We start from the raw sequence: 115,343 nt of genomic DNA, 5'->3' as shown, positions 1-115,343 counted from the left end.
CTTTACTGACTCAATTTATTGCCAATCGCGTTAAATAATGACTCAAGTTAGTTTTTATTTATTTGAAAAAAGTACCGAACCGCAAGCACATAGTGCTTGCCGTTTGGCACGTAAAATTTTAAAGCAAGCTGCAAAACTGTGGTGGTACTGCCCTGATGCTGCACTCCAAACGGTATTGGATGACACCTTATGGGGCTTTGATGACACAAGTTTCATTCCACATGGTATCCATGATACTGATGGACAGGTATGCATTTCAGCGACCTTACCCACAGAAGGAGCTTGGATTGTGTTTAATTTCAGTTCAACTGCAATATCAATACAAGATACGTTTCAACACATTATTGAAATTATAGAAAATAAAGAACAGACTAAAATAATAGGCCGAGAGAAATTTAAACATTATCGGCAACTTGGGATTTCACCCCGCACATTTAAATTGTAATTTTCGCTATTTGGAGCATAACGGCTGTGGCATTGAATGTTGGTGCAGATTTTAAAACACGTTGGCTAAAAACCCCAGTCGATGTCAGACAAACTTATTTAGACGAGCTTAACCATGTCTGTGATTTGCTGTCATTTGATACCGACTTCCCAACATGGCAAAAAAACGATCAAGAATTACAAATACAATCTCAAGCACGGATTGAAACCGCTTATGCTGCATACAAAGCTGAACTGATTGAAGCGGCTCGAATTCGAGAGCAACATGCTTTAGAACAATCCTTACACATGCAGCGCCAATCTCAACAGGCTTACATTGATGCATTGATTCAACATGAAACAGCAAAGCATAAGGCACAACAACAAGCAGGATATGACTTACAAGCAGCGCTGCATCAAGAATATAGCCAACAAGCTGCTCGTTATCAAAAAGTAAGCTTAGCCATGCCTGTATCTACAACAAAAAATAATAAAAATAAAGTGTTACAGCCTGAAATACAGCAAGTCATCGAGAACATTCAAATTCGACTAGAACTTGAAGCTGAAGGACTTATGCAACAGATTCAACAAGCTGTCAGCCAATTAAACCATCAACTACAAGATGCTGCTGAAGAAGAATTAGACATTGCTTTGAATCAAAATAAAGCTTCAGCCAAATAAAGTTTATTTTAAAAAGCCATGTTCTGCTAAAAATGACATGCTAACTTTCGATGCTGGAGCCACTTCTGCTGCACGGTCGCCAAGCAATAAACGTTCAATATAGCGTGCTAAAATATCTACTTCTAAGTTTACTTGACGTCCGATTGTCCATGTTGAAATATTGGTTCGTTCAGCAGTATGTGGAATCAAATTTAAACTGATGATAGCACCATTTAAATGATTAATGGTTAAACTCATGCCATCTACAGTGACAGAACCTTTTTCTGCCAAATATTTTGCAATGCTTTGTGGTGCCGCAATTTCAAAATACAATGAACGAGCATCCTGACGTTTTGCAATGATTTCTCCAACCACATCAACATGTCCACTCACAATATGACCGCCAAAACGAGTGGTGGGTAACATGGCTTTTTCTACATTCACAATTTGACCTAAAGTCCAATCATTTAATGTGGTTCGATGTAAGCTTTCACGCGAAACATCAGCTGCATACCAATTTTCACCCCATGCCACAACGGTTAAACAAATACCATTGGTCGCAATTGAGTCACCCAACTGAACATCTGATAAATCTAAACTGGTTTGAATGGTTATACGAACATCGCCTTGCATGCTTTGAATGCTTTTCACTTGACCTGTGCGTTCAACAATACCTGTAAACATTTTGATTTCCTTTATAATTTACCAAAGCGCCAATTGTGAACTGACACTTGATGTATCCACACCACCGAGTTCAGCATAATGGTATAGCTGTCCCAACAATTGACCAAGTGCAGGGCCTGATTTGGCGTGTGTATCTGTAATCACGATAAACTCAAGCACACGAGCACGTTCAGATTGACGCTGTTTACTGACTCGATAACGAGGCACATCTTGTGTAACCAACATCACTTTACCACGTGTCAAATTGGCTTTTAATAAGTCAGTAGCAGAAATATTTCCATCGGTAGAATAGCTGGTCAGGATATAGCGTGCATTGACTGTTGCAAGCAACTTTTCATAAGCTTCTTTGGCATATTTCGATGAATTATATAAACTCGGACGCTCTTTGCGCCATGCACGATCAATCCCGCTTTTATAGCCTTTGGTATCTGGTGATGGTAAGTTTAATTGATCCCATAGCGTCAATGAATTGAGTACATGATAATTGCTGCTATAAGCATGTTGATTATAAGGTGGATCTAAATAGGCTACATCGACTTCAAAGTGCGCCATTTGATTGGCCAAGTGTTGTGCATCTACACACCACATTTCTGCAGCGGGCTGATTCACTACACCTTGATCACAGAATCGGCTAGGGGCAAGCCAAAGTAAGGATTCAATGCGCTCCAATGCCGTTTGTGTTTTTCCGCCCCAACCATGGTGAAAGCTTTTAAATACACCACTCGTGTTGCTGACAAAACTGGCTGAATACAATAAAGGAGCCAATAATGCGCTCATCTCAACATGATCAATCGCGCCTTCCGCCTGCCAAGCTGCAATTTGCTGACGTATCGCATCAATTCGCATGCCATTTTTTCGTTTGAAGAACAAGCGATCTGTGATTGGGTCATAGTGTTCATCATCTTTTGGGCATAAATGCTGAGTTACCCATCCATTCACTAAAGGCAAATGATTTAAATGATCAATCGCCTGCTGATAACCACCTAGTTGTTTAAATGCTGGAGCTTCAACACATGACAACACCGCATTATTTAAAGCATGACTATATGGTTCCCAATCATTGGCAATCACACGATACCCATTTTGCCGTGCCAAACGAGAAACCACGCCACTGCCTGCAAAAAAGTCTGCAAAAATAGGTGCAGGTGCAGTTTTATTTTCGGTGGTCATGGTGCCTGTCATCTCTAATGCTTCAAGGATTAAATGTAACAGACGGCGTTTGTTGCCTAAATAAGGCACCAACTGATGAAATAAATACTCATCTGTGGTTCGGGCGGCATGTCGGCGTTTATGATATACCGTGCTTTCTACAGTCATAGATCCCCATTGGTCGGCACTAAACGCAATCTTAAATCATGCCCTAGTTGCACTGATTCTAGCAATTGAAAACGGTGTTGCTGTGCAAGCGTTGAAAAGTCCGCTTGGAACATGGGACGTGCTAATTGTCCTAACAATGTCGGTGCGATGTAATGAATCATCTCATCGACCAAACCTGCTTGTAAAAATGCAGTCGCTAAGGTTGCTCCAGCTTCGACCAAAATATCGTAAATATGGTGGTCTGCTGCCAAAGTTGTTAATAAAGTATCTAAGGGCTGTACCGGCAACTGTGTCACGCCCAATTGTTTTAAATCTTCACGTTCAGGCGTCATTACAATCACCTGATCAGGCTGTTGTAAAATCTTTGCTGTTAAAGGCAGCCGCCCTTGACGGTCTAAAATGATACGTTTAGGTTGGACAACGGTTGTAATATCTATATTTGGTAATTGTCTTACATTCAATTGGCAGTCATCTGCAAGTACTGTCGCAATTCCTGTCATCACAGCGCCCGAAATGGCTCTAAAATGTTGTACATCTTGGCGTGCATTTGGGCCTGTAATCCATTTTGACTCACCTGAAGCCATTGCGGTTCGACCATCTAAACTTGATGCGACTTTTAACCGTACATAGGGTTGCCCTGTGGCCATTTTTTTGAGAAAGCCTTGATTCAGCACAGATGCTTGTTCAGCACATAAGCCTGTTTCAACCACAATACCTGCCGCTTCCAATAAAGCAACCCCTTTACCGCCTACCAAAGGATTAGGATCTGAATTGGCAACAATGACTTTTTCCACTTTGGCACGAACCAATGCATGAGCACAGGGTGGTGTTTTACCATAGTGTGCGCAAGGCTCTAAAGTGACATATGCTGTTGCACCTTCGGCATGTTCACCTGCCATCTGTAATGCAAATACTTCAGCATGAGGCTGCCCTGCCCGTGGATGAAAGCCTGTTCCAATCACCTGCCCATCTTTTACAATCACACAGCCGACATTCGGATTAGGTTTGGTGCTATAAATTCCTTTTTTTGCCAACTCAATGGCGTCCAACATAAAACGCTGATCTTGTTGTGTAAATTTTTGATTCATTTTGGACTCGTATTTTGCATTTGTTCGATTTGTTTTCTAAATGCTTCAACATCCTGAAAATCTTGATATACCGATGCGAAGCGTACATAAGCCACATGGTCTAATAAAAATAATGCTTGCATGACAATCTCACCAATTTTTAACGAGCTTACATCTCGTTCTCCTAAACGGCGAATTGTTTGTTGAATATCATGTAATACTGCTTCAATTTGTTCTTGCATCACAGGACGCTTTTGTAAGGCATGCATTAATGAACGTTTGAGCTTTGCTTCATCAAAAGGTTCATTTTTTCCATTGGACTTGATGACGCGTGGCATCACCACTTCATAGGTTTCAAATGTTGTGAAACGCTCACCACAGCTTGTGCACTCACGGCGCCTACGTATTTGGCTGCCTGCTGCTGCCAATCTTGAATCAATAACTTTACTGTCGGGCACATTACAAAATGGACAATGCATGATGAATTCAATCAGCTCATTTATTTTTTTGTAGTGTATCAAAAAAGCATAAGATACTAAATGTTGTGTTTAAAATAAAAAAAGCCCCAAATATGGGGCTTTTAATAAACAATATTATTCGATTTTTTCGCCATGCTGACTTAAATCAAGCCCCATGCGCTCTTCATCTTGACTTACACGAATGCCAATCACAACATCAATAATTTTTAAGATGATAAATGTACATACAGCGCTATATGCAATCGTTGCTAACACACCTTCGACTTGAATCCATAACTGATGAACCATATCTGTTGGTGCTTTATCACCCATAATAAATGAGCTTGCAAATAGACCGGTGAGTACCGCTCCTGCAATACCGCCGACTGCATGTAAGCCAAAAGCATCTAATGAATCATCTGCTTTAAGCATGCGTTTTAATGTGCTAGTACCCCAGAAACAAACTACACCACCAATAAGCCCCATGATTAATGAACCGCCTACGGTCACAAAGCCCGCAGCTGGTGTAATAACCACTAAACCTGCAACTGCACCTGATGCAATACCTAAGATTGATGTTTTACCACGTGCAACTTTTTCTACCATTGCCCAAGAAATTGCAGCAGCAGCAGCAGCCACTTGTGTCGTAACTAAAGCATAGCCTGCAGCGCCATTTGCACCTAAAGCTGAACCACCATTAAAACCAAACCAGCCTACCCACAGTAAACTTGCGCCAATCACTGTTAGCGTTAAGTTATGTGGTGCCATAGATTCTTTGCCCAAACCTACGCGTTTACCTAACATATATGCTGCAACTAAACCTGCAACACCTGAGTTAATGTGAACAACTGTACCACCTGCGAAATCAAGTGCGCCGTCTTTACCTAACCAGCCGCCACCCCATACCCAGTGTGTAATCGGTGCATAAACGACAATCACCCAAATACTAATGAAGGCAACAAATGCACCAAATTTCATACGTTCAGCAATTGAACCACTGATAATTGCAACTGTAATGATTGCAAAAGTCATTTGGAAAATTACAAATAAAATTTCAGGAATTGTACCTTGCAATGTATCAAGACCAATGCCTGAAAGCATGACTTTACTAAAGCCACCAATAAATGCATTGCCACTATCAAATGCTAAAGTATAACCAACAGTGACCCAAACAATGCTGACAATTGCTGTTGCAATTAAGCTATGCCCCATGGTTGCAAGCACATTTTTCTTACGTACCATACCGCCGTAAAATAATGCTAAACCGGGAATGGTCATCATCAAAACCAATGCCGTTGAAATAAGGACCCAGGCAGTGTCGCCTGTGTCTAATTTTGCTGTTGCAGCAGCAGGTGCAACAGGTACTTCGGCAACAACAACAGCTGTTGTGGGTGCGCTAGATACCGTTTCGGTGACACTGACGGCAGCGGTAGATTCAGCCGTTGAGCTCGCTGTATTTTCTGCCCAAACAGATGTTCCGCCTAACAACGCACTGGCTAATCCCAGCGCCATGATGACTTTTTTCATGACTTCCCAACCCATGTATTTTGCAAGTTAATCAGGTTATAGCAAGGTTTATGCCAAGCTTATACAGCATCAGGTCCAGTTTCACCTGTACGGATACGAATAACTTGCTCAAGGCTTGTCACAAAAATTTTACCATCACCAATTTTACCTGTGCTAGCAACACGTGTAATGGATTCAATGACTGCATCTAGCATTTCAGAGCTAATGGCAATTTCAATTTTTACTTTAGGCAAAAAATCCACAACATATTCAGCGCCACGATAAAGCTCTGTATGACCTTTTTGTCGTCCAAATCCCTTAACTTCAGTGACTGTGATCCCTTGCACACCGATTTCAGACAATGCTTCACGTACATCATCTAATTTAAATGGTTTTACAATTGCAGTTACGAGTTTCATATTTTATTTCCTTCGGCCAATTGCTTCACTATCATTGTTTTATGTTCAAATTCCGTGCCAAAACATAGATTTTACGCAGAAGACGTTCTTAAGCTGTCATTGATCATATGTATCAACATGATGGTTTTACAGCAAATAGTCTGATCTATCATTTCATCTAATTTTAAAAATATCATGATAACATGTGAAAAAACTAGCAAAGCTTTAGATATTTGTGACTTGGCATCTTGCATAAAAGCAACTCAATTTGATCATTGGTAGGATTCAAATCATCATTGATGTTAAATTTAAAAACTGCATGTTTAGGTTTTAACATGCGGTTAAACTCGCTTCACTGATTTAAATCACACCATACTGACACTTTAAATTGTTGCAGAATAAAAAACGCCCATATCGCAATACCTTACGCTAAGCCAGTTTGAATTCATCTTCATGCCTCATAAAGAGGCATGCTCTGCCAAATGCACTAAAATGGGGTTATTGTGTCAGTTTCAACCGTTTACACACGTGGTATTTCTGGACTAGATGCGCCTTTAATTGAAGTCGAAGTTCATTTAAGTCAAGGCTTACCTGCCTTAACCATTGTGGGTCTGGCTGAAACGGCAGTAAGAGAAAGTAAAGATCGTGTTCGATCTGCCATTATTAATAGTGGTTTTCAATTTCCAACCAAACGTATGACCATCAACTTGGCACCCGCAAATCTGCCCAAAGAAGGGACACGGCTTGATCTGCCAATTGCTATTGGTATTTTATTGGCATCAAAACAAATTCCTGCGTTTGACACCAAAGCCTATGAGTTTATAGGTGAGCTGTCTTTAGATGGTCGCTTACGCCAAGTCAGTCATACGCTTACTATTGGTCTTGCTTGTGAAGCAGCTCAGCACACCTTACTGCTTCCTGAAGAAAACAGCCAAGATGTACTGCCTTTATCTCAATTGAATGTCTATGGCGTCAATCATTTAAGCCAAATATATGATCATTTTGCAGGTAAACACACACTTCAAAAGCAACAACAACATCGAATTCAACCAAAGCCATCACAACCACAATTAGATTTGGCAGATATTAAAGGTCAGCTGCATGCCAAACGTGCTTTAGAAATTGCTGCTGCTGGCGGTCATTCTGTGCTTTTTCGCGGGCCACCTGGTACAGGGAAAACTTTATTATCATCACGATTACCAAGTATTCTTCCCCCTATCTGCCGTGATGAGAGTTTAGAGGTTGCCAATATTTACTCCATTGCCAACCAACCATATATTCTTGGCACACGTCCCTTTCGTGCGCCACATCACACCGCATCGGCTGTTGCATTGGTAGGAGGAGGCTGTCATTTACAAAAATAAAAGCTAGTTTACAAAAATAGAAGCTAGTCAAATATTAAAAAATAGACTATTAATAACTCATATTTACTTATTTTTAAAACAACCTTTATAAAGGTGTACTTTGATATGACATCTATTGACTCATTTCCTGATGATGAAATCGAACGAGTTGTCTACCTATATAGTTGCTTAAAGTTAAATACGAGTTCTGAATCTGACAATATATTAATTGAAGTTCTACTTGTTGAGCTTGATGCAGCGAACCCTAATCGTTTAAATGTATCTGAAAATTCTTACAATAAATATGATGTCACTTTTCGAGATTTGGACACAGTACAAATTGGCTCAGTATGGAAAGGACAAACACGAATAGAAGGAAGAAAATTCTCTTTTAATAACTGTCTTAAAACTGTTAATTTTGAGTTTGATTTTTCCATTAATAAACCAAAGATCATTAGATTTGATGCTAAAATCCCTGATTCAGATTCAAACGAATACTATTTATATAATGAAAAAATATTCATTCCTAAAAATAAATATAATGCAAATGTACCTTTTATATATTATCCATTTTTAATGAGTAAATATTGTATTTTAAAGTCAAATGATAATATCGAAGTAATTATAAGCTGTATTCATTCACTCCATGCTTTTTATATCCCTGCAAGAAAGGATATTAGAGGTCATATAATCAATGAAAATTATAGTATTTCACATATAGTTGATTTATTTCTAGATAAATATGAAATTCAGCATAATGAAAATGGTGATATATTATCAGTTGTGATGAAAAAAAATATTGTTAAAACCATTGGAAAAGCAGCGATCACATTATTAGCGAATCTAGCATTAAATAAAAACACCCAAGAAAAAGTGCTAAATATACGAAATTCGTTAAATGACATAAAACTCGATAAAACTGGAAAGCCATATCCATCTAGATTTCCTAGTGTAATTCCGCCACATTCAACAACAATGCGCTTAACTGCCGAAGGTATTTGGCTTGAAAATGGGAAACGATTTTTAATTACACACGTATTTATAGTTTCTCCTATTGCTGATTTTCCTATAGTGGCTCGTGCACCTATTACTCAATCAGATGAACAGGTGGAAACCATTGATAATGAAAAAATTCATCGAAAAGGTCGGAACAAAAAGAAGCGCAACAATACTCGTATCAACACCCAAGAAGACCCCTCTCATGAAAGAGGTGAAAATAGAAAACAGACTGATATTTTAGTGGACTTTACTGGCTTCGATATTGAGATCATTGAAGAAGTAATTGAAACTGAATCAAATACTCAATATATTGAAAGTAAAGAGAAAAATAAGAATAAAGATGAAGAATCATCGGGCAATCGTCATGGCAACAAAAAGAATAAGCCACAAAAATCTGAAAATTCAGAAAAAAAACCGAATAAACTAGATGTAGATGATCTTGCTCTTATATTTAGTAGTTTAAAAAGCATTGAAGCTGAAAAAGATTCTACTAAATTAACTAAAGTATCTTGCGTTGATGAAAAAGGAAATCTTTCAGACACCTTTTCACTTTTACAGATAAAACCAATCGTTAAATCCCCTATTCACAATACTTGGATTAATGATGACGTTGGAAGATCGCTCTTGTTTTTAAAGTTAGAGTTAGCAGATTTTCATGATCATCTTTACCTTATTGATATTAAGAAAAATAACAAAAATAATGAAGCATTTTGTTTTTTTCTATTTATGACCAAAGAGATGCTTAATGAAAAAAATATAACAATGATTTGTGAAGCAATAGAGGGAAAAAAAGGAACAAAAAAATGGTTTGATATTTGCAAGACCAACTTCAATCAAAAAAGAGCAATGAAGCACATGTATACTGTTCAATCTGATTGGATTGATAGTTTTAATAAAATATTCAATACTTTAATAAAAAAGAAAAAGTTGTAGATGAAATTTATACTCTTCATAATCCCCCTTTTGGAGCACATACGAATCCTTCACTAAATTAGTAGAGTTTTTAATCAAGCTAAATTTTTCAATACACCGCATTTATCAACTGTACATAGTCCATCACAGGTTTTTCTTATGTCTAACAATTGCTCTATAAGCCTTTGCTGATTTTTGATACTTTCTTGTACATCTTTGATATGAATATCAATTAACTCATTTATTTCTGAGCAGTTTTGATTAGGTATGTCTTTATAAGATAGTAATTTTTTAATTTCATTTAGATTCATATTTAATGAACGGCAATTAACAATAAATTTTAATCTATCAATATATTCTTCTGAATACATTCGATAATTTCCCTCAGTCCTTTCAGGCTGAGGAATTAGACCTTCTTTCTCATAAAATCTTATAGTTAATACAGAACAAGAAGTTCTCTCAGATAATTCACCAATTTTTAGAAACATTGAATTCAACCGGATATAGCTTGACTCTATAGTAGCTATAGGGATTTTAATATGCAATAAGTAAAAAAAGACAATAGGCACATCTATGAGTGGTTGCGGTTGTAACAAAGAAAGCTCATGCAATGGTACAAATTTAGAGTCTGATAAAGACTCTGAAACTAAATCTTGCACTGAATCAGATCAATCTGTAAAAAATGACAAAAAGTCTTGTTGCGGAAATGATACAGAGATTAAACCCAAAAATGCTACCGAAGTAGACACTTGTGGTAGCAACCAATCTTGTTCAACAAAACAACAAAATTGTTGTGATTCTGATACAAATGTTAGTTCAGAAAATCCTATTAAAAATAAAGATAATACGATATTTATAAGTGATTACATCATCCCTAAAATGGATTGTTCCGCAGAAGAACAGATGGTGAAAATGTCACTTGCTTCAGTGGGAAGTGTTACCAATTTAGTCTTTGATTTACCAAATCGTAACCTCAAGGTATTTCATGAAGGTAATGCTGATTTAATTACTTCAAAACTTGAAACACTTGGTTTTGGGGCAAAATTAAATTCTACAGCCCCCTATATTGATAATAACAGTGCAAAACATACTAGTACCTATACCATTCCTAAAATGGACTGTTCCGCAGAAGAACAAATGGTTCGGATGGCATTAGCACCGATAAGTGCAGTTAAAGCTTTATCTTTTGATCTTCCAAACAGAAAGTTACAAGTATTTCATACAGATGAACTTACAGAAATCACATCAAAGCTAGAAGCATTAGGTTTTGGAGCAAAACTGGAAAATACCATTGAAGCGACTGGTGCATTGCCTGATTCCCCTGATCCAACTAAACAAGCAAAAGTCTTAAAAATTCTTCTTGCCATCAATGCAGTGCTTTTCTTCATTGAATTTATTAGTGGAATTATTGCAGCTTCAACAGGGTTAATTGCAGATTCACTTGATATGTTTGCTGATGCTGCTGTTTACGGAATTGCGCTTTATGCTGTAGGTAAAGCAGCCAAGTATCAAGTAAAAGCAGCTCACTTCGCAGGTTGGATTCAGTTATTACTCGCTATAATTGTTATTGTTGACGTAATTAGACGTTTTGTTCTTGGCAGTGAACCTGAATCAAACCTAATGATTATTATAGGTTTTCTTGCTTTAATTGCTAATGTAACTTGCTTGTATCTGATCTCTGGGCACAAAGATGGTGGTGCTCACATGAAGGCAAGTTGGATTTTTTCAGCGAATGATGTAATTGTTAACATGGGAGTTATTCTTGCAGGTGTGCTTGTTGCTTGGACAGGCTCAGCTTACCCTGATTTAGTCATTGGTATCATCGTTTCACTATTCGTGCTTAACGGTGCTCGAAAAATTTTGGCTTTGAAATAGGATTATTAAATATGAACTTATTTCACGTAAAGCAAAATCAGTTTGTAAAAATTATTGATCTAAAAAATGGAGATCAATATGTTGACCGCAAAGACCCTGTACTAGAAAGGCTTGAATTATTGGGTTTTCGAGTAGGTGAATCTCTACAAGTCCTTGAAAAAGGACTATTCGGTGGTGATCCAATATTAGTTCAAATCGAAACGTCACGTTTTGCATTAAGAAAAAATGAAGCTGAACGAATTTTTGTAGAGATCACCAATGAACACTAAAAATATTGCACTAATTGGTAATCCAAATTGTGGTAAAACATCACTTTTTAATACACTGACAGGGACACGTCAAAAGGTTGCTAACTATGCAGGCGTAACCGTTGAACGAAAAGAAGGTTTTTTCAAATTGCCGTCAGGAGATTCAGTCAGAGTACTGGATTTGCCGGGGACTTATAGTTTAAAACCAAGCAGTTTAGATGAAGAAGTAACTAGAGCTGTTTGCTTTGGAGAGCTGAAAGGCGAAGTATTACCTGATATTTTTGTTTGTGTAGTTGATGCGACAAATCTTCAACTACATTTAAGCCTTGTACTAGAAGTCAGGGCTTTAAACAGACCTATGTTGCTCGTCTTAAATATGATGGATGAAGTTAAAAAGCGTGGTATTTCAATAGATGTTGCAAAATTATCTCAACTTTTAGGCGTTCCTGTTGTTGAATCTGTAGCTGTAAAAACAAAAGGAATTCAACAACTCTTAATTGAGTTGGATCAGAAAAATTTATTTGTTGCACCTTATCATTCAGAGCTTAGTCATTTTGATCAAATAAAATTTATTACCAAACAAGTTATTTTAAATAATGACAATGGTGATAAACGGACTGCATTTTTAGACAAAATATTTTTACATCCATTTTTTGGATTAGTAATTTTAACACTAACTATGTTCGTCATGTTTCAAGCCGTGTTCATTTGGGCGCAACCATTCATAGCATTTATTGAAGATTCTATTGCTTGGCTAGGTGGTGCAGTAGGACCTCTAATTTCTCACCCATTATTAAGAAGTTTAATCGTTGATGGAGTAATTGCAGGTGCAGGTAGTGTTCTCGCTTATATGCCTCAAATTCTGATTCTTTTCTTCTTTATTTTAATTTTAGAAGAATCAGGATATTTACCAAGAGCAGCGTTCTTGTTAGATAAACTGATGTCTAAAGCAGGTTTAAGTGGTCGTTCATTCATCCCTTTACTCTCAAGCTTTGCCTGTGCAATCCCTGGAATAATGGCAACGAGAAGCATAAGCTCGGAAAGAGATCGCTTAGCAACGATCATGATTGCACCATTAATGACGTGTTCTGCACGACTCCCTGTATATGCGCTACTAATAGCTGCATTTATACCGAATAAATTAGTATATGGATGGCTCAGCTTACAAGGTCTAGTCCTGTTTGGACTTTACATGTCGGGAATTGTTTCAGCACTATTAGTCTCATTATTTTTAAAATTAGTTCGAAAAGATAAAACTGAAAGTATTTTTATTTTTGAGTTACCGACTTATCGATTACCTGATATTAGAAATGTGGCTTTGGGTTTATATGATAGAGCAACTATTTTCTTGAAGAGAGTTGGTGGAATTATTGTTGCTTTATCAGTACTGTTATGGGTACTTGTGACATTTCCTCAACCGCCTGATCATGCGACTATGCCAGCCATTAATTATAGCCTTGCAGGGCAGTTAGGACATATTATCCATCCAATTTTTGCACCTATTGGTTTTACATGGGAAATATGCATTGCATTGATTCCTGCGATGGCAGCTAGAGAGGTTGTGATTGCAGCATTAGGTGTAATCTATGCCATGTCAGGTGATGAAGATACTGTTACACAAAGTTTACTCAGCCAAATTTCTGGTTCAGATGGTTGGGGGCTTGCTACAGGCTTATCACTATTGGTTTGGTTTATTTTTGCTCCACATTGCCTTGCAACACTAGCTACGATTAGAAGAGAAACTGGTAGTTGGAAACAACCAATGATAATGACAGTTTATCTTTTTTCATTGGCTTACCTTTTTGCTTTTATGACCTATCAAATAGTAAGTCGTTTAACTACTAATTAACGATGAGAAAGATTGAAATTAACATCATAAACAATGTCGAAGTGAGCAATGATGCCTAATATTTTGCAAATAAATTCAACCCAAAAAGATTTGTTTAAGTTTCATCCTCATAACCTACTTTGGCTTGGACTTTCCATTGTTGCCATTATTTTGGATCAATGGACTAAATGGATTGCTTTAACAAAAATCCATCATTTAGATTTACCTTGTCAAAATGGCATTGGAAAAATTTGTGCATATTCAAATTCTATTGAGGTCATTCCACATTTTTTAGATTGGACATTGGCATATAATCATGGCGCAGCTTTTAGCTTCTTATCTGATGCAAGTGGGTGGCAACGCTATTTTTTTATAGGTTTGGCAAGCATTGTTTCTTTGATTTTTATTTTTTGGTTAATGCGTTTGCCGAAGAAGTTAATCATTCTACCTATTGCTATTTCGCTAATTTTAGGTGGTGCGATTAGTAATTTAATTAATCGAATATTTTTTGGATATGTAATTGATTTCATAAATATTCACTATCATCTTTGGAGTTTTCCGATATTTAATTTAGCTGATGTATCAATTACTTTAGGGGCATTGTTTTTATTGATAGATACTTTTTTTCTTGGAAAGAAACATAGCACAACCATATAAATCTTGGGTGGTGTTCTAAAAAGTATACTCAGTTAAAAAGGTGGCATCGAGGTGCAAGTTGGTCTAGTCGTGTTGGTGTAGCTATCAGCCTATTTGGTATTATTTTTCTTTTTACAGATGGCTATGTTCTTGCCTTGCTTGGTTCAGCTTTGTATGGCGCAGGTAATGGTATTTTAACCATTATTCGAGGGACATTACCTTTAGCCTTATTCGGGCAAATTGGCTATGCCACTCGAATGGGCTTAATTGGCAGACCTGTCATGATTGCTCTTGCTTTTGGACCATTGATCTCAGCATATATACTTGAAAAGTGGGGAATCAATGTTTTATTGATCACGCTAATTTCTATGGCGATTATTGCTCTATTTGGCACATTAAAACTTCCCACTTATCAAGTTAAATGAAACTACTTCACTCGTTGAAGATTTTCATCAATGATCACTTCACCATCTTCTTTAGCAAAAGGGTTTAGTTGTGGTGTCGCAAGTATGTCTAGAACAATTTCCGAAGGTCTACATAGTTTCACACCCAACTCTGTAACAACAAATGGGCGATTGATCAAAATTGGATATTCAATCATAAAATCAAGTAATTGATCATCATTCCAATGGGTTTGTTCTAACTGTAAATTCTCGTATGGTTCTACATTCTTACGAATAGCTTCTCTTACTGATAATCCTGATTTATTAATTAAATCAATTAGTTCATTTTTACTAGGTGGGTTTTTTAGATATTCAATCACTTCAGGTTCTTGTCCTGAATTTTGAATTAATGCCAAAGTATTTCTTGAAGTCCCACAAGCAGGGTTGTGATAAATCTTAGTTTTTTGTGACATGAGATTTCTCTAAAGAAAAGGATATTGCATTTATATATGGATATGCGTATATTCGCAATAGTAAATATGTAGAGTATAAAAAATGGATCAAACAGATTTCTTTAAATGTCTTTCTGACCAAACTCGTTTAGACATTTTGAAGCTTGTTATTGAAAAACAGAACGTATGTGTCTGTGAACTCACTGAACAACTTGAACTTAGCCAACCTAAGATTTCTCGACATCTCGCACTGCTTAGAAATCTTTCAATTTTGCTTGATCAAAGACAAGGACAATGGGTGTATTACCGTTTGAATCCTAATCTTCCTGAATGGGCAAACTCTGTTTTAAATATCATCTCAAAACAAAATGACGAAATCATTAACGCAAAAGATGTTAATTCGTCAATCTCAATTCATTGTGAGTAATACCCATGAAATTCTTATTTTTATGTACAGGAAATAGCTGTCGTAGCATTCTTTCGGAAGTGCTATTCAATAGTCGTGCGCCCGAAGGTTGGAAAGCTTATAGCGCAGGGAGTAAACCAACAGGAACGGTTCACCCTTTAACGATAAAGACATTAGAAAATTTAGGTCTTTCAACAGAAGGACTTTCAAGTAAGACAGTTGATGATTGTGAACAATACAAACCTGATGTTGTTATTACTGTCTGTGATCAAGCTGCTCAGGAAGCTTGTCCATTGTATTTAGGTGGTGCAATTAAAGCGCATTGGGGGCTTGCTGACCCATCTCATTTAGATTTACCTGAAGATGAAAAGTTAAAAGCTTTCTTAGTGACTGTAGATCATATCAATAAGCGTTTGGATGCTTTATTTGCATTAGATGTAAATAAACTCACTCGTCCTGAACTTATTGCTGAAATCAATAAAATTTCAAATATCGAGTAAGCTCATGGCTTCAAAACTTTCGTTTTTAGATCGTAACCTAACGCTATGGATTTTTATTGCTATGGCTTTAGGTGTTGGGATAGGTGTATTCATCCCTCAAACATCTGTCACTTTGAATAAGTTAAGTATTGGTTCAGTAAATATTCCTATTGCCATAGGTTTAATTCTGATGATGTATCCACCACTTGCCAAAGTGAATTATGCAACCTTGCCACAAGTATTCAAAGATAAAAGAACGTTGATGCTATCTTTGGTTCAAAATTGGCTCATTGCACCATGTTTAATGTTTGTATTGGCAATTATTTTTCTACATTCATATCCTGAATACATGACTGGACTAATTCTGATTGGTCTAGCTCGATGTATTGCAATGGTATTGGTATGGAATGGATTGGCATGTGGTGACAACCAATATGTTGCAGCATTGGTTGCATTTAACAGTATTTTCCAAATTCTTTTCTTCAGTACCTATGCATGGCTATTCCTGACCTATTTACCTCCGTTTTTTGGGGTTGAAGCCCATGTTGTAAATGTGAGTTTTTGGACAATTACCCATGCTGTTCTTGTCTATTTGGGTATTCCTTTCTTACTCGGCTTCTTAACTCGATTTATTTTGGTGAAACAAAAAGGTTTGGATTGGTATCAAACAAAGTTCCTCCCAAAGATCAGCCCAATTAGCCTTATTGCGCTCTTATTTACGATTGTAGCGATGTTTAGCCTGAAAGGTGGTGAAGTAGTCAGTCTACCCTTAGATGTACTTAAAATCGCAATTCCTTTGATTATTTACTTTGTTGTGATGTTCTTCATCAGTTTCTTTATGAGCAAATGGATGGGGAATGATTATCCTAAGACTACGGCTATTTCATTTACCGCAGCAGGTAATAACTTTGAACTTGCTCTTGCTGTTGCAATCGCAACTTTTGGTTTAGCTTCACCTGTGGCTTTTACAACAGTGATTGGACCATTAGTTGAAGTACCTGTACTCATTAGCTTAGTTAGTGTTTCTCTATGGTTGAGAAAGAAATATTTTTAAAGGTGTAAATTCAAATGACTCTCCCAAATGTAGATTTAAATCTTCTTGAACAACCGACTTTAGAAAAAGTCCAAGCGAAAGAAATTGAACATGCGCCACGAATTTTACTGCTTTATGGTTCAAATCGTGAGCGTTCTTTCAGTCGGTTAGCTGTTCAGGAAGCAGGTCGAATTTTGGAGCACTTTGGCGCAGAGGTGAAAATCTTTCATCCGAAAGGTTTACCTCTTCCCGAAGATGCCGATATGGAACATCCAAAGGTTAAAGAACTTCATGAATTACTTGCATGGTCTGAAGGCATGGTGTGGTGTTCACCTGAACGTCATGGTTCGATGAGTTCAATTTTTAAATCTCAAATTGATTGGATTCCTTTAGCGGCAGGTGCAATTCGTGCTACGCAAGGTAAAACCCTTGCTGTTATGCAGGTATGTGGCGGTTCTCAATCATTCAATACAGTCAATCAACTCCGCATTCTTGGGCGATGGATGCGCATGATCACCATTCCAAACCAATCTTCAATTCCAAAAGCATTTTTAGAATTTGATGAAAATGATCGTATGAAGCCATCTTCTTACTACACCCGTATTGTTGATGTGATGGAAGAACTGTATAAATTCACGTTGTTGACTAGAGGGCAATCAACATATTTAACTGATCGTTATTCTGAGCGTGTGGAAAGTGCCGAAGAACTGTCAAAACGTGTAAATCAAAAATCTATTTAAAGTGAAAAATCAGGTACATTGAGAAACGTGTACCTGATCTTCAATTCCACTATTCACTAGGTTTCTCATCTTCTTTTTTCTTAACCAAATCCCAAATTGAAAAATCAGGCTTAGCTTTATCAGAATGTTCAGCAGGGTTTACTTTAAATGCTTCAAGATTGATTTCTAAAAGTTTTAATTTAAGCTCCTCTGAACCAGTAACTCCTAACTTTTCAAGCTCTTGAATTTCTGTTTTGTACCGCTCATAAGATTTAGCCAATGCTTCTTTATGAGAATATTCTTGCTCTAATTTAGAAAAACGATTTAAATTTATATTCGCAATTGTTGCAATCCAAATCAAAGGTGCATTGATCAATAATTTGAATAAGAACGTATCCCACTTCATATTCAAAAAATCTGATTTATCAAACAAATAAAAATTAAATCCAAAAATTGCTAATACAACTAATACAAATACAATAATACTGATGAATTGTCCTTTTTTGGCTTCTTTTCCTTTTATAACAAAACCACCTGCAAGCCCTGCTTCACTTGATAATCCAATAACAGATTTTGCTCGCTCCTCAACATTTTTTAAATTTTCTAACCTTTTATCCAAATCTTCACTTAACGCAGTAATGTTTTTTTCTTCATTACCATAAATTTTGTCATAAAAATTTTGAACTCTCGATAACTGAAAATTTATCTGCTCATTTTTACTTTTATTATCAGGATCATCAGAAATAAATAAATCATCATAGTATGCAACTAACTCATTAATTTTTCTTTCGTATTCTTTAACTTTCGTTTCATCATTATCATTTAGTTCATCAAACAATTTATCATATTGATCTAAAATTTTATCAATTACATAATTTACTCGATCAACTTTAGAAGTATCCTCACCATTTCGATCAAATAATTGACTGTAAGCTGTGTGGATTTTTTCGGACTCAACTTCCAAAATATCTAAATTATCTTCATTGGTTACGTCTAATATACGAGAATAAATAGAACTACCATTTTCATCATTAGCTAAAACAGATTGAATTTTTTCAATAGCAATTAGAGACTCATCTAATTTGGCTTTTAGTTGAGATAACTCATTTGTTTTATTAATTAAACTTTGTTGGTGAGCTTTAATCTTATCCAATTCACCTTGTAAAAGTGAACTCACAGTATGCCGATTATCTGTTAAATCTCTTAAGTCAGACCTCAAAGAATACGTGGATGATAAATGATCGTTTAAAGCTCTAAGTTGCGCTAATCCTTCACGTAGTTTTTTTTCATCACTTTCTTTCAGACCAAGTAAATCCTTTAAGCCCATAATTTTTTCTTTATTAATGAATTATCAACATAATAAACCAAATGATATATCGAAGTATTTAAACTTTAGACTTACTGTTTAAAAAATGGATCGATGTTCTTAGGCAACCAATAATTTTGGTTATTGTACAAAACATTATAGCCATCTTTTATTTCAACAATCATTTCCAACTTGATCTTCAATGAATCTTGATAACTCATATCATGAAAAAGTTGTAAACCATTTTTCACCCATACCATGATATTGAAATCAGTATTTGGATTTAGCATCGAGATCAATTCTTTTTCTAATTTCCTCTTACTTGCTTCTTTCATAAAGTTAGAGTGCTTTAAGGAAATATAATCAATTTTTGTATCATATTGATCGTTTAAAAAATTAATAAATCCTGTTAATGCAGCAGCTTGACCTGAATATTCACTTAAATAAACTTTTACTTTTACCAAATCTGGAAGTAATTGCTTATCCTGAATAGATAACATCAATGCAACAGCAGGCTTAATTGCAAGCCTTACAGATCGAGTAGATGTTTTACCTTGATGCATTTTTTCATCTAGTTTTTGCTTATAAGCAAAAACAACATCAAAAGCTAATGAGGGTTGAGGCAACTGTTCAATCAACTTATTGGCTTGATCTATCTCAGAACATTCATTTTTATGTACAGATGAAATTTTTATACTATGTATTTGATCAAGCCACTGTGTTACTAATTCAAACTTTCTAAGCCCACTCGCTCGTAAAACCAGCAATAATTGGTCTGCATCAGGAATATCATTCTTCCATAACATTTCTGTTTTAATAAAAAAATGAGTATGTTTATTCAAATACAAAGCTGCTTGATGTGCTCCAACTAAATCGACCAACCAAAGCACGTAGTTTTCATATTGTTTTTTTAAAAATGATGACTCGAACAAATAAATATTTTGATGGAACTTTGACCATAGATTTTTAATCCAGTAGCAATCATCACATAGATCACCGCATCCTGCTGAGATCATCGTTTTACATTCAATACAAGGTTTATTCGGCTGAGTTCTACATTTTTTACAAACTTTATTTCCTTTTTCATCCAACTCTAACAAGCGATATTTATGACATGAAGGACATGTTTCATAATCCCTTGTTGAACATTTCGGGCAAACTCTGAGGTCATCATTAAAACGTGATATTTTCGTTAATTTTTGCGATAAAACATTGCATCGCTCACATCGTTCAACCTCTCTAAAATAAACAGAACAACTATTACAAACGACCCCATACTCTGTAAGCTTTCCTATCGGTCTGTTAAATTGATTGCATCTTATACAAGGTTGTTTTTTAATACATTCATTACAAATCGCTTGATCATCATTTTTAGGTAATCGAGCAGATAACCCACATTTTGGGCAAAGACATTTTTTAAAAATTCGAGCATAACAAGTTGAGCAATATTTTTTCCCTTTATATCTTTTTTTTATTTGGGTAACGGATTTTTCACACCCATTACATAACTGCTCAATATTAACCTCAGTCAAGCTTATTACTCCGTTCCTTCCTTGATTTCCTTAACAAATTAAGCCACTTACGTTGCACGGTTTTTTTTGCTTTTGGTTGTACATTATGAGAACTCACACGTTGTAAAGCATATACTCTTATAGGCTTGATCATTGCTGATTTCATTTGTTGAAGTTGAATCGGTAGTTTTTTACGCTTATCCCAAAAATTAGCACTACTAATTCCATACTCTAAAGACCTATTAATAATCAGCTCACATGGAATTTTCATAATTTCATTCAACAGAGAAAGTATAATTATACGTTCGTTTGTATTTAAATATTCGAAAGCAATTGGTGTGAAAGGAGTTATGGTATTTAAATTTATGCCAAAGCTCTTAAACATTTCAATAAGTTGAATATTTTTGGTTTCAACTAGATACCTGATTTCACTGATCCATGCACGTGCAATCTCAAACCATTCGATAGCTGAAATATTTTGATTATTATATAAACCTGAGCCTTGTTTTAACACATTATCTGCAATTTTTTGAAAATCTAAAATTTGAATATTGCTAGGTTGTGGCTGATATAAAGTCAAATTAAAATGGCATGAAGAACATACTGCTAACGATCCGTGCTCTAAATCTATTTTAAATGGCTGAATGACTACACCGCAATTCGGACAATGATCAATTAAATTTATTAAATGTTTTTCACAACAACAATGCCATCCCATTCGCCACATTAACCGTAAATAAGCTGACCTACCATCACTTTCAAAACATTGAGTACATACCTGCCGACCTGAAAAATTTGATCTACTACGCTGACCTAAACTTAAAATCCATCCACTATTTGAACTCTTAACGAGATAGGGAGCTACATTACTTAGCATTGTTTGCAAAATTTTTTGTTTATCTTCAAAAGAATGTACAAATAATAATTCAAGCCGATCTTCCGTCACACCTCGATCAAGATCAATCGTTAATGCTCTCCACTTGCCCCACAATGCTTCTATAAGAGTTAAAGGGGAACATCCCATATCTAAGGCTGAACGAATGAGCCATGATGATAATACTTCACCTTGTTCAATGGGGGTATGTATAAACCAATTTCGAGGATAATTAGGCATATTCCCCCCTCAATAATTCTAAATAGAATTAAGCTGAATAGTACGAATATTACGAGCACCTTCTGTTGGTTTAAGCCACTTGAATTTTTTAACAATTTCAAGGGTAATTTCTTCTGTGCCTGTCAATATTGCTTCTTTTGAACATTCAACCAATAAACGATTTAAATCACCAAAATTACCGCCTGAAATTTCATAAAGTGAAGTTGCTATTTCTTGTGATGCCAAGTTTGATAATTTTTTTAGTGGAAGTAAGCGAACATAGCTTAAAAGAAGTCTTAAAAAATCCGCATCCAATTTCCATAAAGGCAAATCTATAACTTCAAAGCGACTGGCATACTGAGTATCCGTATGAAGAATAAGAGATGCATCACGAGTACCCACACCAATTATATTAATACTAAGTTCATTGCTTAGCGTTTTAAGTGTATTCATCATTTCTTGCCGTTGCCTAGCACTCCCACTTAAACAATTATGCAACTCATCAATAATCAACATTTTGGTTTCATATTTACGCAGTAGATGGGTTGCTTGATACCTTAATTTGCTTTCAGGATCAGTGACACGAAAAGGAACAAAAAAATGATCTAAGATATTAATATATAAATCTTTTACATTTGCCTTAGCAGGGGCTTGAATAGGAATGACTGGTTTAGTTAATGACATAAGCTGCATGTCCATATCATCAACTCTATTAGTATAATATTCTTTTGCAAATTCATGAATAATAGTAGTTTTTCCCATATTTGAATCACCCACAATTAAAAGACATTCTGGTCTTAATTTTCTAGGTCTTTTCAGAATGTCAGTCAGCGTATTCAAAACTGCAATTGCTTTCTGATACCCAATCCACCGATCCTCATAAAGAATATTGATTCGTTCAGCATCACTAAGAACTATAGATTCAAGGACATGCTCAGCAAGGTGATCATATTGTTTCATGGTCTTACCTCAAATCGTCAAAAGCAGTTAAATTTTGATCCCATAAACTATTTTGAGACTTTGGAGCATCTACATTAGTATGGGTAACTGAATTATTTTTATTTTCATGATGTAGTTCAGCAACCATTTTACCATTCTCTTTTCTTCTTTGATTCATTCGGCGTTGCTTTTTAGTTAAAGTCACGGCTTGATCTACTTTTTCACGGAGGTAAATAATTGCTCTGTAGATAGCATCTTGATCAACTGTATCTAATCGCTCACTATTAAGATATGCTTGGACTTGTCTATATTCATGCAATCCGATTGATGGAATTTCACGTTTGGCTGTAGGTACTTTAAAATATGTATTTGTATTCGGTTCATAAAACCAAATCATTGAAATATCACGAGGGTCTCTTTTAAAAATAAACTTTCTTTTACGCTTTTTCTCATCATCAGTTGAATCAATCGCATTGATCCAAGGTCTTAAACAATCAGCAAAATAAAAAAGTTTATCTTTTTTTACGCCCGTTCTTTGAATGGTTGATTCAAATTCAGGGGCGAAATCCAAAAATAGTGTTGCTTCATCCGCAACCCTTTCCTTTAAACCAGTACCAACTTTAAATTTTGTTCCCCAAATACCTTCTTCCCACATTTGTTGTGGCGGAACCTCAAGTATTGAATGCTTACTTTTATGATAAACATTTACAATCCAATAGACGATGTAATGTTCCAATTCACGAAGTATTAGGCAAGCATTCTTAGCGGAATCATAAGTTCCTTTTTCAAAAATATTAGATTTAGTCGTTCCATCTAAAACATGCATTTCAAGATTTACGATTCCAAGTAAACGCTCAATATGCCCACCATATTTTGCACCACCAATAGGTCGATACTCCCAATTAATATCGTACTTTAGACATGCTTTATGCAGATGGTTTGTTCTAAAATCAGAACCATTATCAGAATGGACTGAATCCATAATACCTTCAATATCCCACTCACCATCCACATCTAACTCAAGCAGTTTTCTTTTCTTTGAAATAATGGCTGATGAAATACACATTGCTACCGATGTTGCACTTGGAGCTTCTAAAGAAAGGTAATAACCAACAATCATTCTACTAAAAACATCAATGGCTAATGTCAAATATGCCTTGCCTATTGTTTCACGGTATTGTTCATCAACGATTTCTATATCTAAAGGAGTGTGATCAATCTGCACATACGCCAAAGGATAGTCTGCATTCGGAAAAGTCCCTGCTGATGCTTCATACTTATCTTTAGCAGCCTTTTTTCCGTATCTTGCCTTAGTCACTTCATAGCCATTAAGGGCTTCAATTCTATAGCGAATCGTATTGTCATGAGGTGGTTCAATTTTTCTTTTGAAACACTCAAGCTTCACTTCCAAAATTGTTTTGGCAATACTTGGCTTTAAACTAGTTAAATACTTAGTATGGATCGCTTGTTGAATAATATTGTTTAATTCAGGCGACAACCTTGTTTTTTCTGTTGTCCAACCACGTTTTTTTGGGATTAAAGCTAAGATAGACTTGTTTTCTCGGTAAGCTTTAAGCCACTTCCAAATAGTATTTACATGAAGATTATGTTCACTTGCAGTCTTCTTAACCGCCTCAACTGTGGAGTGGTCAATGAGTTGCCTAATAATTTCATAACGATCTAAAGCGATTTGCCATGACTCAGCAGAAATATCCTCACCTTGGTTAAGCTTAGAATCATCTTCACTTAAAACAGATAACTCCCTTATGCTTACTTGTAAACTTCGAGCAGATTCTAAATTTGCAATCACGACATCTTTTGTATTTAAGATATTGATAATTCTATATTTATTACCTTTATAACCAACAATTGCATTTGGTTTAATAATTAGGCGTTTTCTATCAATCTTTACTGAATCATCCTGTATCATTTAAATAACCCCTTGTGCTTTAAAGCCATCATTTACCCAAATAACAGTTTCAGCAGTAAAAGGGCTATATAAATCGCAAGCAAGTATATTTTTTGAAATTAAAACCCATATTTGGTGAATAGCCTTTAATACATTTTTTTCATCTTTAAAAATATAAGCAGGCAATTGATTAACTGTTGAAAAGCCTAGTTTTGATAAAGTTTCAATTAATACTCTCTGATCTACCTCATCAACATGAGAACGTCTGAATCTTTTTAAAAAATTGATATTTTCCCAATATTGATCATACAAACGAGACTCATCAATAATTTTGAATTTCCATGCCTTTTCAGAAGCTAAAGCATAAGCTGCCTTAAATTTTGGTCTAAGTGTTTTCCAATCTTCTTTTAATTTTTTTCTAGGCTTAATTTCGATCAATAATGGTGCAGGAAACTTATCAATATCATTATAAATTGCACTTGAAAATTGCACCAAATAATCAGGGGTATATACCGATTCATTACCTAATTCAGTTATATAAGGAATGGATATAGGCTGCTCAACCACATCAATAACATTGCTGTTAGATTCTTGCTTAAATAGAAAATCACGCTCTAAGGTTGATTCAAACCAAATCGTTTTTTCGCCCCTAAAAGAGTAATAACCCGAAATACTTCCGTAAACAGTTTGGGCTTTTCTAACAGGACTATATTCATCACTTATTCTTTTCATATCTGACCTCAATAGTAATCCACTAGCCCTTATTATTGTAGTTTTGTAATCCACTAGCCCTTATTATTGTAAAAACTAGCTTTTATTTCTATACAAAACAACATGCAACTAGCTGAATTCATATCATGCCACTAGCTTCTATTATTGTAAATGACAGAGGCTCTCAGCCCAAACCTGGTGAAGTGAGTCTTGCTCATCATGGGGTATTGTTCTTAGATGAGTTGCCCGAATTTCAACGTAAAGTACTCGAGGTCTTACGCCAACCGCTCGAAAGTCAACACATTACCATCTCTCGGGCAGCTCAGCAGCAAACCTTTCCTGCCCAATTTCAGTTAATTGCAGCGATGAATCCATGCCCGTGTGGCTATGCATTTAATCAAGATACTCGCTGTACCTGCTCAGCAGAAACCATTCGGCGTTATCAAAGTAAAATTTCTGGTCCTTTATTGGATCGTATTGATTTACATGTTGAGATGCCACCTTTAACTGCACACGAACTGCAAGATCAGCATATACCTGAAACATCTGCACAAGTACAATCACGCGTCATTTTGGCACATCAGTTACAACTCAAGCGACAGCAAAAAACCAACCAAGCACTCTCAACTCAAGCACTTGAACGCCATGCACAACTTGATAACGCCTGTAAACATATTTTCAGTTTGGCACAGCAACGGCTCAACCTTTCTGCTCGAGGCTACCATCGGATTTTAAAAGTCGCACGTACAATCGCTGATCTAGATCAATCTAAAGACATTCATGTTCAACATTTAACAGAAGCTTTATCCTTTCGTAGTCCTTTTGACCATTAAATATTAGACGTAAAAAAACCCTCAATGACAAATCATTAAGGGTTTCATCTACAACGAATGATATATCGTTAAAAGGTTTTTGTTAGACTAAATAAAGCACCTGTTTTCACAGCACGATCAGCAGCACCTGTAAAACCTTCAATATTGGTTCCAACCACATCAAGCTCTGCAGTTAAGCCAGCAACAGATTTGACGTTATAAGTGACGCCTGCTTTCCAATCAATAAAGTGATCATCATTGCCATAAATCACTTGATTGGCTTTGGTATATCCAACACTTGCTACACCACCAAATCCAGTATCAGCAAATGGAACACTGTAAAGTAAATTAAAGTTCCAATTATCGACTTTACCACCTACTGTATCGCTAATTGCATTACCACCATAATCATTGGTGTAAGCGATGCTTGGGGTTAAAAGATCACCCTCAATCATGGCATTGGCAAAGCCAAGTCTTAAAAACACTTCTAAATAGTTCAGTTCCCCTGCACTGACATAATTATAGTATGCAAGACCAACATCTAAGTTTGGTTTAAATGCGCCAAAATCTAACTGTTTGGTAAATCCAATGGTTGGATCTAATTCTAAATTTGCAGATTTACCATTACTTAGTGGTAAATCTACACTTGATGCAAATGCATTAAAATAAAGCCCCGTTGTATGTGCAATAGTAAATGTACCTTGAATGGCAGGATCATTCTCCCCTTGTGACTGTCCACGCCATCTGTAGTCTGAAGCAAGTGTTGCAGCGCCTGTAACTGTCAAGCCAGACTGTTGCAATATATTATTTTCTGCGTAGCTTATTCCTGAAATAGCAGCTACTGCGAGTAATACAAGCGTCTTTTGAATCATTTATTGCTTCCTTATACCCATTAAAAATAAAAATGACAGTATCATTGATGACAAATCAAGCAATTACTAAGCCAAAAAAGATCGAAGTGTAAAAAATTGTACTATTTTTTTTAATTTCGATCAAATTGGTATGAATATTGATTACTACTTCACATACTTAAAAAATCTTGGTTACGAAAAAAATATTCATTAAATTCATAATTTAATTATGATGAACAGTAAATAAATTTGCATATCAAGTTTTTTTTAAGATAGATTAGTTGAGTTTCTGTTACATTGCATTATGATGACACGCTCAAGCTTCAAAAAACCTTCGGGAAAAATACACATGCCAGAATTACATAAAAGACTCACTCTTGCACTGCTCGTGAATGCCGTTTTATTCTCTTCAGCCTATGCTGCTGAAGACAGCAGACCTGCTCAACCAGCACAACAAACCGTGAATCCATATAATGCGATTAAACCTAAAATCAATGATGTAGATACAAAGCGTATTACTGAACAAGGTGAGGCAAAAGGCTTTCTCGAAGGTGCTAAAGGCTCTGTATTGCTTCGTAATGGCTGGATTTATCGTGACCGTTCTGAAGGGCGTAAAGATTTAAGTTCATGGGGACAAACTGCAATTGGTAAGTTTGAAACTGGTTTTACCAAAGGTTTAATTGGCTTTAGTGTTGGCGCAGTAGGTGATTTTTCATTCAAATTGGGTGAAAATAAAAATGCAGGCAACCAAGTATTATATGCTAATGGTCAAAAACGAGACTATTGGACTCGTGGTGGTGCAAATGTTAAAGCACGTGTTTCTAATACCACAGTTGTTTATGGTACACAGTTTTTAGAGCTTCCTGTACTGGCAAGTAACGACTTTCGTTTAACCCCTGAATACTTCACAGGGACATTAGTGACAAGCCATGAAATCAAAGATTTAGAATTGATTTATGGTCACTTTACCAAAGACCAATATTCAGATGAAATTGCAACTGACCGTGTGCTTGGGACAAACTTAAAGCAAGCTGATATTTGGGGCATTAACTATAAATTTAACAGCAAACTTAAAGCTGCCTATTATGGTGCAAACTTTGAAGACAAGTTACAACGTCACTTTATCGATATTAACTACTTGTGGACAATGGGTGAAAACCGCTCATTGGTTCTAGATTTTAGTGGTTATCACACGAAATATGACGAAAAAATCTATAACAGCTTGTCATTCCCAACAGGCGAAGCCAATACAGATAAAACCAACAACATTTGGGCAGCGTCAGCAACTTATAACCAAGGCCCGCATACAGCCATGCTAACGTACCAACAAAGTACAGGTAATGTGGGTTATGACTACAACATTATTGGTGATGGTGGTGCATCAATTGCTTTACCAAACTCATATTTATCTGATTACAACGCCAATGGCGAAAAATCAATCCAAGCAATGTATTCTGTAGACTTCGGTGCTTACGGTGTTCCTGGCTTAAAATGGACCACGGCTTACCTATATGGTTGGGATATTCGTGTTGCGAATGTGACAGACAATGCCAAAGAACATGAATTCTTTAACCAAGTTAAATATACTGTACAAAATGGTTTTGCTAAAGATTTAAGCTTTAAAGTCCGTAATTCAAGCTACCATGCAGGTCAAGATTATAACGGTTACCTAGGTAGCACGAGCGAATGGCGTTTATACTTAGAATATCCAATTAATTTTTAATGAATTAAAAATAAAAAAACCTACATTCAATGTAGGTTTTTTTATTGCTCACAAGGTATTATTTTGCAGCATCAATGGCTTTTAAAATTTCTTCTTTTGCCACATCAGCACCTTCCCAACCTGAAATTTTTACCCATTTGCCTGGCTCTAAATCTTTGTAATGCGCAAAGAAATGTTCAATTTGGCTGATAAGTAATTTTGGTAAGTCAGTATATTCTTTCACATCGTTATATAACGGTGATAATTTTTCATGCGGTACAGCAATCAATTTTGCATCAATACCACCATCATCTTCCATTTTCAGTTTACCCACTGGACGGCAACGAATCACAGAACCTGGTGCAACTGGATGTGGTGTAACCACTAAAACATCAAGCGGGTCACCATCTTCAGACAATGTGTTTGGAATATAGCCATAGTTTGCTGGATAAAACATTGCTGTACCCATGAAACGGTCTACAAACAAAGCATCTGAATCTTTATCGATTTCATATTTAATTGGTGCAGCATTCGCAGGAATTTCAATTACAACATAAATGTCATTTGGTGCATCTTTGCCTGCAGGAATATTGTTGTAGCTCATTTTAAATACTCTATACCACTTGAATTAATTTTTAGCATCATTTTTTGGCAGTCATTTGCCAAAGCAAGATTATGTTTTATCTTATCATTGTAAAAATATAAACTTAAATACAAAGTTGATATTATTTTGTCGTTTAAGTTAAACGAATGACCAAAATCAATAAAAATACAGGACATGCCATTGAAAGCAGCCATACGATGGATCTTAAAGTACTCCAATTGGCCAAATAACAAATGGCATAAATGACTCGTAAAAATAAATAAGCCACACCCAAAGTCATAATGGTTCGCTGATCGATCACCATATACTCTGCCATGAGAATTGATGCTACAAACAAAGGTAAGCTTTCAAAACTGTTTTGTTGAATGGCATGTGCACGTGCAGCAATACCTTTGGCATTGGCTAAAAACTCACGTGGATTATCATTATTTTTTGATTGGAAACCACCGGTCATTTTTGCGAAAATCGTAAATACATAAGGCATTAAGCAAGCGATGAGAAGCAAATAAACAATACCACTTATGCTATGCATGACAGATAATCTCAACTTAGAATTAGAATGAATGCGTTATGATAACATGGCTTTTTCAGTCATTTTTCGCTTAAATATAAAGTTTTGTATTTGACATATCAGGGTAATCTTATGAGCAATCAAGATCAGTACGCCTTACTTCAGGCTTTAGAGCAACAAAAGATCGTACAAAAAAAGCTAGATCGGATTTTATATATTGTTTTACCCATTATGGCATTTTTAATCAGTATGATTTGTGCCAATCTCAATTGGCAGTCGACCATTGGCACTTTTGTCATGCTTACCATTGCATTAATTGCAGTTGGCATTCAAAGATGGTCTGTGTTCATTTGGATTTTCATTTTAGTGGTGTATTGCTTAATTGATAACTTTTTAAGCTATGGTACATTTGCAGCCCAACCTCTCAAAATGCAGTTGGGCACAATGTTGCTTTTCACCATCATCACGCATTTGGCACGCCCTTATTTAAACAATTTAATGCAAAGAAGCCATGCCAAATAACTGTCAAATTAGCCTTGTTTACGCAGTTCTTTACGTAAAATTTTACCCACATTTGATTTCGGCAATTCAGGCATAAACTCGACATAACGTGGACGCTTATAGCCTGTTAAATTTTCTTTCGCGTAAGCCAAAATCTCTTCTGTGGTTAAAGAATCATCTTTTTTGACCACAAATATCTTCGGTACTTCACCTGACTTTTCATCAGTGATCCCAACAGCAGCCACTTCTAACACTTTGGGATGTGTAGCAATCACTTCTTCAATTTCATTTGGATAAACATTAAATCCTGAAACCAAAATCATGTCTTTTTTGCGGTCAACAATTTTAATATAGCCGCGCTCATCCATAACCCCAATATCACCTGTACGGAAGAAACCATCAGCTGTCATAACTTCCTTGGTTTCTTCAGGACGGTTCCAATAGCCTTTCATGACTTGTGGACCACGAATACAAATTTCGCCTTGCTCTCCAATCTGAACTGCTTTGCCATCATCATCCAAAAGCGCAGCATCAGTACTTGGAATAGGAATACCAATACAGCCACTAAATTCAGTGGTCACAGGTGGATTAAATATCACAGCTGGTGATGTTTCAGACAGACCATAGCCTTCGTGAATAATAATGCCTGTATACTTTTTCCATGCCGCAGCTGTCGATGGCAATACAGCCATACCGCCACCAACCGCAATCAGCATATTGCTATGATCTAATTGTTTAAATTCCTCATTATGAATAAGTGCATTAAACAAGGTATTCACTGCAGGGAATAAAGTTGGCTTAAACTTACCTACTTCTTTCACTAGGGCAGGTAAATCTCGCGGATTTGGGATTAATAAATTGGTGGCACCTTGGCACAAGGCATATAGCTCACACAACGTAAATGCAAAAATATGATATAGCGGCAAAGCAGCAACAAAACGATATTCAACACGTTCAATGGTTTTAAACTTACTGTCAAATAAATTACGGATTTGCAGCATGTTGGCAACAAGGTTTCGGTGTGTGAGTTCAGCACCTTTTGCAACCCCTGTTGTCCCGCCTGTATATTGTAAAACTGCGGTATCATCTAAGGTCAATACAGGACGTTTATATTGTTTGGCATCAACACGGCTTTGTAGATCATTAAATGATACTGCACCAGGAATATTCCACTTTGGAATTTGCTTACGAATTTTGCGTAAAACAAAATTGACAATGGTGCCTTTAATCAAGCCAAGCATGTCCCCTACTGAGGCGACTACAACATGTTTGACTGGTGTTTTACCTAATATTTTTTCATATACAGAGGCAAAGTTTTCAATAATTACTAAAGTTTCTACGCCTGCATCATTGAGTTGATGCTCAAGCTCACGTGCAGTATACAGCGGGTTAACATTCACTAAAATACAACCTGCTCGAATAACCCCTAAGCTCACTACAGGGTACTGCAAAACATTGGGCATCATAATGGCAACTCGTGCCCCTTTTTGGATGCCTAGGCTTTGTAAGTAACACGCAAATTTACGACTTTCAAGCTCAAGTTCAGTATATGTGATGGATTGATCCATGAAGATAAATGCATCTCGAGATCCATACTTTTGAAAGCTGCTTTCAAACAAATCAATCAAAGATGTATTTTCAGGAGGTAATGTAATCTCATTTTGAATACCTGTTTTTTTGTATTCATCAAACCATATTCTATCCATCACACGTCCTAACTAAATTTTCAACAATCAATGCGTTACCGTTAAACAGTAACGCGTGAACTTTATTTCATATCTCATTGACACATTATTTCATTCAAAGATGACAATATCATATCTATGCAGTAACTCAGCAGAGTATGAATGTCACTTTGCATTATACAACAATCAGTTGACTGGCTTTTTGATAACCTCGTGGTAACGCTTGCCCTTTACTGCTGCGTTTGCCCACATATTTCTCTAAATCTCCATTTTTCAACTTCAATCGTTGCTGTCCAGCAACCACTTCTAAAGTATTGGATAAATGAAGTAACTGTAAAGAAATAATCTGATCTTCTCCATCCATTGCCATCAACTTATTGCCTTTACCTTTGTTGAGTTTTGGCAACTCAACCAAATCCATGACCAATAAACGACCTGCCGAACTTAAAATGGCCAAATGTGTCTCTGTTGTCACAGGCAACAGCGGCAACATGCTTGCCCCTTCAGGTACAGTTAAAAAGGCTTTACCGGCTTTAGTATTGGTATCTAAAGCAATCGCTGTAGTTGCAAACGCAAATCCAGCTGAGCTTGCCACAATAATATGTTGTGTTGGCTCCGCAATATACAATTGCGTAAAATTCACGCCTTGCGCAGGGCTTAACTTCGAGCTCAATGGCTCACCCAAACCACGTGCTGATGGCAACGCTGAAATAGGCAAAGCATAACTGCGACCTGTTTCATCGAGCACATATACACGTTGGTTGGTTTTCCCTGTGGCATGGCTTAAATATTGATCCCCTGCTCTGTAGTTGAGCTTTTCAGGATCGACTATTCCTTTTGCAGCACGGACCCAACCTGCTTGTGACAACACCACAGTGACAGGGTCAGCAGGTACGATATCATGCTCTTTTAATGGTACAGCGACTTCGCGCTCAACCATAGGTGAACGACGATCATCACCAAATTTTTTCATATCTGCTTTAAGTTCATCTATCATTAAGCGCTTTAATGACTCAGGATTGCTTAATTGCTCTTGAATCACACTTGCACGTGCAGACAATTCATCTTGTTCTTGACGAATTTCGACCTCTTCAAGCTTAGCCAAATGACGTAGCTTGAGCTCAAGTATAGCTTCTGCTTGAATTGCATCAATGTTAAAATGTGACATTAGCACGCTTTTTGGCTGATCTTCATCACGAATAATTTGAATGACTGTATCAATATCAAGATATGCAATTAACAGCCCAGCTAAAATATGAAGTCTTTTTTCAATTTTATTTAAATGAAATTCTAAGCGTCGAGTGACTGTGTTTTTTCGAATTTCAATCCATTCAAGCAAAATCTGTCGAATCGATTTCACTTGTGGACGGCGATCCGCCCCAATCATATTTAAGTTAACGCGGTAACTGCTTTCTAAATCTGTTGTGGCAAATAAATGCCCCATGACAGCAGCAAAATCTACTCGATTCGACCGTAAGACCACCACAATCCGCGTAGGATTCTTATGGTCAGACTCATCACGAATATCTAACACCCAAGGCAACTTTTTGTTTTGCATCTGATCTGCAATTTGGGTAATTACTTTAGAACCTGAAACTTGATATGGCAGGTCTGTAATAACAATTTCGTTTTTTTCAATTTTGTAGACCGCACGCATACGATAACTACCACGACCTGAGATTTGCATTTTTAACAATTCATCTTTAGGCGTGATAATTTCTGCATTGGTGGGTAAATCTGGGCCTGGAATAAATTCAGCCACTTTCACATCAGTCAGGTTTGGATTACGGATTAAAGCAATTGTGCCTTTAATCACTTCACGTAAATTATGTGGTGGAATATCCGTTGCCATACCTACAGCAATACCAGTTGTGCCGTTTAATAGGATGTTCGGCACGCGAGCGGGTAAATTAATCGGCTCTTTGAGTGAGTTATCGAAATTATCTTGCCAATCTGATGTACCTTGCGCCAACTCAGACAGCATAAGCTCACTGTATTGTGACAGTTTGGCTTCGGTATAACGCATGGCAGCGAATGACTTAGGATCATCTGGCGAACCCCAATTGCCTTGTCCTTCAACAAAAGGATAACGATAGCTAAAAGGCTGAGCCATTAAAACCATCGCCTCATAACAGGCTGAGTCGCCATGAGGATGATATTTACCCAAGACATCGCCCACAGTACGTGCGGACTTTTTCGGTTTGCCACTGTTTTTGAGCCCAAGCTCACTCATGGCATATACAATACGACGTTGGACTGGTTTTAAACCATCACTAATATGTGGCAATGCACGATCCATGATCACATACATTGCATAGTTTAAATATGCTTTTTCCGTGAACTCTGCGACAGAACGGTTTTCAGTGATATGATGAGCAAGGTTAGACATAAATATAAACGGCCAATTCTTTCGTTGTAATCTATGGTCTATGCTAGTCTGTGAGCCTCATAAGAACAAGCTTTTATCTGTGTTTTCATCACTTGAAAACAAATCTTATAATCAGTCGATTTTAAGGTGCAACACGCTTTGATTTATACAATAAAAAGCCCATTAAGAGTACAGCAGATAAAACAATCAATCCTGCTACACCATATAAATGTTGCATACCAATGAGTGGGATGAGTAATCCAGCCAACGGTCCAATGAACATCAGTGCAATATCTAAAAACGAGTTATATACACCCAAGGCTGAACCACGGTTTTCAACTTCAACTTGTTTTACCGCTTCAACACCAAGTGATGGAAACACCAAAGAAAAGCCTGCACCCACTAAAAAAGCGCCTAAGTACACAAAAGCAATGTGATCACTGCCCCAAATCAAAAATAAGCCCAATGCTTCAACAGCAAAAGAGAATAAAGAAACTTTGATGCCACCAAATTTTGGTATGACTTGTCCTAATAACAAGCGAATAAACACAAAACCAATACTAAAGATACTGAGTGCAAAAGCAGCATTGGCCCAATGCTTCTCAGCAAAATAGAGTGTAATAAAGGTAGAAATTACCCCAAATCCGACTGTACCTAAAGCCAATCCTACACCAAAAATCCATACCTTTGATGCCACTTTCAAAAAGGCAATTTTAGTATCGACTTTGACTCGAATGGTTGGTTTTCGATAAGCCAAAATAAAGCCAAAGATACCAATAAGTAAGGTTACGACAGCAAATCCATAAATTGAAAAATAGCTGCCTAACATCACGCCTAAAGGGGCACCAAGTGCCATGGCAGAGAATGTTGCAACACCATTCCATGAAATCACCCGTGAGGTTTCACGGCGATCCACCAAATTCATGCCCCAAAGCGTTGAACCTGTACTGGTTAAGCTCTCACCTGTTCCCAAGAATAAACGGCCTAATATCAGCAGCGTTAAGCTTAGCACAGGTGTAGATAAAAACAAGATTGCCAACAACGAGCACAGACCGCTTGCAGCACAACAACCAAGCCCCATCAGAACGACTTGTCGTGCACCTAAGGTATCTGCCCATTGCCCTGCTTTTGGTCGGATTAAAAGTGTTGCAAGATATTGCACACTGATTACACCACCTGCCACAAAGGAGCTAAATTCAAGTTGTTCATGAATGAGCTGCGGTAGCACTGCAAGTGGCAAACCAATCGATAAATAAGCAAAGAATGTAAAGATAACAACAGATAATATGCGTTTATTGAGATCAAATTTTGATAAATTAGCGGCTGTAGTCATAATCCATGCTATATATTTTTATTCAAGGAATGATTGATTATAAATCAATCTCATGCAGAAGTTCAGGTTTAGATACAAAACTACAAGCCAATTGATTCAATCGATTTTCCTTTGGTTTCCTCACCTAAAATAAGTACAGTGAGTGCAATAGCCAACAAGACAGCAGCAAACATCATAAAGATCTGACTAAAGGCATGTTCAAAAGTCATCATATAAGTCACCACCATTGGGGCGCTAATCCCACCTATACGACCAATGGCAGAAGCCCATCCTGAACCAAAAGCACGAATATTTGTTGGATACTGCTCAGGTGTATAGGTATATAAAACACCCCATGCCCCTAAGTTAAAAAATGACATGAAACAGCCCCATAGCATAATACTTTGGTTACTTGCAGCTTGCCCAAAAAAGTAAGCACAGATTGCACAACCTGCCATTAAACCTGCAAGTGTGGCCTTTCTACCTAATTTTTCAACCAACCATGAAGCCACGACATAGCCTGGCAGTTGCGCCAAAATCATAAATAGAACGTATTCAAAGGACTTGACCACATCAAACCCTTGTTTAACCAATAAACTGGGTAACCACGTAAAAATGCCATAATACGAAAAAACAATACCAAACCAAATTAGCCAAAGCATGACTGTACGGCGTACAAATTTCTTGGACCATAGCTGAACAAATGCAGCTTTTTTCGGTTCAATCATCGGCCGTATTTGAATCTGTTGTTCAACAGGTAAGCCTGCTTGTCGCTCAAGTTTTTGAAGAATTCGATGTGCAGCTTCTGTTTTACCCTGCTGAATTAAATAAGGGATTGATTCTGGAACTTTAAACCAAATCACCACCAAATAAAAAATAGGCAAGCCACCAATTAAAAATGCCACATGCCAACTGAACTTTGGAATAATAAAATACGAGACCAACGCGGCAACCAACCAGCCCAATCCCCAAAAGCTTTCAAGAAGCACAATAAAGCGGCCTCGAACTTGAGCTGGAATATATTCACTTACTAAAGTCACAGCCACTGGCAATTGCCCGCCCAATCCAATTCCCACCACAAAACGGCACACCAAAAGCCATGTTAAATTGGGTGCAAAAGCACATGCTGCTGTTGCTAAACTATAAATTGCAAGCGTAAGCATAAACAGTGCTTTACGACCAAAACGATCTGCTAAAGCCCCTGAGGCAATTGCACCCAGTGCCATACCAACAAAGCTAATACTTACAATGAAACCACTTTGCGTTGCAGTCAATTGCCAGTCTTTTACCAGTATTGTTAAAATGAATGCAATGATTCCTGTATCCATGGCATCAAACATCCAACCTAAGCCCACCACCCATAGCAAAGTATAATGAAACTTTCCAACAGGTAACCGTTGCACACGAGCCATCAAATCCATAATTTTATCTGCTTTATTTTATTGTTTTAGACATCTTTGGATGATGCAGAGTGTTCATCATCATCTTGATAAATAAATTTTGGCATTTCTAAACCAAAACGAATTGCAATAACACGTAAACTAAATCCAAAGATTAAGGTAATGATCACTGTCCATTCAAGTAAAACACCCAACTGAATGCAGACCCAATAACAAATCACAGCCACAAACGAAATACTGGCGTACAGCTCACGCCTAAAGACAAGTGGAATATCATTACACAGAATATCTCTTAATATCCCGCCAGACACCCCTGTTAAAACACCAGCAACTGCAGAAATCACAAAACCATGCCCTAAATGAATGGCAATTTGACATCCAATAATGGTAAAGCCAATCAAACCGAGTGCATCAAGCAATAAAAACATGGCTCGCAATTGCTTCATCCAATTGGCAATTAGCATTGTAAATAATGCAGCACCACATGTGAGTACTAAATACTCAGGATGCTTTACCCACCCTAATGGATAGTGCCCAAGCAAAACATCGCGGACTGAACCACCACCTAAAGCGGTGACACATGCAATTAATATGACTCCAAACCAATCCATACTACGGCGACCTGCGGAAAGTGCACCAGTCATTGCTTCAGCTGTAATCGCAATAATATAGATAATGGTCAGCAACATTCCTTGTTCCTTAAACGAGATGAATAATCGCTATTCTACAAAATTCATCTGCAAGAAAGCAGGGTCTTCATCAATTATTTCTTGAATTATAAGTATAAAGCACAGCAATGTTTAAACTTCTTTGCCCCACCACATAAGCACGGCTGCTTTAACGTCAAGACCTGTTCAACTGTTGGGTCAATGAAATACCATTTGTTTTTGTGTTTTACAAAATAAGACTGTTCATGATGGGATGCTTGATTTGCACCTGATTGATAAAATACTTTGAATTCAACACTTGCATGGGTTTTATCAAGCTGAGGTTGAAAATCAATGATGTCTAAGTACAGCCACTCGGTTTGTTGGCTCCACTGCATTAATGCATCACGGTCTAACAGAGTTTGCTGTTTAAGTGCTGTGGTTTTAATAATATAGTCAACCTCTTGTTTTACAAAGGCACAATAACGTGAACGCATCAATTGCTGTGCATCAGCTGCATGATGGACACCTTGATGTAAAGGCTGACAACATTTTTCATATGATGCTTGCTGACCGCAAGGACACTGCTGTTCTGACATAAAAAATAGCCCTTTAAAAGGGCTATTTTAATAACATCATCTGCATTTATAAATCAATTAATGATCTTTCTTGCCGAGTGCAGCTTCATCCATCGTGATATGAACTTTTTCAATTTTGTGACCATCCATCGTAATGATCTCAAAATAATAGTCATCTGCATGGACAATATCGCCATTTTCAGGCAAGCGTCCCAAATGCATTAATAAATATCCTGACAACGTTGAGTATTCTTCGCTGTCATGTATTAAATCTTTGTCTAATAACAAAGAAAGATGACGAATATCCGTTGAACCTTCTAAAATTAAAGATCCATCGTCTAAACGTTCAGCAAGCGCTTCCATTTCATCTTCATCAGGGAATTCGCCGGCAATGGCTTCAAGAATATCAATCGGTGTGATAAGTCCTTCAATTGAACCATATTCATTCAACACAATAGCCATTTGTAATGGTGCTTGACGCAACTGTTCCATCACCATCAATACATGTGCATTTTCATGCACAATCATCGGCTCACGTAAGTTCGCATCAATATTGACCTGTCCCATTTCAACACATTCATTTAATAATTTATGTGTTAAAGCAATACCTGCCAAGTTATCAAGCTCGCCATGCGCAAAAATGATGCGTGAATGCGACATTTGCATTAAACGCTCTTGAATCACTTCAAGCGGCATGTCTAAGTCAATCCAGTCAATGTCTGGTCGAGGTGTCATAATTGACTTCACAGGACGCTTTGCTAAACCCAAAACACCTTGCACCATCACACTATGATAATTTTCATCATCAAAGATTTCATTAGCAAGTGCTTGAGCCGCCAACACATCACTGTCACCACTTGACGTATCTTGTTGGTTTTGAGTTTTTTGTAGCTTTGGTTTCCCGCCAAGCATACGCATGACGGTTGATGCTGTTTTAAAACGCAAATCTGTTGTCGTGACCAATTTCTCTTGGTTTCGACGTATAGTTTGGTTTAAAAACTCCACACAGACTGAGAAGCCAATGGCAGCATATAAATAGCCTTTTGGAATATGGAAACCTAAGCCTTCGACCAATAATGAGAAACCAATCATCATCAAAAAGCCAAGACACAGCATCACAACCGTTGGATGACGGTTAACAAAGCTCATTAACGGCTTTGATGCAATCATCATAATTGCAACCGAAATAATTACTGCAATAATCATGATGGACAGGTGTTTTACCATCCCCACCGCAGTAATCACGCTGTCTAAAGAAAAGACAGCATCTAAAACGACAATTTGTGCAATGACAACCCAAAATGCCGCATGAACAGGATTTTCTTCTTTAACATGGTTTTTACCCTCGAGTCGCTCATGCAACTCCATGGTGCCTTTAAATAGAAGGAAAATACCACCAAATATTAAGATCAAATCGCGGCCAGAAATGGCTTGGCCAAAAACATGAAATAAGGGGGCGGTTAAGGTAATCACCCATGCTATTGAGGCAAGCAATCCAATGCGCATGACAAGCGCTAAGCTTAAACCAATGAGACGTGCTTTATCTCTTTGCTCTGGCGGAAGTTTTTCCGCCAAAATAGCTATAAAAACTAAGTTATCAATCCCTAAGACAATTTCTAGGGCCACCAGTGTGAACAAACCGAGCCATGCTGACGGATCAGACATCCATTCAAAGATCATTCGTCATACTCCAGCACAACATCGGCTTGCTTGATAATTGCAAATTTAAGAAAGCAAATGGAGTCATACCCCATGCTTTGTTGAATCGTTTTTGTAAAAGATTTGTCGAGCATCGACAACCACTGTCCATATATTTAAGAATGTTGTTAAACGAATTTTTAGTATAGGAAAGATTGTTTGCAAATTCACTAAATTTTACCGCTTTTTACATATTATCTATCACAATTATTTATGATATGAACTTTGTTTTTTATGCATTCAAGCTGTTTGATCACAGTTCATTTTTTTATTTAGTATGATTTTTAATGCTTTTCCTTGTACCTCGACCAATGAACATGCTAATGCTAAGCCATGGATACCCCAGTGACCAATCAATCAGGAGAGATAACGTGAAAAGCAAAAAAACACCAACACAGCCACTTGTTGCATTGTATTGTGGGTCACGTGTTGGTAATAAAGCCATTTACCTACAAAGCGCTGTGGAGTTAGCTCGTGGTTTAGCAGAACATCGTTTTGGTTTAGTTTATGGCGGGGCAAGCATTGGGTTAATGGGACAGGTTGCAGATACCTTTGTTGAGTTTGGTGGTGATACTGTTGGTGTGATTCCACAATTCATGCTTGATTATGAAGTGGCACATCATGAATTATCTGAATTACACATTGTGCATACTATGCATGAACGTAAAGCCATGATGGCTGAACGTGCAAGTGCCTTTATTGCATTGCCCGGTGGCTTGGGAACATTTGAAGAAATTTTAGAAGTCGCCACATGGGGACAGCTTGGACAACATCAAAAGCCAATGATGCTATATAACGTCAATGGCTATTATAATGCGTTGATTGCACAACTTGACCATGCGGTTGAAGAAGGTTTCTTACCTCCGCAACACCGTGCAAAAGTCATTGTTTGCAACCAACTGAGTGAAATTTATACCGCATTAAGTGGCTTAAATGCACCATCTCATGTTGTGATTTAAAACCATTACTGCGTTTGGCCATCGTGCTGATATTTCGGTGCGCGTGGCCCATATAACAAACCTTGTCCTACACGCTGATTATTCGGTGTGAATAGCTGTAGACTTGTATTTTGCGCCAGCGGATAAGCATAGTCTTTTAAACTTGATGCAATTTGTGTGACCAATGCACTCACCATTGCACCCAATAAACCATTGTTACTGCCTTCATTGCTTGACTGTTCCAAACGTTTACTGCCTGTCCACAACGTTTCTCCTGTATGAAGGTCAATCAGCTGTGCTTTTACCGCCACAGTTGAAACGCTTTGTAAGACTTGGTATTTGGTGCCATATTCATTCACTTGTAAATATAAAGCAGCGTCTGCACCAAAAATTTCACGTAATTTTTGAGGTGAAATGGACTGTGCATCTGCACCATTGGTGACCCCATTTTCTTTAAACATGGTATCAACAACAGACAATGGGAACACATAATAACCTGCCTCAGCTACAGGCACGGTTGCTGTAGACCAATAACTGTAAGTTGCTTTGACATCAGGCGAGTTATTGATTGGCGGTAAAATTAAAATTGAATGCGGCATATGGGCTTTATATGCACTAACATCGACTTGTGGTTGCGACGGTGACATCACACAACCTGTTAATAAAGCTGCACTACTGACCAACATCGATATCAATAAATGTTTCATTGCCCTGCTCCTGTGCCTTGAATTTTGCTAATAAAGCGGTTCATGAGCACTGTCGATTCAGGATAAACTTGCTTTTCTAAATTAAAATTTTGTAAAGCTCGGTCAGTATTATTTTCCATCAAATACAACAAACCTAAATGGCTATATAAGCCTGGTGGTAAAGCCGATGATTTCGCTTTAGCTTTCACAATGTCTTCTTCTAAAATTAGAATTTGTTGACTCGGCTGCGCTTTTTCAGGTGCGCTATACATGAGATACGTTTGCTGCGGAAATGCACCCCATGCATACAATCCTTTCGGTGCCGATGCACAACCCACCAATAGCAATGGCAATGCCATTGCTAAGCAAAGAAGTTTAAAATTCATAAATGCTGGCTCTATTTCACCCAACGATTAGATTGAATATCATCGGTTAAACGATTGACAGCTTCACGAATAGCTAAATCTAAAACTTTACCATTTAAAGTAGAGTCATATGATGCATTGGTTCCAAAACCAAGGACCTCACGCTCGCCTAAAGCAAACTCGCCTGCACCTTGTGTTGAATGCACCACTTCAGAGGTTTTGACATCTACAATATTTAAATTCACTTTTGCATAAGCAATTTGTTGCTTGCCACGGCCTAAAATACCAAAGAGTTGCTGATCACCAACCTCTTTACGACCAAATTCAGTCACATCACCTGTAATCACATAACGCGCACCTTTAATGGTTTGTGTGGTGCTGCTATAGCCGACTTCCTGCTTAATTTCATCTAAATTGGTACGATTAAGCACTGTGAAATAACCAGTTTGCTGCAAATCTGTTTCTAAAATTGTTTTTGCTTGATTGCCTAAACGGTCTACATTGTCAGAAAACACGCCACGCATATAGTTTGAACGGTTATCAAACTTACCAATTGAAACAGCTGTTTTTTCACCACGATATGGCGTTTGTGCCGTCGCTGCTTTTACTTGAGGAGATTGAATTGAACGTGATGTTTCTGTCGTTGTACATGCAGTAAGTAACATTCCTGTCAGACTTGCTGTCATGACTAAAGCAAATTTTTTCATTTTTATGCTTCAAAAAATAATATGAATAAGCACTGTATTATAAAATCGAAAAGTTGTCGAAATATTATTCTATTTTATAAAATTTATATATTATTTGTTTTAACGTTTAAATCCGTTATACGAAAAATCTACATCAAAAAAAGCCCACAATATTGTGAGCTTCTTTTTAAGGCCTAACTAAAATGTTATTCCCATTCAATGGTCGCAGGTGGCTTTGATGACACATCATAAACCACGCGCGAGACATCTTTAATTTCGTTCATAATACGCGTTGAGATTTTGTCAACCAACTCATAAGGTAAATGCGCAAAACGTGCTGTCATAAAGTCAACCGTTTCTACAGCGCGTAATGCAATAACCCATGCATAACGGCGGCCATCACCAACCACACCGACTGATTTAATCGGTTGGAATACTGCAAACGCTTGTGCTGTTTTATCATACCAGCCGCTTTGACGAAGCTCTTGCATGAAAATATCATCAGCTAAACGTAAAATATCAGCATATTCTTTTTTCACTTCACCTAAAATTCGCACGCCTAAACCTGGGCCTGGGAATGGGTGACGGTAAATCATGCTATGTGGTAAGCCAAGCGCCACACCCAATTTACGCACTTCATCTTTAAATAAGTCACGTAATGGTTCAACAAGATCAAAAGCTAAATCTTCTGGTAAGCCGCCCACATTGTGATGTGATTTAATGACGTGTGCTTTACCTTGCTTGCTTGCCGCAGATTCAATAACATCTGGATAGATAGTCCCTTGTGCAAGGAATTTCACACCATCTAAATTACGCGCTTCTTCAGAGAAGACTTCAATAAATTCACGACCAATAATTTTACGCTTGGCTTCAGGGTCATTCTCACCGGCCAATGCATCTAAAAAGCGTGCTTCTGCATTGGCACGAATAACACGAATACCCATGTTTTCAGCAAACATTTGCATCACTTGCTCGCCTTCATTTAAGCGTAACAAGCCGTTATCTACAAATACACATGTTAATTGGTCGCCAATGGCTTTATGCAGTAATGCAGCCACAACAGATGAATCCACACCACCTGATAAGCCAAGCAATACTTTTTCATTACCAATTTGCTCACGCAGCTGTTCAACACGCAAATCAATAATATGCTCTGATGTCCACAAGTGACCACAGCCACAAATTTTATGCACAAAGTTTGATAATAATGCTTGGCCTTGAGCGGTATGTGTTACTTCAGGGTGAAACTGAACGCCATAAAACTGACGATTCTCATCACTCACTGCGGCAAATGGACAACTTGGTGTACTTGCTGTAACTGAAAAGCCTGCTGGAATTTGGCTGACTTTATCGCCATGGCTCATCCAAACATGCAGTTGATTATCGTGGTCTTGTAAATCACCAATAAGTTGGTCACGGACCAACACATCAACTTCTGCATAACCAAATTCATGGACTGTGCCAGGCTCAACTTTACCGCCTAACTGCGCTGACATGGTTTGCAAACCATAGCAGATCCCAAGTACAGGTACGCCTAAGTTAAATACAATTTCTGGTGCACGTGGACTGCCTTCTTCATGAACGCTTTCAGGTCCACCCGATAAAATAATACCGTTTGGATTAAAAGCGCGAATGTCTTCTTCAGACATATCATAGGCATACATTTCAGAATATACACCTGCTTCACGCACACGACGTGCAATGAGCTGGCTGTATTGTGAACCGAAATCCAAAATAAGGATACGATCTTCAGTAATTTGAGTATTGGTCGTCATGAAGTTCAACTATAGAGAGCTAAAGAAGAAAGATAGCGTGTGATTGTACCATTTGTACGGGGTTGAAGTATATCGCTACAGCGTAATCGGTATAAATGATCAATCACACAATATATTTTTGACGAATATGCTTATTTACCAAGTAATACAGACTTTCCCAAAGTGTGCTCCACTTTGTAGATAATCAAATGCTTCTGCCAATTGGTGATATGTGAATGTACGGTCAATCACGGGGTTAGCATCAATGACACCAAGTGCTTGTACATACTCTTTTTGTGCTTGACAACTGCCGACTGCAAGACCTTGTAATCGAACTTGTTTTCCTAAAATCCCCATCACGGGAATATTGGCTTCATTGCCAGAGAGCACACCAATTTGTGCAATATGACCACCAACTTTTACAGCAATCAGTGACTGATTCAGTGTGGCAGGTCCGCCCACTTCAACAACATGATCTACCCCTATCCCAAATGTCAGTTCCAGCACTTTTTCACCCCATGCTGGCGTCTCTTTATAATTAATCACATGATCTGCACCAAGTTGCTGCATTTTGGTCAATTTATCATTTGATGATGATGTCGCAATCACTCTAGCACCCATGGCTTTGGCAATTTGCAATGCTGCAATTGATACACCACCTGTACCTTGAATTAGAACATATTCTCCTGCTTTGAGTTGGCCATTGACCACCAAAGCACGCCAAGCGGTTAATCCTGAAGTTGTAATTGTGGCAGCGTCCTGAAATGTCCAACCTTGGGGAATCGCTGTAAATGCATGTTGTGAGCGCACCACATATTCTGTAGCCATCCCATCAATGCCATCACCTGGTGTATGCGCAAAATTGCCTGTTGTAGGTGTAGGCTGCCCTGCCAACCATTGTGGGAAAAAAGTAGATACGACATGATCGCCAACTTTAAATGCTGTTACATTTTCCCCAACAGCCTCAACAACTCCTGCCCCATCTGACAATAAAACACGACCACTATCTGCTTGCATAAAGCCACGTGCCACCATCAAGTCATGATAATTTAAAGAGCTTGCTTTAATGGCTACACGAATTTCTTCCGCTTTTGGCTGACCTGGGTCGTTAATCTCTTTTGCGACCACATGTGCATTGCCTGTTTGTGTATCAACCACCCATGCTTTCATTGTTATCTCCGCCATAATCATCGTTTATTTTGTTTTAAACTAACTGATTTATAGACGTGTTTGCATGACAAAGATACATTTTCAATACTATAAAATAAGCTGATTGAAGCACATTCTCCGTCTGTCATGACCATAAATTTTTGGCCTGTATTTACAACATTCGCTTTTATTTCATAACACCTGATAACCCATGCATGATCAAAGCATACCTGTAACATCATCAGTTAGGGTAAAATAGATTGATATATCTGGACTGTTGTAATTGAGCATGAATAGCTGGCTAATTATTGGCATTTTAATTGTCTACATTTTGATTTTATTTGTTTGTGCCTTCTTTGGTGAAAAGTATGCATTGCAATTAAATTCAAAACGAAGAAACATCATGTTTAGCTTAACGCTTGGCGTATATTGCTCATCATGGACATTTTATGGCGCCACTGGCGATGCTGTTCGCCAAGGATTCACCTATCTTGCCATTTATTTAGGACCGCTGCTATTCATGGCATTTGGTTATGATATTTGGCGCCGCTTAGGGCGAATACGACAACATCATGCGATTGCTTCAATTTCAGATTTTATTTCTGCACGTTACGGAAAAAGTGCCACTTTGGCATCTGTAGTGACAATATTATCTGTGATTGGCACATTGCCCTATTTGGCATTGCAATTGCGGGCGATCTCAATGAGTACAGCCGCCATTTTACCTGAAGCACATAATATTCAAATCACCACCAATATTGTTTTATGTTTAACGGCCATATTGGTCATGTTGTCTATGGTATTTGGTACTCGCCAAGTGTCGCATACAGGCCAACATGGTGGTCTCATGCTTGCTGTTGCCATTGAGTCTTTTGTGAAATTATTTGCCATTGTCTGTATTTCTTTATTTTTTATGATTGAAAATACAGACAGTGTGAAATTGGTTGCATCAGATGTGCAACAACAATATAAAGCCGTACAAAGTGAAGGATTACCCCATACTTTTTGGGTGCAAACTGTACTTGCTGGCCTTGCAATGCTGTGTTTGCCTCGTCAATTCCATGTGGGTGTGGTTGAACTAAGAAATGAACAAGAAATTAAAGGCGCACGGCGCTGGTTTTCGCTATATCTCATCATTACAGCTGTTGCTGTTTATCCAATTGCAAGTTGGGCGTTACATAGCAGTCCACAGCAACTGAATTTACCCGATCTTGCTGTCTTAATGCTGCCGCTTCATTATGACAACTTATGGTTATCCATGCTTGCATACTTAGGTGGATTTTCAGCCTCAACTGGCATGCTTTTGGTTTCATCTGTGGCCATTTCCACCATGCTCAGCAATGACTTAATTATGCCAACCATGTGGCGGCTTGGAATCATTTCACGCCATGACAAACGCTTACCTTCGGTTTTAAAAATTGCACGCCGTGCCTCGATTATATTTGTCATGCTCTTGGGTTTTGCCTTTTATCATGTATTTGATCATGTTGATCAATTATCGATATTAGGCTTACTTGCGTTTAGTGCAGTGGCACAATTTGCACCTGCTTTAATTGGTGGCTTGTATTGGCGAGGCGGTAGCAAAAAAGGTGTTTATGCGGGATTGGCAATTGGTTTTATTTTTTGGACTTATACCCTGTTATTGCCAACCATCTTAAACCATGTTTCAAGTCCAAATTTCATTTCATATCAAAGCATCGTGCATCATGGCTTATTCGGCATCAACCTATTGCGACCAGAAGCGCTGCTTGGTTTTGAATATTTATCACCTCTGACTCATGGTGTATTGTGGTCATTGGGTTTAAACATTGTTTTATATATTTGGGTATCTAAAAAATATCGTCCAAGTGTGGCAGAACAAATTCAGGCTGAAAGCTTTTTTTATTATGATCAGCGTAGCGTCTCTTCACAACAACAAGGCGACTCAATTTATACCCATGAAGATGGCTCTAAACTTAAAATTGATGACTTACTTGCATTGGCAGGTCGTATTACAGGTGAAGAACCTGCACAACGTGCATTTATGCAATTTAGCCAAGAAAACCACTTAATTTTTCAACCGCACCGTATTGCCAATAGCATGTGGTGGAGCTTTACCGAACAATATTTAGCAAGCAGCATTGGTGCAGCATCTGCCCGAACACTTTTACAAACTGCCCTTGCCCATAATGGTTTAGGTGTTGCCCAAGTGGCCAATATTTTAGACCAAGCCTCGCAGTGGCAACGCTTTAACCAAAACTTGTTGGTCACCATGATTAACCACATGACACAAGGGGTGAGCATTGTCGATGCCAACATGTGTTTAGTGGCATGGAACAATCAATACATTAAATTATTCGATTATCCGAAAGAATTAATTTATGTTGGCTGCTCTATTGCTGATTTAATTCGGTATAACGCATCACGTGGAGACTGTGGTCCAGGCTCTGTTGAAGAACATGTGAGAAAGCGTGTCCATTGGATGAAAGTTGGTAGCGCACATGAATTTGAGCGTGTAAGAAAAGATGGCAGCGTGATTCAAATTCGAGGTAATGCCATTGAAGGCGGTGGTTTTGTCACTACGTTTGCAGATATTACCCCCTTTCGTGAAAATGAAGCCGTGCTTGAAGCACGCGTCACAGAACGAACCCAACAATTAGAAGATGCACTGGCCAAGCAACAATTGGCACGCCAACAAGCAGACACAGCCAATTTATCAAAAAGTCGCTTTATTGCAGCCGCAAGTCATGACTTATTACAACCCATGCATGCTGCACGTTTATTTAGCACGGCACTTGAACAAAGTGTACACCATGCTGAAGACCAACAAACCTTACAACAACTCGATCGTGCCTTACACGGTGCTGAAAGTATGCTGTCTGCATTACTTGATATTGCACGTTTAGAAGGTGAAACCATTCAACCACAACGTCAACCTTATCCATTACATGATTTATTGCGTGATTTAGACATGCAATTTAAATTCATTGCTGCACAACGGCATATTACCTTTAAAGTCCATGATGCTAAATTTTGGATTGATACCGATCAGCAATGGATCCGGCGTATTATTCAAAACTTTGTCAGTAATGCATTACGCTATACTGCGACCGGCAAAGTTGTGGTGGGGGTACTGCGCTCTGCATCTCAAAGCAATCACATTCGAATTGGGGTATGGGATACAGGACCTGGCATTTCAGAAAGTGAACGGTTAAAACTGTTTCAAGAGTTTGAACGTGGTGGACACACATCCCCTTGGGGAGAGCAAGGCTTAGGATTAGGACTTGCAATTGTACATCGCATGACCAAAATGCTGAATTATCCTGTGACAGTATATTCAACATTACAACGTGGTTCTTGCTTTATGGTTGAAGTGCCCTTAACCACACCACCACCACGTAGTCCGCAAAAGCTCCAAAACATCCGCACTGAAAACAACACTTTTAGTATTTTATGTTTAGACAATGATGATGCGATTTTAACAGGTATGGTTACATTACTGAGCAAATGGGGTTATCAAGTCTTTAAAGCACGTGAGCCTGAAGAAGCAGAAAAAATTATTCAGCAAGAAAAGATTCAAGTTTGGCTAATTGATCAGCATTTAAACCAAAATAAACTTGGTCTTGATTTTATTGAAAAAAATCGGCGCAGTGATGTGCCTGTGGCACTCATCACTGCAGATTCAGCCCCTGAATTACCGAAAAAACTCAAAGAGCTCAACATTATGTTGCTCAAAAAACCGCTTAAACCTGCATCCATGCGTGCATGGTTATCAAGTTTAAAAATTTGAGTCCGTGTTCAGCCAAACACAGTTTGGCTGAACACTACATTTTTCGTTCATCAATTCTAAGTGCACCAATTGCAAGTACAGCTTGGGTGCGGTTTTGCACATTCAGCTTACGAAAGATTGCTGTCACATGTGCTTTGATGGTTGCCTCTGACACATCCAATTCATAAGCAATTTGTTTATTCAATAATCCTTCTGCCACCATCATCAGCACACGGAACTGCTGTGGTGTTAACGATTGAATGCGCTCAGCCAATGCAGTTTCATCGGCACTACAAATGTCTTTATGTGAATAAGGCGGTAAGTTGGCAGGTAACCAAATGTCGCCGTCAAGCACATGTTGTATGGCTTCACCAATTAAGTTTGGGTTAGCAGATTTTGGAATATAGCCCATCGCACCATGTGCAATTGCCCGTTGAATAATGGTAGTTTCTTCATGAGCTGACACCACAATCACAGGGATTGATGGATATTGTGCTCGAACATGCACCAATGCAGAAAAGCCAGAAGCACCAGGCAAGTTCAAATCAAGTAACACCAGATCAGGTTCTTCACCGCGCTCTAAATGTTCGTACAGCTCTGTAACAGTTGCTGTTTCATGAATTTGCACTTGAGGCATACAATGGCGGACAGCTTGCGTTAACGCATGCCGAAATAAAGGGTGGTCATCAACGATGAGTATATTCATAAACGTTTGGCCATGTTAATGAAGTCGCTAAGTGTGCCGCAAATGGGCTAAATTGCTTAAATATTACAGATTTTTTTAATTCTTTACTGCACTTTTATGGCGATGTTACATTTTTTTATTGCATTCATGCCTTTTTTCAGTGCAATCAGCCGAAGTTGTTTGTTATGTGGAGTAAGAGAAGCTCGTGCTTTAAAATAATAATCATTCAGAAACAGAATACATCATGAGCACACATTGATCAGATTCACAATATCGTTTACATTGATTTCAAGAATGAATTAAAAAATAACTCCATTTAGGGCACAATATTTTTATTTTTGGAACAAAACAGATATGGCAGAAGAAAAAACAAATCCTATTGCAGGTGTTGCGCAAAGCGTCAGCTCACAAACACAAGCCATCTTTGACAAAAGCAGTAAATACCACGATGCATATGTCACAATTGATAAAATTGTTGCCGGTTTTTGGGAACGTGTTCCCTATCTCTGCATTGCCATTGTTGTTTTTATTATATTTTGGCTGTTATCTAAACTCTTTAAAAGCTTTGTAGTGCGTGCCCTGTCTAACCGCTCGTATGCAAAACAGAACCTTGTGATTGTATTAAACCGTGTAGGTAGTACTTTTATTGTGTTCTTCGGCTTTTTAATTGCGCTTGTTATTGCTATCCCAGGTTTTTCACCAGGTCAGCTCATGAGTGCTTTGGGTATTGGTTCGGTCGCAATTGGTTTCGCGTTTAAAGATATTTTTCAAAATCTGTTGTCAGGTATTTTAATTTTACTTGGCGAACCGTTCCGTATTGGTGATGCCATTATTTGTAATGGACTTGAAGGTACGGTTGAAGATATTCAAATTCGCGCAACCACATTACGTTCATATGATGGACGCCGTTTAGTGATTCCAAATGCAACTGTGTATACCAGCTCAATCACGGTAGTGACTGCCTATACAGAACGTCGTTGTGAAGTTAATGTTGGTATTGGCTATAATGACAATATCCAAAAAGCAAAAGAAGTTATCCTAACAATTCTGTCAGAAAGCAAAAATGTTTTGAATCAGCCAGGAAGCATTGTCAATGTCACAGCACTTGGTGACTTTGCTATTAACATCAATATTCGTTGGTGGGTAAATACTTCTCAAATTTCAACACCAGATTCAATCAGTGAAATTCAAGAATTAATTGTGAGTTCATTTGCAGAAAATGGCATCAGCATTCCATACCCAATTCAAGAACAAATCACGCAAATTACGCATGAACATGAAACAGTAAAATCACCTTCTTAAAACTGAAAGTGACCCAATAAATATGGGATCACGGTTTCAGTACGTAAAATACGGTTGCCAAGCTGAATTGTTTGGCAACCGTTTGCTTTTAAAAGTTCAATTTCATAAGGGATAAATCCCCCCTCAGGTCCAACCACTAAATAACAGGGTTGGTTAATCGATGAAAAACGCTCAGTTGCATATGGATGCGCAACAAAAATAGGCGCTGTAACTTGTGATAAAACATCTTCGACAAAAGGTTTAAAACGGCGATATTGAACAATTTCAGGCATAATGGTATCTCCTGCTTGCTCTAAACCCAGCCGAATATAGTCATCAAGTTGGTTTAAGAACGGACTTTGCCAATAGCTTTTATCCACACGATAGCTGTGGATTAAAATGATCTTTTCCACACCCAATGTCACACTGTCCATAATTAAACGGCGTAACACTTTCGGTCGAGGCAGTGCCAATACCAACACCACAGGGTGTTTTTCAGGAACAATGTCTTCGCTCACAATAGTCACATGAATTAGCGTTTCAGTAATCTCTGTGATTGTCGTGATATAGCGCAACCCATTTTGGATACCCACTTTTAAACAATCTCCCACAGAGACCTTTAATTGTGTTCGGATATGGGTTAAATGGCGTAATTCATCAATGATTAACTCATTTGAATCTACCACTTGCGACTTTAATAAAATGATGTTCATTGAATAAGAAATTGATCGATTAACTGAATATGCAGCTTTAATGCCCCTTGGTTTTGATTTAATACACGCTGTGCATGCTGAACCAAAGATTGTCGAGATTTATCTTGGCATAAATGAACAAGCTGTTTGGCGACAGATGCGGCATCTGGCAAAATCGCAATCGCATTATGCTGTTTAAATTCATCCACAATGGTCTGAAAATTAAAATAATTTGTGCCTAGAACAGTTGCGACACGAAGCGCAATTGGTTCTAAAATATTATGCCCACCACCAGGTGTATTTAATGATCCACCAACAAAAGCGGCTTGTGCTATCGCATACCAAAGCCACAGTTCACCCATACTGTCAGCTAAATATACTTGTGTCGTTGCATCAATCGGTTGCTTTAAGCTGCGCTGGGCAAACGGTAAATTTAAATCTTGAATATCATGTAATACAGATGCAAAGCGCTCAGGATGTCTTGGTACTACAATGCATATAAGCTGTGGGTCAGCCATTAAATACGGTTTTAAAGCGGTTAAAATATCCCGTTCTTCTGGGGCATGCGTACTTGCAAGAACCATAATTTTTCGCTGTTGCAATTGCCATGCATCAATAAGCTGTTCAGCATGTGATTCGACATCATGTGGCGGTTGAATATCAAACTTAATATTGCCTGTCACATTCATTTCATCGGTCGATTTTCCTAAAATTGCAAACCGTTCAAAAGCGGCTTGATCTTGTACGGCAATCCAATTGAGCTGATTTAACATGGGCTGTATTAATGACTTAAATCGCGCATATCCTTTGGCTGACTTTTCTGACAATCGTGCATTAATTAATAATTGAGGAATATCAAACGCCTTTACTGTGGCCAAAAGGTTAGGCCAAAGCTCTGTTTCCATCAGCAATAAAATGCGAGGTTGATAGTGCTTTAAAAATCGAACCACATTTTTCTTTTGGTCAACAGGCAGAAAAACAGCTTCGAATTGGGTTGGATAATTCTTTTCAAACAATGCTTTAGCACGTGCTTGTCCTGTTTTCGTAGTATTGGTCACTAAAACAGAATGCCCTTGGTTTAAATAATGTTGAATTAGAGGCTGTGCCGCATTGGTTTCTCCAACAGATACAGCATGAAACCAAATGCTGTGCTGGTTTTTAGCTGCAATAAACGGTCCGAATCGCTGAGTTAACTCAGCTTGCAACTCGGTGTCATTCGTTGCGCGTTGTCGTATACGGTAGCGATAAATCGGTTTTAATAAACTCAATATGAGCTGATACCAAAAAGGAGGCTGCAAAAGAAAATCCTACACAATATGTTTTGTCGATTGACGAATCAAGCTCGTCATTCATGATTAATTTGATTATTGAAAATATATCATACACATGCACTGAAATAAGGTTTAAAGCGACTTAATTTATGGAAAAGGCTGACGCTTTATACATTGAAGTGTAGATACCTTAAAAACAAATATAAGGTTTCGTCTGTTTAATCCCAGCTTAGATCTATAATGTGATTTATCAGGGTAAATATTAGGATTGTGTGGTTCGATTTTACCGATAAAAAATAAATTTATAAATTATTTTCACGATAAATGTAAACTTATGTGTATTGTTAAATTTATAAGATATTGAAAAATATAATTATATATAAAATGTATAAGTAAAGAGACATCCTTTTCGTGTCATCTTTAAGCACATGTAAGCATTTAGCTACATATTTTCTTTCACTTTACAATTACCATGTGCACATATTAACGAACACAACGATATAAAATTCGTTTTTATTTTTGTAATGTGGTTTTTTACTGCCAATTTTGCAATATGCTTTTTTACTGCCAATCATGTAGGAAAGCATATTGCAATATTTTTTTATTATCTAATGACTAAACACCCATCATACTGCTAACACTCAATATTATAAAACTTCAAACTCAATACGGCGGTTCTTACGACGTCCATCAAGTGTAGCATTATCTGCAACTGGATTTTGTGCACCTAAGCCTTGAGTCATTAAACGTTCAGGCGTAATTTTCTTCTCAACCAAATAACTTTTAACTGCTTCAGCACGCTCTTGGCTTAAACGTAAATTTTTCTGTGCATCGCCAGAGCTGTCTGTATAACCAGTAATTTTGACATTTTTTCCCTGCACTTTGTTTAATGCAATCACCATTTCATCAAGCACTTTTTGGCCTTCAGTTGTTAAAATAGCACTGCCTGATTTAAATTCAACAATACGTTTTTTTAAAGCGTCATCAACAATCTTTTGTTCATTTTGACTCACTGTCAAATTACTATTTATTTGATATGGTGCATGTGCAGATGCTTGTAACCCATCTTTTGTGGCTTGTAAATCGTTAGGATTTAACACTTTTCCTGAAAGCTCCACCTGAGTTCCATGAACAGCTAAGCGGCCTTGGGTCACTTTTTTTAAATTTGGTGTTACAAACTCTGTGACAGATTGCGTCCAATCCGCAGGCGCAGCCACAGGCTTTACTTGTATTTTATCGACCACTTGATTGGGTCCATAAACAGATCTAAGTTTGCTTAAAATTACTTGTTTGTCTGCATCTGTAGGTACGGCACCCTCTACAATAATTGGTGCTGCATTGGCGTAAACACTCAGCATCATTAACATTGAAAGCATGCCAAACCGAATATGCGGTAAATTCTTATAGCGCATCATGAACGTTCCCCAATAAAACTCTGTGTAAAAATTTTGACTGCTTGATTTAAGCTCATTTGACGCTCACTCAACCGTTGCTCAAGTGTGGCAAGACCTGCATTTTGTGCTAAGTAATCATCCACCCATGCTGCATTAAGCAAAGACACCCAACGTTCTGAATCCAAATTATGAGTAAAAATATCGCTTAAGGCCAAAATATTTGCACCTTGAAAACCAAAAAGCAGCAACGGTTTTTCTTGATGCAACATTCCAATTAAAAATTCGGTATTGGTTGTAGGCAAAAACTGATGTATTAAATTGACCCAAAATGCAGCAACCTCATAACAGTATTGTGTGTTATTTAAAGGCAATATTAAGACTTTATTTAACTTATCAGTGCCTTTTCGAAGTACAGGTTGCAATAAAAGCCCCAAGCCAATCATGCTTTGCACCAATTGATGAATATTCACTTTCATCAATTGTGCAAATGAATATAAAGTATGCTCAGTAAAAAAATCTTTGCTGTCTTGGTAAGCTAAAACATGAATTTTAGATTCCATTTGGGACAGCTTGGTCATTAAGGCATCTGCATCTGTAATCTGCTTGATGCTTTTATTCATTCGAAATAAATCAAAAATGACAGATTTATATACATGCGGTACATATGCTAAGTATTGATTAAGCTGCGGTACATCAAGCAAATGGCTTAATACCATTGGGAATTTACGCCCTGAACTATCCGCACTCGCAATCATATTGGCCACCAATAAAATATTTTTTTCTGGATTGGCAATAAAAAAATCTAAAGGTGGCAAGTTCGCATACATCGCATCAAAACCTGGCGCATGAATCACATGCTCAAGTGCCTCTGCAATCCATTGATCTAGCAATTGAATAAGCGCATATTGCCCTTTACTTTTTAAAAAGTCACCGCGTGCAGGACTTTTACCATAATACAGTGGTATTGACTCAATCACTGGCATAGATGACACCCTCTTCGCTCAGCATACGGTGATGGTTGAATAAAACTCACGGCTGTACACCGCGAGGTTTCGCATCGGGTACAGCTTGTGCAGCAACAATACGTGTATCTTTATTGGTCACCACATGATCAACCATACTTAACCCGACATAACCTCGGCCAGCACCGACTGTACTTGCACTGTTTCCACTGATTAAACGGAAGTTTAACTTCACAGCGAGCTCTGGATTTTTAGCATCTTTCCATGTCATCTCAAAACTGCCATCGTTTAATTGTTTGCGTGTTGCAAGATCGATTAAACGGTTAATACCATATTCGCCTGGTGCTTCAAATATCGTATGCGCTTCACCATTCAAATCAATCGCCGTAATTTTGACGCCAGGAATTGCACTTGCATTCGGCCAAATGAAATTCACCCACTGCTGCACACCATTTTCATACACCATTTTTTGACCATCAATTTCTAAGGTATAAGACAATAGTTTTTGGTTTTGTAATGGATAAAACTGAAAGTTTGACTGATTAACAGCAGCAGGTGCTGTTGGCTGGCTTAAACCACCTGTCGCCACACCTTGTGCAGGTGCTGTATAACTTTGAAATTGTGCCACAAATTTTGGATCTAAATTTAGACCTAAATCTTTCCATGTTTTTGATGACAAGGTATAACCACGTCGAATTACAAATGGATCTAATGTTTGTGTGACAAAACGAGCGACGCTACCAGTTTCACCCAATACTTGAGCAATTTCAGCACTAGTCGCTTGTATCGTAGATGATGCATTAAATGGATACTTGGTCCCTAGCGTTTGTGTAAATGGTTGATACACTTGCATGGTCCATAATTTATTAATTTCATCATTGGTTGGTAACAACAAAATTGAAAAACTCTGCGTTAATGGGCTCGCAAGTAACTGCTGCATCATATGCTGATTGCTTGCATCTAAACCAACAATAATTTTTTCATCGATGGTTTTTTGAGTCACATTAAAAATGGTGGTTTGCTCATTAATCGTCTGCTTCACCAACGTTAATGCACTTGGACCCACATCACCTGCATTTTTAAACTCATTAAACTTACTTCTCACTTGCGATAAATTGGCAAAATATTCATCTAACAGCGATTTATTTTGCTGATCATCACGTTTACGCACCAATTGATAAAATACATCAAATGCTTGAGCGATATCGCCTTGAACCTGCTGAATAGCTTTTTTGGCTGCGGCATCTTGGCTATTTTGATTGAGCACCTTCCGCTTAAACCAAGCCACAAAACCTGTTTGTGGTGCAGCCAATTCTGCTTGCACAATCGGATTATCCCAACTGGTTTCTTTTGCAATTCGATCTATTAAAGTACGAATAGGTGAGGTTTGTGGCTCGCCTAAAGTATCAATAATTTTTGCTTGTGCGGCAAAATCCTCGCCTTTGGCATAATGAATTGCCGTTAAGAATTTTTTCCATTCAACAATATATTCTTTCTTATATAACTCAGTCAGCTGTTTACGAATCTGATCTTGGCTACCACTAAAGCTAAGATCATCCGATTGGTTTACATTTAATACCCAATCTTTACTGTCTGTTGGTTTATTTGCAGCTTGATCAATCGCATCTGAGATATATTCATCCCATGCTTTTTGAGTAAAAATACCTGGCAATGCATAACCACCCAACACCACTGCTTTATGTTTTTCGCCTACAATTTGTGACACTGTCATTGCAGGGAAACGTACTGATGCACGCATTTTGATTTCATTATATACACGGTCACGGGCAGGCATACCTCGAATCACAGAGACCAAAACTTGTCGAGTTTGATCCACCAACTGTGGGTCAGAATTAAGCTTAGGAAAATGTGCTTCATGTGTTAGCGTCATAGCATAGCTCAAAATTTGCTCTGCTTTTTGAATCATATCACCACGCGGCATATCATTACGGCGAGCATCTAACCAAGAACGCCAAAAACGTGTCACTTGGTCACTTAAATGACTCGATTCGATATATTGTGCATTACCTAGCATTAAATACGCTTTTAATGCATTGTAACCATCTTGTGCATTGCTATCAGATGGCTCTGTGTATTGTGTATTGCTACGATTCGTTGCAGAAGCAGCAACAGCACTGACATTGACATGATTGGCTTTTAATGCCTCTTCATTGTTTTTCAAACGTTGTAAATATTGCGCCATATTTTGCTGAGATGGTCTAAGAACAATTGTTTCAATACCTTTTAGATACTCAGCCATTAGTTTTTCACGAATTTTATCACCCTGATACAAGCCAAAACTGAGCTTTAATGGTCGATCTTGTTGATAACCATCTAATTGCTGTAAGCGATTTTGTAAAATAAGCAGTGCATCAAACTGTGTACTCAGCTCTCCCCCTTTCACCGTCTGCATTTGCACGACTTTATCTAAATCTGCTTGTACATCAATCATCAATTGCTGATTATTGCGGTATGACCAAATCCATGTACTCAGTAATAATCCTGCAGTCAATAACGCCACAATAAATATGACATAGCGTTGTCTTTTTTTATTGAGATTAATATGCTGACGTACCAAGTTTTTATCTTTTAAAATAACATTTGAAAATAAATTCTTTAAAAAATAACCTTGGTTCTTTGTTGGATTTGAATATTGTGCAGTACTGTCACTGTCTTTTTGTAAATTAAAAGCTTGAGCAATCTGCTCAGTCATTGGACTTTCTACATGCCCTTCTTGTAGCGCACTGGTAAAATAAAAGCCGCGGAACACTGGTTTAAACTGATATGGATTATCTTCAAACAAACTGCCAATAAATGTTTTTAAAACAGGCTTTAAAGTTTTGAATTCCAAAGGAAATGTCATCATACTTGGTGACACATTTTGTGCATGACGACGGCTTAAATGTGTGGTACTCACACTTTTCAGCCCATCATATAAAGTTTGATAATGCTCATCAAACAACTCAACCGCATTTTGTGATGAGTCTGTATCGTATGGCAGCGTTGCACCCCATACTTGGTCAAACTCTTGTCCGTCATAACATTCAAAGAATTCAGTAAATCCTGCAATTAAATCCATTTTGGTAAAAATAAGATAAACAGGCGAGAAAATTTCTAACCGCTCTGTCATATCTTGAATTCGTGCTCTTAAATTCTTTGCCAACTGTAATGACTTTTCAGGGCTTTGACTTGCCAACTCAGCCACATTCACCACCACAATCAAACCATTGATTGGTGCTTTAGAACGGTTCTTTTTTAATAAACTTAAAAAGCCAAGCCACTCATCATGGTCTTCATGATAAACAGAATAACGCCCTGCTGTATCAAGCAAAACACCTTCTGTTGAAAAAAACCAATCACAATTTCGAGTACCACTCAAACTGGCAGAGACTACTTTTTGATGCGTTTCTTCAAATGGAAATTTTAAACCTGAATTATAAATGGCTGAGCTTTTACCTGCAGCGGGGTTACCAATCACCATATACCATGGCAATTCATATAATGCAGCATTGCCTTTTTTATCTCCCAATTTAGACTTACGAATTAATTGGATAGACTCTTTAATTTGCTGTTGAATGAGCTGTAGTTCTTCTTTGTTTTTACTTTTATTTTTAGCATGTTTTTCTGATGTTTTTTGCTCAATCGCATCAGCCAATTCTTCACCTTGTTCAACACTTTTTCTGCGCTGAAACAACCAATAGATGAGGTAGCCAATTAAACCGACAATATACAGCGCGACCAATCCAAAAAACCAAGGATTTGGGATCACATTATAAAATGCAATTAATGAGACAAACAAAGACAATGCAAAGACTGCCTTCGGATTAGTAATATACTGCCATAAGTAGCCTAAAATAATATACATGTTCTCGTTCGCTAAAGTCTAAAATTTAAGTAGGTGTTGATGCATTTGCATCAGCTTCAAGTTCTGAATTTGGATTTGGATCAAGCAAAATATGTATCGCGGGATCATGTACGCTATACAACAGACCATAGAGGTCATGAAAAGATACTAAGCCCAACATCAAGCCATAGAGTTTAGATAAATGCTGGGTGTGTCCTAAGCTTGGACAACTATAAATATAGTGATAGGTTTCAATTGGCGTATGTTCAAAATGTGCTGCCAATTGTTGGATGACCTTTGGCCGATCAATTTGATCTAGAATCAGGACAAAAGGCTGTTCATCTTTAAATTGTGGCAATTCATCAATCTTTTTATCTTTGAGCAGTGCCAATAAATCAGGCTGATCAAAAGCCACTGTCATGGTTTGACTGGGTTTAAGCTCTAATATTTCAACCGCTTGTGGTGCAACAATAAATGACCCTGCAAATTCTGCAGGAACATAGTCAGTACTGACCCATAATTGATTTTCTAAATGACCTTGATGAATCTCAGAATCTAAACCCAAGCAGAGATAAACTTGATCTGTTGCTGTTGCAATATGCCTAAACGTTTGCAGCATATTTGCATATCCATTTTTACTCGACCAAAACTCATATTCAATTTGAACTTGGTCGTTTAAAAACCCCATTTCAACCAACTGTGCTGCTATTAAAGCTGTTGTTGCTGCGGTGTCCCAAACTCTAAATAGATGTTCAGCCAAAATCACATAAACAACCAATTGGCTTAATCGTGGAACAGCTTCTATTTTTTCTACATCATCATCTTCATCAACGGTCTGATGTTTTGGGTCAAGCCATGCTGGATGCAAACGATATTTTTCAATTGTTTTATGATCATAAAACATTGCTGAACGTTTAAAATGATGACTAATTGTATGTAACACATCATAATTCTGTGCAATCTGTGCATGGATTAGCTGATGCATACGTTGCTGTAATACATCTAAAACCACATCCTGATTTTTTATATCTTGGTCATCATCAAGATCCGTCATACGATAAGACAAAATTGGGTTGCCTTGAGCATTATGCAATTTGCTGTCTAATTCTGGTGCTTGTAAATCAATAGTTTTAGCTAAGATTTCATCATTTTCACCCATTGCACTTTTTAAAAATGAACTATATACATGTAACTGTATTTGCTCTTTTTTCGCTTCTTCTTGCACAGGTACCTGATTTTTCTCAGCCTCTGCTTGCTCAAGACGCTGTTGCTGTTTCTCACGGCGATGCACATACAGCTTGTAAATTAAATATGGCGATAAAAGAACACAAGCCACAGCAAATGGAATGACAGCAAGATACATCAACAAATCATGTGCCGTAGGTTCAAAACCTGCATCTTTCCAATAAAAAATGACCACGGTGGCAGCAATAGCAAAAACACTGATCAATGTACTTAAAATAATTTTAATCATCGTGCCTCCGCAAATAATGCATAACAGGTTTCTCTATTTTCTAATGCCGCTTGCCCACCTAAAAATGCACCTTGTCCCAATCCACGCTGGGTGGTATGACGAAGCTGCAATGGCTCAATCGCATCAGGCAGTAAGACCAAACGAATATCTACCATGAGCGTTGGGCTACACCATGTTTGAATAATATCTTTGAGCTTTTTATGCTGTGGTTGCTCTGGTAAAAATTGGATGTAATCTTGATAACTTAACGGCCCAAGGACCAATTCAATTTTTCCATCAATTTGGGTGACTGTTTCACCACAAAATGTATTGACCCCAAGCAAACTAGGCACTGTTCCGCCAAGCACTGTTTTTTGCTGATCTTCTAATTTAAACTTTTCTTTAATGAATTCTTTGACTTCAACCTGCTGGTGAAAAATACAACTCAGCATGGTTTTTAATGCATGGACTGTATTATTTTGTCCCTGCATTAAGCCTGAAAACTCAGCAAAATAATCTTGTAATTCAGTTTGTTGATGCTGTGTCCCAATATAGCCACTTAAAGAATGCAATATATTTAAATAATGGTTTTCTTCTTCCACCTCATACCGAACAGGCAAGTTATAAGTCAGGCTTGCTTCAATATACTGAGCAATTAACTTGTTATTAAATAACCCCAAAAAAGCTTCAACTTCTGCACGTTGTTTACGTGGTGCTTGACGCATTTTATTGGTATACACATAAGGTAAAGCCCCTTGTATACCTGTTAAACCAACGATCAAGTTCTTAATTTGATAAGTATTCTCTTCAACAGAAAGCGACTCAATTTCTGATTTTGGAAAATTCAAATGCAGTGAACTTGAAAAATCAAATGCATCTGCCCATGACTGATGTTCATCTTGTACAGGCGCATGACGAAGTAAACGAACAGACTGAATAAACTCAAATGATGTTGCAGATGAGACCAACTGATGAATTACAGAAGCGTCTTTCCACCAATATTTTGTATGCATTGGTACAACTCCTGACCAGTTTTCTCGTCTAATATCATTACATCTACATAACTATTCATTTGTACTTTCAGACTAAAAATATGACTGAGTAACTGACTGAATAAATAAATGCTATGCCCCCTAAACACCCCAATATTCATTATAATTTTTACTTTAACGCCCCGAACAAACATAGGAAATGGTTTTGCTTCAACCAATTTATGGCTTGTTTCAAATTGAATATCTTTAATTGAATCAATAATTAAGTGTTTTTCTTCTGACTGCGGTAAATTATAAAGCTCAAGCAACTCTTTAACATGCGATACTGCATCGCCTTTCATTAAAGCAATGGTGTTTAATGATAAATGCGAAATAATACGCCATTGTTCTTGTTTGTTTTGCGAGAACATATACGGCATGGTCGGTCTTTTTAATACATGCGCATGACGAGCAATGGTTGAATCATTTAATGTGAGTACATTATTGCTGTGACTGAGCACATCATATGGCAACTCACCATTTGAACATAATAAAGTTGTACTAATAAAATCTGACTGTATTTCATGTGGTTGAAGATGTTTTGAAATAATTGTATAGCCAGTTTCAATCGATTGATTGTGATACTGTTTTGGATTTAAAGTATAAAAAAACTGAACATCATCTCGTTGATAATGACTCATCGCAAAAAAAGGCAATACAGGATAGCTATTGGTCTGGTTGGTGTTTTGTTTTTGACGAATAATATTCATATCCAAAATTGAATACACCTGATAAAACGCAGGATAGCGATTATCTGTAATTAAAGGATATTCTAATTGTTTATGATCTATTTTCTGTGGCTCAGACTTTTTCTTAAATAGATTAATGACAGGCGTTGTATAGAGCTTAAAATTTGCAACATTCAATTCACTGTAATTTCTCACCACAGCTTGATCGTTTAAATTTAATTTTAAATGAATTTGTAATTCAAACTCACTTTTAGGATTGGATAGATTTTTTAAAATACCTAAATCAAATAATAAATAGCTGAATTTTTCAGGAAAGCAAAAATACTCAGTTAATAAACGATATGCATGATGAGTATGCTGATCGATTGGCAATAAATGATCAGACTCATCAAACCCCATCACAGCAAATGGATTATGAATAGCATGAGATTCTTGACCTGACTTAAGCGTAAATACTGTATCTGATTTAAAAATGCCATCTAAGAGCTGCAATGGAAAATTTGAAATCGCATCTAAGTAAATAGGCAGTTTTTCTTGTTGTAAAAGCCCAATTGCTTTATTAAAACACTCAAAACGAAACGTTAAAGTTGCATTTTGGTTTAAATGAATATGTGCACTTGGATTGGTTTTAAAGGCAATATGATTCAACTGTAAAGGCAGCATTCGAACCGCTTTACTGGTTTTAAATTCACACTGCACTCCTTTATAACTGCGCGATTTCAAGCTGGTTTGTGCAGGTACAATATGAACATTAGTTAATTGCTTTTGTTTATTCACATCCTCAAAACTCACCACACTACATGCAGGAAAAGGTCTTAAGTACTGCGGAAACATGACTTCAAATAACGAACGTGAAAATAAGTCGTAACCATCGACTAATTTTTTATCAATACGTGCCGCAATTAAAGAGAATGCCTGAATCAAACGTTCAATATGTGGGTCATCAATTTGTTCTTGGTTTAATGACAAGCGCTGGGCAATTTTAGGATACTTTTTTGCAAAATCACGCGATTGCTGACCAAATTCTTGTAGTTGCTTTTCATAATAAGGTAGGAGCTCTTCTATCATTTTATTTCCTGACCTTATGCGTTGGCAGAGATAACATATTGTTGTGTCGTTGGTTTTAATAAAGCATCAAACACAACGGGCTCATATAAAGGATGTATATTTAAAAATGCTTGAATACTTAAACAAAGTGCGCCTGTATTATGGCCTTCCATTAACATTTCGACTTGGACTTGTCTTAAGCGAGGCTCATGAGATGAAATAGATTGCGCAATTGATTGGCATATTTTATCGCGATCCATTGGATTGGCTGTTGATAAACCAACAAAGTCCATAATCCCAAACTGTAAAATTGAGCTCTTTGCAGCTGGAAAATCATCAATTAAATGATCCAACTTCCCCATACGGCTATTTAATAAATCTTCTAAATCTCGCGCTACAGACTCACGCAAATCACGAATTGATAGACCTTCAGCAATATCATCTTGCTTTGGTAAAAGTCGATCAAATAAAGTCGACTGAAATCCATAGGGATATAAATGATCAAGATTCATGATAAATGCTAAAAATCGTTAAGAATAAGAAAGAAAGGGTCTGTGTTGGGCTACTGACCCCTTTCAAAGGAATCAGCAACCTGTTGGACACGAATACTAGTGATGTTAGTTTGAAACGGCTGAATCAAATTATGCTGTGTATGACGCAGTATTATTTGAAAGAGACCATTTTTTCGTAACAGCACCTTTTGATGTACCGTTAATATCTTGCTGGTTATATGTCCACTCTACAGCAGCATATTTCAGACCAAATGCTTCTGTTGGAACACCTTCTTCATTAACACTTGGAATAACACTTGATACCAATACATGCTTCAATTTGATTTGAAGGTATTTGATACGCTTATCGCCATTTGCACGATAAAAATCAATTTGTACTTCATCAAATGTATAACCTGCTGAACATGCTTCCCAAAGTTTTGGACTAGTTGCATCCAAATCTTTTACAAATACCATGTCAGAGTGTTCAACACGTTCAGCTGTATGACCACCAACACTTGAAGATGTTGCTGATTTTGGCTGACGAATGTTATGAGCCCAAGAGTTAACTTCTAACCAATTTTTATGTTCTGAGTCACGTGACTCCCCATCAACTTTGTATTTACCACGAAACTCGATATAGATATCCTTCACAGGTATTCTCCGATTTTTACGTTAAAATTAGCTGCTTACTATGAATTTGAAGACTGAGGTAACTCAGTAACAAGTCGCAAAGAAACTGACAACTCATCCAGCTGAAAATGTGGTTTCAAGAAAACCACAGAGTTATAGTGTCCAGGTTGAGCTGGGTTATCTACAACTTTCACAGAAGCTTCTCGAAGCGGAAATTGTGCTTTCGCTTCTTGAGATGCTCCATCATCTAGTAATACATATTTTGCAAGCCATTCATTTAAAAAGGCTTCAACATTGCCGGCAGAAGCAAAGCTTCCGACCTTGTCACGCATCATTGCTTTTAAGTAATGTGCAATACGTGAAACGGCCATAATGTATTGAATTTGACTTGATAATGCTGAATTTGCATTTGCCGTATCATTGTCATATTTCTTAGGTTTTTGTGTTGATTGCGCACCAAAAAAGGCTGCGTAATCGGTATTTTTACAATGTACTAATGGAATAAAGCCAAGGTCGCTTAACTCTTTTTCACGGCGATCAGTAATTGCAATTTCAGTTGGGCATTTAAATGCAACTTCACCATCGCTGGTTTTAAAGGTATGTACAGGAAGTCCTTCAACCAAACCACCGCCTTCAACACCACGAATCGCAGCACACCAACCATGAGAGTCAAATGCATTGGTTAAGCGTGTACTAAATGCGTATGCAGCATTCATCCACAGATATTCGTCATGATCTTGTCCAGATACGGTTTCAACGAAGTTAAATCCTTCTGTCTGTGTACCATCTTTTGGATGATAAGGCAGACGACCTAAAACACGTGGTAAAGTTAATGCAACATAGCGGGCATCATCACTTTCACGGAATGAACGCCATTGAATATATTCAGCTGTTTCAAAGATTTTTGAGACATCACGTGGACGATCAATATCAGTGAATGACTCAAGACCTAACATTGAAGAACTTGCTGCTGAAATAAATGGTGCATGCGCTGCTGCTGCAACATGAGAAATCTGTTCAAGCAAATACATATCAGATGGAACACGATCGAACTCAAAATCACCGATTAATGCAGCATAAGGTGCGCCACCAAATGAACCATATTCTTCTTCATATACTTTTTTGAATAAGGTACTTTGATCGAAATCAAGCGCACTTTGGAAGTCTTTAGTCAGTTCTTTCTTGGTCGTATTTAACATACGAATTTTAATTAATGGATTAGACGGCGACTCTTGGCAGAAATAGTACAAACCGCGCCATGTTGACTCTACTTTTTGAAAATCAGCATGATGCATTACTTCACTGAGTTGACGTGAAATCATTTCATCAATTTCTGCAATACGCTTATCTAATGACTGTGACATATTGTCAGAAACAACAATGGTGCCTGCCATCACTTCTTTGGCCAATTCGCCAATTAAACTTTTTGCACGGTCATGCTCATCATCATTTCGAGCAATACGGCTTTCTTCAACAATTGAATCTAACAACCCTGTGCTTTCTACAGTTGCTTGTGCATTGGCTTCAGCTTGCATATTACTCATGCTTATCTCCAGCTTCTTTAGTGAGCTGACGAACTTGCTCAGTGTTGTTTAATACTTCATCTAAAATGTCTTCTAGACGCTCACTGTTTGAGATTTTATTTCGCAGATCCGTCAATCTTTCACGGACTTCAACCAATTTACGTAATGGTTCGACTTGCTGAACAATACTTTCAGGTCGGAAATCATCCATGCCTTTAAAGGTTAAGTCGACACCGATACGACCGCCTTCTTCAGAAATTGTATTTTCAACTTGAAAAGATGCGCGTGGCGATAGTGACTCCATAACTTCATCAATATTTTCTAAATCAACATTAATGAATTTTTTATCTTTCAGCTTAGTTTTTTCAACTTCAGATGCTGCCGAAAAATCACCTAAAACACCCACAACAAATGGAAGCTCTTTCACTTCTTTTGCATCCCCAACTTCAACATCATAGGTCAGTTGAACTCGAGGTGGTCTTACCCGTTGCAATCTTTTTTGAACACTTTCTCTTTTTGACATGTTTACACCTTTCCCATAATTCTTGCGCTATAACCCTGCAAATGGATTTTTTTCATTTGTTTCTTGCTTAGCAACGGGTTGAGGACTCACCGCAGTTGCTTTAGGTTTTGGAGCTGATTTAACAACCGTTGTTTTTTTTCTAACAACAGGATGCATATGCGATTTATCAGCTTTATATGTGACTGATTGAGCTGCTTTTGCTTCTTCAATTAAAATAGATTCAGGCTTGGCAGATTCGATATCGCTGACCAATTGCTTTGCAGCTGGATACGTGTCTGCAGCATTTAAAAAGCGAACTTGTTGTGTTCGAATCTGTGCAAGTGCTAAATGAGCAATATGTGTAGCTGCTAAAAACTTAGTGTCTGTCAAGGCATTGCTATGAACTTGGTTGGCTTCTAATTGCTGAATAAGTTGCAAAGACTTTACATCTTTACCCAATGTTTGAAAGCGCTGAGCAGCTTGGGTCAAAAGCATATTTTCTTTGTCTTTATTCTCTTTATCGCAAACTTGCGAATAAATTGACAATAAAGTTTGGTCGTCTTCATCCACAACCAACGGATGTGCTTTTAAACACCGTTTCTTTAATACAATTTTCTGATCTTCAGCAGCAAATATTTGCTGTGAACATCCTCCCCCGACCATGACAGCCATAAAAAAAGCAATGATACGCTTCACAGAAACCTCTTTTAAACAATGAACTAATGATTATTTTTTAAACGATTTTAGTTTAAGAACATTAAGAGTTAAATATGCTAATCTTTAGACAAAAGTAAAACAAAGTGCCAATAAAGTCAAACTTTTTACTCATTTATTTTATTGGTATGTTTAAAATTACATTTATATGTATTTGTTTAGAATTATTTGATGCTTTTAGGTTATAGTATAAGGTTGTATTCAAATCTGTTTAATATATTACCTTTAAAAACAACTAACCACCTCAATAAAGTTAAATAAAACACATTAAATTAAAAAAATATGAATTTAAACGCATTAATGTATATATTTTACGACTAAATACAATTAAGATAAGTAGAACTAATACTTATACAGTGAAAAATGAAACAAAGCGTTTCATAAAATTTAATAAGAGAGTTTTCTCTACTTGGGATGAATGATGAATAACTTAAAAATTTTAATTACAAAGCTGTCTGCGCCAGCTCGAAATGCTTTGGAACGATCTGCTAATTTTTGTATTTCACAGCAAAATTTCGAAATTGAAATTGAACATTTACTCTATGAACTACTTAATACAGCAGAACGTAATGATATAAACGTTATTCTTGAAAAATATAAGATTTCTAAAAATGCATTATTAGACGATATATCACAAAATATTGCACAACTGCCTAAAGGAAACACGCGTACACCTATTTTCACCAAATCTATTGTTCGCTTACTTGAACAAGCATGGTTATTGGCATCTGCTGAACAAAAGCCTGTCATCCGAAGTAGTCATCTATTGGTTGCAGTATTAACTGCATCTGATTTGTATCAAATTGCAGTACGTGCATCGAGCTTATTTGAACTATTACCAATTGATACTTTAAAACACACATTTATAGATCTCTGTAAAAACAGCATTGAAAATGAAGATCCTGTTCAGAACTCAGTGAAAAATACGGATACCGAATTAAACGCAAATGAATCGCAAAATACACTCCAAACCCCAGGCCTCGACAAATACACCATCAATCTGACTGAAAAAGCCAAGAAAGGTGGTATTGACCCTGTTATTGGACGTGAGCACGAAATTCGTTTAATGCTTGATATTTTAATGCGTCGTCGTCAAAACAATCCTATTTTGACTGGTGAGCCTGGTGTCGGTAAAACAGCAGTTGTAGAAGGATTGGCTTTAAAAATTGTCAGCCAGCAAGTTCCTGATGCACTAAAAGATGTACAACTCCATGTTTTAGATATTGGTTTATTACAAGCTGGGGCAAGTGTAAAAGGTGAATTTGAAAATCGCTTAAAACAAGTTATTCACGAAGTACAACAATCTACACACCCTATTATTTTATTTATTGATGAGGCACACACACTTATTGGTGCCGGTGGACAAGCCGGGCAAAATGATGCCGCCAACCTACTTAAACCTGCTCTTGCACGTGGTGAATTGAGAACTATTGCTGCAACCACATGGGCAGAATATAAACAATACTTTGAAAAAGACGCAGCATTAAGCCGCCGTTTTCAAGTGGTAAAAGTTGAAGAACCGACAGAAGAAGTTGCGATTGATATGCTTCGCGCAATGATTCCAGTCATGGGGCAACACTTTAATTTGCAAATTGATGATGAGGCAATTACCACAGCAGTTCAAGCATCACACCGTTATATTAGCGGGCGTCAACTTCCAGATAAAGCGATTAGTGTGTTAGATACAGCTGCAGCGCGGGTGGCTTTAAGCCAAAACGCAGAGCCAGGTAAACTGACCCAACTCCAAGCACAAAAACATAATATTCAGCTTGAAATTAATATTCTTGATGCAGAAAACAAGCAAACCCAACAACACACAGAACGTTTAATTGAATTAAATAATCAGCTCAATACCCTTGAAAGCGATATTGCAAGTACAACAGAAAAATGGCAACAAGAACTTGCGTTGGTCCAAGACATAAAAGCCATTACCCAAGCAGAAACAACGGATACAAGCATCAGCAATATTCAAGAATTAAGAGCAAAACTTCATACCTTACAAGGACAACAGCCTTTAGTTTTTGACCGTGTGAATGCAAGTATTATTCATGAAATTATTTCAGATTGGACCGGTATCCCTGTTGGTTCAATGGTCACGGATGAAATCAAACAAGTTTTATCATTAGAAGCCAAACTTGAACAGCGTGTTATGGGGCAAGATTCTGCGTTATATCAACTGACTCAAGGCATTAAAACCTCAAAAGCCAAACTTGAAGATCCCAATAAACCGCAAGGCGTGTTTTTATTGGTGGGTCCAAGTGGTGTCGGTAAAACCGAAACTGCGTTGGCCTTAGCAAATGAATTGTATGGTGGAGAATCACATTTAATTACCATTAACATGTCAGAGTACCAAGAGGCACATACCGTTTCATCTTTAAAAGGCGCTCCTCCAGGCTATGTGGGATATGGGCAAGGCGGTGTACTCACTGAAGCGGTCAGAAGAAATCCTTATAGCGTGGTTTTACTTGATGAAATTGAAAAATCACATCCTGATGTTCAAGAACTTTTTTATCAAGTTTTTGACAAGGGCACATTAGAAGATGGTGAAGGCCGTATTATTGATTTTAAAAATACCACCATCTTATTGACCTCAAATACAGGGTCAAATGCAATTATGAAAGCCTGTTTGAATGAGCCTGTAGAAAATTGGCCATCTACAGAGGATGTCATTGAGCTATTAAAACCAAGTTTATACAAGCAATTTAAACCTGCATTTCTTGGTCGCATGCGTATTGTGCCTTACTTCCCATTACATGATGACTTGTTGGTCCGAATCATTCATCACAAGCTCAATAAAATCATTCAACGTTTAGAGCAACAATATCAAACACAGGTTGAATACACAGATGAGTTAATTGAACTGTTACTCAGCCGTTGTACTGAAGTCGATAGTGGTGCAAGAAATGTTGATAACATTTTGAATGCTTCTGTACTTCCTGCATTAGCGACAGAAATTTTAATTGCGCTCAGTGAAAATCGCTTACCAAAAGTCATTCGTATTGATGTGAAAGACAGCACGATTGTCTATCAAATCGATCCGAAAGCTAAACGTAAAACACGTGCAAAAGCCAAAACAGCGCCGGTTGAATTGAGTCAATAAGAGATTAAAATGACTTTTATTATTGAAGATCTGCTTCACCCAATATCTGAGCACAAACCATGTGGAGAAGATTTTTCTTTTTCAAATGAGTTTCATGATATTAAAAAAGCCAAAACACAAGATGATCTCTTGCTTGATCAAGGCGATTGGATTACAGCACCAAAACAAGCTGATTGGGTTAAAGTAAGTGATACATCACTTGCTTTACTGACCGATAAAACCAAAGATATCCGACTGTTAACATGGTTATGTGAAGCACAAGCACATTTGGCAGGTTTTGACGGCGTAGCAAAAACAATTTTACTTTCGCAGCACATGCTTGAGCAATATTGGCAAACGATTCATCCTGAAATCGAAGACGATGATTTAGATCAGCGTTTGGGCTTATTACAAGGTTTAGTCAATCAAATTCCATCTTTGGTTAAAAAAGTGCCTTTGGTGGATAAGGCACCTCATTATTGTTTTCTTGAGTATGAAGGATTACAGCACCAGCAAAATAATCGTCTCAAAAAACAAGATGATGCTGAATATGAGGAACAACCGAGCTTACTTGAGCCTTTTGAGCAAGCGTTACATAGCAGTACAGCAACCTTTCAGCAGCAAAACTATGCTTCTTTTAGCCTGTTAATTACCCAATGGGAAGCATTCAAGCAAACATTAGATACGCTATTGGGCTTAGATGCACCAAGTTTTGCTCAAATTGACTCTCAACTTGAAGGCATGCATTTGACGCTCAAAAAGCTCTATAAAATAGATGCTTGGCTTAAACAGCAAGCCCAAGCAAGCTCACAAAGCGCTTTAGTGCCTGAGCAAACTATGTCACATCAACCAATAAACGCTGAACATTCAGCCGTTGGATTAGGTTTTCAGCCTTTGGCGCAAAGTCATCAACAAAATCGTGAACATGCTATTGAAGTGCTCAAAGAAATTGCTGAATATTTTCAAAAAAATGAGCCGCATAGCCCTGTTAGTTACATGCTGCAAAGAACCATCAAATGGAGCGATATGCCATTACATGAATGGTTAGCCCAAGTCATCAAGAATGATCAACCCCTTGAGTCTATTCAGGAACTCTTAGGTGTACAACAACGCAATGAATCAGGTGAGTGGTAATTATGTTTACAGCTGAAAAAATTCTTTGGGGTGAAGGACTGTTTTTACGTCCACAACATTTCCAAGCGCAAGACCATTATCATGAACAGCATTTAAACCAAACCATCCGTTCACTGATTCCCTTTGCCTATGGCATTAAAAAAATACGTTTTGATCAAAACCAACTGAACCTCAATGTGTTGGCTTTAGAACATATTGAAATGATTTGGCAAGATGGTGATATCTATAACGCCCCTGCTTCAGATCTCTTACCTGCACCTATTATGCTCAATGACTTGCAGCTAAAAGGTGAAATGAATATTTATTTGGCTTTACCAATTGTGCAGCCGAATAAAAAAAATGTGGTGTATGATCAGCACACTCAGCCGGGTCGTTATCATTCTGTCTCACAAGAAGCACATGATTTATTTACTGATGCTGTGCCAGCTGAAATCACATTGCTTCGCAGACAAGCGCAATTTAAGTTGCTTGACCCGCACAGTCTGCCGAATGAAGAATTTGATGGCTTTTTATATGTGCCTGTTGGGAAATTAAATCGTGACAGTTCGGGATTCTTTGAGTTTGATCATCAATTTATTCCGCCAATTTTGCATATTAAGTCAAATGATGCCCTCATTCAGAACTTAAAACGCACGTTAAATATTATTAAAGCAAAAATTAAAACCATACAAAATAATAATCGTGAAAATGAGCAAAAATTAGTTGAGTTTCGCTCAGGGGATATCGTGTCTTTTTGGTTGGTCAATGCATTAAATGCATCTTATGCCACCCTTAATCATTTGTTTTTAAATGCTGAAGTTCATCCTGAACGCTTATATTGTGAATTTTTACGTTTAATTGGTTCATTACTGACCTTTACAACCGCATATGAAGTTGACCAATTGCCGACTTATCAGCATCTTCAACTAAAACAATGCTTTGGCGACCTTGATACTATTGTAAGAGACTTACTCGATACCATTATCTCTCATCGTTATATTAGCATTGCACTGAAAGAAACACGTCCATCGTATTGGGTGGGTCATTTAGAGTCAGATAAAATTACCAAAGACAGTAGACTGTATGTTGCTATTTCAAGCAGCATGATTCAAACCCATGAATTAATTCAGATTGTCCCTATTCGATTTAAAGTAGGCAGTACTGTTGATGTAGAACAACGTGTTATGGCCGCTTTACCTGCAGTACCGCTACATCATTTAATGCAAGTACCTGCTGCTATTCCTGTGCGTTCAGGCGTGAGCTATTTTGAAATTGAACCCAATGATGAGCTGTATAAAAAGATGTTGGACTCTGAAAGCATCTGTATTTATGTCCCAAGCGGATTCCAAGATGTCAGCATTGAATTGATTGCCGTTTTAAATTAAAAGGAGAGTGTCTTGAATTCAATCAATAAAGCGCCTTCCTTATTTGATGATGGTCAAATTGGTGCACTTGAAACACAAATTCCACCATCTAAAGCACAGCCATCTAACTTAATTGATTTGCTTTATGATGGTTTCTATATTGTTTTTTTACTCAAAGACCAATATGTGCCATCAAGTGCTCATCAATTTCGTGAAAAAATTATTGAGCTACTGAATGAATTTGAATTTCAAGCCAAAAAGATGCATTTTTCAGCGCCTGATATTCAAGATGCGAAATATGCTTTTTGTGCCTTGGTCGATGAAGCCATTGCAACCCAACAGCATGCGCGTTTTTTTGAATTACAAAATGTATGGGGAATTAACCCCTTACAGTTGAGCCTTTTCGGTTCACAATTGGCAGGCTATCAATTTTTTGAAAAGCTTGAAACATTACGTGCCCATGGCAAACAACGTTTAGCAGCACTTGAAGTATTTCATTACTGCTTACTCCTTGGTTTCCAAGGTAAATACCGTATTGAATCGAGTGAAATTTTAAGTAGCCTTACTGCACGAGTTGGAGATGAAATTGACTTTCTAAAAGGCAATAAAGCTGCATTTTCACCATTTTCAGCACTGCCTGATCAAATTCGTAATGTGATTCATCGTGAATTGCCTTTTATTTGGATTTTAATCTTTTTATTGTTGTTCTCTGTATTGGCATTTTCAGGGCTGTATTTCATATTGAATCAACAAAACCAACAGCGCTTTATCAACTACCAAAATGTGATTGAATCTGCACCTGCAGAACAAGCCAATATCACGATTTACTTGCCGTAACTTGAGTAATACCAGTGGCAGATCAAAAACGATCCATACGTATTCTTGACGTAACAAAGCAAAAGCCAAGTCAGCCCAAATACCGCTTTATTCGGTGGGTCGGATTGTCTTTTGCTTTGAGTACAGCGCTGTTTTTATTGTGGTATTTCAAGCTTAAAGATCCATCATTGGTGTCTTCAATTGAGTCAAGCTCATCTAGAGTCATTGCATCTGATGAAGCGAAAATACGTTCTGAAAATCCACCTACACAAATACATGCTGATTTACAGCCGATCATGACTCAAGAGACAGAACATTTGCCACCTGCAACCTCATCAGCCGTATTAGAACATACAGCAAGTCATAATCCACGTATGGACTCACCATTTGCATCATTAATCGCAAATGAAACACCGCCACCAAAACAGGCAGAGACACATCCATCTCCCAGCCCTGTATTACCCTCGTCAATGTTGAAACTACTGCCACAGCAGCCCACCCACCCACCACATCGCTCTTCAAAACAAGCAGATTAAAATGGTTATTTTTCTTGTCATTGGTTTTATTGTTTTAGCGATTACGCTCAGCATGCTGTTGTCTTATGAACTGCGCCATCAGTTAATTACATTAATTACCCAACTACCCACACGCTTGCAAAAAAAATATCAAACTGTGGCGGAAACAACACATGATATGACTGTGGCAATTTCACGAGAAAAAACACAAACCCATTGGTATGTACAACAGTGGTGGATTTTAATTTCAGGTTTTTTAATTTTATTTAGCATTGTCTTGTTTACGGTAACACGACCAATAGACCCTATTCGTGTGGAAGCAGATTATTTAAAACATGCAGATCCACAAATATATACTTTATTAAATGGTGAAGTCCTGATTCCACCACCAGAAGAAAATAAAGAGCTGATCCATGCTGCAATTGTAGAAGCGATACAAATTGAAAGAAAATACCGTGCTGATCACGGTTTAAATGAACAACGTTTTGAACTTGAAGCACTGTATCCTGACAGCAATCCAATTGATCGCAAATGGAACCGCATGAATTCAAGATATAAACAGCGCTTACTTATGGTCTTTAAAATCATGAAAGAACGCTATAATTATGATCTTGTTTTATTAGAAGGTTACCGCAGTCCTGAACGTCAAAATGGATTATCTCGTGACAGCAACACCACACATGCAAAAGCATTTCAAAGCTACCATCAATTTGGCTTGGCAGCAGATGTTGCTTTCAAAAAAGGCAATAAAATTATTATCTCTGAGCGTGACCCATGGGCATGGAAAGGCTATCAGCTCTATGGAGAAGTGGCTGAATCCGTGGGTTTAACATGGGGAGGACGATGGAAAACCATACAAGATTATGGTCATACTGAGTACCGCATGCCACACTTAAATAAAACCCCAGAAATGGCTGAAAAACTCACTTCGGAATAAATTTGGATGATTAAGAGCGCTTGGCTATGCTCAAAAAGTAAGCCAATTTCTCAGCAATATATCCACAATATGTCATATTTTTAACATAAATTGTCTATATTGTTAAACATAAGGTTTTAAAATAATGTTGACCATGAATGGGACTTTTTACCCTTCATGCGTGAGGTAAATAGACTTCATCTCAACAGATTCAAGCGCATTAACACACATCATATGAGCGAAATACTGTACAGATCTTAAACAGCTGTTAGATTAAAAATGAACTGCATGGAGGCACTTGGTCATTTTATCTAACTCATCTGTTCTGTTACACCACCATGCCAAATCATGCGCTTTGATTCACAATCATTTAAGCCAATTTAAATGATATACAACGAAAATATAGTTTATTGACTTAAGATACATCATCAAAAAATACACAATGGCTTTCATATTTCCATCAGACAGCAAAATATCCAAGCCCTTGTCATCGCTGCTTTTTTATAAGCACTTGATTATAAAAATCTCCTTATTTTGCTGTCTTTTGAGTTTTTTATGCAACATAAATCTTATTCATTGACATGGATCTTTGTCTTAGCGACCCTAACTGCATTGGGTCCATTTTCTATTGATATGTACCTCTCGGCCCTGCCAACCATGGCAAAAGACCTGTCGGTCAGTACAGCTGATATCGCAAGTACCCTGCCTGCTTATTTTCTAGGGCTTGCATTTGGACAACTCATTTATGGGCCACTGACTGATCATTTTGGACGGCGAAAACCGCTGTTTATTGGCTTATCCATCTATTTAATTGCCAGCCTTGTCTGTGCCTTAGCAACCCATTTAGATGTGTTGCTTATAGCTCGTATTGCACAAGCCTTAGGTGGGTGTGTTGGTGTTGTGGTTGCCCGATCTGCCATTCGTGACCGCTTAGAGGGCATTGAAGCAGCACAAGCTTTTTCATCTTTAATGATTGTACAAGGTTTAGCCCCTGTCCTCGCCCCTTTAGTGGGCAGCTTAGTGCTGTATTTTGTAGATTGGCGTGCTATTTTTAACTTCTTATTTTTGTTTGGTTTGATGGGCTTTGTTTTAGCGTGGTTTAAATTTCCTGAAACCTTACCTGTTGAACGTAGACAACAACATACTGTTGGTTCAGCATTCAGCAGTTATATCAGCTTACTCAAAGACCAAAGCTTTATTATTCCATCTTTGGCCAGCGGTATTTTAATGGGCATGATGTTCACCTATATTAACAGTGCGTCAGAAATCTTTATTGATCACCTTCATATCTCTGCCGGTTGGTTTTCTGTTTTATTTGCCATTAATGCCCTTGGTATTGTGTTTGTGTCTAACCTAAACCGTATCCTCATTAAAAAATACAGTGCTTTAAGTTTATTAACCTTTGGGGCATCATTACAGCTCATCGGTGCAGTGATTTTAAGTGTGGTAATTTTCACACATCATATTCATGTGATTACAGTCATGATTGGACTGTTTTTGATTGTTGCATGTGTTGGTTTTATTGGACCCAATGCCACTGTACTTGCACTTGCAAATCAAGGACGCCGTGCAGGTCAAGCAAGCGCTCTCTTAGGTGCATTACAATTCTTTTTTGGATTGGTGTCTGGCGGACTACTCTACCTCTCGCCATTGAATCTTGAAATTTCTGTGTGTTTGGTGATGCTGCTTTATAGTGTTGTAGGTACTTTGCTGATCAAACGGATTAAACAACAGCATCCGATGGCAACTAAGCTTGCGAGCTAAAAAATAGACATAGACCAAGATTTGTATCTGATCTATGTCTGTTTCAATATTAAATGCTATAGCGTTCAAGCCAATGCGCATATGGTGCAGGTAATACCCAAGATGGTTTATCTACATTTAATTGCTGCGCTAGAGTGTACGGGTAATGTGGTGATGCCAACATAGCACGACCAATCATCACCACATCCAATTGTTCATTTTTCACCACAGATGCAGCAACTTCTGCTTTTGCAAAGCCCCAAGCTGATGCCACAGGCAAGCCTGTTTCACGCCGCACACGCTCAGATACATCGGCTAAGAAGCCATCGCCCCATGGGATATTGGTTTCAGGAATAGTGAAGCCGACACTAACACTCACCAAATCAACACCATGTTGTTTAAATTGCTGAATTAATTGGATAGATTCTGCCACGGTCTCTTCGTCTTGACCATCATACTCAATCACCCCAAAACGCACGGTTAATGGTAAGTTTTCAGGCCATACTGCTTTGACTGCTTGTAATGTTTCTAACAAAAAGCGGCTGCGGTTTTCAAAGCTACCGCCATATTCATCTGTACGCTGATTGCTGTGTTTTGAGAAAAAGCTTTGTGCAAGATAACCATGTGCAAAATGAAGTTCAAGCCACTCATAACCTGCATCACGTGCACGCTCTGCCGCTTTTACAAAATCTTGCTGGGTCTTTTGAATATCGGCAATACTCATTTCTTGAGGAACTCGCGGTAAATCTTTACCAAATGCAATACCGGATGGTCCAATAGGTTGCCAAGCATTTGGTGCTGATTCAGGAATATGATCATCCCCTTCCCATGGCGTATTGGCACTCGCTTTACGACCCGCATGTGCAATTTGAATTCCTGCCACAGAACCAGCAGCTTTAATTTGGTCTGCTACTTTTTTAAGTTGTTCTGCTTGCTCGTCATTCCAAATTCCCAAACAGCGCGGTGTAATACGACCCTCTGGTGCAACAGCTGTTGCTTCTACAATCACAAGTCCAGCTCCCCCACGAGCCAGTGCGCCGTAATGGACTGTATGCCAGTCATTTGCAACACCATCTTCTGCACTATATTGGCACATCGGTGGTACTGCAATACGATTACGAAGTTCAACATGTTTTAGCTTAAAAGGAGAAAATAATTCAGGCATTTTGAGTCCTTATCTATTGTTTAATGATGTTGAATATACGATTTACATTAACTGAATCTGATGAAGCCAAGCAAAAATTTAATTGCGTAGATTTGTAAATATATTGAAGATTTTACCTAATGATATATTGTTATACATATTAAATTCATTGAATATATTATTAACTTAAAATTAAAATATTGATTTTTAAAATTAAATGAAAACAGAAAGGTATGTATTTTATATATGAGTTTGTATTTACAAGTTAATTTTCAATGATATAAATAACACCGTCATCTATTGCTAAGAAAAAGAATTATACGCTAACATATATACGAGTTTTGCTTACAATGGATGGTTGGCTATAAAACCATTAAATTGTTCATTTTATTCACAAAATAGAATATTTATACACAAATATGATAATACAACCAGAAAGCACCGAAGATACTCTTGCGATGTATAATGATATGGATACATTAAGAACTCCTTTTACTGGTTATAATAAAATCATTAAAAGACTTGAAGATATTATTATTTCTTCAATTATAATTTTATTAATTTCGCCAATATTGGTCATTATTGCAGTCATGATTAAAATGACCTCAAAAGGCCCTGTTTTATTTAAACAAGATCGGCATGGTTTGAACGGAAAAATTATAAAAGTATGGAAATTTAGATCCATGTCTGTCATGGAAAATAGCAACACTGTGACACAAGCAACAAAAAATGATGTCCGAGTCACCAAAGTTGGTCGCATCTTACGCCGTACATCGTTGGATGAATTACCGCAATTTTTTAATGTTTTATTCGGTAGTATGTCTATTGTAGGGCCGAGACCGCATGCCGTTTCTCATAACGAATATTATCAAACTTGTATTGAAGACTACATGCTAAGACATATGGTTAAACCTGGGATTACCGGTTTAGCACAGATTAGTGGTTGGCGTGGCGAAACCGACACATTAGACAAAATGCAACAACGTGTGAATTGTGATTTAACATATATTCGAACATGGAGTTTATGGTTAGATCTTAAAATTATTTTTTTGACCATTCTCTTTGGGTTTATCAGTAAAACAGCGTATTAACGCACTCATTCAAAATTAATTTATAAATGGTCGGACACATTAATATGGAAAACAAAATAGTTCCTGTCATCATGGCGGGTGGTAGCGGGACACGTTTATGGCCACTGTCTAGAAAACAATATCCAAAACAATTCTTACGCCTTGCTCCTTCTGGACATACCCTCTTACAATCGACCTTATTGCGCTTGAAACAATTAAATTGTGCAGCTCCAATTCTTATCTGCAATGAAGAACATCGCTTTTTAGCAGCAGAGCAAATTCGTGAAATTGGTATACAGGCAAAAATTATATTAGAGCCTGAAGGTAAAAATACAGCACCAGCAATTACATTGGCAGCGTTATACCAAGAAAGTATCGACCCAAATGCAACTTTACTTGTGCTTGCAGCAGATCATGTAATTGAAAAACAAGCAAAGTTTGAAGAAAGCGTCCGTTTGGCAACCCAACTTGCAGAACAAAATAAATTAGTTACGTTTGGTATTGTACCTACCCATCCAGAAACGGGTTATGGATATATCGAAAAAGGAACACCTGAAAGTAATGGCTTTGTGGTACAGCGTTTTGTAGAAAAACCAGATGAAGCAACTGCTATTGAGTATGTGAACAGCCAAAACTTTTTATGGAATAGTGGCATGTTTATGTTTAAAGCAAGCCGCTATCTTTTAGCTTTAAAAACGCATGCGCTAGATATTTATAACGCTTGTCAAGAAAGCTTTAAAGCACCTACAACTGACCTAGATTTTATTCGTATTGATGCAGAAGCATTTGCACAATGCCGCTCTGAGTCAATTGACTATGCCATTATGGAAAAAACAACAGATGCTGTTGTAATTCCACTTGATGCGAAATGGAGTGATGTCGGGTCTTGGTCTGCTTTATGGGACATTCAAGATAAAGATGCGCATGGTAATGTTGCACATGGTGATACCATCATTGTAGATAGCCAAAATAACTATTGTCATAGTGACAGTAAGTTAGTGTCTTTACTTGGTGTAGAAGACTTAATTGTGGTTGAAACCAAAGATGCTGTACTTGTTGCACATAAAGACAAAGTTCAAGATGTGAAAAAAGTTGTTGAACATTTAAAACAAGCTGAACGTACAGAACATCAAAATCACCGTGAAGTTTATCGCCCTTGGGGTAAATATGACAGTATTGATCGCTCTACACGATATCAAGTCAAACGCATTACGGTAAAGCCAGGCGCAAAACTTTCGATTCAAATGCATCATCATCGTTCAGAACATTGGATTGTTGTAAGTGGCACAGCAAAAATTCATAAAGGTAAAGAGTCTTTTATCCTTACAGAAAACCAATCCACCTATATACCATTAGGTGAACTGCATGCATTAGAAAACCCTGGAAAGCTTCCATTAGAGTTGATTGAGGTTCAGTCTGGCTCTTATTTAGGTGAAGATGACATTGTAAGATTTGAAGACATATACGGGCGTTGTTAAGTTTTAGAAAGAAGGGGGAAAGTTACCCTTCTATACTCTTTTGACATTGCTTATTTAATTTAAGTCTTTGATTATCATATAACCAACCCCACTTATTGAAATACTGCCAAGCACTCTTTAAATGAGCTTTTAAGAGTGTTTTACTCTTATATGATCCTTGTTCATGTAAGTGAGTCACCTTTGTTAAAGGGTAGTATACGTTTCCAAACTTTTCAGCACATCGTCTAGATAGATCTACATCCTCCATGTACATGAAAAACCGCTCATCAAAACCATTAAGTTCTAATAACACTTCTGACTTAAATAACATAAAACAGCCATGTAAATATGGTACAAAAATTGGTTTTTTTAGATCAAATGTTTTTAACAGATAATGTTCATCTAGCTCTTCTGCATGCTTAGGTGAAAAGCGTCTTAAAAATAAATTTAAAGGAGATGGTAAAAGCCTTGCGCCGTATTGATTCTCACCATTCTCATAAACAATTCTTGGTAGAAAAAGGCCTTCTGGACGAGTGGATGCAAAGCTAACTAATTTTTTAAAGTCTGAAGCTTCAAAAACAATATCAGGATTACAAATAAGAAAAAAATCACTTTTTTTAGCAAACTGCTTTATTGCCACATTATGGCCATAACCAAACCCATAATTTCCATCAGATTTCAAATAATGTATTTTTTCGTGTTGAAAATCTTTTGCCCAATCAGATGAGTCATTATCGACTAAAATAACTTTATCAATTATATCTACTGCAATTAAACTTTTAAGCGTAGGTTCTAATTCATCATAAGTATGTTTATATATAACTATTGAAGCTATTACCATAATAGAACCTAATATTTATTTGTAATCAGATAAAATTTGGAATGTTTGTTTAGCACATTTATTCCAAGAAAAGTTTTTTACATATTCGACATTATCATTTATCGTTTCTTTTGATATACCACCATTCAAAATATTAAAGATTCCTTCAGAAATGGAATTAATAGAAGTTGGTTCTATCAAAATCGCTCGGTTTTTACACAACTCTTCTATTGCTGTTGTATTACTTGTTAAAACAGGAACAGCAAACTGCATAGCTTCTAAAGGAGGTAAACCGAAACCTTCATACAAAGATGGATAACAGAAAGCTAATGTATTTTTATATAAATATTGAAGCTCTTGGTCTGATACATGGCCTGTAAATATAATATCATCTGTATCTATTTCATTTATTCCTGACTCGCCAAAAACACGACTGACTCCTTTTTTTCCTACAATTACCAATTTAATATCAGACTTTGTCTCTCTTTTATAGTCGACAAATGCGGAAATTAGTCGCGATAGATTTTTTCTAGGCTCTAAAGAACCAACACTTAGGATATAAGGTGGTAAATTACTAAATTTATTATTTGCATTAATATCAAAGTCCATATCAGAAATATCAACACCATTGTATACCACTGAAACTTTGTCATCTGGAACTTTAAAATGTTCAATAATTTTTCTTTTAGAAAATTCAGATATTGTAATGATATGTTTAACTTTATGGACTAGCTTAGGCTGTAAAAATTTATACCACCAAACAAATTTAGGATTTAACCATTCTGGGTGGTCGAAAGGAACTGTGTCATGGATCGTCAGAACCTGATTAGTATAGGATAAGGGGCCTGTATTGCTAGGACACCATAATAATTTTTTTTCCTTACAATATTTAGGTAAAACTAATTGCTCCCATAAGTGACCTTTAACGCCTGAAGCAAACTTTTCTTCTGGACTAATTTGTTGAATTAACGAACTATCCCATCCTTCAATAATTTTTTTTGTATATCGCTGAACACCTGTTGTATGCCCAACTAAATTACGACAATTTACAAACATCTGAAATACCTTTTAATTTTTTCTTAGAAGAGAACTACTATAAGCATAATAATATGCAAGAATGATAAAATTATCTGTAGTAATGAATGTTATACTAGATGTGAATATTACAATGGTCAAAACACCAAAAGTATCAATTTTAAAGATATATATAGAAAATAAAAAAAGTAAGAATCCTAGATACCCCGTTAATACTATAATTCCATTAATTCCTTGTATCGGCTCTAAGCCATTCGCAGCAAATCTAATAATATTATTTTCAACATAGTTATCCACGCATTTAAATGAATTATCGCAACCTAAAGCTAGCGAATCATAGCTGAAATGTTGAATCATGTAGGATGAAGAAAGGCGGTGTGCTATTGACTCATTTTCTTGAGCAAAAATGAATTTTGAATCATTTATATTTAAATGATTTGCAATAGAAACAAAAAGAATTGAAAATACTAATATCAATAACATTCTTGGGAATTTATTAATTAAAGGTCTAATTTTCAGTATAAAAACAAGAATGATTGCTATAGATGATTTAGATAAACTTAAAATGTAAGCCGTAATTGAAAGGTATTTATACTTTCCTTTAAATTTATTTTTATCTATTAAAATTAATATCATAACTGAAACGCAAGATGCAAAGAAACCACCTTCTCTACTTAACCCGCTCATTCTTGGTAGAAATAATGTGACATATTGATTAGCATAACCAGCTGTTCCATATTTTTCCCCCCATATATTTTGGCTCAAACCTTGACCCGCAAACTGTAAAGCTAAGCTTGGGCTAGTAAAGTATAATATAAATTGTAGAATACAAAATAGGCATGATATAAAAAAAGAAATTTTTAAATAATCAACAATTTTATCTTGCATAAGATAAAGATAAACCACTCCTAAAAAAATTGTATTTAGCTTAATAAATAATACAAGGTCCATTTTAAGAAGTGCTAATAGATTCCACATTAGCATTACTAATAAATATTTTTTATTAATATTATTTACTTTAGCAACAAACTCAAAGTCAAAAAAAACTAGGAATATCCAAAAGTAAAGTGTAACACCAAATATATATGGGTTTACTAATGTTGCAATCATAGAGAAACTGATTAAAAATCTATTCCAATGTGAAAACCTAACTAAATTAGTAGATAATTGCATATTCAAGCTACTTAATAATTAAATGTAATATACTAGGGATACGATCAAACTGTTTCCTAAAAGATCTATTTATTGCAACTCCAAACAAGGATATTCTGACAAATAAAGTATAGCTTTTATAAAATTTTTTAGAGATTAGAACTCTATTTTTAATACTACAAAAATCAGCTATTTTACTTTTTCCTTTATCTGTTGAAGCACCTTGTTCATGAAAAACTATACTTTTTGATGCTATCCCTATTTTTAGATTATTCTGTTTAATTCGATTGCAGTAATCTATTTCTTCATAATACAAAAAATAATCTTCACATAGTAAACCAACTTTTTCTAAGCAAAATCTAGAAAAAAACAGTGATGCACCTACAACAAAATCTATTTTTTCTTCCCATTCTTCTTCATTAACTATATCAGTTATGGTTAAATCTGAACCTATTTCTCTAGTAGTGCAAAACCAGGGATTAATCGTCCCGCCTAATGCTTGTACTTTATACTTAGTTTCCATTTCTACTAGACGCGAACCACAAAGCCCTATATGTGCATCGCTTAGCATTTTTTCGACTAGAGCAGTCAATGCATCTTTATCAACCTCTGTATCATTGTTTAAAACCCAAGCATATTGCATACCATCTTGCATCATTGCTAATTTTAAACCTATATTATTACCACCAGCATATCCATAATTTTCATTGTTTTTGATAAGAATTATTTTTTCATTACTAACTTTAAAAGAATCTATGTCTCTCTCATTTAAACTTATTGTTTTATCCGCATGCTCCATTTTCAGATAGTTTTCTATTTTTTGGAAAGACTCTACTTTTGAATCATTATCACAAATAACAATTCTAAATTCATTTATGCATTTTAAATTTAATAAGCTTTTAATGCACTTCACTGTATCTTGATCAGAGTTCCAATTTAGCACTACAATATAGATCATATCTGTTTACTACTATTTGATAAATATAATTGGTTATCTCTTAAATTTTAAGAGAATACTGAGTAATTTTAAAGCAACCTTATTATTCAATAAGACATTGAATAATTTAGTGTTCGAGACTAAAAATTTGGTACATGTTGTAAAAAAAAATTGAATCCTTTTACGTTCTTCTTGTATTTTAATATAGTTATCCCTAGCTGTAAAAAAGCTATGATCTATATTACCTTTGCTTTTGTGAGTTAAATGAAAATCTACAACATAACTTTTGAGGCCCAAATTTGCAGCATTCTGACATAAATCTAAGCCATACAAGTGAAAACCTTTCATTTGAGTAGAGCAGCTTAGGTTATGTTTTGTATTTATAACCATAAAATTTTCATCAACACTCATCACCTGTGATGGAAAAGGGCCTTTTGTTTGATTTGGGCCATGAGGGTCTGTAATTTTTAGTATTACTTCACCCTTTTCTGTTACACCAGCATTACCAATGATTGCCCAATTAGGGTCTAATTGCTCTAGCTCATTAATTTTGTCTATCAAAATATTTTTTGTATCAAAATTAAAAATAATATCCTGATGACAAAAAATCATATAATCAGATGTACAGTGTTTTAATGCATAATTTAGTCCACTAAAACCATCAAAATCATTAGATTTTTTATTATCAAAATAAAAAAAGTTACAAGTTTGAAATCCTATACTTTTAGCACTTTCTACCATCTCCGTATATTCAGAAAAGCGAGTAACTAAAGTATAAAAAGATATTTTCCCCATTTTTGATTGTTTTTTTATGATTTCTTGCATTATGTAGGATCCATATATGTGATGTACTATTTACAATGGAAATTATTAAATATTACGATGTATTTTAAATTCATCAATAATTGGCTTTACCACTTTATCCATGCTTAAATCAAATAAATCATCGTATTCATATATACTTGGTACTGGCGTGGAAGTATTAATTATATTTTGCAAACAATTTATATATAAGTCAGGTTCTAAATTTAATATTTCACCGCTAAATTGATATTCATTGACTAAATCTTTAGCGGCACCTACATTGTTAGCTACTAAATAATTTTTATAGAAAACAGACTCTAGGAATACTAATCCATAGCTTTCCCACAATGAAGCTGACACAAATACTTTAGCTTTTTTATAATAACTAGTTAATGTATCTCTTTCATTTATAGATCCTAAAAATAAGACTTTATCAATTTTATCGGGATTTCTTGTATAGAAATTAGTAACTTCTACATTAAAGTCACTTTCAATGGATCCAATAAAGTATAGCTTCCAATCTTTTAAATCTAAATTTTCAGCAACATTTAATAAAAAACTAGTGTTTTTTTGTTCAGTTCCAAATCTACCGACTGTAAGAATAATATTCTCTTTTATACAAGAATCAAAATCCGTAGGCTTAATTTCAAACCCATTGGAAACATATAAAATCTTTTTAACATTATAATCCCTATAATTTATTGAAACAAAATTATATACATCTCTGCTTTCCACACTCAATAAATCAACACTTTTTGCAAATTTATTTTTTAAGAATCCTTTAACTTTTCCATATACAGTCATTTTATCTTTTTGGCTAATTTGGACTGCATTAGGAATATCTAAATCTCCTTTTATGTATACAAAACCATTTTTATTTAGCTTCTTGTATAGAAAAGCTAAAAGTAGACTTAAAATTGTATAATGAAACAAAATTAAAATATTTATGTTTTTTGAATTTTTATAAACATAAAGAAGTAAAGAAATATTTTCAAATATAGAAAACTTGCTAAAAAATTTAATATATAAATTAGTAAGTTTTAGTTGGATTGTTGAGTCACTATGAATGACTTTTTTTTCTCTTGAATAAACTATGTTTAAATTGGCATCAAGTTTTTTAGCAATATATTTCGGAAATAGATAAACATCTTTGGTAAAATGATATTCTTGAATACCTTTTAATAAAAAACTGATATTCATAACTGATCCTTCAAAATTTTTTTGTAAAACTGAATACTAAAAAGAGATTTATGAATTTCTAAAAAATTAACTTTTTTAAAAAAATAATTCATAAAAGTAGCTGACAGAAATTCCACTAAAAGGATACTTAATACAGCACCTACTAATCCATATAAGTATATTGATACAAATGAAATAAATATATTAAAAAACATCAGTACATTTGTTTTTTTCATTAAAAAGCTATATGAATTATATTTTAATAAAAACTTGTCTACTACCGTTGATAAACCTGAAAACATACAAACTATTATCATAATTAATGTAATGGGCAGTGCTTCAGCATATAAATCTCCGTAAAGATTAAGTATTATCCATTTACCAAATATGCTAAAACCAATAAAAGCAAAAAAGCTGATAATAATGACAATAACATTTAGTCGTGCTACTAAAAAATTTATCTTCCTTTCATTTTTTTCATTATATATTTCTGGCATAAATGAAGTAATAATTGCTAGTAAAACGAAATAATAGCTAGTGCCAAGTGTAATAGAAACTGTATAAATCCCTAAATCATGCTTTGAGAAATACCCTAGAATTATTTGAGATGTTTTCAAAAAAATAGCAACAGAAACGCTGTACAAGACCATTTTTTTTCCTATACTAAACACAGCATTCTGATATCTATGTTTTAAATTTGAGCCAAGTAAATTTTTAGCTTTACTATGGTTATAAATTTTTCTTTTTATTAAATAGGGGATCAATGACACTACTATTATAGGAATTCCTAAATATTCAATATCAAAATTTAGTTTAACTATAATATATCTTAAAATTAACGCTATTACTAAACCAACTGAATTATATATGACATTAATATATGACATTAACAGTGCATTAAAATAAATAGAATAAACATCATGTAGTAAAAAATATCCTCCAACAGCAGTGCATATAGCATATATAAATGTTAAGTAATCTGTATAAAAATAAATAAACAGTAACGCTAAGATACTAGTTGGAACATAAATAATGTTCCTTAAATTCATCGTTAAAGCTATTATTCTTTCACCTTGAATTTTATTTCTACTTGTCTTCTGAAAAATTATGCCATCTAAACCAAACATTGCTAAGATCTGAACTATAAAGAATATTGAACTTGCATACGTTAATCTACCAAAGTTATCTGGACCAATATATTTTGCAACTAAAGACATTACAAAAATCAACCCAAACATAGAAATTATTTTTTCTAGCATCATCCATATAGAATTAATTACTGATTTATTCTTGAAAAAATTTACAATATTCATTAATTAACTCTATACAAATTCAATTTTTAAGTCACATTAATAAAAATATTATTCTGTTTTATAGCATCAGCTAGTCCAACAGAATCTTTATCTTTATCACTTACCAAAGGTGTAAGACTTTGGTCTAACGGCCACGCTATATTCAACTCTGCATCATTCCAAACAATAGAACGCTCTGATTCTTTAGAATAATAATTGGTGGTTTTATATAAAAATTGGGTGTTGTCTTCTAAAGCAACAAACCCATGCGCAAAGCCTGCAGGAATCCAAAACTGCTTATGGTTTTCGCCTGTGAGTTCAATACCAACCCACTCACCAAAAGTTTCCGATCCTTCACGAATGTCTACAGCAACATCCCATGCACGGCCTTGCACGACACGTACAAGCTTGCCTTGTGCATGTGGGTCGAGCTGATAATGCAAGCCACGTAAAACACCTTGTTGTGAAAATGAATGGTTATCTTGCACAAATTGAGGAACATCTAGCCCACGCTCAGTAAGTGCTTTTTCGAAGTTGTGCTGGTTAAAGCTTTCCATAAACCAACCTCTGTCATCACCAAATACCCGCGGTTCTAAAATCAATAATCCTTTAATTTTCGTTTCAATTACATTCATATTCATTACCCAGTGTTGTTTTACTTATTAAATTACTTACTTGCTTTGGTGTTCTTGATGCAGTTTTAGCAGGTATTGGCCATAGCCTGTCTTTTTAAAGAATTGACCACGTGCTAACAATTGGTCTGCGTTAATCCAACCATTGTTAAAAGAAATTTCTTCTAAGCTAGCAACTTTAAGCCCTTGTCTATGTTCAATGGTTTGAACAAACTGACTCGCTTCTAATAATGAGTCATGTGTACCTGTATCTAGCCATGCAAAACCGCGTCCAAGCACTTCTACATTAAGTTTCTCTTGCTGCAAGTACACATTATTAACATCGGTAATTTCTAATTCACCACGGTGTGAAGGTTGAATATTTTTCGCGATGTCTACAACGCTGTTGTCATAGAAATATAGCCCTGTTACAGCATAATTTGACTTAGGCTGCTCTGGTTTTTCTTCAATGCTTAACGCTTTACCGCTTGCATCAAAGTCAACTACGCCAAAACGCTCAGGGTCATTAACATAGTAACCAAATACAGTTGCACCACTTGTTTGATTGGCTGCACGTTTTAATTGATCGCTAAAATGCTGACCATAAAAAATGTTATCGCCTAAAATTAAACAAACGTTATCTTCACCAATAAATTCTTCACCTAAAATAAAGGCTTGTGCTAAACCATCTGGTGAAGGCTGTACTTTATACGACAATTTAATGCCAAGTGCTTCACCTGTACCCAATAGCTTCTCAAAATTCGGCAAATCTTCTGGTGTAGATATAATTAGAATTTCGTTGATTCCTGCCAACATTAACACAGACAATGGATAGTAAATCATTGGTTTGTCATAAATTGGCAACAGCTGTTTAGACGTTCCCATGGTAATTGGGTATAAACGCGTACCTGAACCACCTGCTAAAATAATGCCTTTTCGATTTACTGTTTGAGTTGTCATAGTATTTCTCCCAGCGTGTGTTCTACACCTTGCTGCCAATCTGGTAAATTTATTTTAAATGTGTTTTGAATTTTATCGGTATTAAGTCTTGAATTTAAAGGTCGCTTAGCAGGTGTTGGATAATTTTCTGTTGCAACACGCTGTACGCGTTGAATTGCCAACGGTGCACCTTTTGCTTTTGCTGTTGCAAAAATATAATTTGCATAGTCAAACCAAGATGTTTCACCTTTTGGTGCTAAATGGTAATGCCCATGTAACGCTGCTTGTTGCTGGTGATTAAGCAAGTAATAACGTAGCACTTGTGCTGTGACATCTGCAATTAAGCTGGCACTTGTTGGTGCACCAATTTGGTCATCAATAATGCTCAGCTCTTCTTTACTTTGTGCAAGTTTAAGCATGGTTTTAATGAAATTATGACCATGCGTACCATAAACCCAACTGGTTCTAAAATTTAAAAAACGAGCGCCTGACTGCTCTAATGCAAGCTCACCTGCACGTTTGGTGTGGCCATAAACATTGTTTGGTGCGGTTACATCTGTTTCAACCCATGCTTGTGTACCATGCCCTTGAAACACATAGTCGGTTGAATAATGCACAAGAAGTGCATTGTGCTGTTTTGCTTGTTCAGCAAGTACTTTCACTGCCAAATGATTAATTAAATCTGCAGCGCTTTGTTCTGTTTCTGCCCGGTCTACTGCTGTATATGCGGTTGCATTGACAACAACATCAGGCTGAACCACCTCAAATATTTTTTTGATGTGGTCAAGTTGGCTTACATCGCCAGAAACCAATAGGTCATTATTTATTTGGCGATCCAAAGCCACTACATGACCAAGTGGTTGTAGAGCACGTTGTAACTCCCAACCAACTTGTCCATTTTTTCCTAATAGCAAAATTTTCATTTTTTTCTCATTTTGAAAATTTAAAACTGTATTTTACTTATACTGTGTTTGTAACCAATTTTGATATGCACCACTTTGTACATGCTCTACCCATTGGGTGTTTTCAAGATACCATTGCACAGTTTTTCTTAGCCCAGTTTCAAAACTCTCGTTTGGTGTCCAGCCTAAATCGCGCTCTATTTTACCGGCATCAATTGCATAACGTAAGTCGTGCCCTGGACGGTCTTTCACATAGGTAATTAAGTCTTGGTATTGATTTAAACCTTCAGGCTTATTTGGCGCAAGCTCTTCAAGTAATTTACAAATTTCTTTCACGACATCTATATTTTTTTGCTCATTGTGCCCACCAATATTATAGGTTTCTCCAACTTCTGCTTCTGTAACCACTTTATAGAGTGCACGTGCATGATCTTCGACATATAACCAATCGCGAATTTGCTCACCATTGCCATATACAGGTAATGGTTTTCCTGCAAGTGCATTTAAAATAATGAGGGGAATTAATTTTTCAGGAAAATGGTATGGCCCATAGTTGTTTGAACAGTTGGTAATGACTACAGGTAAGCCATAAGTTCTGTGCCATGCACGTACCAAATGGTCAGAACTTGCTTTACTCGCAGAATATGGCGAGCTTGGCGCATAAGGCGTTGTTTCTAAAAATAAGTCGTCTGTACCTTCTAAGTCGCCATATACTTCATCTGTTGAAATATGATGAAACCTAAACGTATTTTGTGCGGTACTGTCTAAACCACCCCAATATTGACGTGCTGCTTCTAACAATTGGTATGTACCAATAATATTGGTTTCGATAAAGTCTTTTGAACCTGTAATTGAACGGTCAACATGTGACTCTGCTGCCAAATGCATTACGGCATGTGGTTTAAACTCTTGAAACAATTGGTCTAATTGCTCACGATTACAAATGTCAGTTTGTGAAAACTGATAGCGCTCGTTGTCTGCAACAGATGCTAGTGACTCTAAATTTCCTGCATAGGTTAATTTGTCTACATTTAATACATTATGTGTTGTATTTTGAATTATATGGCGGACAACAGCAGAACCAATAAAACCTGCACCACCTGTGACTAAAATATTCATTCAGCACCACGACTTAACATTAAAAAGATAAAGGGAATTTCACACGAATTGACGCACCGTGATCTCGTGCTAAATGGTCAGAATCACTGACCCAACCATTAACTTGCACAATCACACCTGTTTTTAGCTGATTGCTCCAGCCCAATTCAAGCGCTTTAAGTGTGTCATCCTGAGAGAACGCTTGGTCAGTTGGTGAGTTTGATTGATTCACTTTTGCATATAAAATACGGCCAGTGATTCTATTGATTGGATCGACTTGAATATTACCGCCTACCGAATACATTTCACTGTCGCCCCCTGTACTGTGGCCAAGTGGATAACCATACTGGTAATAACCATCTGTATATTGGTGATGGTTATAGGTATAACCCATTACTTTACCGCTGGTGCGAGTATCTGCCCACTCTGCATACACTTGATATGGCAATTGCTTATAGCTTGAGGAATAGTCTGCGCCAGCAAGGTAAGTATTTCTCGATGGTAGTTTGCCTGACTCATCTTCACCAATCATTTGTCCATATATACTAATAGGCAGCTGTAGTAATGGCTGTAAATTTAACCGTGCATCAAAACCACCAAGCTGGTTAGATGCATTTTGGTCATTTACACAACCTGCATTTGAACAGTTGTTGTCTTTTCCAACAAAGGCATTCCAATAGGCTTTTGCACTGTCTGGTTGTCCATCACCACCAATTTGAAATGTTCGGGATGCACCCAACTCTAAGTAAGGCAACGGCTGGATGGTCACTCGCATGCCTAAAAGGCGTGTGTTTGGCACAGCAGTATATTTTTGTAGTTGGCCTGCAAACAGTTGGTATTGCCAAGGGCCAAGCCACGACAGCCATTTGGTTTCAAAAGCATCTTGTTCTGCACGTTGGGCTAGAAAGCCAACCACTGGGCGTGTTGCATCACCACGGATTAAGCTGCCATCGTGCCCGGGGCCCCAATACACAGGAATAGCACCAAAGCTTACCCATTGGTTCCACAGCTTGCCTGCCACATATGAGCCATCTAAGTTAAATTTATTGCCATTGTCTATACGCTGTTTGCTTTCTGCATTGCCTTGAATATGCACATCCCATTGTTCAGCGCTTTTTTGCACAGTTAAACCCGCTTGGTATTGCGACACATCTGCTGCACCAAAATTTGCAGGTAACTGATTATTGGTGGTGCCTGCTTTTAATTGTACAGTGGCCAATTGATGGTTCGCTTCTAGCGTTTTTTGGACAGACTCTAAAACAAGGCGCTGGGCTTTGGTTTGTGGTACAGCGTGTGCAAGGGCTTTCTCTAGAGCATCTGTACTTAGCGGCCATGTAGACGTACTAACCTGAATAACACCCTGTTGGTTTAACCAAGCTAAGTCTGAACGTAAACTCTCATCATTTTGCAAAAAGGCTTGTGCAAATGTAGAAGATGACAGCACAGTAAGTAATGGTATAAACCATTTTTTTTGTAATTTCATTCTGTTCCCTCAAATTATAAAAATATGTTGCCATGTTATTTATTCTTTTGCTTTGTAGTCATAAGTATAGTTATAACTATAGCCATAACTACCATTATGATAGATGTCGTTTAATACTACACCATGAATTTGACTGTTTGAATTTAAGAAACGGTTTAATGTTAACTCTAACTCTTTTTTGTCTGTTTTAGCAAAGCGTACAATTAATAAATTTACATCACTAAATTGTGACACAATGGTTGCATCAGTTACTGCAAGCACAGGTGGTGTATCGATAATAATATGGTCATACTCGTTTTTTAGCGTTTCAAGCATTTTCTCAAAAAGGCCAGTATTTAATAATTCAGATGGCTGAGATGGGTTTTTCCCACGACCAATAAAGTGTAAATTATCAAGCTCTGTGGTTTTAACAACCTGTTGTATGGTTGCTTTTTCTGTGAGCACTTCTGACAACCCCTCTTCGTTGGCATGGCTAAAGTATTTATGTAAATAGCCACGGCGCATGTCGCCATCTATAAGCAATATACGGCTACCACTTTGTGCTAAAATGGCTGCAAGGTTAGATGAAATAAATGACTTACCCACTGCAGGTGATGCACCTGTAATCATAATGACTTTGTTGGCTGTTTTTGCAAGGGCAAAATGAATGGCTGTACGTAAGCTACGTAAGCTTTCAACTGCAATGTCATCACTGTCTTTTAAGGCAAGTACTGGCACGTGATCACGTTTTTTGAGTAGCTTATCTTTTAATAGTTGCTGGTTTGAACGGGGAATAGTGGCATATACAGGTATATCAAACTCCGCTTCAATTTCAGCAGTATCTTTAATGCCTGAGTGCATTAAATTACGTGCTAAAGCAAGTACTACACCTAAAAAAGCGCCAATAATAATAGATAAAGAAAGAATCATTAAAGAGCGTGGTTTAATCGATTTCACAGGCTCAATGGCTGTATCAATAATACGTACATTACCAATTTCACCTGCTTTTGCCACACTTAATGTTTGGTAAGTATTTAAAAGATTGGTATAAAGTTGGTTTTTAACTTCTACCTCGCGGTATAGCTGTAAGTACTGTCTTTGCGTTTCTGGTAAGCGCTTGAGACTGGCATTTAACTCTGCAATTTTACCTGTAATGGCAGCAATTTGTGCATTAACCTGTAATAGCATTGGGTGCTGTGCTGTATATTTGGCAGCAAGCTCTGCTTGTTTTTCTTTTAAAACAATGTTTTGCATTTCTAAATCAATGCTTTGCTTTAGAAATAGCTGTGCCTCTTGGTTCACATCAACCGTATTGTTTTTTTCACGAAAACGGTTAAATACTTTTTCTGCAACATCTAAGTCTTGTTTTAGCTCAGGCAATTGCTTATTTAAAAAAGATAAAGTTTGAGCTTTTTGTGCAGAATTACTTTCAATATTTTGTTGCTTGTAATTGACTAGTACTAAATTTAACGCTTCGGTAATTAATGCTTTATCCGTGCCTTGAAAAGTTAGGCCCAAAATACTAGTTTGTTTGCCTTTTTCTTGTACTGAATAACTTTCTAAAAAACGATTAGTCGCAGTATTAATAGCATATTTTGAAATATAATAACTTGTATTTAAGTTGTTGTTGGCACTGTCTATTTGTACTTCAAACGCACCGCCATTAGGGGTGTTTTTCACTTCTAATTTATTTAACTGTCCTTTTAGAAGAATATGATTACCATCAGTTAAAGTATATATATTTTGAGAAAAAGTGAGTAATAATTTTTGGTCTAAATAAGCTTGTGGTACTTTATATTTTTTAACAACAAATGAATGATTAGAATCATTCACTTGTAAGCCATTTGCAGAATACAGGTTTTCAAATGAAATTGGGCTAACTAGTTTTTTTAAAAAAGAGTTGCTCTCAGGAGTAATATCAATATCTAAATTAAGTTGCTGAATGGTTTTTCCAAGCACCAAGCGTGATTTTAGAATTTCGACTTCACCATCAGATATTTGTGAGCCACCTACTCCACCGCTCATAATACTTGATAGATCTTTACCGAGCAGTGCAGAAGAAGCTCCACTTTTATCCTCTACTTGAACCATGGCATCCACAGCATATATTTTTGGCGTTACTCTTAAATATAAAATGGCGAACACTAAACTTAATAATATGCAAACAAGGATTAGTTTCCACTGGGCGATTAAAGAAAGTACCAAACTTTTTAAATCAATTGTATCTTCTGGCTTTACTGTTGAATAGCTCATAGCATCCGCATCAATTTGTTAATTTTTTATTCCAATCTTCTACACACGCTGTAATTAAATTACAGGTCTCATCAAATACATGCTGATCTTGCTTGTAAGGGTCTGCAATGTTTTTATCTTGCCAATGACCCAAACGAAAGGTTTTTCCTTTTGCAGCAGGCCAAGTACTTTCAACATGTTTTTGCTGACGCTGGCTCATGACCAATATAATGTCTGCTTGAGACACCAAGTCTTTATTTAGTAAGCGTGCCACATGGGGCGATAAGTCAATATCAAAGCGTTGTGCTGTGGCCTTGGCTTTGTCATCCGCAGGATAACCCACCAATGCAGCAATCCCTGCAGATGACACATTCAAATGCGGACACTGCTTTTTAAGCATGTACTCACCAATGGGGCTTCGGCAGATGTTACCAATACAGACCACCAATACATTTTTAATTTGCATAATGTATTACCTCGTTCCAAGCTGGTTAATACTGGTTAAGGTGCTTGAGAATGGAACAATTTGGTTCACAATACGCTGCCAACGTGTTAAGCCGGTTGCATCCACATAAACAATGTCATTGCGCTGCATGGTGAATTGGTTTGCAATGCTGAGATCACCAATATTTGTTAAGTTCATTTGATAAATGGCTGTACCACGGCTTTGCAAATTGTTTCTGACCACATAAATTTTACTTGAATTGGCAGCATTCGGGTCTATGCCCAAGCCTTCACCCAAAACGTCAGACAAGGTCATGCCTTGGTCTCGCATTGGCATCGCCTGATTACGGCCTGCTTCGCCAATTAAGTAAATTTTATTGTCTGCTTTGGCATTTACATAAACAGTATCGTTTGGCTGAATAAGCAATTTATTGAGTGATAAACCTGAACGCTCTAAAGCCACTGTATTTAAGTTATACGTCTGACCATTACGGGTGAGGGAGATAGACGTGCTGTCACCTGTTGTGGTAACCCCACCTGCAGCACCCAGTGCAGCATATAAATTTACAGGCTGGTCGGTTAAGTAATATTGGCCACTTTTTTGCACATTGCCTTGTACTGAATAGCGGCTACCCTGATATGCAATCACGCGCACCACAACATCAGGACTTTTTAAGTAACGGCCAAACAGTTGACGCATTTCTTTGTTTGCCTGCGCTAACGTTTTGCCTTGTACTTTATAACGCCCGACTAGAGGTAATTGAATAAAGCCCTCTTGGTCAATTGGGTAGCCATATGATTGAATAGTTTGATCATTACTAGTTGCAATAGGTGGTGCAATTTCAGGGTAGTTCCATAATTGAATGGACAGTACATCGCCTGGAACTAATTTATAAATGTTTTGTTGTACATTAAAAAGCTGGGCAAATTGTGCACGTGTATTCGTCTCGGCAGGTCGAGTCGCTAAAATGGTTTCCTGATTAAGTGGAATCACATCTACAACGGTGCCTAAGTCTGTTTTAAATGTCCCTTGTGCAGGAATATTATATGTTTGAAGCCCGGAAAGTAATGCGCAACTACTAAGACTTGCAGCTAAACAACCAATTATAAAAATTTTAGAGTAATTCACTTTTATCACTTTAAGGCAGACTGTAATAAATTTTATTTGACTTATAATAGTCTAATTTTCATATATTCCAAGCGCTGTGCACTATTTAATTTGTTTTTATTAATGATTTCATGCTTTAGTTTTGATCAATTTATAAAATATACTGTAAAAAAAAGATGTAATTCATTTGATTTACCTTTAAAAACAGCTAAATAGATAATAGTCTAAATATTACAGACAATTTTGTAATTGAGGCTATTTTATTTAATTTATATTGAATTTTCCCATAAAAAACCAAATATTATAAAAGCTTAAAATATATTGGTTGTGAATAACACTGAGTTTAAACAGATTACATTTACATAATACGTTTTTGAACTTGGTTAAATAGACTCAGTGTGGTAAGTGCAAGCATAAAACCTTTAAAGAAATATATAATACTGTCGCCAATAGTATGGTAAGGGTCTGACGCCAAAGTATCTGTATTAAAAGTTTCTATTAAAAATACACATCCCACCAATAAAACAATAACGCCATTTAAAAGAATGGCATCGCGGTTAACTAAAATACTGTCTGTCCCATAACGGCGATAATAGCGTATCAGCATCAGTATAATAATTGGCAATGGAATGATCGAGCTTAACAGTTGCACTAACATATGAATTGATGTGTCTATGCCAAAAATATGTATTGGCTGTGCAAGCTGATTATAAAACAATAGCGTTCGGGCATCGGCATGGGTAAAACCATCCCAAAGTAAATGGGTAATAATTCCTAAAATAATAGCAACAACAGACATGCCCAAAAACCGCAATTTTACCTGTAAATTTGCAAGTACAATTTTATCTTGAATAGCAAATATTTTGTATAAATAGGGCCGGTACAACATGTACCACAACAATGAAAATGCAATACCGATGAATACATCTGGAAATAAAATGGAAGACCATTGATGCGATATATTACGGTCATCTCTTGCAATTAAACGAATCAGATCAGGTGTCATACACCCTATTGCAAGTGCAGCAACAGGGAGTCGATCTCGGCTTAATCGAGCAAGAGGTACAGCAAGGACAGCATGGGAAATGGTAAACGGCACGTCATCATCCTTTTTATAATTTTTATCCTTATTGCTTTAAACTGTACCTCAATTTCATCAAGCATTATATTGCAATATGTTATTTTTGTTCATGAATTACGTGAATTGGCTTATCAAAGCCATCCCCTAAAAAGCTAATTTTTACCTTGAAAGTGCAAATTCAACTGCTGTTGCAATATGAATATGTGTTGTGTCAAATAATGGTAAATCTAAAATAGATGCGTCTGGCAATAACATCCCAATCTCTGTACATCCTAAAATAATGGCTTCTGCACCTTGTTGTTTAAGCTGTTTAATGACATCAACATAATGCTGTTTTGATGCCGCTATAACCTGCCCTTGGCACAGCTCTTCATAGATTACTCGATGAATTTCAGCGCGTGATGCTGCGTCAGGTTGTTTGACAACCAAACCATGTTCTTGCAAACGAGTCGTATAGAAAGGTTGCTCCATCGTAAAGGATGTACCCAAAAGACCAACACATTGGATATCCTGCTGGCATATTGCAGCAGCTGTTGCATCAATAATATGAAGAAATGGAATAGACAAAGCATCTTCTATTTGAGGCGCCACCAAATGCATGGTATTTGTGCATAAAACAATTGCATCAGCTCCTGCATGTTGCAAGCGTAGTGCTTCGCTTTTTAACTGCTCACCGGCAACATGCCACAGGTTTTGACGTTGTAATTGCTCAATTTCAGCAAAATTGACACTGCTCAATATTATTTTTGCTGAATGAAAGCCACCGAGCCGTTGTTGTATGGCTTTATTGATATGTTGGTAATAAATGGCTGTAGACTCCCAGCTCATTCCACCAATTAAACCTAATGTTTTCATCCGATATCCTGTTCTTATTTTCAAAGTATTGCTTCATTCTAAATTTTATACATGATGTATAAACACGAGCTTTAGATTAAAGCAAAGATTTTTAATTTTTGTATTGGCTCAAACAGCATTATGGTTCTTGATGCAAATACTCTGGGTCTTTTGGAATGGCAAGGCTGCATAAAAAACAGATCATAAGCATGATGCTGACATAAATAAAAAAGATATTCTCAAACCCAACTGCTTTAAATTGTAATGCTAAAGAGGGTGCAGAACCGCCAAAAAGTGCATTACCGACTGCATAAGAAAAACCAACCCCTAAAGCGCGAACGTGGGTGGGAAACATCTCGGCTTTTACAAGTCCACTAATAGAGGTATAAAAACTTAAAATTAACATCATAAAGACCAATAATATGGCCACAAGCCAAACTTGGCTTGCAAAATAAGGCATTGCAATTGCCATAACAGGGTAAATAAAAATGGCTAATAAACCGCTAAATGCAAGCATCGCTGTGCGCCGACCTAAGCGATCAGCAAATATGCCAAAAAAAGGCTGAGCAATCATAAACACCAATAAACATAAGGTCATGATATAACCCACTGTTTGATCAGCCAGCCCAAGGGTATTACTTAAATAAGTTTTTGAATATACGGTGATGGTATAAAAGGCAAGCGATCCTGCCGAAGTATACCCCACCACTAACAAAAATCGTTTCCAATGGTTTTTAAACAGCTCACGTAAAGTTCCTGAGCCCTCTTGATGACTGTCTTTTGTTGATAATGTTTCTTCTAAATGACGGCGTGCAAACAATGAAACCAATGCGGCACAACCACCAATCACAAAAGGCAAACGCCACCACCCTGCTTCTAATTGGGCTTTGGTTAAAAAAGCAAGCATAATCACGCTTAAAAGGCTAGCAAGTAGTTGCCCACCAGATAAAGTCACATACTGAAAAGATGAAAAAAAGCCTTTTCGTCCTTTGAGTCCAATTTCACTCATATACGTTGCAACAGCACCATATTCACCACCCACAGAGAGTCCTTGTAATAAGCGCACCAGCAATAGCAAAAAGGGAGCCAACAACCCCACTTGTTCATAAGTGGGTAAAAGTGCAAATAAAAAAGAGCTCACGGCCATCACGCAAATGGATACCACCATGGATTTTTTTCTGCCATGCTGGTCGGCAAGGCGTCCAAAAAACCAACTTCCAATTGGACGCATAAAAAAACTGGCGGCAAATACCCCCCATACATAAATGGACTTGGTGGTGTCATCCATATCAGGTGCAGTTAATGCATGGGTAAAGTAGACCGCAAATACGGCATAGATGTAAAAATCAAACCACTCAACAAGATTGCCTGAAGCGGCACCTACAATGCCGCTAATTCGGCTGCGCTTTTCTTGCGCACTATATTCTGTACTCATTTTACTGTCCTTGGTTTCTATTATTATCCTCGGTTGACAGACATCCTTGCCTTGTTTGTCAAAGTGAGCATGGCAGCTATACTATTTGTCTGCCATTATACATTTGTCTAAACGGTAAACTAAATATAGAAGTAGACTAAGATATGCAGATGGGTGAACTATGTATTACACATAAACAATAGGCTTAAACACTTTATTTTTATCATAAAAAAAGAGCAGAAGCCTGCTCTTTAATTTACTGCAATAATTATTGTAAAAATTGCTGAATAGCTTGATCAAAGCGCTGTAAACCATCATCAATGTCTTGTGCGGTAATGGTTAAAGCCGGTGCAAAGCGAATAACTTGAGGTCCAGCTACAAGTACCAATAAACCATGATCGCTGGCCAGGTTCATCAGCTGTCCTGCTTTACCTGCATAGTCATCATTTAATACACAGCCAATGAGTAAGCCTTGACCACGAATTTCTTTAAAAATAGCATGGCTTTCATTAAGTATATTTAACCCTGCAACAAACTGCTCATGGCTTCTTTGAACCGCTGTAAATACTTCAGGGGTGTTTACATATTCAAAGACTGCATTGGCAACTGCACATGCCAATGGATTACCACCATATGTGGTCCCATGATCACCAACAGCATATTGCTTGGCAAAATGGTCTGTGGTGAGCATGGCAGCAATTGGAAACCCACCACCCAATGCTTTGGCTGTGGTTAAAATATCTGGTGTGACACCAGTATGCATATAAGCATAAAGTTCACCTGTACGGCCTACCCCTGTTTGTACTTCATCAAAAATGAGTACGGCACCAAACTCATCACATAATGTACGTAAGCCTTGTAAAAACTCAAGATGTGCAGGAACCACACCACCCTCACCTTGAATTGGCTCCACAATGACAGCACAAGTTTGCTCTGAAATGATGGCTTTTACGGCATCTAAGTCATTGTAATTGACATGCGTAATGCCACCTGGTAGCGGAGCAAAGTCTTGTGAATATTTGCTTTGTCCACCTGCGGTAACTGTAAATAGCGTACGGCCGTGAAATGCATTATTAAACGCAATAATTTGGTTTTTATTCGGTTGTTGGCTCAGTAAGCCAATTTTACGTGCTAATTTTAATGCAGCTTCATTGGCTTCAGCACCCGAATTACAAAAAAAGACTTTATCTGCAAAGGTATGGGTCACCAAATTGCGTGCTAAACGTAATGCAGGTTCGTTGGTATAGACATTACTCACATGCCAAAGCTTTTGTGCTTGCTCAGTTAAGGCATTAACTGCAACAGGGTGTGCATGACCTAATGCGTTGACTGCAATACCACCTGCAAAATCAATATATTCTTTTTCATTTTGATCCCAAACGCGTGAGCCTTGTCCTCGAGTCAAAATAAATTCGGCTGGCGCGAAAACTGGTACCATCCAGTCATCAAAATGTTGTCTTGTGATTTGATTTTGCATGTTCACCTCGGTTGTACTTCCTGCATTGACATCTATGGATTCAATGAACCATCGTTCATTGGTAAATTTTATATGATCATTAACAATATGGGCGATCTATTGATCGCCCATATTGTGATGAAAGAGGATCGTTTAGCCTGGGAAAATTCCGCGCTCTTTACGTGCAATTAAGATTCGCTCACACGCTAAGATATATGCTGCAGTCCGTAAGCTACATGATTTTTGATCTGCCATTGCCCATACATCAGCAATTGCTTGAATCATCAGTTTATCAAGACGCTGGTTAATTTCATCTTCTGTCCAGAAATAGCTTGCCATGTCTTGTACCCATTCGAAGTAACTGACTGTGACACCACCCGCATTACAAATCACATCTGGAACAATGGTAACACCACGTTCAATCAGAATATCATCTGCAGCTGGGTAAGTTGGACCATTTGCACCTTCTAATACCAATTTAGCCGTTAAGCGTTTTGCACGTTCAACAGTAATTTGACCTTCTAATGCTGCTGGAACAAAAATGTCCATTTCAACATCCCAAAGCGCTTCGTTATCAATTGGTTCTGCACCGCTAAAGCCTGCAAGACCACGATGTTCTTCAACATATTTTTGCAGCGCTTTAATATCAATACCATTTGGATTGAAAATTGTGCCTGTATGGTCTTGTACTGCAACCACTTGAGCATTGGCTTGGTTAAATAAGTACGCAGCTTCACTGCCGACATTACCAAAACCTTGTACCACAACTTTACTGTTTTCAATGGTTAAGTTAATTTTTTTAGCAGCTTCTAAACCAGTAACAAATACGCCACGTCCAGTTGCACGAACACGTCCAAGCGAACCACCTAAATGTACAGGTTTACCTGTCACGACACCTGTGACGGTATGACCTTGTGTGGTTGAATAAGTGTCCATCATCCAACCCATAATATTTGGATTTGTACCCACATCTGGTGCTGGAATGTCTTTTTGTGGTCCAATAATTGGACTAATTTCTGTTGTAAAACGGCGTGTTAAACGTTCAAGCTCACGTGTTGAGAGTTTGCTTGGATCAACGCGTACACCACCTTTCGCCCCACCAAAAGGTAGATTTAACACAGCTGTTTTAATTGTCATCCATGCTGAAAGCGCCATCACTTCATTGAGGTCAACGCTTGGGTGATAGCGAATACCACCTTTACCTGGCCCACGTGATAAATTGTGTTGAACACGGTAACCTTCAAAATGTTGGATTGAGCCATCATCCATAACCAATGGTACATCAACAATTAATGTACGCTTTGGTCTTTTTAATGTATCTAAATAATAAGCAAGCTCACCAAGGTGAGGCGCAACACGATCAATTTGCGCTAAATAAGTTTGCCAAGCATCTGTGTTTTCATTGACATAAGAAAGGTGTGTCATATATTCCCTGACCTTTTACAGTTTTAGGTAAGGCAAATGAATCATATCACCACTCAATCAATTATAGGCTTGATTGATTGCATTGCCTGTACCCATTCATTTATAAACCACACTTGGTTTACCTTTAAATCATAACTACTTCTTGCAAACCGCGCTATGGATTCTGCATAAATATTCAAGCAGATTTTAAGCACTAAAACCGCAAAAAAAGTAAATACAAGTCATTTATTTTAAACAACTTATTTTATTATTTGTATTTATTTTAAGCCATTAATGATCTAATGATCACCACATTTACATCGACTTATTAAACAATAAAAAAAGGCGAATCAATCGCCTTTTTGAATATCAATGTCCATGGTGTTGCATTTTTGAGTCATCACTACTCATTGGCATGCTGGCCATTGGGCTGGTTTCTTGTTTATCCCCTGCCCATGTCTTGGAATATTGGTTTACATTCTTTGTATCATGCTGCATTGATAAGAATAAAAAACCTAAAAATAAAACACCAAGTACTGTTGCAATAATGACGCCTGTCCATCCTTTTGAATGTGGCTTTTTAACTTCGCTCATACTGACACCTTTTCCTAAAATTGGAACATTATTTGCCCAACACCATGCACATCCAGCTGTGTTTGATGTGACCATAATATATATTTATTTACTTTAAAGTACAAATGACCTCATGTGAGGTCATTTGTAACATGGCTTATAATGCAGTTGCAATGCAATACATGATGCCTTATTAAAATGGAATACGTTTATATTGACGATATTCTGGCGTCCAAAAATTATCCTGAATACTTTTCTCTAAAATCTCATCTGAAACTTCTGCGGCAACACCTGCTTCAATAGCCGCTTTTGCCACTTTAAAAGCAATTTTTTTAGACACAGCTTTAATATCACCCACATTTGGCAATAAATCACCTTCACTGTCATGTAAAAGTGGCGAGCAATCTGCAAGTGCATTGCTTGATGCCATGAGCATGCTGTCTGTCACACGTGTTGCACCCGATGCAATCACGCCCAAACCAATGCCTGGAAAAATATAAGAATTATTACACTGTACAATTTGATGTAATTTACCTTGATAATTGACTGGCGCAAATGGGCTGCCTGTTGCAATCAATGCACGACCTTCCGTCCACTGCATAATGTCAGCGGGTACAGCTTCTGCACGTGAAGTTGGATTAGATAATGGGAAAATAATTGGACGTTCACAATGTTGCCCCATGGTTCTGACAATTTCTTCAGTGAATAAACCAGGTTGACCTGATACGCCAATAAGCACTGTCGGCTTAACATTCTGTACCACATCTAATAAAGAGATGGTGTCTATTTCACGAGTCCACGCTGCAACTGCTGCGGTTTTTTGTGCGAGTTTTTTCTGAAAATCTAAAATATTAGGTTGGTTGTCGGTGATCAGTCCAAAACGGTCGACCATAAAGACGCGTTCACGAGCAGCTTCATCGGTTAAGCCTTCTGCAACCATTTGTGCAACAATCTGTTCTGCAATACCACACCCTGCCGAACCTGACCCTAAAAAGACAATTTTTTGGTCTTTTAATAATTTTCCGGCTGCACGGCTGGCTGCAATTAAACTGCCGACTGATACTGCTGCAGTACCTTGAATATCATCATTAAAACAACAAATTTGGTGACGGTATTTATTGAGTAAAGGCAATGCATTTTTTTGAGCAAAATCTTCAAACTGAATTAAAGCCTTTGGCCAACGGCGACGAATACCACGAATCAGCTCATCCACAAATTCATAATATTCATCTCCCGTAATACGTGGCTGACGCCAGCCCATATAAATTGGGTCATTCAGCAATTGTTGATTATTGGTTCCAACATCAATTGTGATCGGTAATGTATAGGCAGGGCTAATACCACCACATGCGGTGTATAGCGATAACTTACCAATTGGAATACCCATACCGCCAATGCCTTGGTCACCTAGGCCTAAAATACGCTCACCATCTGTAATCACAATCACTTTGACATTTTTACGATTTACATTTTGTAAGGTGTCATCAATATGATTACGGTCAGGATAAGAGATAAAAATACCGCGATGGCGACGATAAATATCAGAGAAACGTTGACATGCCTCGCCCACTGTTGGCGTGTAAATGATTGGCATCATTTCTTCAAGACGCTCTTCTAACACACGAAAAAACAAAGTTTCGTTGGTGTCTTGAATGTTTCTTAAATAGATGTGTTTATTGATGTCACTGTTAAACGCGCTATATTGTTGGTAGACACGCTGACTTTGCTCTTCAATGGTTTCAATGACGTTGGGGAGTAGACCATGCAGATTAAACCGCAGTCGCTCATCTTCACTAAACGCAGAGCCTTTATTCAATAAAGGCAGTTCAAGTAAAGTGTTTCCAGCATAAGGAATATAAAGTGGACGTTTATGGGTTTGCTCTGCATTCATTGTATTCTCACATCTTCTAGGTTCGCGACGTTAAAGGCATATCACGCGTTAAGCTTAATTGTTTTTGAAACAAATAGGTATGCCAAATCTGACCAAAAATGCATAAATCGTATGCAAAATTCCCGTTACAGTGCCTATAAGTATTGAATGAGAAATACAATGAATTTAGATCATACAATTATTTTTTCTTGGCAAAGCGGGCAAACTTACGATTGAAGTTTGCAACACGACCTTCGTTACTTGCTTGACGTACAGCACCTGTATAAAACGGATGTGATGCACTTGAAATATCTAAAGTCACATAGGGATATACCACCCCTTCATATTCTTTGGTTTGACTTGGTTTTAAGGTTGAACCAATGACAAAATACGCATCTGCATTGGTGTCATGAAACAATACTTTTTGGTAGTCGGGATGAATATTTGCTCGCATCATAATTCCTCAATCTTGCTATTGTTATGTTATAACATAATATTAAGGTAAATAAAATACAATGCAAAAGACTTAAGCTCAAGTTCTTTTGCAATTTAAACCAAAGTGCTATAAATCCCTTTCCCTAAATCGCCGTAAATTTGTTATATTTACTGTTTTATGCAACAGTTTTTTGATAGATATGAATACGGCCATCCAAGCAGCATTAGACCATGCTGTGCAAACACTTATTGCACAGGACATTCTTCCTTCAGATTGGAAAAATAGCAGTCAATTAACGCGAACCAAAGACCGCAGCCACGGTGATTTTGCGTCAAATATTGCCATGGTCGGATCAAAAGCTGCTGGTATGAAACCGCGTGATTTGGCTGAAAAAATATTAAGTCTTTTGCCAACAGTATCTGAAATTCAAAAAGCAGAAATTGCAGGCCCGGGCTTTATTAACTTCTTTTTAAATGCCGATGAACGCTATGCGGTACTTGACCAAATTCACACTCAAAAAACTGCATTTGGCCGTACAGACAAAAATAAAGACCAAAAAGTACAAGTTGAATTTGTTTCTGCCAATCCAACTTCAAGCTTACATGTAGGTCATGGTCGTGGTGCAGCCTATGGCATGACGGTTGCCAATATTTTAGAAGCGACAGGCGCAACTGTCGATCGTGAATACTATGTCAATGATGCTGGGCGTCAAATGGACATTTTAGCCACATCAACCTATTTACGTTATTTAGAATTGGCAGGTCAGTCACTGGTATTTCCTAAAAATGCCTATTTGGGTGACTATGTTAAAGACATCGCACAAGAAATTTTGAACCAAGATGGCACAGAATATGTCTTCCCTGTTGAAGATGTTTATCGTGATGTGCCTGAAGATGTGCAATATGCTGAAGAACTCGACCAAGACGGCAATAAAGTGGTTCTTTCAGGCGATAAAGAAAAACATATTGATGGCTTAATTTATAATGCACAGCAATTATTAAAATCAAACTACCGTATTTTTCACCAAGCTGCATTACATGCCATTTTAGAAGACATTAAAGACGATTTAAGCGATTTTGGCGTAACATTTAACCAATGGTTTAGTGAAGCCACTTTAGCCGATAAAATTGAAGAAGCCTTAGAAACCTTGCAAACACGTGGTTTCTTATATGAACAAGACGGCAATATTTGGTTTAAATCGACTGAATTTGGTGATGAAAAAGACCGTGTGGTTAAGCGCCGTAACGGCCAACCGACTTACTTTGCCTCAGACATTGCTTACCATTTAAATAAGCTACAACGTGGTTATACCCATTTAGTGAATATTTGGGGTTCAGATCACCATGGCTATATTGAACGCGTTAAAGCAGCCATTGATGCACTCGGTTATGACTCATCAAAACTTACAGTCTTATTGGTACAGTTTGTGAGCCTTTGGCGTGGCGGACAAATGTTGCAAATGTCATCTCGTTCTGGTCAATTTGTAACGCTGCGCGATTTACGTCAAGAAGTTGGAAATGATGCCGCACGTTTTTACTATGTTATGCGTAAAAGCGAACAACATATTGACTTTGATTTAGATTTGGCTGTTTCACAAAGTAAAGACAATGCCATTTACTATATTCAATATGCCCATGCACGAATCTGCCGTATGCTTGAAAAAGCCAAAACACAAGGCATTCAATTTGATCTTGAACAAGCTCGTGAATTTGCATCTAAACTTGAATTAGATGCTGAAACTGCGATTTTAGCCAAATTAGCGGCTTTCCCTGATGTGGTTAATCGTGCTGCAACAGCATATGAGCCACACCAAGTAGGCAATTATTTAAAAGAATTGGCCGCATTATTTCATGCTTGGTATAACGAACATAAAGTCCTGAGTGATGATGAAGCACTCACCAAAGCACGATTATTGCTTTCGGCAAACGTACAACAAGTATTACATAACGGATTAACATTGCTTGGTGTATCTGCACCACAATCAATGTAATCAGGAGAAGATCGCGTGTTTGGTAAAATTCAACGAGGTATATCTGAACGATCAAAAGAGTCTAACCCGCCTCGTTTGTCGAAATGGCTAAACACGCTATTTTTTATCCTTTTGGTGATTACAGCCACCACAGCATTTATTCTGTGGAAGCCATGGTCACCTGTAAAAGCATCCACCAATGTATTAAGCACTGATGTAAAAGATCAGCAAGAAACCAACCATGATTATCGCTTCTATGATCAGTTGCCACGTCAGCAAGTGACCCCTATTCCCGAGCAAGCAGTACCTACTCGGCAAATGGTCAATAACAGCGTGATTATTTCAGCACCGAAAGCCGCTGGTGCATCTGTCCCTGAAGATGCAGCAACTACAGTTTACTTTTTACAAGTAAAAAGTTTTACTGATCCCGATAAAGCAGATGCACGGCGCTCAGAAATTTTAATGAATAAATTACCTGCTGATGTGATTACCGTGGTAGAACGTGGTGAAACGTGGTATCGCGTGGTTTCTGGTCCATTCACTACCCAACAAATGGCATTATCTGCACAGCAAACTTTACAAAACAGTGGTATTGATTCTATCGTTATTCGAAATTAACTGGGTTTTATAACAGCTCGCGGTATTCTTTTAATAAAGAAAATCGCGTTACCCAATAGAATCAGAACAATTCCTAGCACTGCATTGCTTGACCACATATAACCTTCAAATACGGTTGAAATTGCAAGTGCCACTAACGGAAATAACAGCGTACTGTAGGCTGCATTTGCAGCACCTATTCGACCAATTAAGAAAAAATAAGCACAGAACCCAACAACAGAACCCAAGACTGCCAAATATAAAATTGCCCAAACCGATACACTGTGCATCACAGGAAATAAAGGTTTTGCGACAAATAAATTAATCACAAACATCAGCAATGCGCCATATAACATGGCATACGCTGTTGTGGTAAAAATATCTAAGCCTTTTTTCTGGTGCTTTAAACTCAACATATTGCCTAATGAAAAGCCATATGTACCTAAAAAGCATAAGGTGACACCTTTTACTGTGTCGATCTGGAACACAGTACTTTGAACATCATGCCAAAATAATGCTACAACACCTGCAAGACCAAAAGCCATTGCTGCATAAAATCGAGGTGGAATAGCCTGCTTAAAAAACAGTCGACTATTCAGGGTATTAAATAATACTGCCATTGAAAAAATAATCGACTCTAAGCCACTATTCATATAATCAATTGCGGTATAAAAACAAATGAAATTAAAACCAAATACACAACTGCCTTGTAAGCCACACCATGCATGATCAACCCATGACAACCGAGTTAATCGATTCATGAAACGCAGCACCGCAAGTAGCAACACAGCTGCAATAATAAAACGCCAAAATACAGCCACCAAAGGTGCAATATCACTATATTGTTGTAATGTAATTGCGCGCCATGTGGTTCCCCAAATAATCACGATTAGCGCATATAAGGTGATATTTAAGCCCATGAACAACTCCTTTGATCACAAAAACTGTATTATGCTCGATTACAGTATTCTTAAACTTCCATATTCTTGGCATCACTTGTCTATTCTTGCGATGTAGTGAAGCAGCTTTACTTTAATGATCAATCAATTTTAGAATGATGATTCAAAATTATCCAATCTGTCGCCCATGCACTATCAAATATTAGATCAACTGCAAGGTTTTAAAACACAACTGATCCATTCCACCCCTTTAGGGACAGGCATGCAGTTGGCGGCGTGGTATAACTGTCAAGATCAGGTCAATGTATGCAGTAACCATCATACGCTGAGCTTGTATGTACAAGGCGGCTATGAAAGCTACCAAAAAACAGCACAAGGCTGGCAAAATGGTGGCGGACCTGATCATTTTTGTCTGATGCCACAAGATGTCGCATCAAGTTGGGATATTCGCGGTGATTTATTCTTTGTACATTTATATTATACCCAACAACACATTGAACGCTTGGCCATGCAAATATGGGACAAAGAGCCAAGCCAAATCAAGTTACAAGACCATGCATTTGTGTTTGATGCCAAAGTGGCTTCGATTTATCGACAATGCTTTTTAACCCAAGCTTGGGATCAAACCGAAAACCACTTAGAAATGAGCCATGCTGCACATATGCTCTTAATCCATTTGATCAAACAATACAGTAGTGTGTCTTGGCAAGCACCCATATCCAAAGGCAAACTATCGCCTTATCAATTAAAGTATATTCAACAATGGATCGAAGACCATCTTGACCATGCGCTCACACTAAGCGATTTGGCACAAGAGCTTGGATTAAGCGAATATCATTTCGCACATCTTTTCACTGCCTCTATGCATATTTCACCCCATCAATATGTCATGCAGCAACGCTTGCAAAAAGCACATGCACAAATTGTTTCTACACGGCATGCGTTAACTGATATTGCACTCAATTGCGGTTTTAGCTCAGCAAGTCATTTTAGTATTCGGTTTAAAAAGCATTTTGGTTATTCCCCATCTGCGCTTCGTAAGCCGATGTCTTACTGAGCCAATTGGCATCAATTAACGATCCAACGTTTAGACCTCAATGAGGATTATGCGCCATGTTCGTTCAGCGCTTGCTCTTTTTTCAAAGCACGCTGATAAGCAGGACGTTCTTTAATACGCGCTAAATAGCGCTCAACATGTGGAACATCAAAAGCCTCTCGGCTCACAAGTGCAGTTAAAGGAAAACTCATTTGAATATCTGCAAAAGAAAATTCCCCTGCAACATAATCATGTGATGCCAAAAAGTGTTCTACATACGTAACATGATCACTTAAACGTGGATGAATGGCTTCTTGCTGCAAGCCTTCTACATATTTTTTAGTGATCGGTTTTACCACAAAAGGTACGCGCTTTAATGATAAATTTAAAATTAAATTAAAGACCAAAAGCGGCATAAACGAGCCTTCAGCATAATGAAGCCAAAATAAATATTGCTGTAACTCTGATTTTTGCTGTGGCTTAAAATGATTTGCTTGGTCATAAGCCGATTGTAAATACTCTAAAATAGCACCTGATTCCACCAAAACAGCTTGTTGGTCAGTCAATATTGGTGCTTTTCCGAGTGTGTGAATTTGCTTTAAAGCCTGTGGTGCAGCATATTCAGGAGTACGACGATAATATTGAATTTGATAAGGCAACCCCAATTCTTCCAATGCCCATAAAATTCGAAACGATCGTGATTTTTCTAAATGATGTACAACAATCATGCTTGCGATCCTTGCCGATAACAATAAACTTGATTTAAATTTATCATACATTGAAATTATTCGATGTATTCATTACAAATGACTGCATCAAATTGTACTTTAAACCTCTATGACCACTACACATTGAATCAAAGCAAGCAATTGCTTTCACAGTAGTTTTTATGATGTAACAGGATTGGACTTAATAATTGACACCAAAAATGGCGTGGTTAACTTTAAATAATCAGCAGATGCCAAGAGAATCGATCGATCTAATGCACATGCGTTAAATGCGATGGTGTCAAAGCGTTCAAATAAAGAGGGATCCGCAACCAATTTTAAATCATCATGAAATGAAAAAGGGGGTACAGTGCCCGGAATACATTGTGTTAAAGCATACACGTCGTCAATACTCGCCATCGAAATTTTTTTGGCGCCTACTGCCTGAGCCAATTGCTTAAAGTCCAATTGGGTATCACCTGGAACAATTGCCAACACATATTGTGGCGTAAATTTTTCTTTTACTTTACAGACCAATGCTTTTGCGCCTTGTCCGACATGAGTACCACGTATCTGTGCAACCTCTTCACTTTTACCTTCGGCAGAATGACTTAATATGGTGTATTTCACATCATGTGATGACAAATAATGAGTTAAATACGCTGTTGCATGAGAAGACATTTTTTTCATCCTTATGTATGAATACAGCACAATCTTTATATCTGTTTTTATTGACCTTACGATAAAATACATGATCTGAGCTGAATTTGACATACAATAGTCAAATTCATTATTTAAACCACACACTTATTGCAAAATTTGTCATGAGGACATGTATTGTGTCAGCACACTTTCCATTCGTTTTTAGATGTACACGAATGCTTATTTTACTACTCATGATTGTATTTGGTGCATTCCCTGTGTTTAGCACCGCCAAATCGTATAGCGTTTATGGCTTTGATGTTTCACATCATCAAGGACAAATTACTTGGTCTAAAATTCCACGTCATCAATACCAATTTGTTTATATTAAAGCCACAGAAGGTGGTGACTACGAAGACCCTAAATTTCAAGACAATTGGTTAAATGCAAGAGAACATGGGTTTCGTATAGGAGCCTATCATTTCTATCGTTTATGTACTGCAGGGCGTGTTCAAGCAGAACATTTTATGGCCACTGTGCCAAACAAAATAAACGCATTACCGCCTGTTATTGACCTTGAATATGATACAATATGCATTCAAAAATACTCACGAGCACAGCTGCTTCGTGAGATCCAAATCATGCATGATCTGTTAAAACAGCATTACCGCAAACAGCCTATTTTTTATACTTCAGAAAACTTTTATCATATTGTTCTACAAGGTCAATTCTTACATACCCCCTTGTGGATTCGACATTATCAAGCCGATGAACCTCAGCTTAAAGATCAGCGTAGCTGGTTTCTTTGGCAATACAGTAAACACGGTCGTATTCCGGGAATTTTAGGTATGGTCGATGTGAATGTTTATCGAAGCACACAAGACCATTGGCAAAGTTATCTTCAATATTTAGATCATCAGGAGTTAAATCATCCGTAAAATTATTCATATTGATATGGATTCTTTTTATGCTTCGGTCGAACTTCGGAATCGACCTGAGTTATTGCATTTGCCTGTTGTGGTGAGCTCACATCACCCACGAGCTGTTATATTAACTGCGTCTTATCCTGCACGGCAATTTGGTTTACGTTCTGCCATGCCAATGAGCAAAGCTCGGCAATTGTGTCCTCAAGTGGTGGTGGTCGAACCTCACTTTGAAATGTATCAAAGCGTGTCACAAGAGATTCACCGCATTTTTAAGCAATATACTCATATTGTTGAGCCCTTGTCTTTAGATGAAGCTTATTTGGATGTGACCACCAATTTAAAACAACTGAGTAGTGCCACAGAAGTGGCAGCCCAAATTCAAAAAGATATTTTTGAACAAACAGGGTTAACTGCCTCTGCAGGGGTTGCGCCTAATAAACTATTGGCAAAAATTGCCTCTGATTGGCATAAACCAAGTGGTTTATTTGTGATTAAGCCGAGCCAAGTCGCAAACTTTTTGCATGATTTGCCTTTGCATAAAATTCCCGGGGTTGGAAAAGTCACTCAGCAGAAACTTAAGCAGTTAGGTTTAGAAACCTTGGCTGATGTTCAGCATAGCTCAGAAGCTTTTCTGACCCATCATTTCGGAAAATATGGTAAACAACTGTTGTTATATAGCCAAGGAATAGATGACCGACCTGTTGAGTCGGAACGTCTAAGGCAACGGATCTCTAAAGAAACTACATTTGATGATAACCGTCCAATTTCAGCATGTGATTTATATTGGCTTCAGTTAAGCGAAAAAGTTTGGAATATTTTAATCGAGAAGCAATTGCAAGCTTATGGTGTATCAATCAAATTGAAAACCAGCCAATTTAGTATTATTCAGCATAGTAAACGATTTTATACTGCAATCACGTCGTTAAGCCAACTGAGGCAAGCAATTCAACTGCTATTGGCAGAGCAAGCCATATTACCTAACGCCACATTTCGTTTGATTGGAGTGGCAGTGTATCAATTGGAAAGCATTAACGGACATTTGCAACTGCCTTTAATGTAATAGACAACTTGCTCCATCACTTAAAAATGCTTACAGTAAATTAAAACGGTTATCAAAAGGAAGACCTATGACCATCCAACGTATCCATAAAACATCACGGTTTTGTGAGGCTGCGATATATAACGGTTTAATTCATTTGGCTGGGCAATTGGCAGATGATGTATCACAAGATATTCACTCCCAAACTCAGCAAACGCTGAATAATATTGATCGATTTCTTGCTGATGCTGGCAGCAATAAAAGTCATATTCTGTCTGTAACTATTTATTTAAAAGATATCGAAAAAGATTATCAAGCGATGAATGCATTGTGGGATGCATGGATTGATCCTGAGCATCCACCTGCACGAACTTGCGTTGAAGCAAAGCTTTATTCGCCTGATGTTTTAGTAGAAATGACTGCAGTTGCTGTATTACCTGAATAACTTAAAAGGGCTTCTTATGAAGCCCTTTTTTTAATCTTATGATGCATCTTCATTTAAATGTTCAAATAATACTGAAGATAAATAACGCTCACCACTATCAGGTAGAATCACAACAATGGTCTTATCTTTATTTTCTGGGCGCTCTGCAAGCTGAGCTGCTGCTGATAGTGCTGCACCACAAGAAATACCCACCAAGATACCTTCTTTTAATGCACACTCCCTTGCCCAATGAACTGCATCTGCACTACTGACTGTTACTACTTCATCAACAATATCTAAATCTAAGTTTTTAGGAATAAAGTTAGCGCCAATCCCTTGAATTTTATGCGGAGCAGGTGTGATGGATTGTCCTGCTTTAGTTTGAGTAATAATTGGGGACTCAAGCGGTTCAACTGCAACAGAATATAGCGGCTGATGTTGTATTTTTTCAAAGTAATTTGATACCCCTGTAATGGTCCCACCTGTACCAACACCTGAGACGAGAATATCTACCTGACCTTGAGTGGCTTGCCAAATCTCTGGGCCTGTGGTGTCTTCATGGATTTTAGGGTTAGCAGGGTTATCAAACTGTTGTGGTAAGAAATAAAGTGCTGGGTTCTCTGTGGCTAAACGCACAGCTTCATCTACAGCACCTTTCATACCTTTTGCAGGCTCTGTAAGCACTAAATTTGCACCAAGTGCTTTTAACACTTTACGACGCTCAAGACTCATGCTTGCTGGCATAGTCAATGTAATTGGATATCCTTTTGCTGCAGCAACATAAGCCAATGCAATTCCTGTATTGCCACTGGTTGGCTCTACAATGTGCATGCCTGCTTTTAAAGTACCTTTGGCTTCAGCATCTTGAATTAAAGCAGCACCTACACGGCATTTCACCGAAAATGCAGGGTTTCGGCCTTCAATTTTTGCAAGCACTGTCGCACCACCTGTAATAATTCGATTAATTCGAATTAATGGCGTATTCCCAATCGCTTCAGCATTGTTGTTATAGACAGCAATACCTTTATTTTCGATGGTTTCAAATTGCTTTTGACCTGTCATGATTGAAACGTCCTTATGATTTTTAAAATGATGCTGTGTTCAAGCATGCCAAAAAAAATGTTAAAAACCAAGTTTCATCTTCAATACATAGCAATTTCATGAAAACGCGCATAAAAAAAGCCCCCTCGATTGAGGGGGCTTTTAAGAATAAGATGCTGGCGATGACTTACTCTCACATGGGTAATCCCACACTACCATCAGCGCAAAGAGGTTTCACTTCTGAGTTCGGGAAGGGATCAG

The 115,343-nt window shown here is 37.2% G+C and carries 104 protein-coding genes, 1 rRNA gene and 2 pseudogenes (1 of these 107 running past the window's edge); 35 read left to right on the top strand and 72 right to left on the bottom strand.

Features of this window, described 5'->3' with window-relative positions:
• The 3 genes in view from CFY84_RS09970 to CFY84_RS09960 are tightly spaced (at most 26 nt apart) and all read left to right on the top strand, a layout consistent with a single transcriptional unit that may run on beyond the window.
• On the top strand, positions 1 to 38 hold the 3' end of the coding sequence (locus CFY84_RS09970; RefSeq protein WP_088824201.1) for a leucyl aminopeptidase. Its footprint begins 1,390 nt before the window's first position; the window shows 38 of its 1,428 coding nt (coding positions 1,391-1,428); its start codon lies off the left edge, out of view; its stop codon occupies positions 36 to 38.
• Complete coding sequence (locus CFY84_RS09965; RefSeq protein ID WP_088824200.1) at positions 38 to 445, top strand: DNA polymerase III subunit chi; 408 nt, start codon at positions 38 to 40, stop codon at positions 443 to 445. Before CFY84_RS09970 ends, CFY84_RS09965 begins: the two co-directional genes overlap by 1 nt.
• A 26-nt stretch (positions 446 to 471) precedes the next feature.
• Positions 472 to 1,104 (top strand): hypothetical protein, encoded by a 633-nt coding sequence (locus tag CFY84_RS09960; protein ID WP_088824199.1) that lies wholly within the window; start codon positions 472 to 474, stop codon positions 1,102 to 1,104.
• Between the two features lie 3 nt (positions 1,105 to 1,107).
• Here CFY84_RS09960 and CFY84_RS09955 read toward each other — a convergent pair whose 3' ends face one another.
• From CFY84_RS09955 to glnK, 6 genes are all read right to left on the bottom strand, one after another.
• On the bottom strand, positions 1,108 to 1,767 hold the full coding sequence (locus tag CFY84_RS09955; RefSeq protein WP_088824198.1) for a riboflavin synthase: 660 nt from the start codon (positions 1,765 to 1,767) through the stop codon (positions 1,108 to 1,110).
• 18 nt (positions 1,768 to 1,785) lie between these two features.
• Positions 1,786 to 3,084, bottom strand: a complete 1,299-nt coding sequence (locus tag CFY84_RS09950) for a DNA adenine methylase (protein ID WP_088824197.1) — start codon at positions 3,082 to 3,084, stop codon at positions 1,786 to 1,788.
• On the bottom strand, positions 3,081 to 4,172 hold the full coding sequence (gene ribD / locus CFY84_RS09945; RefSeq protein ID WP_088824196.1) for a bifunctional diaminohydroxyphosphoribosylaminopyrimidine deaminase/5-amino-6-(5-phosphoribosylamino)uracil reductase RibD: 1,092 nt from the start codon (positions 4,170 to 4,172) through the stop codon (positions 3,081 to 3,083). The genes CFY84_RS09950 and ribD overlap by 4 nt, the downstream gene beginning before the upstream one ends.
• Positions 4,169 to 4,630, bottom strand: a complete 462-nt coding sequence (nrdR, locus tag CFY84_RS09940; RefSeq protein WP_088824195.1) for a transcriptional regulator NrdR — start codon at positions 4,628 to 4,630, stop codon at positions 4,169 to 4,171. Before nrdR ends, ribD begins: the two co-directional genes overlap by 4 nt.
• Before the next feature lie 114 nt (positions 4,631 to 4,744).
• Positions 4,745 to 6,136 carry an ammonium transporter gene (locus CFY84_RS09935; protein WP_088824240.1) on the bottom strand — a complete coding sequence of 464 codons (1,392 nt, stop codon included), beginning with the start codon at positions 6,134 to 6,136 and terminating at the stop codon, positions 4,745 to 4,747.
• A gap of 59 nt (positions 6,137 to 6,195) precedes the next feature.
• Positions 6,196 to 6,534 (bottom strand): P-II family nitrogen regulator, encoded by a 339-nt coding sequence (gene glnK / locus CFY84_RS09930; RefSeq protein WP_088824194.1) that lies wholly within the window; start codon positions 6,532 to 6,534, stop codon positions 6,196 to 6,198.
• A 482-nt stretch (positions 6,535 to 7,016) separates the two neighbouring features.
• On the opposite strand from glnK, the gene CFY84_RS09925 reads away from it, so the two are divergent.
• Together CFY84_RS09925 and CFY84_RS09920 are read left to right on the top strand one after the other, a co-directional pair.
• Positions 7,017 to 7,877 (top strand): YifB family Mg chelatase-like AAA ATPase, encoded by an 861-nt coding sequence (locus CFY84_RS09925; RefSeq protein ID WP_088824193.1) that lies wholly within the window; start codon positions 7,017 to 7,019, stop codon positions 7,875 to 7,877.
• A gap of 105 nt (positions 7,878 to 7,982) precedes the next feature.
• Positions 7,983 to 9,788 carry a hypothetical protein gene (locus CFY84_RS09920; protein ID WP_088824192.1) on the top strand — a complete coding sequence of 602 codons (1,806 nt, stop codon included), beginning with the start codon at positions 7,983 to 7,985 and terminating at the stop codon, positions 9,786 to 9,788.
• Between the two features lie 74 nt (positions 9,789 to 9,862).
• Here CFY84_RS09920 and cadR read toward each other — a convergent pair whose 3' ends face one another.
• Complete coding sequence (cadR, locus tag CFY84_RS09915) at positions 9,863 to 10,255, bottom strand: Cd(II)/Pb(II)-responsive transcriptional regulator (RefSeq protein WP_088824191.1); 393 nt, start codon at positions 10,253 to 10,255, stop codon at positions 9,863 to 9,865.
• 85 nt (positions 10,256 to 10,340) lie between these two features.
• Between cadR and CFY84_RS09910 the strand changes: the two genes are divergently transcribed.
• The 5 genes and pseudogenes from CFY84_RS09910 to CFY84_RS09890 all read left to right on the top strand — a co-directional run.
• Positions 10,341 to 11,642, top strand: a complete 1,302-nt coding sequence (locus CFY84_RS09910; protein ID WP_088824190.1) for a cation transporter — start codon at positions 10,341 to 10,343, stop codon at positions 11,640 to 11,642.
• Positions 11,643 to 11,653: 11 nt separating this feature from the next.
• Positions 11,654 to 11,911, top strand: coding sequence for a FeoA family protein (locus CFY84_RS09905; protein ID WP_088824189.1), 258 nt, complete (start codon positions 11,654 to 11,656; stop codon positions 11,909 to 11,911).
• Entirely contained in the window at positions 11,901 to 13,739 is a 1,839-nt protein-coding gene (gene feoB, locus CFY84_RS09900) for a ferrous iron transporter B (RefSeq protein WP_088824188.1), read from the top strand. The genes CFY84_RS09905 and feoB overlap by 11 nt, the downstream gene beginning before the upstream one ends.
• A 51-nt stretch (positions 13,740 to 13,790) precedes the next feature.
• Complete coding sequence (gene lspA / locus CFY84_RS09895; protein WP_088824187.1) at positions 13,791 to 14,375, top strand: signal peptidase II; 585 nt, start codon at positions 13,791 to 13,793, stop codon at positions 14,373 to 14,375.
• A gap of 56 nt (positions 14,376 to 14,431) precedes the next feature.
• A pseudogene (locus CFY84_RS09890) lies at positions 14,432 to 14,779 on the top strand (MFS transporter); the annotation flags it as partial.
• A gap of 2 nt (positions 14,780 to 14,781) precedes the next feature.
• On the opposite strand, the gene arsC reads toward CFY84_RS09890, so the two are convergent.
• Entirely contained in the window at positions 14,782 to 15,210 is a 429-nt protein-coding gene (gene arsC / locus CFY84_RS09885) for an arsenate reductase (glutaredoxin) (protein ID WP_088824186.1), read from the bottom strand.
• An 82-nt stretch (positions 15,211 to 15,292) separates the two neighbouring features.
• Between arsC and CFY84_RS09880 the strand changes: the two genes are divergently transcribed.
• The 4 genes from CFY84_RS09880 to arsH are packed head-to-tail and all read left to right on the top strand — an operon-like array spanning position 15,293 to position 17,847.
• Positions 15,293 to 15,616, top strand: coding sequence for a metalloregulator ArsR/SmtB family transcription factor (locus CFY84_RS09880; protein WP_088824185.1), 324 nt, complete (start codon positions 15,293 to 15,295; stop codon positions 15,614 to 15,616).
• A 5-nt stretch (positions 15,617 to 15,621) separates the two neighbouring features.
• Positions 15,622 to 16,095: an arsenate reductase ArsC gene (locus CFY84_RS09875; RefSeq protein WP_088824184.1), complete on the top strand. Its 474-nt coding sequence runs from the start codon at positions 15,622 to 15,624 to the stop codon at positions 16,093 to 16,095.
• A 4-nt stretch (positions 16,096 to 16,099) separates the two neighbouring features.
• On the top strand, positions 16,100 to 17,128 hold the full coding sequence (arsB, locus tag CFY84_RS09870) for an ACR3 family arsenite efflux transporter (protein WP_088824183.1): 1,029 nt from the start codon (positions 16,100 to 16,102) through the stop codon (positions 17,126 to 17,128).
• A gap of 14 nt (positions 17,129 to 17,142) precedes the next feature.
• The gene (gene arsH, locus CFY84_RS09865; RefSeq protein WP_088824182.1) at positions 17,143 to 17,847 is read left to right on the top strand and encodes an arsenical resistance protein ArsH; all 705 of its coding nucleotides are present in this window, start codon (positions 17,143 to 17,145) and stop codon (positions 17,845 to 17,847) included.
• Positions 17,848 to 17,896: 49 nt separating this feature from the next.
• On the opposite strand, the gene CFY84_RS09860 is transcribed toward arsH, so the two are convergent.
• The 6 genes from CFY84_RS09860 to CFY84_RS09835 form a co-directional block, all read right to left on the bottom strand.
• Complete coding sequence (locus CFY84_RS09860) at positions 17,897 to 19,153, bottom strand: hypothetical protein (protein ID WP_088824181.1); 1,257 nt, start codon at positions 19,151 to 19,153, stop codon at positions 17,897 to 17,899.
• A 71-nt stretch (positions 19,154 to 19,224) separates the two neighbouring features.
• Positions 19,225 to 20,664 carry a transposase gene (locus tag CFY84_RS09855; protein ID WP_088824180.1) on the bottom strand — a complete coding sequence of 480 codons (1,440 nt, stop codon included), beginning with the start codon at positions 20,662 to 20,664 and terminating at the stop codon, positions 19,225 to 19,227.
• Positions 20,657 to 21,757, bottom strand: coding sequence for a TniQ family protein (locus CFY84_RS09850; protein ID WP_088824179.1), 1,101 nt, complete (start codon positions 21,755 to 21,757; stop codon positions 20,657 to 20,659). Before CFY84_RS09850 ends, CFY84_RS09855 begins: the two co-directional genes overlap by 8 nt.
• 18 nt (positions 21,758 to 21,775) lie before the next feature.
• Positions 21,776 to 22,696: a TniB family NTP-binding protein gene (locus CFY84_RS09845; RefSeq protein WP_088824178.1), complete on the bottom strand. Its 921-nt coding sequence runs from the start codon at positions 22,694 to 22,696 to the stop codon at positions 21,776 to 21,778.
• Positions 22,697 to 22,700: 4 nt separating this feature from the next.
• Entirely contained in the window at positions 22,701 to 24,605 is a 1,905-nt protein-coding gene (locus CFY84_RS09840) for a Mu transposase C-terminal domain-containing protein (RefSeq protein WP_088824177.1), read from the bottom strand.
• A complete protein-coding gene (locus tag CFY84_RS09835) occupies positions 24,606 to 25,316 on the bottom strand; it encodes a TnsA endonuclease N-terminal domain-containing protein (RefSeq protein ID WP_088824176.1) in 711 nt (236 codons plus the stop codon).
• Positions 25,317 to 25,474: 158 nt separating this feature from the next.
• On the opposite strand from CFY84_RS09835, the pseudogene CFY84_RS09830 reads away from it, so the two are divergent.
• Positions 25,475 to 26,128: pseudogene (locus tag CFY84_RS09830) on the top strand (ATP-binding protein); the annotation flags it as partial.
• A gap of 68 nt (positions 26,129 to 26,196) precedes the next feature.
• Here CFY84_RS09830 and CFY84_RS09825 read toward each other — a convergent pair.
• On the bottom strand, positions 26,197 to 26,979 hold the full coding sequence (locus CFY84_RS09825) for a TorF family putative porin (RefSeq protein ID WP_088824174.1): 783 nt from the start codon (positions 26,977 to 26,979) through the stop codon (positions 26,197 to 26,199).
• A 328-nt stretch (positions 26,980 to 27,307) separates the two neighbouring features.
• On the opposite strand from CFY84_RS09825, the gene CFY84_RS09820 reads away from it, so the two are divergent.
• Positions 27,308 to 28,681, top strand: coding sequence for an OprD family outer membrane porin (locus CFY84_RS09820; RefSeq protein ID WP_088824239.1), 1,374 nt, complete (start codon positions 27,308 to 27,310; stop codon positions 28,679 to 28,681).
• A gap of 58 nt (positions 28,682 to 28,739) precedes the next feature.
• Here the strand turns inward: CFY84_RS09820 and ppa are convergent, their stop codons facing one another.
• Together ppa and CFY84_RS09810 are read right to left on the bottom strand one after the other, a co-directional pair.
• Entirely contained in the window at positions 28,740 to 29,264 is a 525-nt protein-coding gene (gene ppa, locus CFY84_RS09815; RefSeq protein ID WP_088824173.1) for an inorganic diphosphatase, read from the bottom strand.
• A gap of 133 nt (positions 29,265 to 29,397) precedes the next feature.
• Positions 29,398 to 29,796 (bottom strand): MAPEG family protein, encoded by a 399-nt coding sequence (locus tag CFY84_RS09810; RefSeq protein ID WP_088824172.1) that lies wholly within the window; start codon positions 29,794 to 29,796, stop codon positions 29,398 to 29,400.
• 111 nt (positions 29,797 to 29,907) lie between these two features.
• Here CFY84_RS09810 and CFY84_RS09805 point away from each other — a divergent pair, with 111 nt between their 5' ends.
• Positions 29,908 to 30,297: a hypothetical protein gene (locus tag CFY84_RS09805; RefSeq protein ID WP_088824171.1), complete on the top strand. Its 390-nt coding sequence runs from the start codon at positions 29,908 to 29,910 to the stop codon at positions 30,295 to 30,297.
• Between the two features lie 8 nt (positions 30,298 to 30,305).
• On the opposite strand, the gene CFY84_RS09800 is transcribed toward CFY84_RS09805, so the two are convergent.
• The 7 genes from CFY84_RS09800 to CFY84_RS09770 all read right to left on the bottom strand — a co-directional run bounded on the left by CFY84_RS09800 (position 30,306) and on the right by CFY84_RS09770 (position 39,946).
• The gene (locus CFY84_RS09800; RefSeq protein ID WP_088824170.1) at positions 30,306 to 31,982 is read right to left on the bottom strand and encodes an AMP-binding protein; all 1,677 of its coding nucleotides are present in this window, start codon (positions 31,980 to 31,982) and stop codon (positions 30,306 to 30,308) included.
• A 154-nt stretch (positions 31,983 to 32,136) separates the two neighbouring features.
• Positions 32,137 to 34,350, bottom strand: a complete 2,214-nt coding sequence (gene parC, locus CFY84_RS09795; RefSeq protein ID WP_088824169.1) for a DNA topoisomerase IV subunit A — start codon at positions 34,348 to 34,350, stop codon at positions 32,137 to 32,139.
• 121 nt (positions 34,351 to 34,471) lie between these two features.
• Positions 34,472 to 35,662: an MFS transporter gene (locus CFY84_RS09790; protein ID WP_088824168.1), complete on the bottom strand. Its 1,191-nt coding sequence runs from the start codon at positions 35,660 to 35,662 to the stop codon at positions 34,472 to 34,474.
• A gap of 80 nt (positions 35,663 to 35,742) precedes the next feature.
• Positions 35,743 to 37,062, bottom strand: coding sequence for a niacin transporter NiaP (gene niaP / locus CFY84_RS09785; protein ID WP_088824167.1), 1,320 nt, complete (start codon positions 37,060 to 37,062; stop codon positions 35,743 to 35,745).
• A gap of 26 nt (positions 37,063 to 37,088) precedes the next feature.
• The gene (locus tag CFY84_RS09780; protein ID WP_088824166.1) at positions 37,089 to 37,730 is read right to left on the bottom strand and encodes a trimeric intracellular cation channel family protein; all 642 of its coding nucleotides are present in this window, start codon (positions 37,728 to 37,730) and stop codon (positions 37,089 to 37,091) included.
• 86 nt (positions 37,731 to 37,816) lie between these two features.
• Positions 37,817 to 38,287 (bottom strand): YchJ family protein, encoded by a 471-nt coding sequence (locus CFY84_RS09775; protein ID WP_088824165.1) that lies wholly within the window; start codon positions 38,285 to 38,287, stop codon positions 37,817 to 37,819.
• A 57-nt stretch (positions 38,288 to 38,344) separates the two neighbouring features.
• A complete protein-coding gene (locus CFY84_RS09770; protein WP_088824164.1) occupies positions 38,345 to 39,946 on the bottom strand; it encodes a TerC family protein in 1,602 nt (533 codons plus the stop codon).
• Positions 39,947 to 40,287: 341 nt separating this feature from the next.
• Here CFY84_RS09770 and CFY84_RS09765 point away from each other — a divergent pair, with 341 nt between their 5' ends.
• Positions 40,288 to 40,923, top strand: coding sequence for an LOG family protein (locus CFY84_RS09765; RefSeq protein ID WP_088824163.1), 636 nt, complete (start codon positions 40,288 to 40,290; stop codon positions 40,921 to 40,923).
• A 5-nt stretch (positions 40,924 to 40,928) separates the two neighbouring features.
• On the opposite strand, the gene CFY84_RS09760 is transcribed toward CFY84_RS09765, so the two are convergent.
• From CFY84_RS09760 to CFY84_RS09740, 5 genes are all read right to left on the bottom strand, one after another.
• Positions 40,929 to 41,609 (bottom strand): DUF799 domain-containing protein, encoded by a 681-nt coding sequence (locus CFY84_RS09760; RefSeq protein WP_088824162.1) that lies wholly within the window; start codon positions 41,607 to 41,609, stop codon positions 40,929 to 40,931.
• Positions 41,606 to 41,974 (bottom strand): DUF4810 domain-containing protein, encoded by a 369-nt coding sequence (locus tag CFY84_RS09755; protein ID WP_088824161.1) that lies wholly within the window; start codon positions 41,972 to 41,974, stop codon positions 41,606 to 41,608. Before CFY84_RS09755 ends, CFY84_RS09760 begins: the two co-directional genes overlap by 4 nt.
• Before the next feature lie 11 nt (positions 41,975 to 41,985).
• Positions 41,986 to 42,660, bottom strand: coding sequence for a CsgG/HfaB family protein (locus tag CFY84_RS09750; RefSeq protein WP_088824160.1), 675 nt, complete (start codon positions 42,658 to 42,660; stop codon positions 41,986 to 41,988).
• A gap of 185 nt (positions 42,661 to 42,845) precedes the next feature.
• The gene (gene guaA, locus CFY84_RS09745) at positions 42,846 to 44,414 is read right to left on the bottom strand and encodes a glutamine-hydrolyzing GMP synthase (RefSeq protein WP_088824159.1); all 1,569 of its coding nucleotides are present in this window, start codon (positions 44,412 to 44,414) and stop codon (positions 42,846 to 42,848) included.
• 135 nt (positions 44,415 to 44,549) lie between these two features.
• Positions 44,550 to 45,563, bottom strand: coding sequence for a zinc-dependent alcohol dehydrogenase family protein (locus CFY84_RS09740; protein ID WP_088824158.1), 1,014 nt, complete (start codon positions 45,561 to 45,563; stop codon positions 44,550 to 44,552).
• A gap of 268 nt (positions 45,564 to 45,831) precedes the next feature.
• On the opposite strand from CFY84_RS09740, the gene CFY84_RS09735 reads away from it, so the two are divergent.
• Positions 45,832 to 49,311, top strand: coding sequence for a hybrid sensor histidine kinase/response regulator (locus CFY84_RS09735; protein ID WP_088824157.1), 3,480 nt, complete (start codon positions 45,832 to 45,834; stop codon positions 49,309 to 49,311).
• Between the two features lie 34 nt (positions 49,312 to 49,345).
• On the opposite strand, the gene CFY84_RS09730 is transcribed toward CFY84_RS09735, so the two are convergent.
• Positions 49,346 to 49,996, bottom strand: coding sequence for a response regulator (locus CFY84_RS09730; protein ID WP_088824156.1), 651 nt, complete (start codon positions 49,994 to 49,996; stop codon positions 49,346 to 49,348).
• Positions 49,997 to 50,329: 333 nt separating this feature from the next.
• On the opposite strand from CFY84_RS09730, the gene CFY84_RS09725 reads away from it, so the two are divergent.
• Positions 50,330 to 51,277, top strand: a complete 948-nt coding sequence (locus tag CFY84_RS09725; protein ID WP_088824155.1) for a mechanosensitive ion channel family protein — start codon at positions 50,330 to 50,332, stop codon at positions 51,275 to 51,277.
• Here the strand turns inward: CFY84_RS09725 and CFY84_RS09720 are convergent.
• From CFY84_RS09720 to CFY84_RS09660, 13 genes are all read right to left on the bottom strand, one after another.
• Positions 51,274 to 51,969 (bottom strand): 16S rRNA (uracil(1498)-N(3))-methyltransferase, encoded by a 696-nt coding sequence (locus CFY84_RS09720; protein ID WP_088824154.1) that lies wholly within the window; start codon positions 51,967 to 51,969, stop codon positions 51,274 to 51,276. The genes CFY84_RS09725 and CFY84_RS09720 overlap by 4 nt on opposite strands.
• Positions 51,966 to 53,246, bottom strand: coding sequence for a 3-deoxy-D-manno-octulosonic acid transferase (locus CFY84_RS09715; RefSeq protein WP_088824153.1), 1,281 nt, complete (start codon positions 53,244 to 53,246; stop codon positions 51,966 to 51,968). The genes CFY84_RS09720 and CFY84_RS09715 overlap by 4 nt, the downstream gene beginning before the upstream one ends.
• Positions 53,247 to 53,866: 620 nt before the next feature.
• Entirely contained in the window at positions 53,867 to 54,595 is a 729-nt protein-coding gene (locus tag CFY84_RS09710) for an OmpA family protein (RefSeq protein WP_228149635.1), read from the bottom strand.
• Positions 54,596 to 54,630: 35 nt separating this feature from the next.
• Positions 54,631 to 55,596, bottom strand: coding sequence for a type VI secretion system-associated protein TagF (gene tagF / locus CFY84_RS09705; protein ID WP_088824152.1), 966 nt, complete (start codon positions 55,594 to 55,596; stop codon positions 54,631 to 54,633).
• A gap of 46 nt (positions 55,597 to 55,642) precedes the next feature.
• A complete protein-coding gene (tssM, locus tag CFY84_RS09700) occupies positions 55,643 to 59,440 on the bottom strand; it encodes a type VI secretion system membrane subunit TssM (RefSeq protein ID WP_088824151.1) in 3,798 nt (1,265 codons plus the stop codon).
• A 25-nt stretch (positions 59,441 to 59,465) separates the two neighbouring features.
• On the bottom strand, positions 59,466 to 60,893 hold the full coding sequence (locus CFY84_RS09695; RefSeq protein WP_088824150.1) for a hypothetical protein: 1,428 nt from the start codon (positions 60,891 to 60,893) through the stop codon (positions 59,466 to 59,468).
• Complete coding sequence (gene tssG, locus CFY84_RS09690; RefSeq protein ID WP_088824149.1) at positions 60,890 to 61,885, bottom strand: type VI secretion system baseplate subunit TssG; 996 nt, start codon at positions 61,883 to 61,885, stop codon at positions 60,890 to 60,892. The genes CFY84_RS09695 and tssG overlap by 4 nt, the downstream gene beginning before the upstream one ends.
• Positions 61,849 to 63,660 (bottom strand): type VI secretion system baseplate subunit TssF, encoded by a 1,812-nt coding sequence (gene tssF / locus CFY84_RS09685; protein ID WP_088824148.1) that lies wholly within the window; start codon positions 63,658 to 63,660, stop codon positions 61,849 to 61,851. Before tssF ends, tssG begins: the two co-directional genes overlap by 37 nt.
• Before the next feature lie 14 nt (positions 63,661 to 63,674).
• A complete protein-coding gene (gene tssE, locus CFY84_RS09680; RefSeq protein ID WP_088824147.1) occupies positions 63,675 to 64,151 on the bottom strand; it encodes a type VI secretion system baseplate subunit TssE in 477 nt (158 codons plus the stop codon).
• A 129-nt stretch (positions 64,152 to 64,280) separates the two neighbouring features.
• A complete protein-coding gene (locus tag CFY84_RS09675; protein ID WP_088824146.1) occupies positions 64,281 to 64,784 on the bottom strand; it encodes an Hcp family type VI secretion system effector in 504 nt (167 codons plus the stop codon).
• A 38-nt stretch (positions 64,785 to 64,822) separates the two neighbouring features.
• Positions 64,823 to 66,307: a type VI secretion system contractile sheath large subunit gene (tssC, locus tag CFY84_RS09670; protein ID WP_088824145.1), complete on the bottom strand. Its 1,485-nt coding sequence runs from the start codon at positions 66,305 to 66,307 to the stop codon at positions 64,823 to 64,825.
• Positions 66,300 to 66,809: a type VI secretion system contractile sheath small subunit gene (gene tssB, locus CFY84_RS09665; protein ID WP_088824144.1), complete on the bottom strand. Its 510-nt coding sequence runs from the start codon at positions 66,807 to 66,809 to the stop codon at positions 66,300 to 66,302. Before tssB ends, tssC begins: the two co-directional genes overlap by 8 nt.
• A 27-nt stretch (positions 66,810 to 66,836) precedes the next feature.
• On the bottom strand, positions 66,837 to 67,484 hold the full coding sequence (locus CFY84_RS09660; protein WP_088824143.1) for a hypothetical protein: 648 nt from the start codon (positions 67,482 to 67,484) through the stop codon (positions 66,837 to 66,839).
• A gap of 439 nt (positions 67,485 to 67,923) precedes the next feature.
• On the opposite strand from CFY84_RS09660, the gene tssH reads away from it, so the two are divergent.
• From tssH to CFY84_RS09625, 7 genes are all read left to right on the top strand, one after another.
• A complete protein-coding gene (gene tssH / locus CFY84_RS09655; protein ID WP_088824142.1) occupies positions 67,924 to 70,602 on the top strand; it encodes a type VI secretion system ATPase TssH in 2,679 nt (892 codons plus the stop codon).
• A 9-nt stretch (positions 70,603 to 70,611) separates the two neighbouring features.
• Positions 70,612 to 71,715, top strand: coding sequence for a type VI secretion system protein TssA (gene tssA, locus CFY84_RS09650; protein ID WP_088824141.1), 1,104 nt, complete (start codon positions 70,612 to 70,614; stop codon positions 71,713 to 71,715).
• 2 nt (positions 71,716 to 71,717) lie between these two features.
• A complete protein-coding gene (tssK, locus tag CFY84_RS09645) occupies positions 71,718 to 73,079 on the top strand; it encodes a type VI secretion system baseplate subunit TssK (protein WP_088824140.1) in 1,362 nt (453 codons plus the stop codon).
• Positions 73,080 to 73,091: 12 nt separating this feature from the next.
• On the top strand, positions 73,092 to 73,895 hold the full coding sequence (gene icmH / locus CFY84_RS09640; RefSeq protein WP_088824139.1) for a type IVB secretion system protein IcmH/DotU: 804 nt from the start codon (positions 73,092 to 73,094) through the stop codon (positions 73,893 to 73,895).
• 14 nt (positions 73,896 to 73,909) lie between these two features.
• Positions 73,910 to 74,410 carry a hypothetical protein gene (locus CFY84_RS09635; protein ID WP_088824138.1) on the top strand — a complete coding sequence of 167 codons (501 nt, stop codon included), beginning with the start codon at positions 73,910 to 73,912 and terminating at the stop codon, positions 74,408 to 74,410.
• Between the two features lies 1 nt (position 74,411).
• Complete coding sequence (locus tag CFY84_RS09630; RefSeq protein WP_088824137.1) at positions 74,412 to 75,326, top strand: M15 family metallopeptidase; 915 nt, start codon at positions 74,412 to 74,414, stop codon at positions 75,324 to 75,326.
• Between the two features lie 534 nt (positions 75,327 to 75,860).
• Positions 75,861 to 77,069: a multidrug effflux MFS transporter gene (locus CFY84_RS09625; protein WP_088824135.1), complete on the top strand. Its 1,209-nt coding sequence runs from the start codon at positions 75,861 to 75,863 to the stop codon at positions 77,067 to 77,069.
• Between the two features lie 49 nt (positions 77,070 to 77,118).
• Here CFY84_RS09625 and CFY84_RS09620 read toward each other — a convergent pair whose 3' ends face one another.
• The gene (locus tag CFY84_RS09620; protein WP_088824134.1) at positions 77,119 to 78,213 is read right to left on the bottom strand and encodes an NADH:flavin oxidoreductase/NADH oxidase; all 1,095 of its coding nucleotides are present in this window, start codon (positions 78,211 to 78,213) and stop codon (positions 77,119 to 77,121) included.
• A gap of 449 nt (positions 78,214 to 78,662) precedes the next feature.
• On the opposite strand from CFY84_RS09620, the gene CFY84_RS09615 reads away from it, so the two are divergent.
• Both CFY84_RS09615 and CFY84_RS09610 read left to right on the top strand, forming a co-directional pair.
• Complete coding sequence (locus tag CFY84_RS09615) at positions 78,663 to 79,283, top strand: exopolysaccharide biosynthesis polyprenyl glycosylphosphotransferase (protein WP_322852950.1); 621 nt, start codon at positions 78,663 to 78,665, stop codon at positions 79,281 to 79,283.
• A gap of 44 nt (positions 79,284 to 79,327) precedes the next feature.
• Entirely contained in the window at positions 79,328 to 80,740 is a 1,413-nt protein-coding gene (locus CFY84_RS09610; RefSeq protein ID WP_088824130.1) for a mannose-1-phosphate guanylyltransferase/mannose-6-phosphate isomerase, read from the top strand.
• Between the two features lie 22 nt (positions 80,741 to 80,762).
• On the opposite strand, the gene CFY84_RS09605 is transcribed toward CFY84_RS09610, so the two are convergent.
• From CFY84_RS09605 to CFY84_RS09495, 23 genes are all read right to left on the bottom strand, one after another.
• Positions 80,763 to 81,560, bottom strand: coding sequence for a glycosyltransferase family 2 protein (locus CFY84_RS09605; protein WP_088824129.1), 798 nt, complete (start codon positions 81,558 to 81,560; stop codon positions 80,763 to 80,765).
• Between the two features lie 15 nt (positions 81,561 to 81,575).
• Positions 81,576 to 82,595, bottom strand: coding sequence for a glycosyltransferase family 4 protein (locus tag CFY84_RS09600; RefSeq protein ID WP_088824127.1), 1,020 nt, complete (start codon positions 82,593 to 82,595; stop codon positions 81,576 to 81,578).
• Between the two features lie 12 nt (positions 82,596 to 82,607).
• Positions 82,608 to 83,747, bottom strand: a complete 1,140-nt coding sequence (locus tag CFY84_RS09595) for a hypothetical protein (protein ID WP_143218783.1) — start codon at positions 83,745 to 83,747, stop codon at positions 82,608 to 82,610.
• 7 nt (positions 83,748 to 83,754) lie between these two features.
• A complete protein-coding gene (locus tag CFY84_RS09590; RefSeq protein WP_088824123.1) occupies positions 83,755 to 84,684 on the bottom strand; it encodes a glycosyltransferase family 2 protein in 930 nt (309 codons plus the stop codon).
• A gap of 33 nt (positions 84,685 to 84,717) precedes the next feature.
• A complete protein-coding gene (locus tag CFY84_RS09585) occupies positions 84,718 to 85,488 on the bottom strand; it encodes an acyl esterase (protein ID WP_088824122.1) in 771 nt (256 codons plus the stop codon).
• Between the two features lie 45 nt (positions 85,489 to 85,533).
• Entirely contained in the window at positions 85,534 to 86,667 is a 1,134-nt protein-coding gene (locus CFY84_RS09580) for a glycosyltransferase (protein ID WP_088824120.1), read from the bottom strand.
• Positions 86,664 to 87,959, bottom strand: coding sequence for an oligosaccharide flippase family protein (locus tag CFY84_RS09575; RefSeq protein ID WP_088824118.1), 1,296 nt, complete (start codon positions 87,957 to 87,959; stop codon positions 86,664 to 86,666). The genes CFY84_RS09580 and CFY84_RS09575 overlap by 4 nt, the downstream gene beginning before the upstream one ends.
• Before the next feature lie 26 nt (positions 87,960 to 87,985).
• On the bottom strand, positions 87,986 to 88,573 hold the full coding sequence (gene rfbC, locus CFY84_RS09570; protein WP_088824116.1) for a dTDP-4-dehydrorhamnose 3,5-epimerase: 588 nt from the start codon (positions 88,571 to 88,573) through the stop codon (positions 87,986 to 87,988).
• Between the two features lie 36 nt (positions 88,574 to 88,609).
• Positions 88,610 to 89,509, bottom strand: coding sequence for a glucose-1-phosphate thymidylyltransferase RfbA (gene rfbA / locus CFY84_RS09565; RefSeq protein WP_088824114.1), 900 nt, complete (start codon positions 89,507 to 89,509; stop codon positions 88,610 to 88,612).
• Complete coding sequence (gene rfbD, locus CFY84_RS09560; protein WP_088824113.1) at positions 89,506 to 90,411, bottom strand: dTDP-4-dehydrorhamnose reductase; 906 nt, start codon at positions 90,409 to 90,411, stop codon at positions 89,506 to 89,508. The genes rfbA and rfbD overlap by 4 nt, the downstream gene beginning before the upstream one ends.
• Before the next feature lie 33 nt (positions 90,412 to 90,444).
• Positions 90,445 to 91,509 (bottom strand): dTDP-glucose 4,6-dehydratase, encoded by a 1,065-nt coding sequence (gene rfbB, locus CFY84_RS09555; RefSeq protein ID WP_088824111.1) that lies wholly within the window; start codon positions 91,507 to 91,509, stop codon positions 90,445 to 90,447.
• Between the two features lie 19 nt (positions 91,510 to 91,528).
• Positions 91,529 to 92,971, bottom strand: a complete 1,443-nt coding sequence (locus CFY84_RS09550; protein ID WP_088824109.1) for a capsule assembly Wzi family protein — start codon at positions 92,969 to 92,971, stop codon at positions 91,529 to 91,531.
• 39 nt (positions 92,972 to 93,010) lie between these two features.
• On the bottom strand, positions 93,011 to 95,203 hold the full coding sequence (locus CFY84_RS09545; protein ID WP_088824108.1) for a polysaccharide biosynthesis tyrosine autokinase: 2,193 nt from the start codon (positions 95,201 to 95,203) through the stop codon (positions 93,011 to 93,013).
• A gap of 10 nt (positions 95,204 to 95,213) precedes the next feature.
• Positions 95,214 to 95,648 (bottom strand): low molecular weight protein-tyrosine-phosphatase, encoded by a 435-nt coding sequence (locus CFY84_RS09540; RefSeq protein WP_088824106.1) that lies wholly within the window; start codon positions 95,646 to 95,648, stop codon positions 95,214 to 95,216.
• A gap of 6 nt (positions 95,649 to 95,654) precedes the next feature.
• Positions 95,655 to 96,755, bottom strand: coding sequence for a polysaccharide biosynthesis/export family protein (locus CFY84_RS09535; protein WP_088824104.1), 1,101 nt, complete (start codon positions 96,753 to 96,755; stop codon positions 95,655 to 95,657).
• A gap of 337 nt (positions 96,756 to 97,092) precedes the next feature.
• On the bottom strand, positions 97,093 to 97,833 hold the full coding sequence (locus CFY84_RS09530) for a DUF4184 family protein (protein ID WP_088824103.1): 741 nt from the start codon (positions 97,831 to 97,833) through the stop codon (positions 97,093 to 97,095).
• Between the two features lie 141 nt (positions 97,834 to 97,974).
• Positions 97,975 to 98,670: an aspartate/glutamate racemase family protein gene (locus tag CFY84_RS09525; protein WP_088824101.1), complete on the bottom strand. Its 696-nt coding sequence runs from the start codon at positions 98,668 to 98,670 to the stop codon at positions 97,975 to 97,977.
• 118 nt (positions 98,671 to 98,788) lie between these two features.
• Positions 98,789 to 100,084 carry an MFS transporter gene (locus CFY84_RS09520; RefSeq protein ID WP_088824099.1) on the bottom strand — a complete coding sequence of 432 codons (1,296 nt, stop codon included), beginning with the start codon at positions 100,082 to 100,084 and terminating at the stop codon, positions 98,789 to 98,791.
• Between the two features lie 247 nt (positions 100,085 to 100,331).
• Positions 100,332 to 101,540, bottom strand: a complete 1,209-nt coding sequence (locus CFY84_RS09515; protein ID WP_088824097.1) for a bifunctional succinylornithine transaminase/acetylornithine transaminase — start codon at positions 101,538 to 101,540, stop codon at positions 100,332 to 100,334.
• Positions 101,541 to 101,672: 132 nt separating this feature from the next.
• A complete protein-coding gene (locus CFY84_RS09510) occupies positions 101,673 to 102,944 on the bottom strand; it encodes a Glu/Leu/Phe/Val family dehydrogenase (protein ID WP_088824095.1) in 1,272 nt (423 codons plus the stop codon).
• Positions 102,945 to 103,292: 348 nt separating this feature from the next.
• Complete coding sequence (locus tag CFY84_RS09505) at positions 103,293 to 103,517, bottom strand: hypothetical protein (protein ID WP_143218782.1); 225 nt, start codon at positions 103,515 to 103,517, stop codon at positions 103,293 to 103,295.
• 172 nt (positions 103,518 to 103,689) lie between these two features.
• On the bottom strand, positions 103,690 to 105,387 hold the full coding sequence (locus CFY84_RS09500) for an NAD-dependent malic enzyme (protein WP_088824091.1): 1,698 nt from the start codon (positions 105,385 to 105,387) through the stop codon (positions 103,690 to 103,692).
• Between the two features lie 178 nt (positions 105,388 to 105,565).
• The gene (locus CFY84_RS09495) at positions 105,566 to 105,820 is read right to left on the bottom strand and encodes a type B 50S ribosomal protein L31 (protein ID WP_088824089.1); all 255 of its coding nucleotides are present in this window, start codon (positions 105,818 to 105,820) and stop codon (positions 105,566 to 105,568) included.
• Positions 105,821 to 106,001: 181 nt separating this feature from the next.
• Here CFY84_RS09495 and argS point away from each other — a divergent pair, with 181 nt between their 5' ends.
• Both argS and CFY84_RS09485 read left to right on the top strand, forming a co-directional pair.
• Positions 106,002 to 107,792, top strand: coding sequence for an arginine--tRNA ligase (gene argS, locus CFY84_RS09490; protein WP_088824088.1), 1,791 nt, complete (start codon positions 106,002 to 106,004; stop codon positions 107,790 to 107,792).
• 15 nt (positions 107,793 to 107,807) lie between these two features.
• On the top strand, positions 107,808 to 108,389 hold the full coding sequence (locus CFY84_RS09485) for an SPOR domain-containing protein (RefSeq protein WP_088824086.1): 582 nt from the start codon (positions 107,808 to 107,810) through the stop codon (positions 108,387 to 108,389).
• On the opposite strand, the gene CFY84_RS09480 is transcribed toward CFY84_RS09485, so the two are convergent.
• Positions 108,386 to 109,288, bottom strand: a complete 903-nt coding sequence (locus CFY84_RS09480) for a DMT family transporter (protein WP_088824084.1) — start codon at positions 109,286 to 109,288, stop codon at positions 108,386 to 108,388. The two genes, CFY84_RS09485 and CFY84_RS09480, sit on opposite strands and share 4 nt — an antisense overlap.
• Before the next feature lie 166 nt (positions 109,289 to 109,454).
• Between CFY84_RS09480 and CFY84_RS09475 the strand changes: the two genes are divergently transcribed.
• Positions 109,455 to 110,324: a helix-turn-helix domain-containing protein gene (locus CFY84_RS09475; RefSeq protein ID WP_088824082.1), complete on the top strand. Its 870-nt coding sequence runs from the start codon at positions 109,455 to 109,457 to the stop codon at positions 110,322 to 110,324.
• A gap of 47 nt (positions 110,325 to 110,371) precedes the next feature.
• Here the strand turns inward: CFY84_RS09475 and CFY84_RS09470 are convergent, their stop codons facing one another.
• Together CFY84_RS09470 and CFY84_RS09465 are read right to left on the bottom strand one after the other, a co-directional pair.
• Complete coding sequence (locus CFY84_RS09470) at positions 110,372 to 111,031, bottom strand: glutathione S-transferase family protein (protein WP_088824081.1); 660 nt, start codon at positions 111,029 to 111,031, stop codon at positions 110,372 to 110,374.
• A 159-nt stretch (positions 111,032 to 111,190) separates the two neighbouring features.
• Complete coding sequence (locus tag CFY84_RS09465; protein WP_088824079.1) at positions 111,191 to 111,691, bottom strand: YbaK/EbsC family protein; 501 nt, start codon at positions 111,689 to 111,691, stop codon at positions 111,191 to 111,193.
• 197 nt (positions 111,692 to 111,888) lie between these two features.
• Between CFY84_RS09465 and CFY84_RS09460 the strand changes: the two genes are divergently transcribed.
• From CFY84_RS09460 to CFY84_RS09450, 3 genes are all read left to right on the top strand, one after another.
• On the top strand, positions 111,889 to 112,590 hold the full coding sequence (locus tag CFY84_RS09460; RefSeq protein WP_228149634.1) for a glycoside hydrolase family 25 protein: 702 nt from the start codon (positions 111,889 to 111,891) through the stop codon (positions 112,588 to 112,590).
• Positions 112,583 to 113,638 carry a DNA polymerase IV gene (gene dinB / locus CFY84_RS09455; RefSeq protein WP_088824077.1) on the top strand — a complete coding sequence of 352 codons (1,056 nt, stop codon included), beginning with the start codon at positions 112,583 to 112,585 and terminating at the stop codon, positions 113,636 to 113,638. The genes CFY84_RS09460 and dinB overlap by 8 nt, the downstream gene beginning before the upstream one ends.
• A gap of 67 nt (positions 113,639 to 113,705) precedes the next feature.
• Positions 113,706 to 114,062, top strand: a complete 357-nt coding sequence (locus CFY84_RS09450; RefSeq protein ID WP_088824075.1) for a RidA family protein — start codon at positions 113,706 to 113,708, stop codon at positions 114,060 to 114,062.
• 36 nt (positions 114,063 to 114,098) lie between these two features.
• On the opposite strand, the gene cysK is transcribed toward CFY84_RS09450, so the two are convergent.
• Together cysK and rrf are read right to left on the bottom strand one after the other, a co-directional pair.
• A complete protein-coding gene (gene cysK, locus CFY84_RS09445) occupies positions 114,099 to 115,103 on the bottom strand; it encodes a cysteine synthase A (RefSeq protein WP_088824074.1) in 1,005 nt (334 codons plus the stop codon).
• Between the two features lie 153 nt (positions 115,104 to 115,256).
• Positions 115,257 to 115,343: ribosomal RNA gene (gene rrf / locus CFY84_RS09440) — 5S ribosomal RNA — on the bottom strand; the annotation flags it as partial.

It is taken from the genome of Acinetobacter apis, from assembly GCF_900197575.1.
In the GTDB taxonomy this organism is placed as follows: Bacteria; Pseudomonadota; Gammaproteobacteria; order Pseudomonadales; family Moraxellaceae; genus Acinetobacter; species Acinetobacter apis.
The sequence above is the reverse complement of the archived record's forward strand: the minus strand, read 5'-3'. Positions and strand labels throughout refer to the sequence as shown.

What these genes read in the sequence shown, in the direction of transcription:
- CFY84_RS09550 (WP_088824109.1), bottom strand. Translation starts at nt 92,971, where the DNA reads ATGAAATTACAAAAAAAATGGTTTATACCATTACTTACTGTGCTGTCA.
- tssM (WP_088824151.1), bottom strand. Translation starts at nt 59,440, where the DNA reads ATGTATATTATTTTAGGCTACTTATGGCAGTATATTACTAATCCGAAG.
- CFY84_RS09905 (WP_088824189.1), top strand. Translation starts at nt 11,654, where the DNA reads ATGAACTTATTTCACGTAAAGCAAAATCAGTTTGTAAAAATTATTGAT.
- CFY84_RS09820 (WP_088824239.1), top strand. Translation starts at nt 27,308, where the DNA reads ATGCCAGAATTACATAAAAGACTCACTCTTGCACTGCTCGTGAATGCC.
- CFY84_RS09860 (WP_088824181.1), bottom strand. Translation starts at nt 19,153, where the DNA reads ATGGGCTTAAAGGATTTACTTGGTCTGAAAGAAAGTGATGAAAAAAAA.
- arsH (WP_088824182.1), top strand. Translation starts at nt 17,143, where the DNA reads ATGACTCTCCCAAATGTAGATTTAAATCTTCTTGAACAACCGACTTTA.
- glnK (WP_088824194.1), bottom strand. Translation starts at nt 6,534, where the DNA reads ATGAAACTCGTAACTGCAATTGTAAAACCATTTAAATTAGATGATGTA.
- CFY84_RS09500 (WP_088824091.1), bottom strand. Translation starts at nt 105,387, where the DNA reads ATGAATGCAGAGCAAACCCATAAACGTCCACTTTATATTCCTTATGCT.
- tssB (WP_088824144.1), bottom strand. Translation starts at nt 66,809, where the DNA reads ATGTCAAAAAGAGAAAGTGTTCAAAAAAGATTGCAACGGGTAAGACCA.
- CFY84_RS09460 (WP_228149634.1), top strand. Translation starts at nt 111,889, where the DNA reads ATGCTTATTTTACTACTCATGATTGTATTTGGTGCATTCCCTGTGTTT.
- tssE (WP_088824147.1), bottom strand. Translation starts at nt 64,151, where the DNA reads ATGAATCTTGATCATTTATATCCCTATGGATTTCAGTCGACTTTATTT.
- CFY84_RS09590 (WP_088824123.1), bottom strand. Translation starts at nt 84,684, where the DNA reads ATGATCTATATTGTAGTGCTAAATTGGAACTCTGATCAAGATACAGTG.
- CFY84_RS09770 (WP_088824164.1), bottom strand. Translation starts at nt 39,946, where the DNA reads ATGATCTTTGAATGGATGTCTGATCCGTCAGCATGGCTCGGTTTGTTC.
- CFY84_RS09710 (WP_228149635.1), bottom strand. Translation starts at nt 54,595, where the DNA reads ATGCTTTCAATGTTAATGATGCTGAGTGTTTACGCCAATGCAGCACCA.
- ppa (WP_088824173.1), bottom strand. Translation starts at nt 29,264, where the DNA reads ATGAGCTACAACAATATTCCTGCAGGCAAAGATGCACCAAATGACATT.
- CFY84_RS09845 (WP_088824178.1), bottom strand. Translation starts at nt 22,696, where the DNA reads ATGAAACAATATGATCACCTTGCTGAGCATGTCCTTGAATCTATAGTT.
- CFY84_RS09780 (WP_088824166.1), bottom strand. Translation starts at nt 37,730, where the DNA reads ATGTTGCTGACCATTATCTATATTATTGCGATTACAGCTGAAGCAATG.
- tssG (WP_088824149.1), bottom strand. Translation starts at nt 61,885, where the DNA reads ATGCATACAAAATATTGGTGGAAAGACGCTTCTGTAATTCATCAGTTG.
- cysK (WP_088824074.1), bottom strand. Translation starts at nt 115,103, where the DNA reads ATGACAGGTCAAAAGCAATTTGAAACCATCGAAAATAAAGGTATTGCT.
- CFY84_RS09740 (WP_088824158.1), bottom strand. Translation starts at nt 45,563, where the DNA reads ATGAAAGCATGGGTGGTTGATACACAAACAGGCAATGCACATGTGGTC.
- CFY84_RS09825 (WP_088824174.1), bottom strand. Translation starts at nt 26,979, where the DNA reads ATGATTCAAAAGACGCTTGTATTACTCGCAGTAGCTGCTATTTCAGGA.
- feoB (WP_088824188.1), top strand. Translation starts at nt 11,901, where the DNA reads ATGAACACTAAAAATATTGCACTAATTGGTAATCCAAATTGTGGTAAA.
- CFY84_RS09735 (WP_088824157.1), top strand. Translation starts at nt 45,832, where the DNA reads ATGAATAGCTGGCTAATTATTGGCATTTTAATTGTCTACATTTTGATT.
- nrdR (WP_088824195.1), bottom strand. Translation starts at nt 4,630, where the DNA reads ATGCATTGTCCATTTTGTAATGTGCCCGACAGTAAAGTTATTGATTCA.
- CFY84_RS09950 (WP_088824197.1), bottom strand. Translation starts at nt 3,084, where the DNA reads ATGACTGTAGAAAGCACGGTATATCATAAACGCCGACATGCCGCCCGA.
- CFY84_RS09750 (WP_088824160.1), bottom strand. Translation starts at nt 42,660, where the DNA reads ATGAAAAAATTTGCTTTAGTCATGACAGCAAGTCTGACAGGAATGTTA.
- guaA (WP_088824159.1), bottom strand. Translation starts at nt 44,414, where the DNA reads ATGACGACCAATACTCAAATTACTGAAGATCGTATCCTTATTTTGGAT.
- CFY84_RS09840 (WP_088824177.1), bottom strand. Translation starts at nt 24,605, where the DNA reads ATGATACAGGATGATTCAGTAAAGATTGATAGAAAACGCCTAATTATT.
- tssH (WP_088824142.1), top strand. Translation starts at nt 67,924, where the DNA reads ATGAATAACTTAAAAATTTTAATTACAAAGCTGTCTGCGCCAGCTCGA.
- CFY84_RS09470 (WP_088824081.1), bottom strand. Translation starts at nt 111,031, where the DNA reads ATGATTGTTGTACATCATTTAGAAAAATCACGATCGTTTCGAATTTTA.
- cadR (WP_088824191.1), bottom strand. Translation starts at nt 10,255, where the DNA reads ATGTTTCTAAAAATTGGTGAATTATCTGAGAGAACTTCTTGTTCTGTA.
- CFY84_RS09520 (WP_088824099.1), bottom strand. Translation starts at nt 100,084, where the DNA reads ATGAGTACAGAATATAGTGCGCAAGAAAAGCGCAGCCGAATTAGCGGC.
- ribD (WP_088824196.1), bottom strand. Translation starts at nt 4,172, where the DNA reads ATGAATCAAAAATTTACACAACAAGATCAGCGTTTTATGTTGGACGCC.
- CFY84_RS09935 (WP_088824240.1), bottom strand. Translation starts at nt 6,136, where the DNA reads ATGAAAAAAGTCATCATGGCGCTGGGATTAGCCAGTGCGTTGTTAGGC.
- CFY84_RS09725 (WP_088824155.1), top strand. Translation starts at nt 50,330, where the DNA reads ATGGCAGAAGAAAAAACAAATCCTATTGCAGGTGTTGCGCAAAGCGTC.
- CFY84_RS09875 (WP_088824184.1), top strand. Translation starts at nt 15,622, where the DNA reads ATGAAATTCTTATTTTTATGTACAGGAAATAGCTGTCGTAGCATTCTT.
- CFY84_RS09545 (WP_088824108.1), bottom strand. Translation starts at nt 95,203, where the DNA reads ATGAGCTATTCAACAGTAAAGCCAGAAGATACAATTGATTTAAAAAGT.
- CFY84_RS09525 (WP_088824101.1), bottom strand. Translation starts at nt 98,670, where the DNA reads ATGAAAACATTAGGTTTAATTGGTGGAATGAGCTGGGAGTCTACAGCC.
- tssF (WP_088824148.1), bottom strand. Translation starts at nt 63,660, where the DNA reads ATGATAGAAGAGCTCCTACCTTATTATGAAAAGCAACTACAAGAATTT.
- lspA (WP_088824187.1), top strand. Translation starts at nt 13,791, where the DNA reads ATGCCTAATATTTTGCAAATAAATTCAACCCAAAAAGATTTGTTTAAG.
- CFY84_RS09760 (WP_088824162.1), bottom strand. Translation starts at nt 41,609, where the DNA reads ATGAAACATTTATTGATATCGATGTTGGTCAGTAGTGCAGCTTTATTA.
- rfbB (WP_088824111.1), bottom strand. Translation starts at nt 91,509, where the DNA reads ATGAATATTTTAGTCACAGGTGGTGCAGGTTTTATTGGTTCTGCTGTT.
- CFY84_RS09605 (WP_088824129.1), bottom strand. Translation starts at nt 81,560, where the DNA reads ATGGTAATAGCTTCAATAGTTATATATAAACATACTTATGATGAATTA.
- CFY84_RS09480 (WP_088824084.1), bottom strand. Translation starts at nt 109,288, where the DNA reads ATGGGCTTAAATATCACCTTATATGCGCTAATCGTGATTATTTGGGGA.
- CFY84_RS09910 (WP_088824190.1), top strand. Translation starts at nt 10,341, where the DNA reads ATGAGTGGTTGCGGTTGTAACAAAGAAAGCTCATGCAATGGTACAAAT.
- parC (WP_088824169.1), bottom strand. Translation starts at nt 34,350, where the DNA reads ATGTCTAACCTTGCTCATCATATCACTGAAAACCGTTCTGTCGCAGAG.
- CFY84_RS09495 (WP_088824089.1), bottom strand. Translation starts at nt 105,820, where the DNA reads ATGCGAGCAAATATTCATCCCGACTACCAAAAAGTATTGTTTCATGAC.
- arsC (WP_088824186.1), bottom strand. Translation starts at nt 15,210, where the DNA reads ATGTCACAAAAAACTAAGATTTATCACAACCCTGCTTGTGGGACTTCA.
- tagF (WP_088824152.1), bottom strand. Translation starts at nt 55,596, where the DNA reads ATGCCAGTGATTGAGTCAATACCACTGTATTATGGTAAAAGTCCTGCA.
- CFY84_RS09610 (WP_088824130.1), top strand. Translation starts at nt 79,328, where the DNA reads ATGGAAAACAAAATAGTTCCTGTCATCATGGCGGGTGGTAGCGGGACA.
- CFY84_RS09595 (WP_143218783.1), bottom strand. Translation starts at nt 83,747, where the DNA reads ATGCAATTATCTACTAATTTAGTTAGGTTTTCACATTGGAATAGATTT.
- CFY84_RS09720 (WP_088824154.1), bottom strand. Translation starts at nt 51,969, where the DNA reads ATGAACATCATTTTATTAAAGTCGCAAGTGGTAGATTCAAATGAGTTA.
- CFY84_RS09775 (WP_088824165.1), bottom strand. Translation starts at nt 38,287, where the DNA reads ATGTCAGAACAGCAGTGTCCTTGCGGTCAGCAAGCATCATATGAAAAA.
- tssA (WP_088824141.1), top strand. Translation starts at nt 70,612, where the DNA reads ATGACTTTTATTATTGAAGATCTGCTTCACCCAATATCTGAGCACAAA.
- CFY84_RS09800 (WP_088824170.1), bottom strand. Translation starts at nt 31,982, where the DNA reads ATGGATAGAATATGGTTTGATGAATACAAAAAAACAGGTATTCAAAAT.
- rfbD (WP_088824113.1), bottom strand. Translation starts at nt 90,411, where the DNA reads ATGAAAATTTTGCTATTAGGAAAAAATGGACAAGTTGGTTGGGAGTTA.
- CFY84_RS09695 (WP_088824150.1), bottom strand. Translation starts at nt 60,893, where the DNA reads ATGATTAAAATTATTTTAAGTACATTGATCAGTGTTTTTGCTATTGCT.
- CFY84_RS09965 (WP_088824200.1), top strand. Translation starts at nt 38, where the DNA reads ATGACTCAAGTTAGTTTTTATTTATTTGAAAAAAGTACCGAACCGCAA.
- CFY84_RS09620 (WP_088824134.1), bottom strand. Translation starts at nt 78,213, where the DNA reads ATGCCTGAATTATTTTCTCCTTTTAAGCTAAAACATGTTGAACTTCGT.
- CFY84_RS09810 (WP_088824172.1), bottom strand. Translation starts at nt 29,796, where the DNA reads ATGCATAGCATAAGTGGTATTGTTTATTTGCTTCTCATCGCTTGCTTA.
- CFY84_RS09625 (WP_088824135.1), top strand. Translation starts at nt 75,861, where the DNA reads ATGCAACATAAATCTTATTCATTGACATGGATCTTTGTCTTAGCGACC.
- rfbA (WP_088824114.1), bottom strand. Translation starts at nt 89,509, where the DNA reads ATGACAACTCAAACAGTAAATCGAAAAGGCATTATTTTAGCAGGTGGT.
- CFY84_RS09515 (WP_088824097.1), bottom strand. Translation starts at nt 101,540, where the DNA reads ATGCAAAATCAAATCACAAGACAACATTTTGATGACTGGATGGTACCA.
- CFY84_RS09465 (WP_088824079.1), bottom strand. Translation starts at nt 111,691, where the DNA reads ATGTCTTCTCATGCAACAGCGTATTTAACTCATTATTTGTCATCACAT.
- CFY84_RS09955 (WP_088824198.1), bottom strand. Translation starts at nt 1,767, where the DNA reads ATGTTTACAGGTATTGTTGAACGCACAGGTCAAGTGAAAAGCATTCAA.
- argS (WP_088824088.1), top strand. Translation starts at nt 106,002, where the DNA reads ATGAATACGGCCATCCAAGCAGCATTAGACCATGCTGTGCAAACACTT.
- CFY84_RS09540 (WP_088824106.1), bottom strand. Translation starts at nt 95,648, where the DNA reads ATGCAAATTAAAAATGTATTGGTGGTCTGTATTGGTAACATCTGCCGA.
- niaP (WP_088824167.1), bottom strand. Translation starts at nt 37,062, where the DNA reads ATGGATTTGATGGCTCGTGTGCAACGGTTACCTGTTGGAAAGTTTCAT.
- CFY84_RS09615 (WP_322852950.1), top strand. Translation starts at nt 78,663, where the DNA reads ATGGATACATTAAGAACTCCTTTTACTGGTTATAATAAAATCATTAAA.
- CFY84_RS09920 (WP_088824192.1), top strand. Translation starts at nt 7,983, where the DNA reads ATGACATCTATTGACTCATTTCCTGATGATGAAATCGAACGAGTTGTC.
- CFY84_RS09585 (WP_088824122.1), bottom strand. Translation starts at nt 85,488, where the DNA reads ATGCAAGAAATCATAAAAAAACAATCAAAAATGGGGAAAATATCTTTT.
- rfbC (WP_088824116.1), bottom strand. Translation starts at nt 88,573, where the DNA reads ATGAATGTAATTGAAACGAAAATTAAAGGATTATTGATTTTAGAACCG.
- CFY84_RS09850 (WP_088824179.1), bottom strand. Translation starts at nt 21,757, where the DNA reads ATGCCTAATTATCCTCGAAATTGGTTTATACATACCCCCATTGAACAA.
- CFY84_RS09755 (WP_088824161.1), bottom strand. Translation starts at nt 41,974, where the DNA reads ATGAATTTTAAACTTCTTTGCTTAGCAATGGCATTGCCATTGCTATTG.
- CFY84_RS09575 (WP_088824118.1), bottom strand. Translation starts at nt 87,959, where the DNA reads ATGAATATTGTAAATTTTTTCAAGAATAAATCAGTAATTAATTCTATA.
- arsB (WP_088824183.1), top strand. Translation starts at nt 16,100, where the DNA reads ATGGCTTCAAAACTTTCGTTTTTAGATCGTAACCTAACGCTATGGATT.
- CFY84_RS09730 (WP_088824156.1), bottom strand. Translation starts at nt 49,996, where the DNA reads ATGAATATACTCATCGTTGATGACCACCCTTTATTTCGGCATGCGTTA.
- CFY84_RS09765 (WP_088824163.1), top strand. Translation starts at nt 40,288, where the DNA reads ATGCTAAGCCATGGATACCCCAGTGACCAATCAATCAGGAGAGATAAC.
- tssK (WP_088824140.1), top strand. Translation starts at nt 71,718, where the DNA reads ATGTTTACAGCTGAAAAAATTCTTTGGGGTGAAGGACTGTTTTTACGT.
- CFY84_RS09835 (WP_088824176.1), bottom strand. Translation starts at nt 25,316, where the DNA reads ATGAAAAGAATAAGTGATGAATATAGTCCTGTTAGAAAAGCCCAAACT.
- CFY84_RS09580 (WP_088824120.1), bottom strand. Translation starts at nt 86,667, where the DNA reads ATGAATATCAGTTTTTTATTAAAAGGTATTCAAGAATATCATTTTACC.
- CFY84_RS09475 (WP_088824082.1), top strand. Translation starts at nt 109,455, where the DNA reads ATGCACTATCAAATATTAGATCAACTGCAAGGTTTTAAAACACAACTG.
- CFY84_RS09790 (WP_088824168.1), bottom strand. Translation starts at nt 35,662, where the DNA reads ATGACTACAGCCGCTAATTTATCAAAATTTGATCTCAATAAACGCATA.
- tssC (WP_088824145.1), bottom strand. Translation starts at nt 66,307, where the DNA reads ATGAGTAATATGCAAGCTGAAGCCAATGCACAAGCAACTGTAGAAAGC.
- CFY84_RS09505 (WP_143218782.1), bottom strand. Translation starts at nt 103,517, where the DNA reads ATGAGCGAAGTTAAAAAGCCACATTCAAAAGGATGGACAGGCGTCATT.
- CFY84_RS09450 (WP_088824075.1), top strand. Translation starts at nt 113,706, where the DNA reads ATGACCATCCAACGTATCCATAAAACATCACGGTTTTGTGAGGCTGCG.
- CFY84_RS09600 (WP_088824127.1), bottom strand. Translation starts at nt 82,595, where the DNA reads ATGTTTGTAAATTGTCGTAATTTAGTTGGGCATACAACAGGTGTTCAG.
- CFY84_RS09805 (WP_088824171.1), top strand. Translation starts at nt 29,908, where the DNA reads ATGAGCAATCAAGATCAGTACGCCTTACTTCAGGCTTTAGAGCAACAA.
- CFY84_RS09510 (WP_088824095.1), bottom strand. Translation starts at nt 102,944, where the DNA reads ATGACACACCTTTCTTATGTCAATGAAAACACAGATGCTTGGCAAACT.
- CFY84_RS09880 (WP_088824185.1), top strand. Translation starts at nt 15,293, where the DNA reads ATGGATCAAACAGATTTCTTTAAATGTCTTTCTGACCAAACTCGTTTA.
- CFY84_RS09630 (WP_088824137.1), top strand. Translation starts at nt 74,412, where the DNA reads ATGGTTATTTTTCTTGTCATTGGTTTTATTGTTTTAGCGATTACGCTC.